The organism is Actinomyces urogenitalis DSM 15434, from assembly GCF_000159035.1.
GTDB lineage: Bacteria > Actinomycetota > Actinomycetes > Actinomycetales > Actinomycetaceae > Actinomyces > Actinomyces urogenitalis.
Genome location: NZ_DS999574.1, coordinates 800,160 through 896,082 on the forward strand (window position 1 = coordinate 800,160; position 95,923 = coordinate 896,082).

Annotated in this window: 77 protein-coding genes, 1 tRNA gene and 1 pseudogene; 54 read left to right on the plus strand and 25 right to left on the minus strand. The window is 66.7% G+C overall.

From position 1 onward, the window contains the following. The coding region (locus HMPREF0058_RS12990) for a hypothetical protein (protein ID WP_006548295.1) at positions 1-182 on the plus strand (182 nt) is incomplete at its 5' end. Between the two features lie 80 nt (positions 183-262). On the opposite strand, the gene disA is transcribed toward HMPREF0058_RS12990, so the two are convergent. The 9 genes from disA to HMPREF0058_RS03495 form a co-directional block, all read right to left on the minus strand. Continuing rightward, positions 263-1,333, minus strand: a complete 1,071-nt coding sequence (gene disA, locus HMPREF0058_RS03465) for a DNA integrity scanning diadenylate cyclase DisA (RefSeq protein WP_006548296.1) — start codon at positions 1,331-1,333, stop codon at positions 263-265. A gap of 118 nt (positions 1,334-1,451) precedes the next feature. After that, on the minus strand, positions 1,452-2,882 hold the full coding sequence (radA, locus tag HMPREF0058_RS03470; RefSeq protein ID WP_024036091.1) for a DNA repair protein RadA: 1,431 nt from the start codon (positions 2,880-2,882) through the stop codon (positions 1,452-1,454). Positions 2,883-2,925: 43 nt separating this feature from the next. Next, the gene (locus tag HMPREF0058_RS03475) at positions 2,926-3,660 is read right to left on the minus strand and encodes an L-ribulose-5-phosphate 4-epimerase (protein WP_006548298.1); all 735 of its coding nucleotides are present in this window, start codon (positions 3,658-3,660) and stop codon (positions 2,926-2,928) included. Positions 3,661-3,844: 184 nt separating this feature from the next. Further along, positions 3,845-5,929, minus strand: a complete 2,085-nt coding sequence (gene tkt / locus HMPREF0058_RS03480) for a transketolase (RefSeq protein WP_006548299.1) — start codon at positions 5,927-5,929, stop codon at positions 3,845-3,847. Between the two features lie 171 nt (positions 5,930-6,100). Then, on the minus strand, positions 6,101-7,063 hold the full coding sequence (locus HMPREF0058_RS03485; RefSeq protein ID WP_006548300.1) for an MFS transporter: 963 nt from the start codon (positions 7,061-7,063) through the stop codon (positions 6,101-6,103). A gap of 15 nt (positions 7,064-7,078) precedes the next feature. Further along, positions 7,079-7,321 carry an MFS transporter gene (locus tag HMPREF0058_RS11715; protein WP_006548301.1) on the minus strand — a complete coding sequence of 81 codons (243 nt, stop codon included), beginning with the start codon at positions 7,319-7,321 and terminating at the stop codon, positions 7,079-7,081. Positions 7,322-7,550: 229 nt separating this feature from the next. Next, positions 7,551-7,736 carry a hypothetical protein gene (locus HMPREF0058_RS12995; RefSeq protein ID WP_006548302.1) on the minus strand — a complete coding sequence of 62 codons (186 nt, stop codon included), beginning with the start codon at positions 7,734-7,736 and terminating at the stop codon, positions 7,551-7,553. A gap of 48 nt (positions 7,737-7,784) precedes the next feature. Next, positions 7,785-8,474 carry a sugar phosphate isomerase/epimerase family protein gene (locus tag HMPREF0058_RS03490; RefSeq protein WP_006548303.1) on the minus strand — a complete coding sequence of 230 codons (690 nt, stop codon included), beginning with the start codon at positions 8,472-8,474 and terminating at the stop codon, positions 7,785-7,787. A gap of 106 nt (positions 8,475-8,580) precedes the next feature. Then, positions 8,581-10,317 carry a dihydroxyacetone kinase family protein gene (locus tag HMPREF0058_RS03495; RefSeq protein ID WP_040319508.1) on the minus strand — a complete coding sequence of 579 codons (1,737 nt, stop codon included), beginning with the start codon at positions 10,315-10,317 and terminating at the stop codon, positions 8,581-8,583. 157 nt (positions 10,318-10,474) lie between these two features. On the opposite strand from HMPREF0058_RS03495, the gene HMPREF0058_RS03500 reads away from it, so the two are divergent. Further along, complete coding sequence (locus HMPREF0058_RS03500) at positions 10,475-11,242, plus strand: GntR family transcriptional regulator (RefSeq protein WP_006548305.1); 768 nt, start codon at positions 10,475-10,477, stop codon at positions 11,240-11,242. On the opposite strand, the gene HMPREF0058_RS03505 is transcribed toward HMPREF0058_RS03500, so the two are convergent. Next, positions 11,239-12,255, minus strand: a complete 1,017-nt coding sequence (locus tag HMPREF0058_RS03505) for a LacI family DNA-binding transcriptional regulator (protein ID WP_006548306.1) — start codon at positions 12,253-12,255, stop codon at positions 11,239-11,241. The genes HMPREF0058_RS03500 and HMPREF0058_RS03505 overlap by 4 nt on opposite strands. 220 nt (positions 12,256-12,475) lie before the next feature. On the opposite strand from HMPREF0058_RS03505, the gene HMPREF0058_RS03510 reads away from it, so the two are divergent. From HMPREF0058_RS03510 to HMPREF0058_RS03555, 10 genes are all read left to right on the plus strand, one after another. Further along, positions 12,476-13,729 (plus strand): sugar ABC transporter substrate-binding protein, encoded by a 1,254-nt coding sequence (locus HMPREF0058_RS03510; RefSeq protein WP_006548307.1) that lies wholly within the window; start codon positions 12,476-12,478, stop codon positions 13,727-13,729. A gap of 60 nt (positions 13,730-13,789) precedes the next feature. Next, positions 13,790-14,704: a carbohydrate ABC transporter permease gene (locus HMPREF0058_RS03515; protein ID WP_024036207.1), complete on the plus strand. Its 915-nt coding sequence runs from the start codon at positions 13,790-13,792 to the stop codon at positions 14,702-14,704. Between the two features lie 13 nt (positions 14,705-14,717). Then, on the plus strand, positions 14,718-15,536 hold the full coding sequence (locus tag HMPREF0058_RS03520) for a carbohydrate ABC transporter permease (RefSeq protein ID WP_006548309.1): 819 nt from the start codon (positions 14,718-14,720) through the stop codon (positions 15,534-15,536). Between the two features lie 93 nt (positions 15,537-15,629). Beyond that, on the plus strand, positions 15,630-17,633 hold the full coding sequence (locus tag HMPREF0058_RS03525) for a glycoside hydrolase family 31 protein (RefSeq protein WP_006548310.1): 2,004 nt from the start codon (positions 15,630-15,632) through the stop codon (positions 17,631-17,633). 203 nt (positions 17,634-17,836) lie between these two features. Beyond that, positions 17,837-19,138: an ABC transporter substrate-binding protein gene (locus HMPREF0058_RS03530; protein WP_006548311.1), complete on the plus strand. Its 1,302-nt coding sequence runs from the start codon at positions 17,837-17,839 to the stop codon at positions 19,136-19,138. Positions 19,139-19,213: 75 nt separating this feature from the next. Continuing rightward, the gene (locus HMPREF0058_RS03535) at positions 19,214-20,095 is read left to right on the plus strand and encodes a carbohydrate ABC transporter permease (protein ID WP_006548312.1); all 882 of its coding nucleotides are present in this window, start codon (positions 19,214-19,216) and stop codon (positions 20,093-20,095) included. 12 nt (positions 20,096-20,107) lie between these two features. After that, positions 20,108-20,941, plus strand: a complete 834-nt coding sequence (locus tag HMPREF0058_RS03540) for a carbohydrate ABC transporter permease (RefSeq protein ID WP_006548313.1) — start codon at positions 20,108-20,110, stop codon at positions 20,939-20,941. Between the two features lie 4 nt (positions 20,942-20,945). Then, complete coding sequence (locus HMPREF0058_RS03545) at positions 20,946-21,797, plus strand: response regulator transcription factor (RefSeq protein WP_006548314.1); 852 nt, start codon at positions 20,946-20,948, stop codon at positions 21,795-21,797. Continuing rightward, a complete protein-coding gene (locus HMPREF0058_RS03550; RefSeq protein WP_040319509.1) occupies positions 21,794-23,572 on the plus strand; it encodes a cache domain-containing sensor histidine kinase in 1,779 nt (592 codons plus the stop codon). The genes HMPREF0058_RS03545 and HMPREF0058_RS03550 overlap by 4 nt, the downstream gene beginning before the upstream one ends. Continuing rightward, a complete protein-coding gene (locus HMPREF0058_RS03555) occupies positions 23,569-25,605 on the plus strand; it encodes a beta-galactosidase (RefSeq protein WP_006548316.1) in 2,037 nt (678 codons plus the stop codon). Before HMPREF0058_RS03550 ends, HMPREF0058_RS03555 begins: the two co-directional genes overlap by 4 nt. Before the next feature lie 30 nt (positions 25,606-25,635). Here HMPREF0058_RS03555 and HMPREF0058_RS03560 read toward each other — a convergent pair whose 3' ends face one another. From HMPREF0058_RS03560 to HMPREF0058_RS03570, 3 genes are all read right to left on the minus strand, one after another. Further along, a complete protein-coding gene (locus tag HMPREF0058_RS03560) occupies positions 25,636-26,853 on the minus strand; it encodes a type II toxin-antitoxin system HipA family toxin (protein WP_006548317.1) in 1,218 nt (405 codons plus the stop codon). Next, complete coding sequence (locus HMPREF0058_RS03565) at positions 26,850-27,146, minus strand: helix-turn-helix domain-containing protein (RefSeq protein WP_006548318.1); 297 nt, start codon at positions 27,144-27,146, stop codon at positions 26,850-26,852. The genes HMPREF0058_RS03560 and HMPREF0058_RS03565 overlap by 4 nt, the downstream gene beginning before the upstream one ends. 98 nt (positions 27,147-27,244) lie before the next feature. Continuing rightward, a complete protein-coding gene (locus tag HMPREF0058_RS03570; RefSeq protein WP_248596997.1) occupies positions 27,245-28,513 on the minus strand; it encodes an ROK family transcriptional regulator in 1,269 nt (422 codons plus the stop codon). 69 nt (positions 28,514-28,582) lie between these two features. Between HMPREF0058_RS03570 and xylA the strand changes: the two genes are divergently transcribed. The 3 genes from xylA to HMPREF0058_RS03585 all read left to right on the plus strand — a co-directional run bounded on the left by xylA (position 28,583) and on the right by HMPREF0058_RS03585 (position 32,458). Beyond that, entirely contained in the window at positions 28,583-29,764 is a 1,182-nt protein-coding gene (gene xylA / locus HMPREF0058_RS03575) for a xylose isomerase (protein WP_024035735.1), read from the plus strand. 172 nt (positions 29,765-29,936) lie between these two features. Further along, on the plus strand, positions 29,937-31,397 hold the full coding sequence (locus HMPREF0058_RS03580; protein ID WP_006548321.1) for a xylulokinase: 1,461 nt from the start codon (positions 29,937-29,939) through the stop codon (positions 31,395-31,397). 23 nt (positions 31,398-31,420) lie between these two features. Next, positions 31,421-32,458: an NAD(P)-dependent alcohol dehydrogenase gene (locus HMPREF0058_RS03585; RefSeq protein ID WP_006548322.1), complete on the plus strand. Its 1,038-nt coding sequence runs from the start codon at positions 31,421-31,423 to the stop codon at positions 32,456-32,458. Between the two features lie 104 nt (positions 32,459-32,562). On the opposite strand, the gene HMPREF0058_RS03590 is transcribed toward HMPREF0058_RS03585, so the two are convergent. Then, complete coding sequence (locus HMPREF0058_RS03590) at positions 32,563-33,651, minus strand: LacI family DNA-binding transcriptional regulator (RefSeq protein WP_006548323.1); 1,089 nt, start codon at positions 33,649-33,651, stop codon at positions 32,563-32,565. Positions 33,652-33,891: 240 nt separating this feature from the next. Here HMPREF0058_RS03590 and HMPREF0058_RS03595 point away from each other — a divergent pair, with 240 nt between their 5' ends. Next, a complete protein-coding gene (locus HMPREF0058_RS03595; RefSeq protein ID WP_006548324.1) occupies positions 33,892-35,196 on the plus strand; it encodes an extracellular solute-binding protein in 1,305 nt (434 codons plus the stop codon). 101 nt (positions 35,197-35,297) lie between these two features. Here HMPREF0058_RS03595 and HMPREF0058_RS03600 read toward each other — a convergent pair whose 3' ends face one another. Then, positions 35,298-36,356: a LacI family DNA-binding transcriptional regulator gene (locus HMPREF0058_RS03600; RefSeq protein WP_040319510.1), complete on the minus strand. Its 1,059-nt coding sequence runs from the start codon at positions 36,354-36,356 to the stop codon at positions 35,298-35,300. A gap of 322 nt (positions 36,357-36,678) precedes the next feature. Between HMPREF0058_RS03600 and HMPREF0058_RS03605 the strand changes: the two genes are divergently transcribed. The 4 genes from HMPREF0058_RS03605 (at position 36,679) to HMPREF0058_RS03620 (ending at position 41,836) form a co-directional block, all read left to right on the plus strand. Next, entirely contained in the window at positions 36,679-37,986 is a 1,308-nt protein-coding gene (locus HMPREF0058_RS03605) for an extracellular solute-binding protein (RefSeq protein WP_006548326.1), read from the plus strand. Beyond that, positions 37,983-38,891 (plus strand): carbohydrate ABC transporter permease, encoded by a 909-nt coding sequence (locus HMPREF0058_RS03610; RefSeq protein ID WP_006548327.1) that lies wholly within the window; start codon positions 37,983-37,985, stop codon positions 38,889-38,891. The genes HMPREF0058_RS03605 and HMPREF0058_RS03610 overlap by 4 nt, the downstream gene beginning before the upstream one ends. Next, positions 38,891-39,724 carry a carbohydrate ABC transporter permease gene (locus HMPREF0058_RS03615; RefSeq protein ID WP_006548328.1) on the plus strand — a complete coding sequence of 278 codons (834 nt, stop codon included), beginning with the start codon at positions 38,891-38,893 and terminating at the stop codon, positions 39,722-39,724. The genes HMPREF0058_RS03610 and HMPREF0058_RS03615 overlap by 1 nt, the downstream gene beginning before the upstream one ends. 135 nt (positions 39,725-39,859) lie before the next feature. Next, positions 39,860-41,836 carry a right-handed parallel beta-helix repeat-containing protein gene (locus HMPREF0058_RS03620; protein ID WP_024036373.1) on the plus strand — a complete coding sequence of 659 codons (1,977 nt, stop codon included), beginning with the start codon at positions 39,860-39,862 and terminating at the stop codon, positions 41,834-41,836. A 101-nt stretch (positions 41,837-41,937) separates the two neighbouring features. Here the strand turns inward: HMPREF0058_RS03620 and HMPREF0058_RS03625 are convergent, their stop codons facing one another. After that, positions 41,938-42,966: an acetylxylan esterase gene (locus tag HMPREF0058_RS03625; protein WP_006548330.1), complete on the minus strand. Its 1,029-nt coding sequence runs from the start codon at positions 42,964-42,966 to the stop codon at positions 41,938-41,940. A 302-nt stretch (positions 42,967-43,268) separates the two neighbouring features. Between HMPREF0058_RS03625 and araA the strand changes: the two genes are divergently transcribed. Beyond that, positions 43,269-44,786 (plus strand): L-arabinose isomerase, encoded by a 1,518-nt coding sequence (gene araA, locus HMPREF0058_RS03630; RefSeq protein ID WP_180950862.1) that lies wholly within the window; start codon positions 43,269-43,271, stop codon positions 44,784-44,786. 122 nt (positions 44,787-44,908) lie between these two features. Here araA and HMPREF0058_RS03635 read toward each other — a convergent pair whose 3' ends face one another. From HMPREF0058_RS03635 to HMPREF0058_RS03645, 3 genes are read right to left on the minus strand one after another with little or no spacing between them, the layout of a single operon-like run. Beyond that, positions 44,909-46,738, minus strand: a complete 1,830-nt coding sequence (locus HMPREF0058_RS03635; RefSeq protein WP_006548332.1) for a glycoside hydrolase family 2 protein — start codon at positions 46,736-46,738, stop codon at positions 44,909-44,911. A 31-nt stretch (positions 46,739-46,769) separates the two neighbouring features. After that, a complete protein-coding gene (locus HMPREF0058_RS03640; RefSeq protein ID WP_006548333.1) occupies positions 46,770-47,831 on the minus strand; it encodes a LacI family DNA-binding transcriptional regulator in 1,062 nt (353 codons plus the stop codon). Further along, positions 47,816-48,841: a LacI family DNA-binding transcriptional regulator gene (locus HMPREF0058_RS03645; RefSeq protein ID WP_006548334.1), complete on the minus strand. Its 1,026-nt coding sequence runs from the start codon at positions 48,839-48,841 to the stop codon at positions 47,816-47,818. Before HMPREF0058_RS03645 ends, HMPREF0058_RS03640 begins: the two co-directional genes overlap by 16 nt. 239 nt (positions 48,842-49,080) lie before the next feature. On the opposite strand from HMPREF0058_RS03645, the gene arfA reads away from it, so the two are divergent. From arfA to HMPREF0058_RS03680, 7 genes are all read left to right on the plus strand, one after another. After that, positions 49,081-50,589, plus strand: coding sequence for an arabinosylfuranosidase ArfA (gene arfA, locus HMPREF0058_RS03650; protein ID WP_024036161.1), 1,509 nt, complete (start codon positions 49,081-49,083; stop codon positions 50,587-50,589). Positions 50,590-50,726: 137 nt separating this feature from the next. After that, entirely contained in the window at positions 50,727-52,064 is a 1,338-nt protein-coding gene (locus tag HMPREF0058_RS03655; protein ID WP_040319679.1) for an extracellular solute-binding protein, read from the plus strand. 20 nt (positions 52,065-52,084) lie between these two features. Further along, positions 52,085-53,029, plus strand: coding sequence for a carbohydrate ABC transporter permease (locus HMPREF0058_RS03660; RefSeq protein ID WP_024034428.1), 945 nt, complete (start codon positions 52,085-52,087; stop codon positions 53,027-53,029). Continuing rightward, complete coding sequence (locus HMPREF0058_RS03665) at positions 53,019-53,960, plus strand: carbohydrate ABC transporter permease (RefSeq protein ID WP_006548338.1); 942 nt, start codon at positions 53,019-53,021, stop codon at positions 53,958-53,960. Before HMPREF0058_RS03660 ends, HMPREF0058_RS03665 begins: the two co-directional genes overlap by 11 nt. Before the next feature lie 179 nt (positions 53,961-54,139). Beyond that, the gene (locus HMPREF0058_RS03670) at positions 54,140-55,105 is read left to right on the plus strand and encodes an aldose 1-epimerase family protein (RefSeq protein WP_006548339.1); all 966 of its coding nucleotides are present in this window, start codon (positions 54,140-54,142) and stop codon (positions 55,103-55,105) included. Between the two features lie 232 nt (positions 55,106-55,337). Next, entirely contained in the window at positions 55,338-56,228 is an 891-nt protein-coding gene (locus HMPREF0058_RS03675; protein WP_006548340.1) for an NAD(P)-dependent oxidoreductase, read from the plus strand. A 59-nt stretch (positions 56,229-56,287) separates the two neighbouring features. Further along, complete coding sequence (locus HMPREF0058_RS03680) at positions 56,288-57,358, plus strand: LacI family DNA-binding transcriptional regulator (RefSeq protein ID WP_081449147.1); 1,071 nt, start codon at positions 56,288-56,290, stop codon at positions 57,356-57,358. A 15-nt stretch (positions 57,359-57,373) separates the two neighbouring features. Here HMPREF0058_RS03680 and HMPREF0058_RS03685 read toward each other — a convergent pair whose 3' ends face one another. Then, on the minus strand, positions 57,374-58,405 hold the full coding sequence (locus HMPREF0058_RS03685; protein WP_006548342.1) for a LacI family DNA-binding transcriptional regulator: 1,032 nt from the start codon (positions 58,403-58,405) through the stop codon (positions 57,374-57,376). A 226-nt stretch (positions 58,406-58,631) separates the two neighbouring features. Between HMPREF0058_RS03685 and HMPREF0058_RS03690 the strand changes: the two genes are divergently transcribed. The 4 genes from HMPREF0058_RS03690 (at position 58,632) to lacZ (ending at position 64,871) form a co-directional block, all read left to right on the plus strand. Further along, entirely contained in the window at positions 58,632-59,942 is a 1,311-nt protein-coding gene (locus HMPREF0058_RS03690) for an ABC transporter substrate-binding protein (protein ID WP_034235232.1), read from the plus strand. A 102-nt stretch (positions 59,943-60,044) separates the two neighbouring features. Next, the gene (locus HMPREF0058_RS03695) at positions 60,045-61,001 is read left to right on the plus strand and encodes a carbohydrate ABC transporter permease (RefSeq protein ID WP_006548344.1); all 957 of its coding nucleotides are present in this window, start codon (positions 60,045-60,047) and stop codon (positions 60,999-61,001) included. Continuing rightward, positions 60,994-61,806, plus strand: a complete 813-nt coding sequence (locus HMPREF0058_RS03700; RefSeq protein WP_006548345.1) for a carbohydrate ABC transporter permease — start codon at positions 60,994-60,996, stop codon at positions 61,804-61,806. The genes HMPREF0058_RS03695 and HMPREF0058_RS03700 overlap by 8 nt, the downstream gene beginning before the upstream one ends. Next, complete coding sequence (lacZ, locus tag HMPREF0058_RS03705; protein ID WP_006548346.1) at positions 61,806-64,871, plus strand: beta-galactosidase, LacZ type; 3,066 nt, start codon at positions 61,806-61,808, stop codon at positions 64,869-64,871. Before HMPREF0058_RS03700 ends, lacZ begins: the two co-directional genes overlap by 1 nt. Before the next feature lie 133 nt (positions 64,872-65,004). Here lacZ and HMPREF0058_RS03710 read toward each other — a convergent pair whose 3' ends face one another. Continuing rightward, on the minus strand, positions 65,005-65,673 hold the full coding sequence (locus HMPREF0058_RS03710) for a potassium channel family protein (protein WP_006548347.1): 669 nt from the start codon (positions 65,671-65,673) through the stop codon (positions 65,005-65,007). 52 nt (positions 65,674-65,725) lie between these two features. Then, on the minus strand, positions 65,726-67,291 hold the full coding sequence (locus HMPREF0058_RS03715; RefSeq protein WP_006548348.1) for a TrkH family potassium uptake protein: 1,566 nt from the start codon (positions 67,289-67,291) through the stop codon (positions 65,726-65,728). A gap of 231 nt (positions 67,292-67,522) precedes the next feature. Between HMPREF0058_RS03715 and HMPREF0058_RS03720 the strand changes: the two genes are divergently transcribed. From HMPREF0058_RS03720 to HMPREF0058_RS03730, 4 genes are all read left to right on the plus strand, one after another. Continuing rightward, positions 67,523-67,762, plus strand: coding sequence for a helix-turn-helix domain-containing protein (locus HMPREF0058_RS03720; RefSeq protein ID WP_024034580.1), 240 nt, complete (start codon positions 67,523-67,525; stop codon positions 67,760-67,762). Positions 67,763-67,907: 145 nt separating this feature from the next. Next, entirely contained in the window at positions 67,908-68,006 is a 99-nt protein-coding gene (locus HMPREF0058_RS12000) for a 30S ribosomal protein bS22 (RefSeq protein ID WP_005504750.1), read from the plus strand. Between the two features lie 89 nt (positions 68,007-68,095). Then, positions 68,096-69,373 (plus strand): UDP-N-acetylmuramate dehydrogenase, encoded by a 1,278-nt coding sequence (locus HMPREF0058_RS03725; RefSeq protein WP_006548350.1) that lies wholly within the window; start codon positions 68,096-68,098, stop codon positions 69,371-69,373. A 17-nt stretch (positions 69,374-69,390) separates the two neighbouring features. After that, a complete protein-coding gene (locus tag HMPREF0058_RS03730; RefSeq protein ID WP_040319512.1) occupies positions 69,391-70,272 on the plus strand; it encodes a DMT family transporter in 882 nt (293 codons plus the stop codon). Here HMPREF0058_RS03730 and HMPREF0058_RS03735 read toward each other — a convergent pair. After that, complete coding sequence (locus HMPREF0058_RS03735; RefSeq protein WP_006548352.1) at positions 70,269-71,291, minus strand: adenosine deaminase; 1,023 nt, start codon at positions 71,289-71,291, stop codon at positions 70,269-70,271. The genes HMPREF0058_RS03730 and HMPREF0058_RS03735 overlap by 4 nt on opposite strands. Positions 71,292-71,357: 66 nt before the next feature. On the opposite strand from HMPREF0058_RS03735, the gene HMPREF0058_RS03740 reads away from it, so the two are divergent. Beyond that, on the plus strand, positions 71,358-72,614 hold the full coding sequence (locus tag HMPREF0058_RS03740; protein WP_006548353.1) for a phosphotransferase: 1,257 nt from the start codon (positions 71,358-71,360) through the stop codon (positions 72,612-72,614). 232 nt (positions 72,615-72,846) lie between these two features. On the opposite strand, the gene HMPREF0058_RS03745 is transcribed toward HMPREF0058_RS03740, so the two are convergent. Next, positions 72,847-74,061, minus strand: coding sequence for a pyridoxal phosphate-dependent aminotransferase (locus HMPREF0058_RS03745; protein ID WP_006548354.1), 1,215 nt, complete (start codon positions 74,059-74,061; stop codon positions 72,847-72,849). A gap of 189 nt (positions 74,062-74,250) precedes the next feature. Here HMPREF0058_RS03745 and HMPREF0058_RS03750 point away from each other — a divergent pair. From HMPREF0058_RS03750 to rplA, 5 genes are all read left to right on the plus strand, one after another. After that, positions 74,251-74,323, plus strand: a tRNA-Trp gene (locus HMPREF0058_RS03750). Positions 74,324-74,417: 94 nt separating this feature from the next. Next, positions 74,418-74,660: a preprotein translocase subunit SecE gene (secE, locus tag HMPREF0058_RS03755; RefSeq protein WP_006548355.1), complete on the plus strand. Its 243-nt coding sequence runs from the start codon at positions 74,418-74,420 to the stop codon at positions 74,658-74,660. A 60-nt stretch (positions 74,661-74,720) separates the two neighbouring features. Continuing rightward, positions 74,721-75,512 (plus strand): transcription termination/antitermination protein NusG, encoded by a 792-nt coding sequence (gene nusG, locus HMPREF0058_RS03760; protein ID WP_006548356.1) that lies wholly within the window; start codon positions 74,721-74,723, stop codon positions 75,510-75,512. A 224-nt stretch (positions 75,513-75,736) separates the two neighbouring features. Further along, a complete protein-coding gene (gene rplK / locus HMPREF0058_RS03765; protein WP_006548357.1) occupies positions 75,737-76,168 on the plus strand; it encodes a 50S ribosomal protein L11 in 432 nt (143 codons plus the stop codon). Positions 76,169-76,243: 75 nt separating this feature from the next. Continuing rightward, positions 76,244-76,930: a 50S ribosomal protein L1 gene (gene rplA, locus HMPREF0058_RS03770; protein WP_006548358.1), complete on the plus strand. Its 687-nt coding sequence runs from the start codon at positions 76,244-76,246 to the stop codon at positions 76,928-76,930. A 98-nt stretch (positions 76,931-77,028) separates the two neighbouring features. Here the strand turns inward: rplA and HMPREF0058_RS03775 are convergent, their stop codons facing one another. Beyond that, positions 77,029-77,814, minus strand: a complete 786-nt coding sequence (locus tag HMPREF0058_RS03775; RefSeq protein WP_006548359.1) for a hypothetical protein — start codon at positions 77,812-77,814, stop codon at positions 77,029-77,031. A gap of 299 nt (positions 77,815-78,113) precedes the next feature. On the opposite strand from HMPREF0058_RS03775, the gene rplJ reads away from it, so the two are divergent. From rplJ to HMPREF0058_RS13000, 12 genes and pseudogenes are all read left to right on the plus strand, one after another. Further along, positions 78,114-78,635, plus strand: a complete 522-nt coding sequence (gene rplJ, locus HMPREF0058_RS03780; protein WP_006548360.1) for a 50S ribosomal protein L10 — start codon at positions 78,114-78,116, stop codon at positions 78,633-78,635. An 81-nt stretch (positions 78,636-78,716) separates the two neighbouring features. Continuing rightward, complete coding sequence (gene rplL / locus HMPREF0058_RS03785; RefSeq protein ID WP_006548361.1) at positions 78,717-79,106, plus strand: 50S ribosomal protein L7/L12; 390 nt, start codon at positions 78,717-78,719, stop codon at positions 79,104-79,106. A 1,161-nt stretch (positions 79,107-80,267) separates the two neighbouring features. Further along, positions 80,268-83,789 (plus strand): DNA-directed RNA polymerase subunit beta, encoded by a 3,522-nt coding sequence (gene rpoB, locus HMPREF0058_RS03795; protein ID WP_034236283.1) that lies wholly within the window; start codon positions 80,268-80,270, stop codon positions 83,787-83,789. 131 nt (positions 83,790-83,920) lie between these two features. Then, positions 83,921-87,874 (plus strand): DNA-directed RNA polymerase subunit beta', encoded by a 3,954-nt coding sequence (locus HMPREF0058_RS03800; protein WP_006548363.1) that lies wholly within the window; start codon positions 83,921-83,923, stop codon positions 87,872-87,874. A 336-nt stretch (positions 87,875-88,210) separates the two neighbouring features. Further along, positions 88,211-88,921 (plus strand): helix-turn-helix domain-containing protein, encoded by a 711-nt coding sequence (locus HMPREF0058_RS03805; RefSeq protein ID WP_006548364.1) that lies wholly within the window; start codon positions 88,211-88,213, stop codon positions 88,919-88,921. Between the two features lie 162 nt (positions 88,922-89,083). Then, positions 89,084-89,755: a hypothetical protein gene (locus HMPREF0058_RS03810; RefSeq protein WP_006548366.1), complete on the plus strand. Its 672-nt coding sequence runs from the start codon at positions 89,084-89,086 to the stop codon at positions 89,753-89,755. A gap of 289 nt (positions 89,756-90,044) precedes the next feature. Then, positions 90,045-90,419: a 30S ribosomal protein S12 gene (gene rpsL / locus HMPREF0058_RS03820; protein WP_024035139.1), complete on the plus strand. Its 375-nt coding sequence runs from the start codon at positions 90,045-90,047 to the stop codon at positions 90,417-90,419. Then, positions 90,419-90,889: a 30S ribosomal protein S7 gene (rpsG, locus tag HMPREF0058_RS03825; protein ID WP_006548368.1), complete on the plus strand. Its 471-nt coding sequence runs from the start codon at positions 90,419-90,421 to the stop codon at positions 90,887-90,889. The genes rpsL and rpsG overlap by 1 nt, the downstream gene beginning before the upstream one ends. A 94-nt stretch (positions 90,890-90,983) precedes the next feature. After that, positions 90,984-93,119, plus strand: coding sequence for an elongation factor G (gene fusA / locus HMPREF0058_RS03830; protein ID WP_006548369.1), 2,136 nt, complete (start codon positions 90,984-90,986; stop codon positions 93,117-93,119). 191 nt (positions 93,120-93,310) lie between these two features. After that, positions 93,311-94,501, plus strand: a complete 1,191-nt coding sequence (gene tuf / locus HMPREF0058_RS03835; RefSeq protein ID WP_006548370.1) for an elongation factor Tu — start codon at positions 93,311-93,313, stop codon at positions 94,499-94,501. Between the two features lie 555 nt (positions 94,502-95,056). Continuing rightward, on the plus strand, positions 95,057-95,650 hold the full coding sequence (locus HMPREF0058_RS03840) for a hypothetical protein (protein ID WP_006548371.1): 594 nt from the start codon (positions 95,057-95,059) through the stop codon (positions 95,648-95,650). Between the two features lie 57 nt (positions 95,651-95,707). Further along, positions 95,708-95,923 (plus strand): annotated as a pseudogene (locus HMPREF0058_RS13000) (hypothetical protein); the annotation flags it as partial.

Consider the following 95,923-nt stretch of genomic DNA (forward strand, 5'->3'; position numbering starts at 1 on the left):
GGCGAGCCAGGAGGCCGGCGACGCCGTCCGCCAGCGCGCAGGCGACGGAGCCCGCCAGTCACCAGCCCACTGCGCTCAGCGTCAGCGGCGGCGGCTCGTACGCGACGGCTGGGACCTACCAGCTTCGCCTCCAGCTCGCTGGGCAGGACCTGGGGCCCCAGCTCCTTCTGGTCATCACCTAAGGCTCGTGGAGCCTGAGGCGAGCCGGTGCACGGCCTCCAGGCCGGGTGGCAGGCTCCCCCAGGCTGGTGAGCCGGCGGGCTCAGGAGTAGCGGTCGACCAGGGAGATCTCAGCCAGTCGGGACAGGCCGTCACGCAGGGTGCGTGCCCGGCGTGGGCCGACGCCGTCGAGGGCCTCCAGCTCCTCCAGGCTCACGCCCAGCACGGCCTGCAGGGAACCCCAGTGCTCGACGACGGCGCGCGCAGTGACCAGGGGGAGCCGCGGGATCTTGGACAGGATGCGCAGTCCCCGGGAGGCCAGGGAGGCGTCAAGGTCCTGCCCGTCCGGGCCGCCCAGGCCCATCGAGCGCGCTACCATCGCCAGGTCCAGCAGGGCGGGGGACCCCACCCACTTCAGACGCGCCTCGACGGTGGTGGTGTCCAGGCCGTCGGGCAGGTAATCGGCTAGGAGGAAGTCACGCTCGGCCATGAGCCCGCGGGTGAGCTCCTCGTGCTGGAGAGCCAGCAGCCGTCCATCAGTTCCCAGCTCGACGACGTATCCGTCCACGTCGAAGGCGATGCGGCGCACCATCTCCAGCAGCTGGACGGCGGTGGCCACGTCTCGCACGGTGACCAGGTCCTCGATCTCCAGGGCGTCTAGGCTCGCCGAGGTCTGGGCTAGGCGGGTGGTATAGCGCTCCAGCGTGGCTAGCGCCTGGTTGGCGCGAGCCAGAATCGCCTCGCTGGGCTCGATGACGTGACGCTTGCCGTCGACGTACAGGGAGATGATCTGCATCGACTGGCTCACGGAGATGACTGGGTAGCCGGTCTGCCGGGCGACGCGTTCGGCGGTGCGGTGACGCATCCCGGACTCGACCGTCTCGACCGAGGAGTCGGGCAGGAGCTGGACGTTGGCCCGCCGGATCCGTCCTGCGGCACGGTCCACGATGACGGCCCCGTCCATCTTGGACAGCTCGCGCAGGCGTGCGGCTGACAGCTCGACGTCGAGCTCGAAGCCGCCGGAGGAGATGGCCTCGACCGTGGAGTCGAAGCCGAGGACGATGATCGCACCGGTCCGCCCGCGCAGGATCCGCTCCAGACCGTCACGCAGCACGGTCCCCGGCGCGATGAGAGCCAGGGTGTCGCGCAGGGTGGGGGAGTGGGGATCGGTCATGACTGGGGCTCCTGGGAAGGACAGGGCGAGGCGAGAGCCACGTGGCGGCTTTGCGTGCGAATCGTATCGGGGACCTGTCAGGGGCGCCGTGACCTGCGTCGCTCTGAGATGGGCGGGCTCAGCCCCGCGGCAACGCGGCTCCCACCGCCTCCCCGACATGTGAGACGGGCAGGACCTGCAGGCCCGGAACGGCCCGCAGCTCCTGGGAGCCGGCCAGGGGCACGATCGCTCGGTCAAAGCCGAGGCGGGCGGCCTCCGCCAGGCGCCGTTGGATGCCGACGGTCGCGCGCACCTCACCGGTCAGTCCGACCTCTCCGAAGGCGACCAGCCCCGGGGGAGTGGGGAGGTTCTGCGCGGCCGAGACCACGGCGATGGCGACTGCCAGGTCTGTGGCGGGCTCAACGGCCCTCGCCCCGCCCACGGTGGAGACGTAGACGTCCGAGGAGGAGGTGTCCACCCGCAACCGCGCCGTGAGGACGGCCAGCGCCATGGCCACGCGCGAGTGGTCCACGCCTGAGGTGGTACGCCGTGGCGAGCCAGCTGCCGTCTGCGCCACAAGGGCCTGGACCTCGACGGGCATAGGGCGGCGCCCCTCCAGGGTGACGGTGGCACAGGTGCCGGGAACCTCGCTGCGCGCTGCGGACAGGAACAGGCCGCTGGGGTCCGCCAGTCCCACGATCCCGCGCTCTCCCAGGTCGAAGCATCCGACCTCGTCCGTTGGCCCGTAGCGGTTCTTCACCGCTCGCAGCAGTCGCAGCCGGGCGTGCCGGTCTCCCTCGAACTGGCAGACCACGTCCACCAGGTGCTCCAGCACGCGGGGCCCAGCGATCCCGCCGTCCTTGGTGACGTGACCGACCAGCAGGACGGGGATGGCGCGTTCCTTGGCTACGGCGATGAGGGCGCCGGCCACGGCCCGGACCTGGGTGACCCCGCCTGCCGACCCCTCGACCTGGGCGGAGGCGATGGTCTGCACGGAATCGACGATGAGGAGCGAGGGGCTGGCGGCCTCGACGTGCCCGAGGAGGGCACCGAGCTCGGTCTCGCTGGCGAGAAGCAGGGCGGGGTCGATCGCGTCGATCCGCTCGGCGCGCAGGCGGACCTGGCTGGCCGACTCCTCTCCCGTGACATAGAGGACAGGACCCTCACCCCGCTCGCGGGACATCGCAGCGGCCTTGGCTGCGACGTCGAGCAGGAGGGTGGACTTGCCGACTCCCGGCTCCCCTGCCAGCAGGACCACGGCGCCTGGCACGATCCCGCCGCCGAGCACGCGATCGAGCTCGCCGACCCCGGTGGAGCGTGCCCGCGCCTCCTCTGCGCTGACCTCGCCGATGGGGCGTGCAGGTGTGGACGGCCGGACCACGGACTGCTGCGCCAGCGCCGTGCCCTTGGTGGTGCCGGCCTCGGTGAACTCCTCCAAGGTGCCCCACTCGCGGCACTCGCGGCACTGGCCCAGCCACTTCGGGCTGGTCCAACCGCACTCGGTGCACACGTAGGACACGCGGTTCTTACGGGAACCGCGGGCTGTGCCGGAAGTCGTGGTCGAAGGCATGGCAGCAGGCTAGCGCTGCATGGCGGGCCCCCGCCCCTAGCCATCAGTGCTGGCCGTAGACGTTCTGGTAGCGGTCGTTAAGGCGGTCAACGAGGTCCTGCGGGATGAGGTGGATCTCGCCTCCCTGGCGCGCCACGTGGACGGTCTTGGCGACCTCCTCGCACATGACGGCGGCCTTGACGGCGGCGCGTGCGTCCTTGCCGATCGTGAAGGGACCGTGGTTGGCCATGAGGACCGCGGGGGACTTGGAGTCGCGCAGGGTCTCAACGATGCCGCGGCCGATCGAGTCGTCGCCGATGAGGGCGAAGGGGCCGATCGGGATCTCGCCGCCGAACTCGTCCCCCATCATGGTCAGGGCGCAGGGGATGGGCTCGCGCCGTGCGGCCCAGGCGGTGGCGTAGGTGGAGTGCGTGTGGACCACGCCGCCCACGCCCTCCATGTGGCGGTAGACGTAGGCGTGAGCCGCCGTGTCCGAGGACGGGACAAGGTGCTCGGGCGTGCCGTCCGCGATCTTGGTGCCCTCCAGGGTGCACACCACCATGTTCTCCGCGCTCAGCTCGTCGTAGGAGACGCCGGAGGGCTTGATGACGAACAGGTCGGTGGGCTCGGGGCCGTTGCCGCGGTCCACGGTGACCCTCTCGGAGACGTTCCCGGCGGTCCACACCACCAGCCCCCAGCGGGGCAGCTCGGCGTGCAGGGCCGCCACGCGCTCACGGGTAGCGGCGACGGCGGCCTGGAGCGCGTCGTCGAGCTCGGCTAGGACGGGGACGGTGGTCATACAGGCTCCTGTGAGACGGGGCGGGGCTCCAACGGTGGAGCCGGACCGCCGATGTGAACGTTCACTTAGGTGTCATGGTAGCGGCTCCCGCCCGCAAAGTCGCCCGGAGGGGGGTGGAAAATGCGTTCGTGCCCGAGCCAGGACCTCCTGGCTCGGGCACGAACGCGGCGTCAGGTCTGCGGGATCAGGCCTTGTTCAGTGCCTGGGTCGCGACCTCGGCCACGTGCTCGGGCGTGAAGCCGTACTCCTTGAACAGCAGCGAGCCCGGGGCGGAGGCGCCGTAGTGCTCGAGCGAGACGATCGCGCCGTCGTCGCCCACGTACTCGCGCCAGCCCATGGCGATGCCGGCCTCGATGGCCACCTTGGTGGCGTCCTTGGGCAGGACGGAGGCGCGGTAGGCCTCGTCCTGGGCGTTGAACCACTCCAGGCAGGGGGCCGAGACCACGCGCGTGGGCGTCCCGGCCTTCTGCAGCAGCTCACGGGCGCCCAGCGCCACGCCCACCTCGGAGCCAGTGGCCACGAGGACGACGGCGGGGCTCGCCTCGGCGCCGGAGGCGTCAGTGGCCTCAGCCAGGACGTAGGCGCCCTTGCGCAGCCCCTCGCGAGCGGCCTGCGGGGTCGCAGCGACCTGGAGGTTCTGGCGGCTGAGGATGAGGCCGGCCGGACCGCGCTGCTCCAGGATCGCCAGCCAGGCGGCCGCGGTCTCGTTGGCATCGGCCGGGCGCACGACGGCGAGACCGGGGATGGCGCGCAGGGAGGCCAGGTGCTCGATCGGCTGGTGGGTGGGGCCGTCCTCACCCACACCGATCGAGTCGTGCGACCACACGAAGGTCGAGGGCAGGCCCATGAGCGCGGCCAGACGGACGGCCGGGCGCATGTAGTCGCTGAAGACCAGGAAGGTGCCGCCGTAGGGGCGGGTCAGGCCGTCCAGGGCAATGCCGTTGAGGATGCCACCCATGGCGTGCTCGCGGATACCGAAGTGCAGGGTGCGGCCGTAAGGCCCGTCGCCGTCGTTCTGAGCGAGGCTGGCCGGCAGGAAGGAGGGCTCGCCAGCCATCGAGGTGTTGTTCGAGCCGGCGAGGTCGGCCGAGCCTCCCCACAGCTCCGGCATGACCGGGGCCAGGGCGGTGAGCGTCTTGCCGGAGGCGGCGCGGGTGGCCACGGACTCGCCGAGCTCCCAGGTGGGCAGGGCGCCGGCCAGGTCCTTAGGCAGGGTGTGGGCCTCCAGGCGCTCCAGCAGGGCAGCGCCCTCGGTGTTAGCGGACTTCCATGCCTCGAAGCGTGCGTCCCAGTCCTCGTGGGCGGCCTTGGCGCGCTCGGCAACGTGTCCGCGGGTGTAGGCCAGCAGCTCGGCGGGGACGTCGAAGCTCTTGGCTGGGTCCAGACCGAGGGCTTCCTTGAGGCTGGCGACCTCGTCGGTGCCGAGCTTGGAGCCATGGGAGCCGGCCGTACCCTGTTTGGTGGGCGAGGGCCAAGCGATGATGGTGTGCAGGCGGATGAGGGTGGGGCGCGTGGTCTCGGCGCGAGCCTCCTCAAGCGCGGCGTGGAGGGCCTCAAGGTCCTCGAGGTAGGTGCCGCCCTTCTTCCAGTCCACGTCCAGCACCTGCCAGCCGTAGGCGGCGAAGCGTGCGGAGGGGTCCTCGGTGAAGGAGATGTCGGTGTCGCCCTCGATGGAGATGTCGTTGTCGTCATAGATGGCGATGAGGTTGCCCAGCTGCTGGGTTCCAGCCAGGGAGGCGGCCTCGGCGGCCACGCCCTCCTGGAGGCAGCCATCGCCCATGATCGTGTAGACGAAGTGGTCGAAGACGGACTCGCCGGCCGGGGTAGCGGCGTCGAACAGGCCGTGCTCGCGGCGGGCAGCCATGGCCAGGCCGACGGCGTTGGACAGGCCCGCACCCAGCGGGCCAGTGGTGGTCTCCACGCCCTTGGTGTGGCCGTACTCGGGGTGGCCGGGGGTCAGGGAGCCGGCTTGGCGCAGCTGCTCCAGGTCGCTGACCTCCAGGCCGTAGCCAGCCAGGGTCAGCTGGACGTACTGCAGCACGGAGGCGTGCCCGGCGGACAGGACAAAGCGGTCGCGACCCAGCCACTGCGGGTTGGCCGGGTCGCAGGCCATCTCGTACTGGTAGAGCAGGTAGGCGACGCCGGCCAGGGAGATGGCGGTCCCCGGGTGACCGGATCCGGCCTTCTCGACGGCGTCGGCCGCCAGTGCCTTGGAGACGGCCACGGCCTTGCGGTCGTCGTCGGTCAGAGAGAAGGGGGCAGGGCTCATCGCTTGAGGCTCCTTTGTCGTGGGTGGGGCGACGATGAGTGTTGCCCCGACTGTGCTGATCCTCCCGCGCGAGGGTGCGCTGGCTCAACTGCACAGCACGCCCGCGGACGGGAGGTGGTGTTCCCGCCCCAAAAGTATCAGGGGAGAACAAAAGTGGGGAGGGACGTATGGTCAGGCCTGGCTGCGCTCGAACTCGCAGATGCGCTCAACCTTGGGGCCGGAGCGGCCGTTGGGGTCGAACTGGCCGGCCAGGTACTCGCGCAGGAAGACCTTGGCGCTCTCGGGGCCCACGACCTGGGAGCCCATGGAGATGAGGTTGGCGTTGTTGGACAGGCTGGCGCGCTGAGCCTGGTAGACGTCGGCCACGCAGGCGCAGTAGGCGCCGGGGACCTTGTTGGCGGCGATGGACAGCAGGATGAGAGCCGGCACCGGGCTGTGCAGGAAGAAGGCGGAGCCCCCAATGCCGATGCCGGAGAAGGCCAGCATGAGCGCAGCCAGACCAGCGTGGTTCTGACGGCGGTCCGCGACCTTGGGCAGGATGATGACGCCGATCAGGGCCACGGCCCACGGAATGGCCGTGATGAGGGGGGCCTTGAGGCCGGCCTCGCCGTTGGTCATGTTGACGACCTGCTTGGGCAGGAAGAAGGTCAGGCCGTAGACCGAGGCCTGGATGCACAGGTAGATGAGGCAGAAGTAGAGGATGCGCGGGTCAAGCATGGCCTGCTTCCACGAGATCGGCTTGGCCTCGTGCTTAGCGGCCTCCTCGTGGGCGATTTGCTCGCTGAGGTGCTCCTTCTCGTCCTGGGTCAGCCAGCGGGCGTTGGCGGGGCGGTCAACCAGGACGAAGGGGCAGATGAAGCCGGCGACGACGGCCAGGAGGCTCTCGACCAGGAACATCCAGTGGATGCCGTCCATGCCCAGCAGGCCGTCAAGCTCCAGCAGACCGCCGGACAGCGGGTTGCCGAACATGTTGGCGATGGGCAGGCCCATGTAGAACAGACCCGTGGCCCAGGAACGGCGCGCTGCCGGGTACCAGTAGGTCAGGTAGAGCATGACGCCGGGGAAGAAGCCGGCCTCGGTGATACCCAGCAGGAAGCGGAGGGTGTAGAAGCTCATCGGCCCCTGGACGAACATGAAGCAGGCGGCGACTCAGCCCCAGCTGATCATGATTCGGGTCATCCACCACCGTGCACCGACCCGGTGCATGATGAGGTTCGAGGGGACCTCGAAGACGGCGTAACCGATGAAGAAGAGCGTGGCGCCGAAGGTGTAGGCGGCAGTAGAGACGCCGTAGTCGGCCTCCCAGGCCTGCTGGGCCCAACCGAGGTTGGTGCGGTCAACGAAGGCGATGACGTACATCAGCAGCAGGAACGGGATGAGGCGCTTGGTCACCTTGGACAGAGCGGACTCAACGATGGCGGGCTTGGGTGTGAAGCCCGTACGCAGAGGGGGTGGTGGGTCATGCGTGACCTCCTTGTCACGTCTGACGGGATGGTAGGTGGTAGGCGACGTGAGGTCGCCGCGGGGTGTTGAGGGCGCACCCTCCCTGTGCGGGGGAGGCGAGTACGTGCGTCCCCCGCACAGGTGTGGCCGTGGAAGGCCTGGTGAGACGGCGTCGTCCTTACTTGTTGTTGAGGTAGGAGCGGATGACGTCGCGGATGTACTCGGCGTTCTCGACGCCTACGCCGAGCCAGTCCGAGCCGTAGTGCTCGACCATGAAGGGGCCGGTGTAACCGAGCTTGAGAGCCTTGCGGATCACGGCGCGGTAGTTGATCGTCCCGTACTTGAGCGGGACAGGCGCGGACATGTAGGAGCCGGTGGCCGGGTCCTCGTCACGGATGTAGTTCTTGATGTGTCAGTAGTTGGCGTAGGGCAGCACGATGTCGTACATGTCCTCGCCCTTGGGCATGGGACGGTGCAGGCGGATGAGGTTGCCGATGTCCGGGTTGATGCCGACGGCGGCGTGGTCGATGTCCTTGAGGAACTGGACTGCGCCCTCGGGGGTGCCGAGGAACGTGTCCTCGTACATCTCCAGGCTGATCTGCATGCCCAGGCTCTGTGCGTGCTCGCCCAGCTCGCGCACGCGCTCTACAGCCTTGTCATACAGCGCTGGGTCGTCATGGTGGCCGTCAGCCAGCCAGAACCACAGGGCCTCCTTCTGGGCGGGGTAGAGCTCCTGGAGGAAACCGACGTTAACGAACTTGGCGCCCAGCTCGGCGCCACGGTCGATGGTGCGGTGGACCATTGCCAGGTTCTCGTCGCCACGCTCGGTGTCGATGACCGAGTTGCGCCCGATCGAGATGGCGATGATGCGCAGGTCGAGGTCGTCCAGGACCTCCTTGAGCTCAGCGAAGCGCTCGTCGCTGATGTCGCCGATCGGCACCCAGTCGTCCATGGGGTCGATGTAGCGGTAGCCCAGCTCGGCCACCTGGGTGAGTTGCTCGCGCCAGACGCTCGCGGGTGCCTGCGCGGCGAGCTGGCCGTCCTCGGTGTAGGGGCCGTAGCTGATCTTGGCCGCGATGGGCCAGCCGTCTGCTGTGTACACGTCATCCTCCTTGATGTCGTTCCTTGGGGGTGTGTCAGGGTGTGTTGGTCCTGGCCTGGCACGCTGGAGGGCGGGCCCGGCTTGAGGGCAAGTGGTGGGGCGGGTGTCAGGAGCGGGTTGCCAGCTCCTGGGAGATAGCGGTGACGATCTGCGAGAAGGAGACCGCGCCGGGGTCGGGGTGTCCCAGAGAGGCGTCGCCGTGGGTCTTGGCGCGTCCCTTGCGGGCGGCCATGTCTGCAGTGGAGGCCGCAGCCTGGGTGGCGATCTCGGCCGCGTCTCGGAAGGCGGAGGCCAGGTCAGTGCCGGCCTCGCTCATGGCTTGGACAAAGGGCTCGGTGGCGTCGACCATCGTCTTGTCACCGACCTCGGCCCCGCCGAACTCGGCCACGGCGCGAGCCCCGGCTGCGACCGCCTGGACCAGGTCGCCGTCGTCGGTCTGGGTCTCGTCGCTCAGGCGTGAGGCGATCGTCTCCAGCGCGCGACCCCACAGGGCGCCGGACGTTCCGCCAGCGCCCTCTGCCCAGGCCTGGCCGGCCAGGGTCAGCAGCGTGGCTGCTCCGACCTTGGCCTCCAGCGCGGTGTGCGCGGCACTGGCGGCAGCCGTAGCGCCCAGGACCATGCCCTGACCGTGGTCGCCGTCCCTGGCGATGGAGCCGAGCTGGCCGAGGGACTCGGCGTTGGCCTTGCAGGTGCGGGCCACGAGGTCAAGCAGCTCGGTCACCCGCCGTGCCTGAGCCACGGAGGATTCGGCGCCCGGGGTGATCTGGGCGGCGGCGGCGTCCTTGACCTCACGGCGGGCTCCGCTGAGAGAGGCGCCGTCAACCTGGCCGCGAGTGAAGGCGGGGGTGTAGGCCGGGGCGGTCCACAGCTCCTCCAGCTCCTCGTCCAGGAAGCACACCGTCAGGGAGACTCCGGCCATGTCCAGGCTCGTGACGGCCTCGTCAACGACGGGGGCCACGATGGTGAGCCCCGCCTGCTCCAGCAGCTCGGCGATGTCCCCGTACAGGACGAAGAGCTCCTCGTACTTGGCTGCGCCCAGGCCGTTGACGATGACGGCCACGCGGCCGTGGTAGCCGTCCTTGCCGCGCTCGGGCTCCTCAGCCAGCACACCGGAGACCAGGCGCTGGGCGACCTCGGTGGCTCCCACCAGCTGGTGACTGGACAGGCCGGGCTCACCGTGGATCCCGAGCCCCAGCTCGTAGGTGCCGTCAGCCACCTCGAAGAGGGGCTCGGTGGCGCCCGGCAGGGTCGGCCCGGAGAAGGCGATGCCGAGGGAACGGGTGAGGTCGTCGGAGCGCCAGGCCAGGGCCTCGACCTGGTCAAGGTTGTCCCCGCGTGCGGCAGCCGCACCGGCGACCTTGGCCACGATGAGGTCCCCGGCGATACCGCGGCGCTCGTGGTGCTTGTCCGGCTTGCCCGAGGCGACGTCGTCGGAGATGGTCACGATGCGAGCATCAATGCCCTCCTCGGCCAGAGCCTTGGCTCCCTGGCCGAACTGGAGGCAGTCGCCGGCATAGTTGCCGAAGAGCAGGAGCGTGCCGGCTCCGTTGTCCGCCGAGCGGGTCACGGAGATGACCTGCGAGGCAGAGGGGGAGGCGAAGATGTTGCCGCACACGGCACCGTGGGCGATGCCGGGGCCCACCCAGCCGGCGAAGGCCGGGTAGTGCCCGCTGCCGCCACCGACGACGACGGCGACCTCGCCCTCGGGGGAGGTCGCCGCGCGCACGACGCCGCCGTGGACGGGCTGGACCAGGTCAGCGTGGGCGGCGACGAAGCCACGCAGGCTGTCGGCAGCAAAGGTCAGTGGGTCGTTGACCAGGAATGTCGCGGTGAACTCCTTGATGGGCTCCGTCGCATCCTTGCGACGTGCTGCAGGTGTGTCCTGCGTTACGTAAAGATCCTATAGGATATGGAGTGTGGGGTGTCAAGGGGTGGGATACCCCGTTCCTGATCCCGCTTCCTTGCCGTGTGCAGGTGTGTGCTCCCTTTAAGGTTTTCTCATGTCTCCCACCCCTGTCCCGCAGCCTGCCTTTGAGCCGATTCCGGCGCGGGGCCTGACCGATGACGTCTATGACACGCTCCTCGACATGCTCACTTCGGGTGTCTTTGAGCCTGATGCTCCGCTCTACATTGATCGACTGGCTAGGAGCCTGCAGGTCTCTCCGACTCCGGTCAGGGAGGCGCTGGCTCGGCTGGAGTCAACCGGGCTGATCAGCCGCACGACTCGTCGTGGTTACCGGGTGGCGCCTCCGATGTCAGCGGAGCAGATGCGAGAGCTGGTGGAGGCGCGGCTTGTGCTGGAAGCCGGTGCGCTAGAACGTGCGCTAGAAGATAAGGAAGCCCTCGTCGCCGATCTTCGCTCAGCGTGGGAGCGGCACAGGGCTGAGGCAGAGAAATTCTCTGACCCCACACTGGTCTTCGACGTTCAGGCAGTGCACGAGTACTTCGAGATCGACTGGTCTTTTCACCAGGCGATCCTCGATCACTGTGGGAACCGGTACATCAACCGGTCGGTCAACGCTCTTTCCTTCTCGGTTCACCGCATGCGTCAGACGATCGGGGCTGGCGCCACTGACGCACCAATTGCTGTGGCGGAGCACGCTGCGATCCTGCGGGCTCTGGAGGAAGGGCGCGATGAGGACGCTCTAGACGCCTTGGCTAGTCACCTGCGCAATGTAGCCGCGCGCTCGACGCAGAAGGACGAAGGCGTGGATGAGGGAGTTGGCGACGTGCGGAAGGACGGCAGAAGCGGGAGACGGACTGTCTAACTGATTGGGCGCAGTGAGGCTCCTGCATGGAACAAGGGGGAGATGGTCTGTAGGCCCTGGTTGAGGTTGCGGGGGCTTCCCTCAAGCGTGTTGATGAGGATCTCGATCGCGGTGGAGACCACTGTAGGTACGTCCGCATCGAAGTAGGTGTAGTCGATCTCCGTGTGGGGCGAGTCTGCCGGGTGCGCGGCTGCCACGAGTGAGACGTCCTCGCCGGGAGTCAGGCCGAGGGCGAGCAGGGCGTTGGCGGCGTCGTCGGCGCACAGCGTCGGGCCTGTGATGACGGCGGACAGGTGGGGGTGGGACTGAAGAGCCGTGCTGATCGCTTCTCGCATCGGGGCAAGACCTCGTTGGACCTGTGCCGGTATGAGATCGCAGCCGCGGCGTGCGGCCTGAGCCGTCAGTGTGTGGTCAAAGCGGTGCGAGAATCCCATGGCGCACACGTGCTCCGAGGCGCTGGTCAGAATCAGGGTCTCGGTGTGCCCACGATCAGCAATGAGGTCGATGCAGCGCTCAGCGATCTCCTCGAAGCTGGTGTCGACCGCTGTCACGTCGGAGTCGTGGCTGGTACCGATGAAGATCGACGGGATGCGCGCCTCGTGGGCCTGGAGCACGCGAGGGTCAGAGTCGAGCACGTCCATAATCACCAGCCCGTCGCACTGGGCGGAGTCGATGAGACGGCGCATTCCCTCGATGCCCTCCTCTGAGGAGGCCATGAGGAGCTCGTAGTCGTACTTGCGGCAGGCGGCGGCGATCGAGACGACGTAGCGGTACTGGTTCGCGGTGTCCGTGAGTGCGTGGTAGGGCACGACGGTGCCGATGATGCCGCTGCGCCGACTCCTTAAGGCGCGGGCGCTGACGTGGGGTCGGTAGCCCAGCTCGTCCATGGCCGCCAGGACACGCGCCTCGGTGTCTGGTGCGACGAACCGCTTGCCGCTCAGGACGTAGGAGACCGTCGACTGCGAGACGCCGGCGGCCTCGGCAACATCGCGGCTGGTGACGGAAGTGGCCATCTGTGTCTCCGGGGCGTGTGGTGGGGTCGAAAGGGAAGCGCAAGATTGTCTTGCGGTCAACTTATTCTCACGATACATCCGTGACACGGAGCACGGCGACGAGGCTGTGCCCAACCCCATTAAATCATCGTCCGAGGCACTGAAGGATCAGATTCAATACGTATGCGCATACGTATGCGGCTGAGATTTCAGCGTTTTGACGAGGAGGAAGGATCCACTCATGTCTGCAACGATGCCCATGACCTCGATCGCCCGTCGCCGTCTCCTCCAGGGCACCGCCCTTGCACTGGCCGCCGTGCCGCTGGCCGCCTGTGGCGGAGGCGGTGGTACCAAGTCCGGCTCTGGCGACGTCACCACCCTGAAGATCCTTGACTACTACGCCGACGACCCCGACAACGGCATCTTCGCTGAGACGCTGGAGGCGGCGGCCAAGAAGGTTGGCGTCACGATTGAGCGTGAGACTGTCAACGGTACGAGCCTGATCCAGAAGGTCCTGCAGATGAGCTCCTCACGGACTCTGCCTGACCTGCTCATGCTGGACAACCCTGACCTGCAGCAGATCGCGGCGACCGGCGCGCTGACGCCTCTGGGTGATCTCGGTTTCAAGGCGGACGGTTTCATTGACGGGTTCGTGGGTGCTGGTACCTATGACGGTGAGCTCTACGGCATGGGTCCGTGTGCCAACACCCTCGGTCTGTACTACAACAAGGACCTGCTTGACGCGGCGGGCGTTGCCGTGCCGACCACCTGGGACGAGCTCAAGGCCGCCGCGAAGACGCTGACGAGTGGCGACACCTACGGCATCGCCTTCTGCGCGAAGGCGTCCTATGAGGGCTCTTGGCAGTTCCTGCCCTTCTTCTGGTCAGCCGGCGCGGACGAGACTGACATTGCTACTCCCGAGGCTGCCAGTGCTCTCCAGCTGTGGGTTGATCTCGTGCGGGAGGGGTCGGCGTCGGAGTCCGTTCTCAACTGGTCCGAGACCGAGCTTGGTGAGCAGTTCACCTCCGCCAAGGCCGCCATGGTCATTGACGGCCCATGGCTGACGACGACCTTTGACAAGTCTGACGTCAACTGGGCGGTGGCTGAGATCCCGGTTCCGGCTGCGGGTGACACGGCGGTCGCACCGCTGGGCGGTGAGCTGTGGACGATCCCCCAGACCGGTGACCAGGCCAAGCAGGCCAAGGCCATGGAGCTGCTGCAGGCTCTCCTGGACGACGACACGGTTCTGGATCTCAACACCACCCGCTTCACCATCCCCACGAAGGAAGCTGTCGACGCCGCCTACATCGAGGCGCTGCCTCAGATGGAGTCGCTGGTCACCGCCGTGAACAACGGCCGCTCGCGCACTGCCCAGCTTGGTGAGGCGTGGCCCAAGACCGCCGAGGCGCTCTACAACGCGATCCAGTCGGCGCTGACGGGCAAGGAAGAGCCTCTGGCCGCACTAGAGACAGCCAAGTCTGACTTCCTGTCCTGACAGCGAGGCCGGGGCCGCAGGCGGGCCCCGGCCCGCGACTGACGAGAAAGGAGCGCAACGGTGCCGTCTGAAACGATCCGACCAGCACGCCGTCGTCAGCAACGACGCGAGGAGCTGGCGAAATGGGCCTTCCTGACCCCCGCAATTGCCTTCCTGCTGTTGTTCTTCGGCTATCCGATCATCAAGAACGTCACGATGAGCCTGCAGGAGTACACGACCAAGACCTTCTACACCGGTGAGGCACCCTTCGTTGGGCTGGACAACTACATCGCGGTCATCCGGTCCTCGGTCTTCACCACTGCCCTGCTGAACACGGTTCTGTTCACCGTCGGATCCATCATCGGGCAGTTCACCATCGGTCTGGCGTTGGCAGTCTTTTTCAAGAAGCGTTTTCCGCTCAGCGGCGTCATGCGCTCGCTCCTGCTGCTGCCCTGGCTGCTTCCGATGATTGTCTCCAGCGCCATCTGGAAGTGGATGCTGGACAAGGACAGTGGCGTCATCAACCAGCTCCTCGGCTTACTCCACATCGACGCTGTGCCGTGGTTGACGAGCACCTCTGTAGCGCTGATTGCCGTCATCATGGTCAATATCTGGCTCGGTATCCCCTTCAACATGACCATCCTCTACTCCGGGCTCCAAGACATCCCGGACGAGCTGTACGAGGCCGCGGCACTGGACGGAGCCGTGGGATGGAAGGCCTTCCGCAACGTCACCTGGCCTCTGCTGCGCCCGGTGGTCTCGGTGGTCCTCATTCTTGGCGTGGTCTACACCCTCAAGGTTCTTGACATCATCCTGGGCCTGACTGGAGGCGGACCCTCTAACGCCACGGAGACGCTGGCGACGCAGTCCTACAAGCTCTCCTTCGCCAACTTCGAGTTCGGTCAGGGAGCGGCACTGGGCAACATCCTCGTGATCATCGCCCTCGTCTTCGCACTGGTCTACCTGCGGGTCACCCGCTCCAGCAACCAGGACTGAGAGGCAGCAACGAATGCGACACTCAAGCAACCGCACCTGGTTCCACGTGGTGCTGGGCCTGTTCTTCCTGGCCCTCATGCTCTTCCCCGTCTACTGGATGGTCAACGCCTCCTTGCAGCCGGGCGTGGCCACCGTTGACCTCAGCTGGTTCCCGGTCCGTCCGAGCCTGGACGGCTACCGTTCAGCCTTTGCCAGTCAGGGAGCCAACCTGGTGACCAGCCTCGTGGTCGCTGTCGGAGCCACGGTGCTCAGCCTGGTGATTTCGACTCCTGCGGCCTACGCGCTCTCGCTGTATCGCGTGCGCGGGTCCGCACTGGTCATGTTCGCCTTGCTCATCAGCCAGATGATCCCGGGCATCGTCATCGCCAACGCCCTGTACTCGGCCTACAACGACCTGGGCATCCTCAACACCACGCTGGGCCTCATTCTTGCTGACTCCGCCCTGGGCGTTCCCTTCTCCATCCTGATCATCCAGGCTTTCATGCGGGCGATCCCGATGTCCGTGCTGGAGGCCGCCAGGGTCGACGGTGCCGGGCGCTTCCGTACCTTCTTCTCCATCGTGCTGCCGCTGAGCACCAACGCCGTCATTACGGCGGCGCTGTTCAGCTTCCTGTTCGCGTGGAGCGACTTCCTCTTCGCCCTGGCCCTGAACTCCAACTCCGCGGCTCGCCCAGTCACCTTGGGTATTTACCAGTTCATCGGTGGCTACGTCGCTGACTGGGGCTCGGTTATGGTGACGGCGACCATGGCCTCGCTCCCTGCTGCCGTCCTGCTCGTGGTGGCACAGAAGTACGTGGCCGCAGGAGCGACCGGAGGGGCGGTGAAGGCCTGACGTCCCTGACACCCCTGGCGCTGGGGCCGGTATGACTGCCCAGACCATGTCCACTCATCATCATCTTTGACCCTAGGAGCGAAGGAGCTTCATATGCTGGAGTACACAGCAATCCAGGACGGCTTTGAGGTTCGGCACGAGCACGAGGTGCTGCGTGTGGAACAGTGGGGGCCGGATTCTGTACGTGTTCGCGCCGCGCAGCACCAGATCCCTGCCAGTGACGTCGGCGCGCTGGAGGAACGGCCACAGGGTCTGCCTGCAGTCAGTGCTGCGCAGGAGGAGGACGGAAGTGTCCGCTTCGTCGTCGGCAAGCTGACTGTGCGTGCCCGCCTGGACTCGGGCGACGGCAAGCCTGCTGTCATGCTGGAGTTCTTGCGCAGCTCGGACGGCACTGAGCTGCTGGCCGAGAAGCGCGAGCACTTCTGGTGGCCCGGTTCCCACGTGTTCTACGGACAGCGCTCGGGCCTGTACGAGATCCACCAGCAGTTCAAGGCCTACGAGGGAGAGCGCGTCTACGGCCTGGGCCAGCACCAGCACGGGCGACTGGACCACAAGGGCCTGGTCATCGACCTGGTCCAGCGCAACACCGAGGTCAACATCCCCTTCTACCTGTCCAACCGCGGCTATGGCTTCCTGTGGAACAACCCCGCCGTCGGGCGCGTGGAGTTCTCCGACGACGCCACGCGCTGGGTTGCGGATGCCGCGCCGGGCCTGGACTACTGGGTGACGGCCGGTGAGAACCCGGCGGAGATCATGTCTCACTACGCTGACGCCGTCGGGCACGCCCCGCAGCTGCCGGAGTGGGCCTCGGGCTTCTGGCAGTGCAAGCTGCGCTACCTCAGCCAGCAGGAGATTCTTGATGTTGCCCGCGAGCACAAGCGCCGTGGTCTGCCGCTGTCCGTGATCGTGACGGACTTCTTCCACTGGACAGCGATGGGCGACTACAAGTTCGACCCCGAGGAGTACCCGGACCCTGAGGCCATGATCCGCGAGCTGGACGAGATGGGTGTCAAGCTCATGGTCTCCATCTGGCCGACGATCTCGCCGCTGTCCGAGAACTATGACGAGATGCACGCACGTGGCCTGCTCGTGGGGGCGGACCAGGGGGTGGAGTTCCACCAGGACATCCACGACAAGAAGATGCCGCGCTCGCTGCCGGTGTCCTTCTACGACCCGACCAACCCGCGCTCGCGCAAGTTCCTGTGGGACACCGTCAAGCGCAACTACTTCGACCTGGGCGTGCGCGTGTGGTGGCTGGACGCCTGCGAGCCCGAGCTCAACCCTGGCCACCCGAAGAACCTGTCCTTCTACGCTGGTCCTGGTGCCGCGGTGGCCAACATCTACCCGCGTGACAACGCGCGCACCTTCTACGAGGGCAACCGCGAGGCGGGGGAGGAGCCGACTGTCCTGCTGTGCCGTTCGGCTTGGGCTGGCCAGGCGAAGTTCGGAGCGGCGGTGTGGTCCGGGGACATCCCGCCGACCTGGGACTCTCTGGCTCGTCAGATCCGGGCAGGACTGAGCATCGGAATGTCCGGGATCCCGTGGTGGACCACGGATATTGGTGGCTTCCATGGAGGTGACCCCTCCGACCCGGACTACCAGGAGCTGTACGCCCGCTGGTTCGCCTTCGGTACCTTCTGCCCGCTCTTCCGCCTGCACGGTCACCGCGAGCCTCGCGGGGAGCTCGAGTCGCCCATGAGCGGTGGCCCCAACGAGGTGTGGAGCTATGGCGAGCGCTGCCTGGAGATCTCGCGCGAGCACATGGAGCTGCGCGAGAAGCTGCGGCCTTACATCGCCACGGTCATGACCGAGGCTGCCGAGCAGGGGACGCCGGCCATGCGCACGCTCTTCCTGCAGTTCCCCGAGGACGAGGCTGCCTGGGAGATCGACGACGAGTTCATGCTTGGCTCAGACCTGCTCGTGGCTCCCGTGCTGGAGGCTGGGGTCAGCGAGCGTGAGGTCTACCTGCCGGCTGGTGCGCGCTGGGTCGAGATTCACTCCGGTGAGACCTTCGACGGCGGTCAGCGGGTGACGGTGGCCGCACCGTATGAGTACATTCCGGTCTTCCGCCGCGAGGGCGCGGAGATCGGGATCTGACTGACTGCTGCTTAACCGATCGCTGAGCGGTAATCGGGCGGACGTTCTTCCTGTGTGTCAGGAGGAGCGTCCGCCCGTCATTCGCTCTTTAGGAGGTTTGGATCACAGCAGGCGAGGCCAGTTTTTTCTACAGACCCTAGGGCGGGCAGGTTCCTAACCTTGGCGACACGGACAAGGAAGTCTCACGGAAAGGGCAGATCCCCATGCTCATCTCACGTCGCCACGCGCTAACCGCTGCCGGCCTCGCCGCTGTCGCTGCCTCCCTGGCAGCGTGTGGCTCTGGTTCCTCTGGCAAGACCTCGGACGGTAAGGACGTCATCCACGCGATGTTCGTCAACTCCACCTCTGACGTCGCTGTCTGGGAGATCATCCAGGACATCACTAAACGCTTCAACGAGTCCAACACCTTCAACGTGGAGATGCAGGTTGAGGGGTACGAGAACGAGCAGTACAAGACCAAGCTCGCCTCCCTCATGGCGTCTAGCTCTCAGCCGGACGTCTTCTTTACCTGGAGCTCGGGGTACCTCAAGCCCTTTGTCGAAGGGGGCAAGATCTACGAGATCGGGCAGCTTCTCGACGCGGACGAGGAGTGGAAGGCTCGCTTTAACGAGAGCGTCTTCGGCCCGGTCAGTTTTGACGACAAGATCTACGCCGTTCCCAACGGCCAGGTCGTGGCCGTGATGTTCTACAACACTGAGATCTTCGATCAGGTCGGTGTGCAGGTGCCGACGACGTACGAGGAATTCGTTGACGTCGTCACCAAGATCAAGGCAGCCGGTATCACCCCGATCTCGGCACCGGTCAAGGACGCCTGGATCGCGGGGCAGCTGCTCCAGCAGCTGGCCAACGCCCATGGAGGTCAGGAGCTCTTCGACGGGACTGTGGACGGCTCGCGAAAGTGGAATGACGAGAAGTACGTCCAAGCAGGTGAGAAGCTCAAGGAGCTCGTGGAGCTGGGCGCCTTCCCGGATGGCTACCTCGGCATGACCAATGATGAGGGACGCAACCTCTTCACTGCGGGCGAGTGTGCCATGTACTACATGGGTTCCTGGGATACCGGAGTCCTGTCCGACGAGTCCCTCGCCATCGCAGGCAAAGTCAGTGCCTTCAACATCCCGGCGGCCAAGGGGCTGGAGGAGAACGTCGCGGTCGGGGACATCGACCTGGCCTACGCGGTGAGCTCCACCTCCAAGCACCCGGAAGCTGCCGCTGAGTTCATCAAGATGTTCTCCGATCCTGAGGTGCAGGCAAAGCTGGCGTCAGGGGCCAACTACCTCCCCTCAACCTCGGTGCCCTTGGATGAGTCTGCGCTGTCCCCGCTGTTCGTCACGGTCTCTGGCATCCAGGAAGAGCTGACGGCAACAACACCGTGGTTCGACCGAGTCTTTGGCGCCGGTGAGGGCGTGGAGTTCAACAACGCTGCTCAGGCGATCATCGCTGGAGAGGATCCCCAGCAGCACATGGACAGCCTGCAGTCCTTCGCACAGTCCAACGCACAGCGCTAATCCATCCGTCGATGGGGTGGGGGTCGGCCTCGCGGCTCCCACCCCTCGCATCGGCATGCTCAAAGGAGAGCACCCATGAATCAGCTGTTGAGCAGAAAACGTTACATTCTCGGCTTCGTCGGCCCGGCCTTTCTTCTCTTCTTTGCCTTTGCTCTGTTCCCGATCGCTTACAACGTCTGGATGAGCCTGTTCAGGACAGACCTCATGAGCCCGTCTCAGTGGGTCGGGCTGGAGAACTATAAGAACCTCTTCGAGGACCGGATCTTCCTCACTTCTCTGAAGAACAACCTACTCATGGTGGTGGGCTCGCTGCTCGCTCACCTGCCGCTCGCCCTGCTGCTGGGCAACTTCCTGTTCCACAAGGTCAGGGGAAGTCAGTTCTTCCAGTCGGTCTTCTTCCTGCCCTGCGTCGTGTGCGGTGTGGCGGTTGGCCTGACCTGGACCTTTATCTACAACTCGCAGTTCGGTCTCGTGAACTCCATCCTGGATGGCCTGCGGGCCGCTGGGCTCAAGCGAGAGTGGCTCTCGGACGAGAAGACCGTCATGCTGGCCATCATCGTGGTGGTGATGTGGCAGTTCGTCGGTTACCACATGGTCATCCAGCTGGCGGCCATGCGCTCGATTCCTGCCGAGATGTTTGAGGCCGCCACCGTAGACGGCGCCTCCTCCTGGCAGCAGTTCAAGATGATCACGTTGCCAATGATCCGTCCCATGATCAAAGTGGATGCGATCCTCATCATCACCGGTTCACTGAAGTACTTCGACCTGGTCATGGCCATGACCAAGGGTGGACCGAACCACGCCTCTGAGGTCATGTCCACCTACATGTACACCTCCGCGTTCCGTACCTTGAAGTTCGGGTACGCCAGCGCTATCGCCAACATCCTCTTGATCCTGTGCGTGGTGGCGATTCTGCTGAGCAACTTCGTCTTCAAGTCCGAGAAGATCGAGTACTGAGAGGAAGCGGAGATGAATCAGAAATTCTCCCCCAAGGTTGCACCGCTGGTTTACGGCGTTCTCATCCTGTTCGCGGTCCTGTTCCTGTACCCGATCCTGTGGCTGGTCATTAACTCCTTCAAGACCAATGCCGAGCTCTTTGCCTCTCCCTGGTCCCTACCTGGCAGCCTCAGTCTGGAGAACTACTACAAGGCCTTCACCGAGGGCAATATTGGCCGCTACTTCGTCAACTCAGTGATCGTGACAGGTGCGGTGGTGATCGTGGCCACGGTCCTGTCAGCGATGGCCGCTTACGGGCTGACGCGGCTGCGCTGGAGGCTGTCCAAGCTCGTCCTGGCACTCTTCCTGCTGGGGCTGTCCATCCCGATGCATGCCGCCGTGGTGCCGTTGTTCGCAATGTTCAACAAGCTCCAGATCGTCAACACCTACTTGGCCGTCATCATCCCGCACGTCGTCTTTGCGATGCCGATCGCCATCCTCATTCTCACCAGCTTCTTCAGTACGATCCCGCATGAGGTTGAAGAGGCGGCCGTCATGGACGGGTGCTCGATCTGGGGAGTGTTCTTCAAGATCATCTGCCCGATGGCAGTTCCCTCGCTCGTCACCGTGGCGGTCATTACCTTCATCAACGCCTGGAACGACCTTCTTCTCCCACAGATCTTCCTGTCTGACCCAGAGATGATGACGCTGCCGGTGGGGCTGACAGCATTCCAGGGGCGCTACTCCACAGACTACGTTGCCATGATTGCGGCCGTCGTGATCACGATCATCCCGACCATCGTGGTCTACTCGCTGCTGCACAAGAAGATCATCAGCGGGATGACAGCCGGGGCAGTCAAGGGGTGAAGGTGTGCACACGCTCTGCATCGTTGATGACGAGCCCATTATTCGCGAGGGCTTGGCATCACTGCCCTGGGCCGAGGCACAGATCAAGGTGGCAGCCTGCCTGAGCAACGGTTTAGAAGCGGTCGAGACTCTCCAGTCCGAGGTCATTGACGTCATCCTGGCGGACATCCGGATGCCGGCGTTGGACGGGCTAGGCCTGTGCCGCTTCGTGGCAGAGGGCTCGCTCAATACGGCGGTGGTGCTCCTCTCGGGACACAGCGATTTCGCTTATGCACAGGAGGCGATCTCTCTGGGGGTCAGTGCCTACCTCCTCAAGCCCTCGACCCCTGAGGAGATCATCGAGGCGGTCAGCGCAGGAGCTCGGCAGGTTGCTGCCCGTCGCGAGACTGATACTCGGCTGCGACTCCTAGAGTCCGAGCTCGGGCGCCAGCGGCTGGCTGACCAGGACGGCGAGCTCGTCCTGGGCGCCAAGCCGCACGGTGACGCCTGCGAGGCGGCGCTGGCGTATCTGCGAGAGCGGTATACCGAGCCGATCTCGCTGGGAACGATGTCTGAGGCCCTGCACTTCAGCACGATCTATCTTAGTCGTGTCCTCAAACGGGCCACGGGACATACCTTCTTGGAGCTTCTCAACGCGCTCAGGCTCCAGCATGCGGCTCGACTGCTGAGGGAAACAGACCAGTCCTTTACGGAGATCGCCGCGGCGGTGGGAGCCAATGACGCTCGTTACTTTGGCCAGGTCTTCAGAAAGGCCTATTCCGTCACTCCCATGGCCTATCGGCGTTGCCCGGTGCTTCCAGGCGACGAGGAGCTCCATCTCTTCGCCTCGCGCCTGGAGGCGGGGGAGGTCTCGTGAGGCGTTTCCTCCAGTCGATCCACGGACGGATGCTGCTGGCCCTCACTGCCGTTGGTCTGGTTCCGGTACTGGTCCTCGGGATGGTCTGCTACGCCGTCGCGGTCAATGCGTTGGACCGTCGTACAGCGGCCTACAGTCATGACATTCTCGAGCAGGCGGCCATCAACCTGGACGGACGCGCGGACCAGATCGAGGCCACCTCCTTCACGATCGCGATGCACGACGTCGTGCAGGATGGCCTCCTTACGGCCAGCACTGCCGGATCGGAGAGCTACGACCCCATCGAGCTGGAGGAGCACGTCAGCTCCCAGATCTCGGCAGCGATCCTGTACGAGGATGCCATCGTGTGGGCCAGCCTCATTGACGTCACGGCGGAGCACACCTTCCAGGTTAAGAAGCAGGTTCGCAACACTGATGTCAGTGCCTCCATGATCGCAGCGGCTGAGGAAGGTGATGGCGGGGCGATCTGGGCGCAGGATCCCCAGGACCCGCAGACCGTGCTCATGCTTCGTGAGGTGAAAAGCGTCAAGACTCTGCAGACTCTGGGATACCTGGTCCTGGGGATTCGTCAGAGCGTGTTCGCTCGGACCCTGGGCAATACCCAGCTGATGCTGGGAGGCAGCGTCGTCATCGTGGACAGCAATGGGTTGGTGCTCAGCTCCCCGGACACGGACAGCCTGCGCTCGCGTCCTGACATCGCCACCCAGGCCCTGCGAGGCGAGCCCGGCGACTTCTCCGTGGTCAACGTGGACGGTGTACGCCAGTACGTGGCTGTGGGCCCGGAGCTAGCGACGGGCTGGCGGCCTGTCATGACGGTGCCGGTCTCGGTGTACCTGCGGGACGTGTCTGTGGTCCGCTGGACGATCATGGGGACCATGGCCACTTTGCTGATGGTCGGAGTGATATTAGCCTGGGTAATGTCCACGCGGATGGCTCGTCCCATCAGGGTGCTAGCGCGAGACTTGCGTCGCTTCGGTAACGGTGAGCTGAGCCGACGCTCACGACTGGTCCGCTCAGATGAGATCGGTGAGCTTGCTACCGCCTTCAACGGTCTGGCTGACAACGTCGTCGCCCTGCTCAAGCAGACCCAGGAGGATGAGCGCACCAAGCGAGACTACGAGATGCGCATGCTGCGGATGCAGATCAACCCGCACTTCCTCTACAACACCTTGGAGACCATCAACTGGATGGGGCAACGTCACGGGGCAGACGACGTCGTCGAGGTCTCGACCTCGCTTGGCTCGCTTCTTCGGTCCACGATCGACGCTCCGAGCCTGGTCTTTTTGAAGCAGGAGCTGGAGTCACTGCGTCATTACGCACGGATTCAGCACTACCGCTTCGGGGACGGCGTCGAGATCCGTGAGGAGATCGACCCGGACTCCCTGGCCTGCCGGATCCCGCCTTTCACCCTCCAGCCTTTGGTAGAGAACGCGCTGGTTCATGGCATCGCCCCCATGGGAGGGCAAGGCCTGGTCATGATCTCGGCTCGCCTGGACGGGGCCTATCTTGTGCTCTCCGTTAGTGACGATGGCGCTGGTATGTCACCAGAGCGCTGCGGCGAGATCCTGGCACGCTCACGGCAACCTGATGAGCAGGAGCACGGCTCGATCGGGCTAGCCAACGTGATCCGGAGAGTCCGCGGCTTTTATCCGCAGGCTCCGCAGATTCGGCTGACCTCGGAGATCGGCGAGGGCACCACAGTGACGATCTGGGTGCCAGCCGACTCTGACTCAGAGTCCACCGCACACACCACATCACAAGGAGAATCGCAATGACGCGTCACGTCGACCCCGGCCTTGGGGTCTGCTACTACCCAGAGCACTGGCCCAGTGAGCTGTGGGCCGATGACCTGGACCGGATGAAGGAGGCAGGTCTCGCTACGGTTCGGATTGCAGAGTTTGCCTGGTCCCTGATGGAGCCCACTAACGGGGACTTCTCGTCGATCGGGTGGTTCGATGACTTCCTAGATCTATGCGCCGAGCGCTCGATGCGGGTGATCTTTGGGACTCCCACCGCCACGCCACCGGTCTGGCTGCAGCGAGCTCATCCTGAGATTCTCAACGCGGACCGCTCCGGTCAGACCTATGACGGGCCACGGCGGAACTACAACTACAACGCCCCTGCCTATCGCTACTACGCTGACCGCGTCGTGGAACAGATTGCTCGCCACTATGGCAGTCACCTCGCGATTGTGGGCTGGCAGATTGACAACGAGATCAACTGTGAGATCGACGAGTTCTACTCCGAGGGTGACCACCTGGCTTACCGTGAGTTTTTACGCGCCGAGCTCGGCACCCTGGAGGAGGTCAACCGGGCCCTGGGGCTGACGTTCTGGAGCCGCCAGTACTCGGATTGGTCGCAGGTGCGTCTGTCGGGCCGGGGTCTGCACGACGCCGTCAACCCTCACTCGCTGTTGTGGGAGAAGCGCTTCTTCTCCCACTCGGCCGTGCGCTTCGCACGCAAGCAGGTTGAGATCCTGCGCTCCCACGTGCCCGACTCTCACTTCATCACCACCAACGGGCTGTTCGGCAACCTTAACTACACCGAGCTGATGAAGGCTGGCCTGGACTTCATCACCTTTGACTCCTATCCCAACTTCGCCTTCGACGTCGACCGAGACCTGGCGGCGGACCGTCTGCGAGACCGGCGTTGGAGCTGGAGCCTGACTCGGACCCGCTCGATCAGCCGGTGCTTCGGCATCATGGAGCAGCAGTCCGGTGCTCATGGCTGGACCTCACGCATGATGGGCCCGGCTCCAAAGCCTGGCCAGATGCGTCTGTGGACCATGCAGTCGGTGGCGCACGGGGCGGACTTCGTCTCCTACTTCCGTTGGCGCACGGCCCCGATGGGCACTGAGATCTACTGGCACGGCCTCAATGACTACTCCAACGAGCCGGGTCGCAAGATGCAGGAGGTGACTCGGATCGGTCAGGAGTGGGCCGCTCTGGATGACCTGTGGGGCGCTGACTACCAGGCGCAGGTTGCCGTCGTGCGCACCTATGACAACGTCTACGACTCTGAGCTGGACACCTGGCACGGGCGGATCGAGCGCCCGAGTGACGACGCGGTCTTCGCGGCCTGCCAGCTCAGCCACACACCGCTGGACTTCGTCTACCTCGATGCCCGTAGCAGCCTGGAGGACCTGGAGCGCTACCGACTGCTCCTCGTCCCCCACCTGGCCATGATGGACGAGGCGATGTCCGAGCTTCTGCGAGCCTTCGTCGAGGCCGGTGGCACGGTCGTCTTCGGGGCTCGTACTGGCTACAAGGACAGCAACGGTCTGTGCCCCATGCGCCCGATGCCGGGCCTGGTGGGGCAGTGGGCCGGAGTTAAGGTCACCGACTTCACCAACCTGGGGCAGCGTGAGGAAGGGCTGACGGCTACCTGGGACGAGCAGCGCCTGCCAGTTCCGGTCTTCTCCGAGGTCCTGGAGGCCCGGGCCGACGACGTCGAGGTGCTGGCGCGCTTTGACGCCGACTACTACGCCGGGGAGCCCGCCCTGACGCGTCGTACGGTGGGCAAGGGGCAGGTCTACTACCTCGGTGCCTGCTTCAGTGAGGAGATGGTGCGCCGTCTGCTGACCGAGACCGGTCTGGTCTCGCCGCTAGCCGGGCTCATCGAGGCGCCTGAGGGAGTCGAGCTCGCGGTACGTCGCAAGGGCGAGCGGCAGTGGCTCTTTGTTCTCAACTACCAGGATGAGCCGCAGGTCCTTCGGCTGCCGACGGCGTACACGGATCTGCTCAGCGGCACCAGCGAGCAGGGCGAAGTTGAGGTCGAGCCCTACGGCGTGAGGGTCTACGCGGTCTGAGCCAGGTCGGCGTGATGTTGGTGTGCCCCGCTATACCCCGTAGCGGGGCACACCGCCGTCGAGCACCGTGGAGAAGTCGCAGGACTGCGCGACTACGTGTTGGCAGGCCCGGGCAACCTCCAGATCAAGTCCCCACTTTTGTGGGGCAGTGTCCCAGACTGAACGTGTACAGGCGGCGATACGGGCCGTCATGGCCGCAACCTCGTGTCGTGGCAGGCCCCAGTCGGTGTCGAGCAGCTGCTCCAGGCTACGCGAGGAGCTGCCTGCAGTGAGTGGGGTCCCCTCCTGCTCATCTGGATAGGGGACGACGTCGAACAGGGGAGCGATCTCCCAGCCGTCGCCACGGTGGACAAAACCAAGGTTGCGGGCATGGTCATCGATGTTGTGCACGCACATTGCCAGGGCCGCGGCCTGAACGACCTGCCTGACCGCTCGGACACCCACGAGATAGCGTGCTGTCTCGGCGGCCACCTGGTAGGTCATTGAGTCGTACGGGCCGAGCATTGCTGCAGTGCGCATTGACTGATAGCCGTAACGACCTTCGACACACCGATCGAATCGGTCCAGGAGGAGGATTGCGCGGGTCTCGTCGAGCCGGATGAGACGGAAGTCGGGGACGGCAAGCCCGGCATCCCGTGCTGCGCTGAGAGCGATCGCCTCGCAGGTGAGAACGTCGTAGCTGTCTTCCTGGGAGGGAAACTTGGCAAGCACCAGGGATCCGTCCGCTCGTCGTAGCGTGGACTTCGGGCGAGCCCCGCCCTGGCTGGAGGAACCGAGATAGATGTGGCGTAGCGCGCGAGTGTCCGCCTCGCCACGGGTGAAGGCCTCGACGTCGGCCAGGACGGTAGCCAGCTCCTCGACGTGCGCTACCTGACCCGAGGTAAGCCAGTCGCCTGCCCCGGTGCTAAGACGTAGGGCTCCTTGCCGGGACTCATCGGCAACGGCTGCCAACATGCCGAGACTTGTGCTGACCTCTTCCAACGGTCGGCTGCGGCTGATGACGCGGCGTCCCCAGGAGTCCGGTCCGGCGTCATCCAGGGCGCCGAAGGTCGACATGCCTCCAGGTGGGCTCAAAGGGCCGGTCTGGAGGGGCAGACCTACTCCGATCTCGAAGCCTGACGCCAGCCAGGTGGGAGCGTAGGTGAATGACTGGATCTGTGCGTGACCGGCCAGCGAGAGAGTTCCAACCCATGAGGTCGTACCGTCTGGGTGGGTCCAGTGCGCCTGGAGCGGGACGGCGGAGCTCATCGGGCCTTCTTCTCTAGCGCGCTGAGGACGAGCGTCCGGCCGACGAGGTCCTCAAGAGGATCGACGGCTTGAGCGACCTTGTGGTCAACACCGAGGACGGACAGCACGGCGAAGACGTTTCCGAAGGAGACGCCGGACGGGTCTGTCTCGATCTGACGCAAGGTGGTGCGTGAGATGCCAGAGCGGTCTGCCACCTCGGTCGCAGACAGGCCGCGCGCGCGTCTCCATGAGCGGATGGACGGTCCGATGCTCTCCAGCCTGCGGCGCGTTGCGGGGTGCCAGCTCTTAGCCATGCTCACACTCTGGCTATGGTCAAGATACCTGTCAAGAGGTGATGATATGGCCAGGATTCTGACCATGTGGCCATGGTGGTCAGTGTGAGGTGCTGTGTCTACATCCAGGCGCTCGGGTCGGCTACCACGGTCTCCAGGAGGGACCAGGCGGCTCCGGTAGCGCCGGGCATCTGGTCGCTTCCCGCCTGAAGGATCTCCAGCTCGGTCCACCGCGAGGCCAGGACCCGCCTGCCCAGCTCCTCCTCGACTTCAGGGCGCAGCACCTCAGCCAGTGGCGCAAGGTGCCCTCCCAGCACCACGACGGGGATGTCGAGCAGGTTGACGGCGGCTCCGAGTCCCACGCCCAGCGCGTGGGCGGCTGACGAGATGGCCTGGCGGGCGCCGTCGTCGCCGGCCTGCCAGGCGGCCACGAGCTCCTCGGGGTGGGCGTCTTCTGCCAGACCGGCTGCCGCCAGGATCGAACGACGTCCGGCGTAGCGCTCCAGGCACCCGGCGTTACCGCACGAGCACAGCGGGCCGTTGGGGTCGATTTGGACGTGGCCGATCTCGCCGGCGAATCCGTTGGTACCTTCCAGGGCCTGCCCGTCTCGGACGATGCCGGCGCCAATCCCGTTCTCCCCGGACAGGTAGATGAAGGAGGGCCACTGGGGTGCCAGGACGGGGCGGCTGCGTCCAACGGTCAGGGCTCCCAGGCTCGCCTCGTTGCCGACCTCCAGGCTCAGCCCGTTGCCCTCCAGGACGCTGGCCAGGTGCTCGCTCGGGCGGACCCCGGACCAGCCAAGGTTGGGGGCGCGCAGCAGCACGCCGTCGCAGACCAGGCCCGGCAGGGCGATGCCGGCTCCCACCGGCCGCGCGCCGCGAATCATCGGAAGCGCCAGGACGTCGGCGACCAGCGTGGCCAGGCGCCGAAGCACGACGGCGGGGTCGGAGCCTGAGAAGTCGTCCAGGACCACGCGCTCGGTCAGGAGCTCGCCTGACAGGTCGATCGCACGCACGGCCATGTGGGCGACGTTGACCTCCAGTCCCAGCGCCACGAAGGTGGCGCGCGGCGGGGCGAGGGGTACGGCGGGCCGGCCTGGGCCGGAGGACGGGGCGGGGTCGAGCTCGGTGAGGATCCCTGCACCCACGAGGTCATCGGCCAGGCGGGAAGCGGTGGACCTGGTCATCCCGGTCATGGCGGCCACGTCGGCCCGTGAGATGGGGGTGGGGGAGGACAGCACCTGCCGCGCCACCAGCGCGAGGTTCGCGGTACGCAGCGTCGACTGGCGTGCCGAGGCGGCGGCGCGGGAGCCTCGGGCAGCGGGGGAAGGTAGACGCCAGGCGCGAGCTGCGGCAGACGCCGTCGTCTGGGATGTGCTTCGAACCACGCCTTGACCATACCTCATCTGCGTGCCATAGTTGCGTCAATGAACAAATACCGGCTCGAGGAGGAGACCATGGTTCGCAAGCCCACCAAGGAAGACAAGTTCTCATTCGGTCTGTGGACCGTCGGCTGGCTCGCCGCCGACCCCTTCGGTGACAAGACCCGTGCCGCCCTGCGTCCCTGGGAGTACACCGAGAAGCTCGCCGAGCTGGGCGCCTGGGGCATCACCTTCCACGACAACGACGTCTTCCCCTTCGACGCCACCGACGCCGAGCGTGACGAGATCGTCCGCAAGCTCAAGGACACCGTGGACGCCACGGGCCTGACCATCGAGATGGTCACCACCAACACCTTCACCCACCCGATCTTCAAGGACGGCGGCCTGACCAACAACGACCGCTCGATCCGCCGCTTCGGCCTGCGCAAGATCCTGCGCAACGTCGATCTCGCCGCCGAGCTGGGCGCCAAGACCTTTGTCATGTGGGGTGGTCGTGAGGGCGCTGAGTACGACTCCTCCAAGGACCTCAACGCGGCCTTCGACCGCTACAAGGAGGGCCTGGACACCGTCGCCCAGTACATCAAGGACAAGGGCTACGACCTCAAGATCGGCCTGGAGCCCAAGCCGAACGAGCCCCGCGGTGACATCTTCCTGCCCACCGTCGGCCACGCCCTGGCCCTCATTGCCCAGCTGGACAACGGCGACATCGTGGGCCTGAACCCCGAGGTCGGCCACGAGCAGATGGCGAACCTCAACTACACCCACGGCATCGCCCAGGCCCTCAACCACGGCAAGCTCTTCCACATCGACCTCAACGGCCAGAAGGGCCTGAAGTACGACCAGGACCTGGTCTTCGGCCACGGCGACCTGCTGTCCGCCTTCTTCACCGTGGACCTCATCGTCAACGGCTTCCCGAACGGCGGCCCGCGCTACGACGGCCCGATCCACTTCGACTACAAGCCCTCGCGCACCGATGGCATGGAGGGCGTGTGGGAGTCCGCTGCCGCCAACATGGAGATGTGGCTGCAGCTCAAGGAAAAGGCCCAGGCCTTCCGCGCCGACCCCGAGGTCCAGGAGGCTCTCAAGCTCTCCGGCATCTACGAGCTCGGCGAGCCCACCCTGGCCGAGGGTGAGTCCCTGGAGGACTTCATCGCTGACCGCTCTGCCTACGAGGACTTTGACGCTGAGGCTGCCGCCGCGCGCGACTACCACTTCGTCAACCTCTACCAGAAGGCCGTCATGCACCTGATCGGCTGAGGCCGGTCTAGTCGGAGCGCCTGCACGTCAAGCCGCAGCAGGCAGGTGCCCCGCACAAGGTGAGTGGAGGGACGACGGCGAGCACCGCCGTCGTCCCTCCACCGCTACCTTTTCTGTCACACCCGTCCGATACCCTCTCGATATCGCCACCTTCACCGTGGAAGGAACCTTCATGGCACTCGTCGCCGGCGTCGACTCCTCGACGCAGTCCTGCAAGATCGTCATCCGCGACGCCGCGAGCGGCGCGCTGGTGCGTGAGGCCAAGGCCTCTCACCCCGACGGCACCGAGATCCACCCTGACGAGTGGTGGCGAGCGCTGGGTGAGGTGGTTGACGCCGTCGGCGGCCTTGCCGACGTCGACGCCCTGTCCGTGGGTGGTCAGCAGCACGGCATGGTCGTGCTCGACGCCGACGGTGAGGTCATCCGCCCCGCCCTGCTGTGGAACGACACCCGCTCGGCCGGCGCCGCTCGCGACCTCATCGCTGAGCTGGGTAAGGGAGACGAGGAGGCCGGTCGCAAGGCCTGGGCGGACGCCGTGGGCAGCGTGCTCGTGGCCTCGCTGACTATCACCAAGCTGCGCTGGCTGGCAGACAACGAGCCCGAGAACGCCGCGCGTATTGCCGCTGTCTGTCTGCCCCATGACTGGCTGACCTGGAAGCTCTCGGGCGCCACGAGCCTGGACACCCTGACCACCGACCGCTCGGACGCCTCGGGTACCGGCTACTTCGACTCGGTGACGAACGAGTACCGCCGTGACCTGCTCGCCCTGGCGCTGCACCGCAGCGAGGAGGAGGTTGCTGGCATCGTCCTGCCGCGCGTCGTGGGCCCGAACGAGGTTGCCGGTCATGGCGGAGACGACGTGCTCGGCGCAGACCTCAGTCACCTGGCGCTCGGCCCAGGTTGTGGTGACAACGCCGGTGCGGCTCTTGGCCTGGGTCTGCGGCCCGGGCAGACCTCGGTGTCCCTGGGAACCTCCGGTGTGGTTGCGGCGGTCTCCTCGACCCCGACCCATGACCCCTCTGGCCTGGTGACCGGCTTCGCTGACGCCACCGGTGCCTTCCTACCGCTGGCTTGCACCCTCAACGGCGCTCGGATCCTCGACGCGGCCAAGAAGGTCCTGGGGGTCAGTTACGACGAGTTCGACGAGCTGGCTCTGTCTGCTGAGCCGGGCGCGGGCGGCCTGGTTCACGTGCCCTACCTGGAGGGCGAGCGCACGCCGAACCTTCCTGAGGCCACGGGCATGCTCACGGGCATGACGCTGTCCAGCCTCACGCCTGCCAACTACGCACGTGCGGCTGTGGAGGGCCTGCTGTGCCTCATGGGAGCCTGCCTGGACGCCGTGCGCGCCCAGGGCGTGGACATCAGCGAGGTCGCGATCGTCGGTGGCGGTGTCAAGTGGCGCAGCGCCAAGGAGCTGAGCCCGGCCGTGCTGGGTGTGCCGGTGGACGTGCCGCCGGCTGGCGAGTACGTGGCAATCGGTGCGGCCAAGCAGGCGGCGTGGATTCTCGACGGCGGTGCCGAGCCCCCGGCCTGGGAGCTCGCCGGAGCCGAGCACCTGACCGCTCCTGCGCAGCCGGAGGTCCGGGCTGCGTACGACAAGGCGGCTGCCGTGGTCGCCGGTACGCAGGGCTGAGAACCGAGTAAGAACGAAGAACCATGACTGACAACCTCTCTACCGTCCCGCAGACCATGCGCGCCCAGGTGCTCCTGCGCGAGCACGAGGTCGAAATCCAGCAGCGCCCGGTCCCGGTCCCGGACCCGGACCAGGTGCTCGTCAAGATCGAGTCCGTGGGCGTGTGCGGCTCGGACGTGCACTACTACCAGCACGGGCGCATCGGTGACTTCATCGTCAAGGAGCCCATGATCCTGGGGCATGAGGCCTCCGGCACCATCGTGGCTGTGGGTGAGCAGGTGGACCCCGGACGCATCGGCCAGCGCGTGTCCATCGAGCCCCAGCGCTCGTGCCGCGTGTGCGAGTACTGCAAGCGCGGGGAGTACAACCTCTGCCCGCACATCGAGTTCTACGCGACCCCGCCGATTGACGGCTGCTTCAGCGAGTACGCGCTCATCCAGGACGACTTCGCCTACGAGATCCCGGAGTCGGTGTCCTGGGACGCCGGTGCGCTGCTGGAGCCCCTGAGCGTGGGTATCGCGGCCGCCCGCAAGGCCCACCTGAGCCTCGGGGACACCGTCCTGGTGGCCGGAGCCGGTCCGATCGGCGCCATCGTTGCCCAGGTGGCCAAGGCTTACGGTGCCCGCGAGGTCGTGGTGACGGACATGGTGGCGGGTCGCCGTGAGACCGTGCTGGAGCTCGGCGCGACCGAGGCCTACGAGCCTGGTGCGCCTGAGCTGGAGGGCCGCAGCTTCGACGCCTTCTTTGACGCCACCGGCGTGACCGCAGCCGTGGTGGACGGCATCAAGCACGTCAAGGCTGGAGGCTCGGCCATCATCATCGGCATGGGGGATGACGACATGCTCCTGCCGGTCTCCTACATCACCAGTCACGAGGTCAACGTCACCGGCATCTTCCGGTACAACAACACCTGGACCACGGCCATCGAGCTTGTGGCCTCGGGCAAGGTCAACCTTGACCGCCTGGCGACCGACCACTACGGCCTGGACGAGGCCGAGACCCCGCTCAAGGTCAAGCCTGCGCCCACGACCCTGAAGTCCATGGTCCACCCGGGACGCTGAGCCAGGGCACGTCCGTAACGCGGCGGTCGTGCGGGTTCCTTGACGGGAGCCTGTACGACCGCCGTCGTCGTGCCAGAGGGCAGGTCGCGCGTGAGACGACGCCGTCATCGCGAGCCCGGCGGCGCCGTCGACCCACGCTGGACGAGCGTGGTCTGCAGCTCGACGGGACGGCCTGGAACGTATCCGCCCTCAATCTCGCGCTTGATGAGCTCCAGGGCCTCGCGCCCCATGTCCTCAAGCGGCTGGTGGACGGAGGCCAGGGCGGGGGAGACCAGCCGGGCCGGGTCGGTGTCATCAAAGCCGATGACGGAGAGCTGCTCGGGTACTGTCAGACCGTGTGCGTGGGCGTAGGCCATGACGCCGAAGGCGATGGAGTCAGCCAGGGCGAAGACGGCCGTCGGCGGGTCGGCGAGCTCGAGGAGCTGGGAGGCACCGGCCAGGCCCGCCTCGTAGGTGTAGCGACCACTGACGACGAGCTCAGGGGTGAAGGCGATCCCAGCCTCAGCCAGCGCTGAGCGGTACCCGGCAAGGCGCTCGATGCTCGGAACGGAGGTTGAGGGGCCGCAGACCACGCCGATGCGTTCGTGCCCGAGCGCCAGCAGGTGCTCAGTGGCCTGGACCCCGCCCCGCCAGTTGCTGGCCGACAGCGCGATGAGTCCCTCGGGTGGTGCACTGGCAGGGTCGATGGAGATGACCGGGATGCCTCGGGTACTGCACAGGCGCGCCAGCTCGACCGAGCAGGGGGTGGTGGCCAGGATCAGGCCGTCCGCGCTCTCGATCGCACGGGCGGCCACCTCCATGGTGCGATCGGGAGAACGAGGGCCGGACTGGTGAGTCGGCGCGCCAATCTGGTCGATGTGGACGACCATGTCCAGCTCGGCCGCCGCCGTGAGCATCCCCGCCAGGACCTTGGGGGTGTAGGCGTTGTCGACAGTCTCGAAGAGGACGGCGATATGCGGCTGCCGGGGACCAGGCGCGGGATCGGCCGTCGCCCCCTCGCGGGGTGAGGAGGACAGCGCCGTGCTGGGACGGACCGGGTAACCGGCCTGGCGGGCTGCGGCCAGGACGCGCTCGCGGGTCCTGGCGGAGATCGTGGGGTCTGCCCGCAGCGCCTTGGAGACTGTTGGCACGGAGACCCCGGCCGCGGCAGCGACGGCGGCCTGGGTTGGCGCGTTGGAACGTGGCCGTGGCATGGGGGTCCTTCCGGGCGGCGATAACTTTCATTATTTTGCGACAGATTCCCATCAAAATGAGCAATGTTATGAAATTGTGACAGCCGAAGGGTTGTCGGTCACACCCCTTCGGCTTGCGGTTTGTATGTCAGTGAAACGAACACTGTGTTTCGCGACCTGCGCCGTCACTGTTGATGGCGCATTCGGACCCGACAACGTCGTCGGAGGGCCCTGCACGGCCCGGATCTGGGAGGAAGCACCATGAACAAGCTCGTGATCTCACGTCGTCAGGCCTGCGTGGGGGCGCTCGTCGCAGGAGTCGCGGCCACGCTGGCGGCCTGCGGCGGCTCCAAGCCTGGCGGGGCCGCAGGAGACGGCGCCACCTGCTGGTTCCTGACCGGTGGATCGGAGAAGACCTTCCGCGACTCCTTTGAGCGCTGGAACTCCGAGCACGCCGATCAGAAGATCACCTACGAGGTCTTCGCCAACGACGCGTACAAGGAGAAGATCCGCACCGCGGTGGGTTCTGGCAACGCCCCGACGCTGCTCTACAGCTGGGCCGGGGGCACGCTGGTGGACTACGTCAACAACGACCAGGTCATTGACCTGACTGACCTGACCACTGACGTGCAGAAGCGCCTCATCCCCTCCATCCTGTACATCGGCAAGGTGGACGGCAAGATCTACGCCCTGCCCAACAACAACACCCAGCCTGTCCTCATCTACTACAACAAGGAGGTCTTCGAGAAGGTGGGTGCGCAGCCTCCTCAGACCTGGGACGAGCTCATGGCGCTCATCCCCACGTTCAAGGATGCTGGCTACATCCCCTTTGCTGAGGCGGGCGCCTCGCTGTGGCCTTACCTCATGTGGATCCAGTACCTGACGGATCGTGTGGGAGGCCACGAGGTCTTTGACCGGGTCCTGGCTGGCGAGTCGGGAGCGTGGTCCGACCCTGCCTTCATTGAGGCCCTGACCAAGATCCAGGACATGGTCAAGGCCGGAGGCCTGGGCGATGCCTATGGCTCGGTGGACGCAGATGCCAACGCTGACATCGCGCTGGTGCACACCGGCAAGGCCGCGATGATCCTTCAGGGCTCCTGGGTCTATGCCAACTTCCTGGCTGATGCGCCGGAGATGGTCTCCTCGGGCAAGCTCGGTTACATCACCTTCCCGACTGTTGAGGGAGGCAAGGGTGACCCGAGCAACCTCACCGGAAACCCGGCGAATTTCTGGTCCGTGACGACGACGGCCAGTGAGGACGCCCGCAAGGCGGCGCTGGACTACCTCAACACCGAGATGCTCTCCGAGCCCTATATCGCCAAGTGTGTTGAGCAGGGGCTCATCCCAGGTGCGCTGGATGCTGAGTCAGTGATCGAGAAGTCCGAGCACGCAGAGTACCTGTCCTTCGGCTATGACCTGGCGAAGAACGCTGCTCACTTCCAGATGTCCTGGGACCAGGCGCTGCCCTCGGCTCAGGCTCAGGAGTTGCTGACCAACCTCTCGCAGATCTTCCTCCTGCAGATCACGCCGGAGGAGTTCGTCGAGAAGATGAACGCGACGCTGTGACGGTCGGTGCCTTGCCCGGTGGCGGCCACAGTCGCCGTCGGGCAAGGCGTCTGCCGCGAGCGGGCTGGCGGCGCGAGCGGAGGCTAGCGCGACGGACAGCCTCAGCGGGCTGGGGCCGCCGTCGAGCCACGTACGACCAGGGTGGTCTGTAGCTCGACGGGGCTGCCGAGGCTGCGCCCCTCATTGAGGGCGTTCATGACGGTGCGGATCGCTTCAGCGCCGATCTCCTGCAGCGGCTGGCGGATGACGGTGACCTGGGGCGAGCACAGCGAGGCGATCGAGGTGTCGTCAAAGCCGATGACGGACAGGCCCTCTGGCACGCGAATTCCGTGACGGCGTGCGGCCTCCAGGATTCCTCCCGCGATGGCGTCGTTGAGGGCAAAGACTGCTGTGGGCGGGTTCTCGGACTCCAGAAGGAAAGAGCCATGAACCACGCCGGTGGAGTACAGGTAGGGGCCGTGGGTCAGCAGGCTCTCGTCAACCTCGATGCCGGCGCGTGAGCAGGCGAACCGAAAACCTGCCAGCCTCTCGATCGTTGGCGTGGAGGAATCAGGACCGGCCACGATGCCGATCCGACGGTGACCGAGGCTGATGAGGTGCTCGGCTGCCTGGACTCCTCCGCGCCAGTTCGTCGCGGACAGCGTCACCATGCCGGGTGGGGGCGGTGTAGCCGGATCGATCGACAGCAGTAGAAGGTCGTGCTCGTGGGCAAAGGTGACGATGTCCGCACTGACGGGGGTGGTCACCAGGATGAGGGCGTCGGCGCCGTCTGCGGTTCGGGCGGCGAGCTCGCGGGTGAGCAACGTGGCGTCTGGCCCCATCTGGTCGGCCGAGACGCCGATGTGGCGCACCTGGAGCGTGGCGCCGAGCTCGTCAACCGTGCGCAGCATGCCGCCGAGGATCTCAGTGGCGTAGGCATTGTTGACCGTGTCGAAGAGAACGGCGATTCGCTTGAAGGGGGAAGCTCCCTCCTCGGCGGCGGGGTCCTGGGTGGAAGGCAGTGGGTAGCCGAGGTCGGCAGCCGCTGCCAGGACGATGTCCTGGGTCTTGCGCGAGATGGAGGAGTCGGCGCGCAGGGCCTTGGACACGGTGGGTACGGAGAAGCCGGTGGCGGCAGCGATGGTGGCCTGCGTCGGGCGGGATGAGCGGGTTCGCGGCATCGTTCCTCCTCGACGGCGGTGGTCGCCGTCGTTCCTGCGTGCCAGTGACGATGAGGGCTGCGGTGCGCCTGTGGCAACCATAGCGGAGAACCTGCTCCGCCGCGAAAAAATTGCGCAAAAAACGGAGCAAAAGCGAGAAAAGTTATCTGATCGTTACAAACAGGCGTGGTTAGTTCCGCAAGAGGGGTGTATTCTTCTGTTCGTCGGTGAAACGAACGAAAATTTTCACCACGGTTTCTGCCGCGGACGCGGTCATCAACGAACTTCTGACGAGGACGTCAGAAGGGGTCCGATGAGGGGCCCAGATCTGAGAGGAAGCATCATGAACAAGCTCGTCATCTCACGTCGTCAGGCCTGCGCCGGTTTCCTTGCTGCGGGCGTGGCCGCCACCCTCGCGGCCTGCGGCGGCTCGAAGCCGGGCGGTGCTGCTGGAAGCGGCGCGACGGCGTGGGTGCTCACCGGTGGCCCCGAGCAGACCTTCCGTGACTCCTTCGACCGCTGGAACAAGGCCCATTCTGACGCCCAGTTCTCCACCGAGTGGTTCGCCAACGACGCCTACAAGGAGAAGATCCGCACCGCCGTCGGCGCCGGCAACGCCCCGACCCTGCTGTACAACTGGGCGGGCGGCACGTTGGCTGACTACGTCGCCAACGACCAGGTCGTCGACATCACCAGCTCGACGGCGGACGCCCAGTCCCGCATCATTCCGGCCCTGCTGGAGGTCGGCAAGGTCGACGGCAAGGTCTACGCCCTGCCCAACAACAACACCCAGCCCGTCCTCTTCTACTACTCCAAGCCTGCCTTCGAGGAGGTCGGCGTCGAGGTGCCCACCACCTGGGACGAGCTCATGGCGCTCATCCCCAAGTTCAAGGACGCCGGTTACATCCCGATCGCTGAGGCGGGTTCCTCCCAGTGGCCTTACCTCATGTGGATCCAGTACCTCACTGATCGCATCGGCGGCCCGGAGGCCTTCAACAAGGTCGTCGCCGGTGAGTCTGGTGCCTGGTCCGACCCGGCCTTCACCGAGGCGCTGACCAAGATCCAGGAGATGGTCAAGGCTGGTGGCCTGGGCGACGCCTACGGCTCGGTGGACGCCGACTCCGGCGCAGACATCGCCCTCATCCACACGGGCAAGGCAGCCATGCTGCTGCAGGGCTCGTGGGTCTACGCCAACTTCCTCACCGACGCCCCCGACTTCATGGCGGACGGCAAGCTCGGCTACGCCACCTTCCCGGCTGTTGACGGTGGCAAGGGTGACGCCTCGAACATCACCGGTAACCCCGCCAACTACTGGTCCGTGTCCACCTCGGGCGACGAGACCGTGCAGAAGACCGCGACCGACTACCTCAACGAGGAGCTCTACTCCGAGGCCTACGTCAAGGCGCTGGTCGACGGTGGCACGATCCCGGCAGCCCTGGACGCTGAGGCAGTTATCGAGGCCTCGGACAACGCCGAGTACCTGTCCTTCGGCTACGAGCTGGTCAAGAACGCCGGCAACTTCCAGATGTCCTGGGACCAGGCGCTGCCCTCGGCTCAGGCTCAGGAGCTGCTGACCAACCTCTCGCAGATCTTCCTGCTGCAGATCACGCCGGAGGAGTTCGTGAAGAACATGAATGCGACCCTGGCATGAGCGAGTCCACCGCCCCTAAGAAGGGCAAGAAGCTGCGGACTGGGCCCAGCCCCTGGATCGCGGCGCCTGCTCTGGCCTTCTTCGGATTCTTCGCCCTTATCCCGCTGGTTGGTGTCTTCGTCCTGTCCTTCATGAGCTGGGACGGGCTGGGGAGCATCACCTTCGCCGGTGTGGACAACTGGAAGGCGATGCTGGGCAACGGAGTCACCCAGCACGCGATCCTCCTGACGCTGGGCATGACCATCCTGTGCTGGGTGATCCAGACGCCGATCAGCCTCCTGCTGGGTGTCTTTATGGCCGGCCAGCAGAAGTACCGTGCCGTGCTCTCGGTGCTCTACTTCCTGCCGCTGCTCTTCTCGGCAACGGCCGTGGGTATCGCCTTCAACGCCCTGCTCGACCCGAACTTCGGGATGTCGCGAGCCTTTGGCCTGGACTTCCTCTCGCAGGACTTCCTGGGCAACCCCACGCTCGCCTTCTACACGATCATGTTCGTGATCGCCTGGTGCTTCGTCCCCTTCCACTCGCTGCTCTACCAGGGTGCCGCTCGGCAGATTCCCAAGAGCGTGATGGAAGCGGCGATGATCGACGGCGCAGGACGCTGGCAGACCTTCTGGCACATCACGCTGCCCCAGCTGCGCAACACGATCGTCACCTCCTCGACCCTCATGATCGTGGGATCGCTGACCTACTTCGACCTCATCTTCGTGATGACGGCTGGTGGCCCCGGAAACGCCACCAGGGTGCTTCCGCTGGACATGTACCTCACTGGTTTCCGTTCCTACAACATGGGTGGTGCCGCCGTGATCGGTGTGCTTCTCGTGGTCGTGGGGCTGACGATCTCTTACCTGCTCAACAAGCTGTCGGGTAGCTCAAAGATGGAGTCGACGATGGAAGGGGCTGTCTGATGTTCAAGCGTCAAGGAGGGCAGCGCCCCAACATCGTGGGCGGGCTGTTCGGCTGGCTGTGGCTGGCGGTCGCCATCGTCCCCATCTACTACATCGTCGTCACCTCGCTGCGCTCGCAGGCCGACTACTACGTCGAGAACCCACTGTCGCTGCCGAGCAACCCGACGCTGCGCGCCTACGTCTCGGTGTTCCAGAACGACTTCGCCACCTACTTCATCAACTCCGTGCTGGTGACGCTGGCAACGGTGGCGATCGTCCTGATCATCTCCTTCATGGCCTCCTACGTCATTGTCCGAAGCCGCACCCGCTTCTCTGACAGGATCTTCTCGCTGTTCCTGCTTGGGATCGCTATCCCGATCCAGGCCACGATCGTCCCGGTCTACTACCTCATCGTGCAGCTCGGGCTGTATGACACCCTGTGGGCCCTCATCCTGCCCTCGATCGCCTTCGCGATCCCGATCTCGGTGCTCATCCTGACGAACTTCCTACGTGACGTTCCCAAGGAGCTGTTCGAGTCGATGCGGGTCGACGGCGCCACTGACTGGCAGATGCTCTGGCGCCTGGCGGCGCCCCTGTCGAAGCCGGCTCTGGTGACCGTTGGTATCTACGACGCCCTCAACGTGTGGAACGGTTTCCTGTTCCCACTCATCTTGACCCAGAGCGCGGACAAGCGCGTGCTGCCGCTGTCCCTGTGGAACTTCCAGGGCTCCTTCAGCTCGGACACGCCCGCGATCCTGGCTGCCGTTGTCCTGTCCGCACTGCCGCTCATCATCGCCTACGCCGTCGGGCGCCGGCAGATGGTGGCCGGTCTGACGGCCGGCGTCGGCAAGTAGATGCTGCCGCAGTGGGGCGGGGCTGTGCTCCGCAGCGTGGCCCCGCCCCCAACCTTAACGACCCGGTGCGCCCCGCGTGGCGGCCGGTCACCGAACCCCACGTCCGTCTTCGCATTCATCACGAAAGAGACAACGATGTCCCCTGTTCTCCATGTCTCGCCTTCTGGCTCCGACGCCGCTGACGGCTCGGCCGAGGCTCCGTTCCGCACGATCAACCGGGCCGTGGCTGCGGCCTACCCGGGTGACACCGTCCAGATTCACGAGGGTGTCTACCGCGAGTGGGTCAAGCCCACGCGCACCGGCCGCAGTGACGACCGCCGGATCACCTTCGAGGCCGCTCCTGGCGAGCACGCCGTCATCAAGGGCTCCGAGCAGGTGACTGACTGGGTGCAGGAGGGCGGCTCGGACTCCACGGTGTGGAAGGCCGAGGTTCCCAACACCCTGTTCGGCGAGTTCAACCCCTTCGCGATCGAGGTCGAGGGCGACTGGACCGTCTACGCCTCGCGAACCGCTCCGCGCAAGCACCTGGGCGAGGTCTACCTCAACGGCAAGAGCTTCTACGAGGTCACCAGCCGTGAGGAGGTGGATACCGCCGAACGCCGCACCGAGGACTACGACCGCTGGACCGGCGTGGCCGAGCCGGTGCGCGAGCCTGACCAGACTCCCTACGTCTGGTTCGCTGAGGTGGCAGATGAGACGACGACGATCTGGGCGAACTTCCGGGGCGCGGACCCGCGCAAGGAGCTCGTGGAGATCAACGTGCGCCGCAGCGTCTTCTACCCCACGGTCCACCACGTCAACTACATCACCGTGCGTGGCCTGGAGCTGGCCCAGGCGGCCACCCCGTGGGCTCCTCCGACGGCGGACCAGCCGGGTCTGATCGGCCCGAACTGGGCCAAGGGCTGGGTCATTGAGGACTGCGACATCCACGACGCCAAGTGCTCGGCGGTCTCGCTGGGCAAGGAGAACTCCTCCGGGCACAACTGGGCCACGGAGCGTCTGGACAAGCCCGGCTACCAGTACCAGCTCGAGGCCGTCTACTCCGCCTTCCACATCGGGTGGTCGAAGGACCTCATCGGCTCGCACGTGGTGCGTCGCAACCACATTCACGACTGTGGCCAGAACGCCGTGGTGGGGCACCTGGGGTGCGTGTTCTCCACGATCGAGGACAACCACATCCACCACATCGCGACCAAGCACGAGTTCTACGGCTACGAGATCGCGGGTATCAAGCTGCACGCGGCCCTGGACACGGTGATCCGGCACAACCTCATTGAGGAGTGCACGCTGGGTATCTGGCTGGACTGGGAGGCGCAGGGCACGCGCGTGACCCGCAACGTCTTCAAGGACAACGCCCGCGACCTGTTCATCGAGGTCAGCCACGGCCCCTACGTGGTGGACCACAACGTCTTCTCCTCGGACGTGTCCCTGGAGGGACACTCCCAGGGTGGCGCCTACGTTAACAACCTCGTGCTCGGTGTGGTTGCCAACCAGCCGATCATCGAGCGCCCGACGCCCTACCACCTGCCGCACTCCACCCAGCCGGCCGGTTACGCCGCCATCCGTGGTGGGGATGACCGCTACATCGGCAACCTGTTCCTCGCCACGGTGGGGGAGGAGTCCTTCGTCAACCCGCCCTCGCACCGCAAGATCTCTAACGGCACCGCGCTGTTCGACGGCCACCCGGCCGGAGTCGAGGCCTACCTGGAGCTCGTCAACGACCCCTCCAAGGGTGACCACGAGCGTTTCGAGGGAGCGCCCCTGCCGGTCTTCATCCGGGACAACGCCTACGGCAACGACGCTCCTGCCTACGAGTCCGAGGAGCGCCCGGTTCACATCGGTCAGGCCAGCGCTCACCTGGAGACCGAGGGCGAGGCGGTCTACCTCGTTGCCGAGCTGCCTGAGGCCATCGCCTCCACCTCGGTCAAGACTGTTACGGGCAGTGAGCTGGGGCGGGCCTGGTACCCGGACCAGACCTTTGAGAACCCGGATGGTAGCGCGTTGTTTGCGGACGTGGACCTGGTGGGTGAGGTCAAGGACCACGAGTCCTCCTACCCGGCTGGTCCGCTCGTCTCGCTGAAGGCCGGTGCGAGCCGCGTGCGGGTGTGGTGATCGCACCGACCCCCAACGCCACGTCTGCTACCCCTTGAGGTCTTCGCTGCCCCACTAGCGCGCGCTATGGGGCAGCGAAAGACCTCAAGGGGTAGCGAGCGTCAGGAAGGGGTAGCGGCGAGCAGGTCTGCGAGCCAGGCCGCCTGCTCGCGCCACTGGTAGGCCTCGCCGCCCTCGTGACCGTTGTACGGGTAGACCCGGATCTCGGCCACGGGACGGGGCGAGGTGACCGTGCCAGGCGCGGCGACGGCGTCGGCGAGCTCGCCCCACTTGTTGCGGGCGGCAAAGACGGTTGACGGCGGGCAGGTGGTGTCCATGAGGCCGGTGGAGAACAGAGCGGGGGCCTGTGCCCGGCGCGCCAGTGCGGCACCGTCGAAGTAGGACAGGGTTCGCATGACCTGCTCGGCCTCGTCGCGGTGAGTGTGCAGGAGGCGCACGACCTCCGGGTAGGGGCCGGCGTCGGTCAGGCCGACCGCTCGCTGCAGGTGACACATGAAGGGGACGTCAGGCATGGCGGCGATGACACGGTGGTTGAGCGCCGCAGCTGCGATCGTCATGCCGCCGCCCTGGGAGACGCCGGTGACGGTGATCCTGCTGGCGTCGACCTGGGGGAGCGTCGCGGCTGCCTCGACGGCGTGGTGCGCGTCAGTGAACAGGCGGTGCCACAGGTAGCCCTCGGGGTCCTGGATGCCTCGGGTGACGAAGCCGGGGACCATGGGGCCGTTGCCATGGGGGTCGGGCGTCTGGCCGCCTGAGCCCCAGTGGCCTCCCTCGCCGCGCGTGTCCATGACCAGGTGGGCGTAGCCGGCGCTCGCCCAGCGCAGGTGCTCAAAGGAGAAGCCCCGGCCGCCGCCCATGCCGAGGAACTCGACGACGGCGGGCAAGGGACCCTGGGTATCGGCAGGCGTAATGAGCCAGGCCTTGATCGGATCATTTGCGTAGCCGCCAAAGGTGACGTCGTGGATGACGACGGTGCACAGCGCCGAGTCGACCGGCACCGCCGTCACGCTGGCGGGGTCGAACGCGTTGTCTGCCAGGGTGGTGGCCCAGAAGTCGTCAAGGTCTGTCGGCTCTGAGATGGCGGGGGAGTAGGACTCCAGCTCCTGCAGTGGCAGGTCAAAGAAGGCCATGGTGGAAGGGTTCCAATCGGGGTGGATCCAGTCCGGCTTGGCAGGGGTCGCCGAACGGAGCGGCACGGGACGTCAGTGTCGCCGGCAGGAGCCTACGGCCGTCGGGGTAGGGAGGCCTCGAAGGCGCGAAGGAGAACTTGACCGAGCGAAAGTGAACGTTCACAATTGGAGTGTCCGGCATCGGTCGGACCCGCCGCAGCGCTTTGCGGAGCCCAGCGATGTGCCCGCCTCGCCTCTGCGACGCAACGCCTTCCCGGCGCGAGCCGGACCACACCACGATCAGTCACCAGGAGCGAGACGCGATGGCTACAGCACTGCCCAACCCCTTTGACGGCAAGGAGATCTGGTTCCTGACCGGTTCTCAGGACCTGTACGGCGAGGCGACCCTCGCCCAGGTCGCCGACCAGTCCCAGCAGGTGGCCCGATGGCTCGACGAGGCCGAGTCGATTCCGGTCAAGATCGTGTGGAAGCCGGTCCTGAAGGACCGCGACTCCATCCGCACGGCCATGCTGGAGGCCAACGCGGACGAGTCCTGCATCGGCATCATCGCCTGGATGCACACCTTCTCGCCCGCCAAGATGTGGATCCTCGGTATCGACGCCCTGGCCAAGCCGCTCCTGCAGCTGCACACCCAGTACTCCGCCGCCATGCCGTGGGACACCATCGACATGGACTACATGAACCTCAACCAGGCCGCCCACGGAGACCGCGAGTTCGGCTACATCCTCTCGCGCCTGGGTCAGCCGAGGAAGGTCGTCGTCGGCCACGCCACCCAGCCCGCCACCCAGGCCAAGATCGGCACCTGGGTCCGCGCGGCCGCCGGCTGGGACGCCCTGCACCACACCCGCCTGGTGCGTTTCGGGGACAACATGCGCAACGTCGCCGTCACCGAGGGTGACAAGACCGAGGCGGAGCTGCGCCTGGGCGTCTCGGTCAACACCTGGGGCGTCAATGATCTGGTCGCCGTCGTCGACGCCGTCAGCGAGGCCGAGGTTGACGAGCTGATCGCCGAGTACCAGGAGGCCTACGAGATCGTCCCCGAGCTCCTGCCCGGCGGCGAGCGTCACGAGTCCCTGCGCTACGGTGCCTGTATCGAGGCTGGCATGCGTCGCTTCCTCCAGGAGCACGGCGCGGCCGCCTTCACCACGAACTTCGAGGACCTCGGCGGTCTGCGCCAGCTGCCGGGCCTGGCCGTCCAGCGCCTCATGGCTGCCGGCTACGGCTTCGGAGCGGAGGGTGACTGGAAGACAGCCATCCTCGTGCGCGCGGCCAAGGTCATGGGTTACGGCCTGCCCGGTGGCGCCTCCCTCATGGAGGACTACTGCTACGAGATGCGTGAGGGCAAGGAGAAGATCCTGGGCGCTCACATGCTCGAGGTCTGCCCGTCGCTGACCGAGTCCAAGCCCCGCCTTGAGATCCACCCGCTGGGCATCGGCGACCGTGAGGACCCGGTGCGCCTGGTCTTCGACGCCGACCGCGGTCCGGGCATCGTCGTCGCCATGTCTGACATGCGCGAGCGTTTCCGCCTGACTGCCAACGTCGTGGAGGTCGTCGGCCCCGACGAGCCGCTGCCCAAGCTTCCCGTGGCGCGCGCTGTGTGGGAGCCGGCTCCTGACTTCCACACCTCCACCGAGTGCTGGATGATGTCCGGTGCGGCTCACCACACGGTCATGTCCACCGCCACCACGCTGGAGACCTGGCAGGACCTGGCCGAGATCGCGCAGATGGAGCTGGCCGTCATTGATGAGTCGACGACGACGCGCAGCTTCACCCAGAACCTGCGCCTCAACCAGGTCTACTACCGCCTGAACCAGGCCTGAGCCGAGCGCGCTCCTCCCCGCGACCGCAAAAGCCACGACCGACCACCGTACTGACGCAAGTGCGGTGGTCGGTCGTGGCTTTCGCGGTCAGTCCATGGCGGCGACTGGGCTAGCCGACTGCGCTACTCGGTCGGGTGCGTGCCCACCACGATGTCTCGGATCCGCTCGGCTGGGATCTTCGGGCGTCGCTGGGCGTCTGCCAGGCCGTTGGCCTCCTGCATCGTGTCCGTGATCTGGGTGTAGCAGAAGCCGCAGAGCACCGGCGAGGCGTGCAGCGCCTCGAAGACCTCAGCCAGCCGCGCCTCAAAGTCCTCGGGGTCGGAGGCCGTTGTGTAGCCCCAGGAGGTAGCGCCGTCGTCCGTGACGTAGCGGATGCCGCCGAACTCGCTGACCATGACCGGCGCCTGCTCGGGCGCTGCGTGCCCCGAGGCCATCGTCTTGCGGCCGGAGGGGCCGAAGCCGTCGAGGACCTGGTCCAGGGCCTCGGCGCTGGCGTAGCGCTCGCGCACGGACACGTTGTTCGGGTCGTAGTCGTGGATCGTGATGATGTCCGAGCTCGTGTGCTCCCACCCGTCGTTGGAGATCACCGGGCGCGAGGGGTCCAGTGCGCGGGTGAGGTCACTGATCGCGCGAGAGAAGGCCTGCTGGTCCGCCCGGTTGCCGATGTGCTGGACGCCCCAGGACTCGTTGATCGGCACCCAGGTGACGATGCACGGGTGGGCCCGGTCGCGGCGCACCGCCGCGCTCCACTCGGCCACCAGACGCGGCAAGGACTGGATCGTGAACTCGTACGGCGCGGCGATCTCTCCCCAGATGAGCAGCCCCAGGCGGTCGGCCCAGTACAGGAAGCGAGGGTCCTCCACCTTCTGGTGGATACGGGCGGCGTTAAAGCCCAGCTCCTTGATCAGCGCCACCTCGTCCCGCAGCGCCTGGTCGCTGGGGGCAGCCAGGTGGGAGTCCGGCCAGAAACCCTGCTCCAGGACGCTGCGCACGTAGTAGGGACGGTCGTTGAGCAGGAAGCGGTCCTTCTCCACCCCCACACTGCGCAGGCCCAGGTAGCTCTCGATACGGTCGGCACTGGCCGGGCCTGCCGGCTCCAGCGTGACGATCGCGTCGATCAGCCTGGGGTGCTCGGGCGACCACAGCAGCTCCTCGTAGTGCTGGCCGTGGACCATCTCGCGCAGATCCACCGTGAGCCGGGCGGTGCTTGTAGCGGGAAGCCGGGTGCTGGCAGCCGCGAGCGGGCGTCCGTCCAGGCTCAGCTCGGCACGCAGAGTCGTGCCTGCTGGCGCCATGGCGCTCAGCGAGACCTCCAAGGTGACTGCGTCGCAGGCCCTCGATGGCGTCCAGGCGATCTCAGTGAGGTGAAGGGCGGGTACGGCCTCCAGCCAAACGGTCTGCCAGATACCGGTGGTGCGTGAGTACCAGATGCCGTGAGGCTCCTCCTGCCACTCCTGCTTGCCGCGCGGCTGGCCCACGTCCAGCGGCTCGTCCTCAGCGCGCACGACGACCAGCGCCTCACCCTGGGCGGGCAGGGCGTGCGTGACGTCGAGGGTGAAGGGGACGTGCCCGCCCTCATGGTCGCCCACGTGCTGACCCTGGACCCACACGCTGGCGCGGTAGTCTACGGCGCCGAAGTGCAGGAGCACACGCCCGGCCTCCCCCGCCTGCTCCCTCAGGCCAGCCAGCTCATGCGCCCCCAGGGTGCGCGAGTACCACACCACCGGGTGGTAAGACGTGTCCCCGATGCCGGACAGGGCACTCTCGGGAGGGAAGGGGACCGTGATCGTGCGGTCCGTGACCCCGGTGGCAGGAAAGCCCTGGCGCACCCCGGTGCGGGCGTCGTCGTAGGCGAAACCCCAGGGGCCGTTGAGGGAGAGCCACGAGGTACGGCGCAGCTGGGGGAAGGGGTGGCCCAGCGTGGGGTCCTCGTGAAGGGTGGTGGCAGTCATGAGTGTCCTCTCGGAGTAACGGAACAGGGCCTCAGCCTCGAGGCTCTGCGGCTGGATAGGACCCCGGCAACGAGCTGCGGTCCTCGCGGTCGGGAAGGCTGGAGAGCGAGGAGACCGCGGAGGACTCGCGGATCGCGAGGAGCGGTGCAACCTCAACAGTTTCAGGCTGGATTGAAGGACTCTTGAGCATCTCGGTGACGACTCTGACGAGCTCACCGGCCAGGGCTTGGGCCCCGCAGGACACGCTCGTGATCCCAGGGGAGGCGAAGGCGGCGGTCTCAGTGTCGCCCCGCCCAATGACGACGACGTCCTCGGGCAGACGAGCCCCTCGCCGCTGCAGCGTGGCTGCGGCTCCGGAGGCGACGGCGTCGTTGTGGCAGACGATCGCCTCCACGCGCGGCCCTTGATGAAGCAGCCTCGTGACAGCCTCAACGCCCCCGCGCACGCTATCGGGCTCGGTCAGACGAATCACGGCCTCCGGGGGGACGTCGATCCCTGCCGCACGCAGGCCCCGGGCGCAGGTCTCGGTCCATCGGTCGGCTGGCTCGCTGACGCCCAGCACCGCCGCGCGGGTGCATCCAAGCTGCTGGAGGTGCCCGGCGACCATCACGGTCTGGGCTGCCACTGGGCAGCTGATGCGGGACAGGTGGGCCGGCCCGTCCTCGGCCACGAGGACGACTCCCTCAGCCTGCTCGGCCTGCGTGGCCGGGTCGATGGCGCGAGGCAGCAGGATGAGTGCGTCGCACTGACGCCGCCACGATCCCGCTAGCAGTGCTAGCTCCCGCTCCCGCTCCCCACCGGTCAGCTCCAGGACGACCCTCATATCGCCAGCCGTGCGCATGAGCTGGGAGGCGAGGTCCGCGAAGATCGGCTGCTGCAAGGTGGGAATGGCCAGGGCGACGGCGCCGTGACGGCCCGAGCGCAGAGCGGCCGCGCCGGAGTTGACCCGGTAGCCCAGCCGCGTGGCGGTCTCGAGCACGCGTTGGCGGGTGCTCTGTGAAGCGCCACCGGCACCGCGCAGCACGTTGGAGACCGTCTTGGTGGAGACTCCGGCGGCCTGCGCGACCTCGTGCATCGTTACGCGTGTGCCCATAGGCCTCGACCTCCAATCGTGGAGTCGCGGGGCAGGAGCGTGACGTCCTCCACCATGGTGCGTGGGGGAAGCGCGGGATCGGCGAGGCGCTGGAGCAGAAGGTCGACGGCGTCGTCGGCATAGGAGCTCAGGCGCGGGGACACGGTGGTCAAGGAGGGGACGGAGAAGCGGGAGATCTCCAGGTTGTCGAAGCCAGTCACGGCGACCTCGTCCGGGACATGGACGCCCTGACGGTTGAGCTCGTGCAAGGCTCCGAGCGCCAGGCCGTCGTTGAACGCCAGGACAGCGTCGAAGCGGCGTCCCTGGTCAAGGAGATAGCGCACCGCTGCCGCTCCCTCGGGACGGCGCCACTCGTCTGAGGCGACGAGGAGACTCGGGTCAGGCTCCAGGCCCAGCTCGGCGGCTGCGCGGCGAAAGGCTTCGGAGCGTGCGCGGGCGGCACCGTGGCTGGGCGTGCCGGCCTCGGGCATACCGATCACGGCGATGCGCTCGCGGCCGAGTGCCAGCAGGTGGGCCAGGGCCAGTCGTACTCCGAGGTCGTTGCCCATGGTGACGCGGTCGACGTCGTCATGCTTGTTCTCTCCCAGGATGACGATCGGGCGCCGTCTAGCCTCAGTGCTCAGACGCTGTGGTCCCAGACCCTGCCAGTAGAGGATGACGCCGTCGAGCTCCACGTGGCGGTTGAGGAAGTCCTCCTCGGCCTCACCATGCTGTCCGGTCACGCCGAGGACCACGGACAGGTGGTGGCGGGCGGCGGTGGTGGCGATGCGGTCGGCGAGCTCAGCGAAGAAGGGCTGGCCCAGTTCCGGGACCGCCAGGCCGATCACCCCCGAGCGCCCGGTGCGGAGGTAGGTGGCGGCACGATCGGGGGAGTAGTCCAGGCGGGCCACCGCCTCCAGGACCTTGCGGCGAGTGGATTCGGAGACTCCAGGTTCATCGTTGACCACGCGCGAGACGGTCTTCGCTGACACGCCAGCGAGGGCGGCAACGTCGAGAATCTTGGAGGTCATGGCAGCAGTGTACTCACATGCATCGTGAATTGTGGGCGATGACATGTTCAACGATGTCATATGGGGTACATCCAGTGATTCGCTGATATTCCTTTCGAAATATCGAACTTTGGGGTCTCGTCTGGGCAAATCTGTTGACAACGATGAAGTGTTGCGAGAACCTTGCCCTGCCGCCAGGTGCAGGAGTCGTTCGCGCGCCGCTGGCGAGCTTGACGAACCCGGAGCTGAAGGAGGCCCTGATGGCTAAGGCACGTATTGCTGTTGACGCCTACCGCCCTATCGGACAGATCGACCGCCGCATGTACGGCGTCCTCGTGGAGCACATGGGTCGGTGTGTCTACACCGGCATCTTCGAGCCGGACCACCCCACCGCTGACGAGCACGGCCTGCGTCAGGACGTCATGGGGCTCGTGCGCGAGCTCGGCATCACGGTGGCCCGGTACCCCGGCGGCAACTTCGTGTCCAACTACCGCTGGGAGGATGGCATCGGCCCGGTGGCCGAGCGTCCCACCCGCCGCGAGCTGGCCTGGCACTCCACCGAGCCCAACTCCTTCGGGCTGGACGAGTTCATGGAGTGGTGCCGTCAGGCAGAGGTTGAGCCGATGATGGCGATCAACCTCGGCACCCGTGGCGAGGAGGACGCCGTCAATATCCTCGACTACACCAACGGTGAGCTTGGTACCCAGTACTCGGACATGCGCCGGGACAACGGCCACGCCGAGCCCTACAACGTGCGCATGTGGTGCCTGGGCAACGAGATGGACGGCCCCTGGCAGGTCGGCCACAAGAACGCCGAGGACTACGCCTACCTTGCTGGTTCCACCGCCCGCGCCATGAAGATGATGGACCAGGACCTGGAGCTCGTGGCCTGCGGCTCCTCGGCCTGGGAGATGCCCACCTTCGGCGACTGGGAGCGCACCATCCTCGACCTCAACTACGACGAGGTCGACTACATCTCCATGCACCGCTACGTCGACCCCGACGTCCAGGACCGCGCCAGCTTCCTGGCTGCCGGTTATGACATGGACCGCTTCATCGACGGCGTCATCGCCACCGCGGACGCCGTGGGTGCCAAGAAGCGCTCGGACAAGAAGATCAAGATCAGCGTCGACGAGTGGAACGTGTGGCGCCTGGCGGAGTGGAACTCCATGGAGCACGGCTTCGCCACCGATGACTGGCCCTTCGCCCCCAAGCGCATTGAGGACGTCTACACCGGTGCTGACGCCCTGGCTCTGGGCGGCATGCTCATCTCCCTGCTGCGCCACGCCGACCGCGTCAAGGCGGCGTGCATCGCCCAGCTCGTCAACGTCATCGCCCCGATTATGACGGAGAAGGGCGGACGGGCCTGGCGCCAGACCACCTTCTACCCCTTCTCCATCGGCTCGCGGATCGCTCGCGGCACGGCCTATGACGCCGTCGTCGAGACCGCCCGCACCAGCACCGAGCGCTACGGCGAGGTCGACCAGCTCGACGCCGTCGTCACCTGGGACAAGGAGACCGGTACCGGCTCCCTGCTGGCCCTCAACCGCTCGCTGACTGAGCCGGTGGACCTCAGCGCCGCCCTCGCCAGCCTGGGCGTCAGCCGCGTCGTTAAGGCTCAGATCCTGGCACCTGAGGACCTGGACGCCGTCAACACGGCGGACAACCCTGACGCCGTCGCTCCCGTGCCCCACGCCGTGGAGCTGTCCGACGGCGTGCTCACCACCACGCTGCCTCCTGCCAGCTGGCTCGCAGTCGAGCTGGCCTGAGCGCCCGCTGCCTGGGGTCGTCAGCCGGTTGGCGGCCCCAGGCAGCGTCCCCACCCCCGACGAGCACCGGCCAGTCGCGCGCAAGAACGCTGCGCGACACACATCCTTATCAGCACTCATTGACGAGGAGGTCAATGATGAGTCAGCTCTGGGTCCCCGGCCGGGGAATGCCGAGCCGGCGCAGCTTCCTGACCGCTGCCATGCTCGGCGGCGCCGCTGTCGCGGGAGGAGGGCTGCTGTCGGGCTGCTCCAACGCCTCGGCGCAGGACCGTACCAAGGTCCAGTTGTGGCACCTGTTCACAGGAGGTGACGGTGGCGTCTTCCAGGAGATGATGAACACCGTCGGTTCCCAGAACCCTGGGATCGAGATTGATCCGGTGGTACTGACCTGGGGAGGCCCCTACTACACCAAGCTCGCGATGTCCTCGGTGGGTGGGCGCTCGCCAGACCTCGCCGTCATGCACGCAACGCGTGTGGTGGGCTACGCCCCCGGCGGTCTGCTTGACACCTGGGATCTGGACCGGCTCGCCGAGCACGGCATCACCCGGGACATGTTCTCCGACGCCTTGTGGGACAAGTGCTTCGTCAACGACAAGCAGTTCGCCGTTCCCCTGGACTTCCACGCCTTCCTCATGTTCTACAACACCGAGCTGTGCGAGCAGGCTGGGTTGCTGGACGCCAGCGGCAAGCCCAGTGGGCTGGACTCGCCCGAGGCCTTCTTGGAGGCCGGGCGCGCACTGGCGGCAGTCACCGGTGGGCAGGGCATCTCCTACGGCTACACCGGCGACGGCGCTCAGGTGTGCCGCATGTGGTGGGGCCTGTACTACCAGACCGGGGCGACGGCGACTCTCACCCCGGGTAAGAAGGCTGACCTGGACCGTGAGGCGGCTGTGGAGGTCACTCAGTTCATCGCTGACATGCTCGATGGTCAGATCGCCGATCCGGATATGGACTACGGCGGTGCCATCGCCTCCTTCTCGACGGGACGTACCGGAATCACCTTCATGGGTAACTGGGAGCTTCCCTCCTTCAAGAAGGCCGAGATCCCCTTTGACGTCATGACGATGCCGACCATCTTCGGCACGCCGGCGACCTTTGGCGACTGCCACACCTTCGTGCTGCCGCACCAGGACAAGGTGGATGAGACGCGCCGAGACGCCGCGTACGAGGTGGTTGCCGGGATGCTTAAGAACTCCCTTGACTGGGCTGGCGGTGGACACACTCCCGCCAACCTGGAGGTTACGGACTCGGCCGAGTACCAGGATCTGGTCCCGCAGTCTCACTACGCCAACGCCATGGACGAGGCGGTCTTCGAGCCGGCCTCCTGGTTCACCGGTTCCGGAGCTGACTTCCAGGCGCGCGTGGCTGAGGTCATGCAGTCGTGCTGGCTGTCCCACTCCCTGACGGCCGAGCAGGCCGTGGACGGTCTTATGGATCGCCTCGATGCCATGCTCGCCCAGAATCCGCCCGCCTGAGAGACGAGGAGCAACGCATCATGTCAGTCAGTACCTCCTCGCGCTCAGCGCGTCACGCTGAGGCTGCAAGGGCCTCTCAGTCCTCCGTCAAGCGGCTGGGCTCAGGCCTGCCTTTCCTCGTGCCCTTCCTCATCGTTGCGGCCCTCTTCCTTATCCTGCCGATCCTGTACGGGCTGTGGCTGTCCTTCACCGAGCAGTCCCTCATGGGTAACGGTGGATGGGTCGGCCTGGACAACTACGTCGAGGCCTTCGGGGACGCCACCATGTGGCAGACCCTGGGGCACACCGTGGCCTTCACCGTCATGAGCACCATCCCGCTGGTCCTCATCGCCTTGGTCATGGCCCTCCTGGTCTACATCGGTATCCCCGGCCAGTGGTTCTGGCGCCTGGCCTTCTTCGCTCCCTACCTGCTGCCGGTGGCCGTCGTGGTTCAGGTGTGGACCTGGCTGTTCAACTCTGACGTCGGTTTCATCAACTACTGGATCGAGCAGATGGGCCTGGACAAGGTCGGCTGGCTCACGGATGTCGACGTCGCCATGTGGTCCATGGTCATCCTCACCGTGTGGTGGACCGTGGGCTTCAACTTCCTGCTGTACCTGTCCAGTCTCCAGGCCATCCCGGACCTGCTCTACGAGGCCGCCGAGGTCGACGGCGCAGGATTCTGGCGCAAGCTGTGGTCGGTGACCCTGCCTCAGCTGCGCGGGACCACGGTGCTCGTGGCCACGCTGCAGGTGATCGCGTCGCTGAAGATCTTCGACCAGATGTTCATCGCCTTCAACGGCGGCTCCGGGCCTGAGGGCTCGACCCGCCCGATCCTCCAGTACATCTATGACACCGGCTTCACGAACTATCGGATGGGTTATGCCTCGGCGATGTCCTACATCTTCTTCGCCGTCGTCATCGTCATCACGGTGGTCTTCCAGATGGTGACCCGTTCGCGGAAGGGCAAGAACAATGAGCGCTGAGACGATCTCCACCTCCGCATCGACCCACCCCTGGCTCGCCCAGATGGCTCGCTCCCGGGCGGAGCGTCGGGCTGAGACACGTCGTACCCGAGGGCTCCTGCTCGGGCAGTCCAAGGTGGCCAGGGTGGTGGCCTTCGCCATCCTCGCCTTCCTGGCCGCCAGCTGGCTGCTGCCGCTGGCCTGGGCGATTGACACCTCGCTCAAGACCGAGAACCAGGCGCAGTCCCTGCCGCTGAGGTGGTTCCCCGAAGGCGGGTTCACCCTGGAGAACTACCGCGTGGTCTTCGAACGCGGTGAGGTCTTTACCTGGATGGGTAACACCTTCCTCATCGCGGCTGCGGTCACGGTGCTGACGGTCATCATCTGCGCCCTGGCCGGATATGCCTTCTCCCGGACGGTCTTCGCCGGTCGGCGAGTGCTGTTCCTGCTGACCATCGCGCTGATCATGGTGCCGGGCCAGATCCTCATCGTCCCCCTGTTCAAGGAGATGGACGCCCTCAACCTGGTGGACACCTTTGCTGGTGTCATCCTGCCCCAGACCATCGCTCCGATGATGGTCTACATCTTCAAGCAGTACTTTGACCAGGTGCCCCAGGAGGTCGAGGACGCTGCCCGGGTGGATGGTGCTGGCAACTGGCGCCTGTTCTGGAACGTCATCCTGCCGATTTCACGGCCCATCGTGACGGCGGTAGCGATCTTCGTGTTCATCGGAGCATGGAACAACTTCATGTGGCCCTTCATCGTCACCAACAACCCTGACCTCATGACCCTGCCGGTCGGGTTGTCCACGGTGAAGAACGCCTACGGCATCATCTATGCCCAGACCATGGCCTCGGCCATGATCGCGGCGCTGCCGCTGACCCTGTTGTTCATGGTCTTCCAGCGCCAGATCATCAAGGCTGTGGCAACCACGGGCTTGGGTGGCCAGTAGGCCCAGCCCATGAGGGCGGGGGCTCATGCCTGGTGCCGGTGCCTGCGGGCAGGCTCCGGCACCAGCCCATGAGCCCTCGCCCTCGTCGCGCAGACTAGGATCGTGAGCGTTCACGCGACGTCGCGAGACCCCATACCGACCCGGCGCCTGGCGCCATTCCACTGCTAGCGAGGAGCAGCATGATCAACGGAGAGCTCATCGACCTGGTTGCCGACCCCTACGAGGCTCGCATTGCTACCTCGGGCGCCACGCTCGTCCACCTACGCCGCGAGGGTCGAGACGTCGTCGTCCCCTTCGATGCCGAGCGGACTCTTCCTGCCGCGTGGCAGGGCAAGACTCTGGTGCCCTGGCCCAACCGCATCAAGGACTCCACCTACACCTACGCCGGCGCAGACTTCCTTGTCCCGTGCAACGAGCCTGACACCGGCTCGGCGCTGCACGGGCTCGTGGGGTGGTGTGACTTCCAGGTGGCCTCGGAGACTGGCGAGGATGACGCCGCTGGGCCGCGTAGCGAGGTCACGCTGGAGCTGACGCTCATGCCCTCCTACGTCTACCCCTGGGCCCTGGAGGTCACGGTCTGCTTCGCCCTGGACGCCGAGCGGGGCCTGACAGTCACCACGACGTCAACGAACCTTGGTGCCGCTGCCGCACCGGCGGCCAACGTGGCCGGAGCACCGGAGGTCGACGGCGTGCTCGCACCCGCCCCCTACGGCGTCTCCTGCCACCCCTACCTCACCCGTGGCGTCGCGCTGGATAAGTGCGTGCTGACGGTTCCGGCCGAGCGGGTCCTGGATGTGGAGCCGGACACGATGGCACCGGCCGGCGAGCGCGAGATCGCGGGAACCGACTGGGACTGGCGTGAGGGGCGTCTCGTGGGACAGACCTCCACGGACAATGCCTACACCGGCCTTCCTGACGGCCAGTGGCAGGTGCGCCTGACGGGCGGTGAGGGCGGACATACCGCCGTCATGAGTTCTGACGTGCCGTGGGTGCAGATCTATTCGGGCGAGCACCTGGGACGGTGTGGAGTCGCGGTCGAGCCCATGACCTGCCCGCCCAACGCCTTCAACTCGGGTACGGACCTGGTGACGCTGGAGGTGGGCCAGTCCCACGAGTTCACCTACCGCCTCTTCGAGGAGGACTGAGGCGGGCGCAGCCTCACTGAGACAGACCTGTTGCGGGCCACCGAGCTGCTTCGGCTCGGTGGCTCGCGGTCTGTCTACGCGGTACCGCCCGGGCTGGGCGGGGAAAGGCGCGAACACGTGCGGTGGTAAAGGGTGCTGCGCCACGAATAAGTAGTATCGTCATACTAACGGCGTTTCGGCAAGGAAGCGGAACGGCTGACATACGAGCTCCACAAGGAAGCGGAGAAGCACGATGACGGATGTGACGGTCGCGGTACTCGGACTGGGGGCCATGGGGCTGCCGATGGCCACGCACCTGGCTCAGGACTTTTCGGTCAAGGCCTTTGACCCCTTCCAAGCGCGTCGCGACCTGGCGCAGGAGGCCGGCGCACAGGCCTGCGTGAGCGCCGCGGAGGCCTCCAAGGACGTTGACGTGGCGGTCATCGCCGTTCGTTCCGCGCCCCAGGTTGAGGCGGTCCTCTTCGGAACGGATGGCGCCGCTAAGGCCCTGAAGCAGGGCAGCGTCGTCGTCGTGACCTCGACGGTCGGTGCCGAGTGCGTCCTGGACATGGAGACTCGGCTGGCTGCCCTCGGTGTCGGGCTGGTGGACGCCCCTGTGTCCGGCGGGGCGGTGCGAGCCGGCGACGGTGAGCTGCTCATCATGCTGGGAGGCAGTCAGGAGTCGCTCGCGGCGGCGCGTCCGGTGCTCCAGGCGCTGGGCTCTCACCTCGTGGACATGGGGGAGTGCGGCGCCGGTCAGAACATGAAGGCTGTCAACCAGCTCCTGTGCGGCATCCACACCGCCGCGGCCGCCGAGGCGCTGGCGATGGCCAAGACCTTAGGCCTGGACCCGATGCGCTGCATCGAGGTCATGGGTACCGGCGCCGCAGCCTCCTTCATGCTGGCTGACCGCGGTCCGCGCATGGTGGAGCAGATGGAGGGACGTACCCCTGAGCTGCGCTCGCGCCTGGACGTCATTCTCAAGGACATGGGCATCGTCGGAAGTCTTACCCGCGTGGCCCAGCTGCCAACGCCGGTGGCCAGCGCAGCGGAGAACCTCTACCGGGTGGCCAAGGCGGCCGGCCTGGAGGCGGAGGACGACTCCGCGCTCGCGGCCTACCTGCTGGGACAGGCTCGGGCCTGAGGGCGGGTGACGGTCCTGTCGGTGCCCGGATCGTGCCGTAGCCAGGGCAAGATAGGGCTATGACGGGAGCGAGACGATCTGGCGGCGGGCGTGGCACTCGTGAGCAGACGCCTGCCGGGACGACGTCGGCGTCTCACGGTCGTCGCCCCGGGATGATGGACGTGGCCCGGGCTGCGGGTGTCTCGCACCAGACGGTCTCTCGCGTTATCAACCGTCCTGACTCCGTCCGGCCGGAGACGCTGGCACGCGTGCAGGCCGCGATCAAGGAGCTGGGCTACCGGCCCAACCTCGCGGCGCGTGCGCTGGTGACTGACTCCACCCGGATGATCGGCGTGGTCACCACCGGTTCAGGGTTCCAAGGGCCGGCCTCCACCACCTCAGCCATCGAGGGGGCGGCCCGGGCCGCCGGGTACGCCTGCCTCGTTGCCTCTCTGCCAGAGGCGGACCGGGCCGGTCTGGAAGGGGTGCTGCGCTTCTTCGTCGCCCGGGGGGTTGACGCCGTCATTGCGGTGGCTTCCCAGCACTGGGCCGCAGACGCCCTACGCGAGATTGCGGCGGCGCTGCCCGTTGTCGTCGTTGCTGACGGCCTGGAGCCGACGGCGCGGATGCACGTGGTCTCAGTCGATCAGGACCTGGGTGCCCGGCTCGCCGTCGGCCACTTGCTGGAAACTGGCCGCGAGCAGGTGGTCCACCTGGCCGGGCCCCAGGACTGGTACGACGCCGAGGCGCGCGTGCGCGGATGGCGTGGGGCGCTGGAGGACGCAGGGCTGGCTGTGCCTGAGCTTCTGGTCGGTGACTGGAGCCCCGAGTGTGGCTACGCCCTGGGGCGGCGCCTGGCGGACGAGGGCCTCCCGCACGCCGTCTTCTGCGGCAACGACCTCATGGCGCTCGGACTGCTCGCGGCTCTGAGGGACGCGGGCGTCCAGGTGCCGGGGAGGGTTGCCGTAGTGGGATTTGATGACATCGAGGGCGCGGCGTTCCTGCGTCCGGCGCTGACCACCGTGCGCCAGCCTTTTGACGAGCTGGGCCGAGTCTGCCTGGAGGTGGCGCTCAGGGCTCTCGACGGCGAGGCTGGCTCCGCGCACTCGATCGCACCTCAGCTGCAGGTGCGTGCCTCGAGCGGGCGCTGAGGTAGCCGGTCGGGCTCAGCTGGTACGCGCCGTCGAGCGCGGCGGCGCCGTTGAGGCGCGCACGACCAGCGAGGTGGGGATGAGTTGGGTAGCGGTGTCGGACTCGTCAGTGGCGATCATCGTGGCCAGGCGCGTGATACAGGCACGTCCCATCTCGGTGAAGTCCTGGTGCACGGTTGTCAGAGGTGGAGTGACGTCACCGGCCAGGGGGATGTCATCGAAGCCGACGACGGACAGGTCTCCGGGCACGCTGCGCCCGGCGTCCTGGGCTGCGTGCATGAGCCCGATGGCCATCTCGTCGTTGGCACAGAAGACGGCTGTGCAACCTGGGTCCTCCAGGAGGCTCGCGGCCCCGCGGTAGCCGGACAGCGACGTCCAGTCTCCGTAGACCGCGGGCGGGACCTGGAGGTTGTGGCTGAGCAGGACCTGGTGCCAGGAGGCCTCGCGCTGACGCGCGATGGAGGAGGTGAGCGGGCCGGCGAGGTGGTGCACAGTGGCGTGGCCGAGCTCGATCAGGTGCTCGACCCCCAGCCGGGCTCCTTCGGTCTGGTTCGTGTCGATCCGAGCGTGGCCGGGCACGACGGTGGAGTCAAGGACCACCAGCGGCAGTGTGCGGGGAAGGCGGTAGGAGGGGCCGTCGTCGGGGATGGAGTCGATGACGAGGACGAGGCCGTCCACCGCCATCTCCTGCAGGCGCGTGAAAGCGCTGGAAACGGAGGCTGAGGTACGTGAGCGCTCGGTGACGAGAGTGACGGTGTACCCCAGCGCCGTGGCGGCGTCGGAGATCGCGGCGAGGGTGGCCACGTTCCCGGTCTTGGTCAGGTCGAACATGACCACACCGATGGAGCGGAAGCTGCCGCGCTTGAGCGCCCGGGCGGCGGCGTTGGGGCGGTAGCCCAGGGACCGCATCGCGCTGAGCACCCGCTCGCGCGTGGCTGGGGCCACGGCGCCGACCCCGTTGGTGACCCGGGACACTGTTTGCGTTGACACTCCAGCCCTCGCGGCGACGTCGGCCATGGATACCGCGCGGTTGCGGCGGCTGGTCATTGTGGAGCCTCCCTGGTGAGGATATGTCGCTTTTCGCGGAGATTCGGGGTTGGGGAGCGCTTTGTGGCGCTGTCTTCGGCTTGTTGCCGACGGGTGAAGAACGTCCGGTACTCATCGTAGAAGGTTGCTCGTGGCTGTGTGACGAGTTACATTGTGAGCGTAAACAGTCTTCCCGCAAAAGAGTGAGGAGGCTGCCACCACCCCACATCTCAAGGAGGAGATGGACATGTCTCGACTTCTGACCCGTCGTTCGGTCCTCGTTGGTTCGCTCGCCGTTGCCGGCGCCGCCACTCTTGCCGCCTGTGGCGGCGGCGACTCCGGATCCGGTGGAGGAAGCGGCTCCTCTGGCAGCACGCTCAAGGTTTGGGCCTGGGATCCGGCCTTCAACATCTACGCCATGCAGGAGGCGGAGAAGATCTACCAGAAGGACCACCCGGACTTTAAGCTCGAGATCACCGAGATGGCCTGGGATGACGTCCAGCAGAAGCTGACCACGCTGGCGCAGTCCCAGGACTTCGACCAGCTGCCTGACATCTTCCTCATGCAGAACATGGCCACGCAGAAGAACATCGAGGGCTACCCCGACATCTTCTCCGACTACGAGAAGTCAGGCATTGACTTCAGCGAGTTCCCCGAGTCCGTGGTCAACTACTCCCTCTACGAGGACGTTCACTACGGCCTGCCCTTCGACGCCGGCACCTCGATCGGCGCCTGGCGCACCGACTTCCTCGAGCAGGCCGGGTACACCATCGACGACCTGACGGACATCACCTGGTCGAAGTTCATTGAGATCGGTAAGGAGGTCAAGGCCAAGGCTGGCAAGCCCATGCTCTCCAGCACGGCCGGTGCCTCCGACTTCATCATGGAGATGATCCAGTCTGCCGGGTCCTCGATCTTCACTGACTCCGGTGAGGTCAACATCGCCAACAACGAGGTCCTGCTCAAGGCCACCGAGATCTACAAGCAGCTGGTGGACGAGGGCCTGGTCATCGAGGTCAACTCCTGGGACGAGTACGTGGCCTCCTTCACCAGCGAGCAGGTGGTGGGCACGATCAACGGCGTGTGGATCTCCGGCTCCATCCAGACCGCCACCGAGCAGTCCGGCAAGTGGGCCGTGACCAACCTGCCCGCGATCGACGGCGTGGACGGGGCGACCAACTACAGCGCCAACGGTGGCTCGTCCTGGATCATCTCCTCCAACGCCAACTACGACCTGGCCGCTGACTTCCTGAAGTCGACCTTCGCCGGCTCCACCGAGCTCTACGACACGATCCTGTCCTCCTCCGGCGCGATCGCGAACTGGATTCCGGCCGGTAAGTCCGCCGTCTACAACGAGCCGGTGGAGTTCTACGGCGGCCAGACCGTCTACGCCGACGTCGTCGACTTCGGCAAGAAGGTTCCCTCGATCAACACCGGGGTCTACTACTACGAGGGCCGTGACGCGATCTCTGCGGCAGTGACCCAGATCGTGGGCGGGGCTGACCCCGCCGAGGCCCTGAAGTCTGCTGAGGAGACCACCAAGTTCGCCATGGGGTGAGTGGCGCGCTTCAGGGGCGGGGTGGGTACTCCGCCCCGCCCCTGAGGCGGTTCCCGTCCTCCGTGCGCCCAGCGCAACCGTCGTAGAAGAAACGGATTGTCAATGACGACAGCAGTCACGAGTCCGGCAACCGGGCTCAGGCGAGACAAGCACCCCCAGCCGGTCAAGGTTCGCGCCACGCGCTCTGAGCGCCGTCGCAACCTCACAGGCTGGGTTTTCATCATCCCGGCCGCGGCGCTCATCACCATCATGAGCTTCTGGCCGATGTTCCAGGCCTTCCTCCTGTCCCTGCAGACCGGGCGCGGCGCGCGTCTGAGTTACGCCGAGCCCCTGTGGAGCAACTACCAGCGTCTGCTCACTGATGAGACCTTCATCATGACGCTGAAGACCACCTTCATCTACCTCATCATCCAGGTCCCGATCATGCTCGGGCTGGCCCTGGTGCTGGCGGTCATCCTCAACGACCCCAAGCTGCGCTGGAAAGGGCTGTGGCGTACCGCGATCTTCCTGCCCTGCGCGGTGTCACTGGTGTCCTACTCGCTGGTTTTCCGCACGCTGTTCGCCAACGACGGCTTCATGAATGACATGCTCATGGGGCTGCACATCATTGACGACCCGATCAACTGGCTCGGGCAGGCCGGCACCGCCCGCATGGTCATCATCCTGGGACTGCTGTGGCGGTGGACCGGCTACAACATGGTCTTCTACCTCGCCGGCCTGCAGAACATCGACATGGCCACCATCGAGGCGGCCAAGATCGACGGCGCAAGCTCCTGGCAGGCCTTCTGGCACGTGATCGTCCCCCAACTCAAGCCCATGATCCTGCTGACCGCGATCATGTCCACCAACGGCACGCTCCAGCTCTTCGACGAGTCCTGGAACCTGACCAAGGGAGGCCCGGCGTACACCTCGATGTCGATGTCGCACTACCTGTACGAGCTCTCCTTCCTCAAGAGCCCGAACTTCGGGTACGCCTCCGCGATCTCCTACGTCATTCTCATCCTCGTCGCGGTCCTCGCGCTCATCCAGATGAAGGTTGGTGACAAGCGTGATGCGTAAGTCCTCACTGCGTCAGGTCCCCAAGTACGTCTTTCTCGTTGTGGCCTCGCTGGCCTCCGTCTTCCCGCTGTATTTCATGGTGGTCTCAGCGACCAACAGCTCGAACGAGGTGCTGTCCTCCAAGCTCACGCCGGGTAGCCACCTGTTCGACAACTTCGCCAAGATGCAGGAGCTGAGCAATGTCTACCCGGCGCTGGGTTACTCGGCGGCGATCGCCGTGCTCACCACGGTGCTCGCGCTCCTGGTGTGCTCCATCGCGGGCTACGGCTTTGAGATCTACCACTCCAAGGGCAAGGACGTCGTCATGGCGATCCTGCTGCTGGCGATGATGATCCCCTTCGCGGCAACGATGATCCCCCTGTTCCAGCTGTTCGGAAAGGTCGGGCTGGTCAACTCCCTGTGGGCGGTCATCCTGCCCACGGTGTCCACGCCCTTCCTCATCCTGCTCTTCCGCCAGGCCTCGCGATCCTTCCCGCACGAGGTCCTGGAGGCCGCGCGCCTTGACGGCCTGAGCGAGATCGCGATCTTCGCCCGCATCTACATGCCGACCATGAAGTCCACCTACGCCGCCGCGGCCGTGGTCACCTTCATGGCCGCGTGGAACAACTTCATGTGGCCCAAGATCATCCTGGTCAACGTCAAGTACCAGACCATGCCCATGCTGGTGTCCAACCTGGCGGCCGGCTACGTCACCGACTACGGCGTGCTCATGCTGGCGGTCCTCATCGCCTCCCTGCCGGCCGTCGTCGTCTTCCTGGCGCTTCAGCGCTCCTTCGCCAACGGAATCATGGGGGCAGTCAAGTGATGAACCGAGTCGTCGGCTACGAGCAGCTGTCTGACCCGACCTTCTTCGCTGAGCGGCGCCTTCCAGCGCACTCGGACCACCGCTGGTACGCCAGCCAGGCAGAGGTGGAGCGAGGCGAGTCGAGCTTCGAGACCTGCCTGGACGGGGTGTGGAAGCTGGCCTACAGCGCCAATCTGGCCACTGCGCCCGAGGGCTTCGAACGCGACGACGTTGACGTCACGATGTGGGATGACGCTCCGGTCCCGGCCCACATCCAGATGCTGGGATACGACCGCCCTCAGTACGCCAACACGCAGTACCCGTGGGACGGGCACGAGGCCCTTGAGCCTGGAGCGGCTCCGAGGGACTTCAACCCCGTTGCCAGCTACGTGCGTTCCTTCACCCTGGAACGAGGGTTGGAGGACGGCGAGCGGCTGGTGCTGCGGCTGGAGGGCGCGGAGTCCTGCGTCACCGTCTGGCTCAACGGCAGCTACGTGGGCTACAGCGAGGACTCCTTCACTCCCTCGGAGTTCGACCTCACGCCCTACCTGCGCGTGGGTGCCAACCGCCTGGCGCTGCGCGTGGTCAAGTGGTGCTCGGGCTCGTGGCTGGAGGACCAGGACTTCTACCGCTTCTCGGGCCTGTTCCGCTCGGTCTACCTACGCAGGCTTCCGGCTGCGCACCTGGCGGACCTGCGGACCTCAGTGCGCGTGGCCCCGGACCTGTCCACGGCGCGCGTGAGCGTGCGCACCGCCGTCGAGGGATCCGCTCGGGTCACTGCCCACCTTGAGGGGGTCGGTGAGCTGGAGAGTGACGAGGAAGGGACCCTGTCCATTGAGGTGGACCAGCCTCGGTTGTGGAGTGCCGAGGATCCTCAGCTCTACGACCTCACGCTGCGGGTCTGGGACGCCGAGGGCAGGCTGAGCGAGGTGGTCCCTCAGAAGGTCGGTCTGCGCCGCTTCGTGCTGGAGAACGGGGTCTTCACGATCAACGGCCAGCGGATCGTCTTCCGTGGCGTCAATCGTCACGAGTTCGGTGAGCAGGGGCGGGTGATGACCCGCGAGCGCACCGAGGCTGACCTCATTGCCCTCAAGCGCGCCAACGTCAACGCCATCCGCACCAGTCACTACCCGAACAACAGCTTCCTGTACGAGCTGTGTGACCGCTACGGCTTCTACGTCATTGACGAGACCAACCTGGAGACCCACTCGATGTGGGACCAGATCCTCCAGGGACAGCTGGAGCTGGCGGACTCGATCCCGGGGGACCAGCCTCAGTGGCTCGAGGCGGTGCTTGACCGTGCCCGCTCGATGTACGAGCGCGACAAGAACCACCCCAGCATCCTCATGTGGTCGTGCGGCAATGAGTCCTACGGGGGCGACGGCATCGCGGCGATGGCGGACCTCTTCCGGCAGCTCGACTCCCGGCCCGTGCACTACGAGGGCGTCCACTGGGACCCACGGCGTCCTGAGACCACTGACGTGGTCAGCCAGATGTACACCCCGGCCGCCACGGTGGAGCAGTTCCTGGCCACCAACCGCTCCAAGCCCATGATCCTGTGCGAGTACGCCCACGCCATGGGCAACTCCTTCGGCGCGGTGGACAAGTACATGGACCTGGCTGAGCGCGAGCCCTTGTTCCAGGGCGCGTTCATCTGGGACTTCGCCGACCAGGCGATCCGGCTGACTGCGCCCGATGGCACGGCCTACTGGGGCTACGGCGGGGACTGCGGGGAGGCGCCGCACGACGGCGACTTCTGCGGCAACGGCATCTTCTACGCCGACCACACGCCCTCACCCAAGATCCCTGAGGTGGCCCACGTCTACCAGGGGCTGTCAGCCGAGATCCACGGCAATCTGGTCACGGTGACGAACAGGTACCTGTTCACCGGCTCGCAGGCCTTCGAGTGCCGGGTGCGCCTGGCCCGCGAGGGAAGGGAGCTGGCCGAGGCCGTCCTGGACACTCAGGTACGTGCGGGCCACAGCGCCACGTATGAGCTGCCGCTGTCAGTGCCCGAGGATGCCGGTGAGTACACCATCACCGTCTCCTTCCGCCTGCGCCAGGACACCGCCTGGGCACTGGCGGGCCACGAGGTGGCCTGGGACCAGGCGGTGGTCGAGGTGGCGCCGGGCGGCTCGGCAGGTGCCGTTGCCGAGAGGGGGCGGGGCCCCCTCGTCGTCGACCAGCCGCGGTCCGGGGCGCTGACCCTGGTGGAGGGGGGACACAACGTCGGCGTGCACGCAGACGGGTTCGACGTCCTGTTCTCCCGGATTACCGGGGCGCTGACGTCCTACCGCTTCGGACGCAGTCGTGACGGAGGCCATGAGCTCCTCAACGCTCCGGTCACGCCCTGCTTCTGGCACGCTCCGACGGCCAACGAGCGTGGCTACTCCGGTCCCTTCGAGGAGGGGGCGTGGCTGCTGGCCTCGCGCTTCTCACGACCGGTGCGCCAGGGAGTGATCCCTGCGGTCAGCCGCCAGGATGACGCCGTCGAGGTGACCTTCGTCTACGAATTGGCGGGGCTTGCCGGGTCTACCTGCACGATGCGCTACCGGGTCGAGGCGGACGGCACGGTGGGGGTCACACAGGTCCTCGACCCGGTGGGCGAGGTCCCGGACCTGCCGGAGATGTCGACTCTCCTTCAGGTGCCGGGGACCCTGAGCACCCTGACCTGGTACGGCGAGGGGCCTGACGAGTGCTACGTCGACCGCCGTGGGGGAGCGCGCCTGGGTGTGTGGACCTCCGAGGTCAGCGAACAGCTGCCTGGCTACCTCACGCCACAGGAGTCTGGCTCTCACACCGGCGTGCGCTGGGCGCGAGTGACGGACGAGCGTGGCCGCGGGCTGGAGCTGCGCTGTGATCCTGGCTCGCCGATGGAGCTGTCCGCCTTGCCCTGGACGCCTTTCGAGATCGACAACGCCCGCCACCCGTGGGAGCTGCCGACGACGGGCCGCACCGTCCTGCGTCCGGCGCTTATGCGCCGGGGCGTGGGTGGGGACGACTCATGGGGATCTCGGACGCACCCGGAGTACCGCCTGCCCAGCGGCCCGCTTGAGTTCCGCTTCACGATGCGCGGGGTGATGTAGGCGTCTGGTCGCCGTTGTTGACGGAGAGGAGGTGGTCGTCGTCGGCTGTTGACGCACCGACGACGACCACCTCGTCTCCTACGGCCATGACCTGGCGGCAACGGCGGGTGTGGGCCGCCAGGCGCCGCCTTCCTCAGGCCCGGTTGGCGAAGCGCTCCAGGAGCGTGGCGTCGCCGCCGACTACCAGCACGTCCTCTGCTGAGACCAGCGTGTCCGGGGTGGCGTACTCGAAGGGCTCGCCCGGGCTCATGAGTCCGAAGACGGTGACGCCGTAGCGCGAGCGGACCTTGGACTCACCGATCGTGAAGCCGTGAAGCTCCGAGGGCGGACGCATCTTGACGATCGTGAAGCCGCCCTTCTCCATCTCGATGTAGTCCAGCATCCGTCCGGACACCAGGTGGGCGGCGCGCTGGCCGGCGTCGAACTCGGGGTAGACCACGTGGTGGGCGCCGATGCGCCGCAGGATGCGTCCGTGGGCCCGTGAGATGGCCTTGGCCCAGATCTGCGGCGTCTGCAGGTCCACGAGATTGCCTGCGATGAGCACGCTGGCCTCCAGGGACGTGGCTACCCCCACCACGGCGGTGCCGAACTCGGTGGCCCCGAGCTGCTCCAGGGCCTCCATATCCGTTGCGTCGGCCTCCACCAGTGGGATGCGTCCGCTCCACTGGCGCACAATCGCCGGGTTGGACTCCACAGCGAGGACCTCGCGGCCCAGCTTGTCCAGCGTGGCAGCAACGGCCGAGCCGAAGCGCCCCAGGCCGATGACCAGCGTGGAGTCGGTACGGTCGACGGAGGGTGCCATCAGTACTCCTTGGAGGGGAACGGTGCTGCTTAGAGGATAGTCGCCTGGCGGCTCAGCCGATGAGCGGACGCTCAGCAGGCATGCGGATGACCCGGCGCCGCTCCCGCATCGCCAGCGCGCTCGCGGCCGTCATCGTGCCCACGCGCCCGACGAACATGAGCACGATGATGACGTACTTACCGCTCTCGGGCAGGATCGGCGTGATACCGGTGGACAGGCCGACCGTGGCGAAGGCGCTGATGACCTCGAACAGGATGCGGTCCAGGGACAGGTCGGTGAGCTGGAGCAGCAGGAGAGTGGAGATCCCGACCACTGCCGAACCGATGAGTGCCACGGCCACGCTCAGGCGCACCGTCGGCAGGGTGATCCTGCGCCCGAAGGCCTCGATGTCCTGGTCCCCTCGCGCCTCGGCTGCCACGGCCAGGAGCAGGACGGCGAAGGTGGAAACCTTGATTCCGCCTGCCGTGGAGGCCGATCCTCCACCGATGAACATCAGGGCATCCTGGAGGAACCAGGTGGCCTCGTGCATGTGCTCGGGCGGGATAGTCGACAGCCCGGAGGAACGGGCGTTGACGCCGTTGAGCAGCGCGGTCAGCAGCTTGCCTCCCATGGAAAGAGGCCCGTAGGTCTGCGGGTTGGTCCACTCGAAGGCGGCGATGGTCAGCGAGGAGAGCACCGTCAGCGCGAGGTAGGTGGTCAGGGTGAGCTTGGTGTGCAGCGTCCACAGCCGTGGGCGACGGCGGTGGCGCATGACGTCGAGGATGACCGGGAAACCGGTCGCCCCGACGAAGGTGCCGATGATGATCGGCAGGCACATCCACCAGTCCGAGGCGTAGGGGGCCAGCCCCTCCGGCATGATGACGAAGCCAGCGTTGTTAAAGATCGAGGCTGACATGAACACCGCGTACCACAGCGCGTGCCACGGATCCAGGCCCAGGGTCAGGAAGCGCGGCAGCAGGATGAGGGCGAGGACGGCCTCGACGCCGAGCGCGGTGTAGATGACGGCGCGAAGCAAGGAGGCGACGTCGCCCAGCCGGGACTGGTTCTCGGTGGCGGCCAGCATGCGCTGGGTCAGACCCACGTGGCGCGAGACGGCGAAGGACAGCAGTGAGGCCATGGTCATGATGCCCAGGCCGCCGACGGCGGCTCCCAGGATGATGACTCCCTGACCGAAGGTTGACCAGGCGGTGGCCGTGTCCACGGTGCTCAGCCCCGTCACGCACACGGCGGAGGTGGCGGTGAACAGCGCGTCAACGAAGCTGGCGGCGGGTTTGCCGGCCGGTGTGGCCATCGGCAGGCTGAGCAGGGCGGTGACCGCCACGATGATGGAGGCGAAGACCAGCACAGCCAGTCTGGCCGGGGCGAAGCGTGCGGCGCGCTCGACCCGGGCCCGCACTTGCAGCCGTGCAACCAGTCGCCGCAGCCAGCCCTGCTCGTCGTCGACGTGGCGGTGGTAGACCAGCTCAGGGTTGACCCGGCGAGGGCGGTCATCCCGACGCCGTAACCCGGCCAGGGGCAGCGGCGCGCGCCACCCGCGGGCGAGGCGAGGCTCGTCGTCGGCACGGCGGGCACCGCGGGGTGCGCGGGACGGTGAGCTCTGAGATGACACAGCCGCCATTGTGGCCTGTTTACCGATGCGGCGCTGGAGGGAGAGGAATGACGCGCGTGGCGCAAGCGGCTGATGGGGCAGGTTGTGTGAAATGCGACGCCTGTGACGCCAGGGGGCGCTGACAACGTGTGCGGCGGGTGGGGCACACGATATAGTGACCTCGCTGACGCTTCGGGTTGCGCGCCTGCGGCGTCGAGTACCTATCCCCACAACGATTCCAGCAGACGGGACCTTGCATCCATGGCACCGGGTACTTCTCCCTCCGGCGCATCTGGCGCCCCCTCGTTCCTGACCGTGGCCGAGGTCGCAGCGATGCTGCGCGTGTCCAAGATGACGGTCTACCGCATGGTTCATTCCGGTGACCTGCCTGCCATGCAGGTGGGTCGCTCCTTCCGCGTGCCTGAGCGCGCGGTCGAGGAGTACCTGGCTGCGAGCCTAGGTGACTGGGGCCACGAGGGCTCGGCGTCGACGGGCTCCTGAAAACCGCTAGAATCAGCCGGTCACCTGTGTGATCGGGTGGGCTTGCCCCGACCCGACCACCCTGCTCGCCCGGCCTTGCGTCGGTGCGCTGGCGCAACGCCGTCGGCTGCGAGCGGACCGGCACCCACGACCACAAGGAGTCCCCATGGGATCTGTCATCAAGAAGCGCCGCAAGCGCATGTCCAAGAAGAAGCACCGCAAGCTGCTGCGTAAGACGCGTCACCAGCGCCGCAACAAGAAGTGACGAGATGTGCCCGGAGCCCGTGCTCCGGGCACACTTGTTCCCGGCAGGCCTCACCTGCTACCACCGCGCCTAGCAGCCAGGAGCACCTCATGAGTCAGCACTCCGTATCCGGCAACCTCATTGGAGACTCCATCAACGCCACGGAGCAGTGCATGATGCCCATCTCCGTTGACGCCTCGCCGGACCAGTGGCCCGCCGGCGTCCCGGCGCTGGCCCACGTGCCCGGCTCGGCGCCGGCTCCCACGACCCTGGCTGAGCTGACCACCATGGCAGTGGGCGGCCCGGTGGGTGAGTACGTCGAGGCCACCTCCGAGTCCGAGCTCATCGACGCCGTGCGCCAGGCCGATGAAGCCGGGCGTCCGCTTCTGGTGGTGGGCGGCGGATCCAACATCCTGGCCGCGGATGCCGGTTTTGACGGCCTGGTGCTGCGTGACGCGCGCCAGGAGGTCTCCCTCCTGGCCGACGACCGCTGCGGCGGCGTCGAGATCAGCGCCACGGCCGGCACCACCTGGGACGACCTGGTGCGCCAGGCCGTGGCCTGCGAGTGGGGCGGCTTCGAGACGCTGTCCGGCATCCCCGGGACCGTGGGTGCGGCGCCGGTGCAGAACATCGGCGCCTACGGCACAGAGGTCGCCGAGCTCCTGTCCAGTGTGCGGGTCTGGGACCGCTCTGCCGGCCAGGCTGTTCAGCTACCGCTGTCACGCCTGCAGCTGTCCTACCGAGACTCCGCCCTCAAGCGCTCGCTGACTGATCCGCAGGTCGGAGAAGGACGGACCTGGGGGCCGACGGGCCGGTGGGTCGTGCTCTCGGCCACCTTCTCGGTGCGTCAGGCCTCCCTGTCCGCCCCGATCGCCTACAGCCAGCTGGCTCAGGCCCTGGGAGTGAGCCTGGGCGAGCGAGTCGACTCCCGCGCCGTGCGCGAGGCGGTGCTGGAGCTGCGCCGCTCCAAGGGTATGGTCCTGGACCCCGATGACCACGACACCTGGTCCGCCGGCTCCTTCTTCACCAATCCGGTCCTCACCGCGCAGCAGGCCGAGCGCCTGCCGCCGGAGGCCCCGCGGTACCCGGTCACTGACCACACCAAGGTGGTGCCGGGTACGGTTGCCGCTCCCGTGGTTGACGGCCTGGTCAAGACCAGCGCCGCCTGGCTCATTGAGCACGCCGGCTTCCCCAAGGGCTTCTCCCTCGCCTCCGGCGACGCTGGCCAGGCTCCGGCCAGCCTGTCCACCAAGCACGTGCTCGCGCTGACCAACCGTGGCAAGGCCCGAGCCAGTGACATCGCCGCGCTGCGCGACGCCGTGGTCGCCGGGGTCCAGCAGGCCTACGGCATCACGCTGGTGCCCGAGCCGGTGCACGTGGGCTGGTGACGGGGAGGCGCTCGCTCGTGGCAGATCGCTCTGCGGTGGCCGGTGGGGTCCTCATCGTCGTCGCCATGATGTGGGGCTCCAGCTTCTTCATGACCAAGGGGCTGCTCACCTCGCTGGCTCCCCTGGACTTCCTTGCCCTGCGCTTTGCCGTGGCGGGCGCCGCCGCAGCCCTCGTCTTCGCCCCTCGCCTGGCGCGCACCGACCGGCGCACCTGGGCCTGCGGCGTGGTCCTGGGCCTGGTCTACTCGGGCGCGCAGATCGCCCAGACCTACGGCCTGACCCTGGCGGCGGCGTCAGTCTCCGGCTTTCTGACCGCCCTGTACGTCGTCGGTACCCCGTTGGTGGCCTGGCTGCTGTGGAAGGCGCGGCCGGCGCGCGCCACGGCCTTGGCCGTAGCCCTGGCGCTGAGCGGCGCCGCCGTCCTGGGGCTCAGCGGCCTGAGCGTTGGCTTGGGAGAAGCGATCCTCGTCCTGGGCGCCGTCGGCTACTCCTTCCACGTGGCCCTGCTGGGCCGCTGGAGCGCGGGGCGTGACCCGCTCGTCCTGGCAGCGATCCAGATGATCACCCTGGGGGTGGTCCACGTCCTGGTGGCGCTACCCGGGGGCATCGCGATGCCGGCGAGCCCGGCGGACTGGGCGCGGGTGCTCTACCTGGCGCTCGCCGTCGGCCTGATCGCGCTGGTGGGACAGTGCTGGGCGCAGGCCCGGATGGACGCGGCGAGGGCCGCCGTCATCATGGCGATGGAACCGGTCTTCTCCGCGCTGTTCGCGGTGGCCTTCGGCGGAGAGCTGCTGACCTGGAGGATCATCGTGGGAGGCGGCCTCATCTTCGCCGGCTCGGTGGTGGCCGAGCTCGGCCCCATCCTCGCCCGGCGGCGTCTGCGCCGCGCGCTCGCCTAGCCCTGGTCCGACGCCAGCCAGTCGTCCACCTCGGCCAGCCACCGCGCCTTGGAGCCCGGCGAGGCCAGCGAGGCGCGGATCGACCCCCGGGCCAGCTCAGCCAGCGCGGCGTCGCCCAGGCCGAGGCTCCGGGCGATCTCGTACTGGTCGGTCAGGCGTGAGTGGAAGAGCAGAGGGTCGTCCGCCCCCAGCGCGACCTGGGCGCCGTGGGCCAGAAGCGTCGGCAGTGGTACGTCCGCCGCCTCGTGGTAGACCCCGAGGCTCACGTTCGAGGCGGGGCAGACCTCCAGGCTGATCCCGCGCCGGACGATCTCGTCCAGCAGCGCCGGGTCCTCCGCGGTGCGCACACCGTGACCCAGGCGGGTGGGGCCTAGGGCACTGACGACGTCGCGCACGTGGGAGGGCCCCAGCAGCTCGCCACCGTGGGGCAGAGAGGCCAGGCCCGCCCGCTGTGCGATGCGGAAGGCCGGGCCCCAGGACGCTGTCCGCCCGGCCCTCTCGTCATTGGACAGACCGAAGCCGACGACGGTGCCCGGCTCCTGCCCGGCGTAGCGGACGGCCAGGCGGGCCAGGGTCCGCGCGTCCAGGGGATGGCGGATCCGTGAGGCTGCCACGATGACGGCGACCTCGACGCCGGACAGGATTGTGGCCTGGCGTGCGGCGTCCAGGATGATCTCCAGGGCCGGGGTGATGCCGCCGACGAAGGGGGCGTAGGAAGTGGGATCCACCTGGATCTCCAGACGGCGCGAGCCTTCGGCGGCGTCGTCGAGCGCGGCCTCGACGACGATGCGTCGCATCGTCTCCTCACTGGTCACCAGGTGGCGGGCCGTGTCATAGGCCCGCTGGAAACGGAACCAGCCACGGTGGTCGGCCGGCACGCGCAGCGGATCGCCGTCGATAAAGGAGGAGGGAAGGCGCGTGCGTGAGCTCTGAGCCAGGTCCACCAGGGTCTCCAGGCGCATCGATCCTGTGAAGTGCAGGTGCAGGTGCGCCTTGGGCAGGGTGGACAGGTCGCGCATAGCGGGATTCTTGCACGAGCGGACAGGTCACGCCCCGGTGGGCCTGGTGTAGGGCAGACTGGGACCATGAGCAACGCACCGGCCGGTTTCGAGCCAGAGGATGTCGCGCTCCTGACAGGCCCTCAGGCGGCCTCGGTACTCGCTGCGGCGCTGGCCCCCGCGGGTCAGCAGCTGGTGAGCTGGGAGGTCCACTCCGTCCACCACCGCCCGGGAGCGGGAGTCTCGGTCGGCTACACGGCCGTGGTGCTTAGCCCGGGCGGGGTCCGCACCACCCAGTACCTGTGCGCGACGACGGCGAGGCTGTCCTTCCCCCAGGCGCCAGGTCTCATGACCGTGGCGCCGGCGGGCCTGCTGCGCCGTTCGCCTGCGCCGATCCGCGTGTGGCGCCACCCCGCCGACCCTGAGCTGCCCGCGCTGCCGGTGGCCTGCACGCCCGCGCTGCTCGGCCAGCGGCTGGGCACCCCGGTCCAGACCTCGATCGTGGCCTACCGGCCCACTCGCCGGGCGGTGGTCCGAGTGACCTTCAGTGACGGCACAACGGCCTACGCCAAGATCTTCCGCCCCGGCCAGGCGGCGGCCTTCGCCGAGCGCCAGCGGATGCTGCGCGCCTCTGGGGTCCCGGTGCCGCAGGTCCTGCGGGCTGACCCAGACGGCCTGGTGCTGTTGGCGACCGGGCACGGCATGGCTTTGTCCGTGCTTCTCTCTCGCGGGATGGATCCGCAGACCTCGGCGAGGGTCTTTGCCTCGCTCACCGGGCTGCTGGATGCCCTGCCGCGCCAGGCCCTGGCCCTGGAGGCCCGGCCAGCCTGGTCGGACCGGGTGCGTCACTACGCCCACGCCGCAGCCACGGTGCTGCCTGAGCATGCTGCACGCGCCCGGGCGGTGGCCGACGGCGTGGAGCAGCTCATGGCCTCGTCCAACCCCGGTCCTGTGGTCCCGGTCCACGGTGACTTCTACGAGGCCAATGTCCTCATGGAGGGCGAGGCCGTGGCCAGTCTGCTGGACGTGGACTCCCTCGGACCGGGCCGACGGGTCGATGACCTGGCGTGCCTGCTCGGGCACGTCAGCGTGCTTGACCACCTGGCGCCGGCCTCCTACCCGCGGCTGCGTCCGGTCCTGGAGACCTGGACGAGCCTGGCTGAGGCCCAGTGCGACCCGGTGGCGCTGCGTGCGCGATGCGCTGGCGTGGTGCTCTCGCTGGTGGCTGGCGCACGCCGTGAAGACGGTGGTCCCTGGCGCCCTGACGCCGAGGGCAGGCTCGCTCGGGCCGAGATCTGGCTGGCGCAGGCCCGTGAGATCCAGGCGAGGCGAGGCGCGCACTAGGGGCCCGTCTTGCTCGCTCGCTGATGGCGTGATCTGCTGCCGCGACCGACCACTTTCGCCCTGACCGACCACGTAAACCTCGACCGACCGCCAGATCCTCCGCCGACCACTGGATTCGCGTGAATCTGGTGGTCCGTCGGGGCATGGGTGGTCGGTAGGGACATGGGTGGGGCCCGTCATCGCGCGACAACGGGCCCCACCTGTCTCATGTGCTGCGGCTGAGCAGCGAGAGCTACTTCACCTCGGCCAGGAGGGAGGCCACGCGGCCGATGCCCTCGCGGATGGCGTCGTCGCTCGTGGCATAGGACAGGCGCAGGAAGCCGGAGCGGCCGAAGGCCTCGCCCGGTACCAGCGCCACGTCAGCCTCGTCCAGGATGGTGCTGGCCAGCGTGATCGAGGAGTCGATGACCGTGCCGCGCAGGGTCTTGCCGATCAGGCCCTCGATGCTCGGGTAGGCGTAGAAGGCTCCCTGGGGGGTGGGCACCGTCAGGCCCTCGATGCCGCTGAGCAGCTCAACCATGAGACGCCGACGCCGGTCGAAGGCCTCGCGCATCCGCTCCACCGCGGTCAGGTCCCCGGCGACGGCGGCCAGGGCGGCGCGCTGGGAGACGTTGGCGACATTGGAGGACAGGTGGGACTGCAGGTTGGTGGCGGCCTTGACGACGTCGCTCGGGCCGATCAGCCAGCCCACCCGCCAGCCCGTCATGGCGTAGGTCTTGGCCACTCCGTTGAGGACGACCGTCTGCTCGGCCAGCTCAGGCACCAGCTGGACGATGTGCGCCGCCTGCGCGCCGTCGTAGAGCAGGTGCTCGTAGATCTCGTCGGTGATGACCCAGATCCCGTGCTCCAGGGCCCACTGACCGATCGCGGTGAGCTCGTCGGGGGTGTAGACCGCGCCGGTGGGGTTGGAGGGCGAGCACACCAGCAAGACCTTGGTGCGAGGAGTGCGTACCGCCTCCAGCTGCTCGACGGTGACCTTGTAACCCTGCTCGGCACCGGCGAAGACCTCCACCGGGATGCCTCCGGCCAGGCGCACGCACTCGGGGTAGGTGACCCAGTAGGGGGCGGGGAGGATGACCTCGTCGCCCGGGTCCACCAGGGCTGCGAAGGCCTCATAGACGGCCTGCTTGCCACCATTGGTGACGATGATGTCGTCGGGGCTGACCTCATAGCCGGAGTCGCGCAGCGTCTTGGCCGCGATGGCCTCGCGCAGGGCCGGCAGGCCCTTGGCGGGGGAGTACTTGTGGTTGACCGGGTCCTTGGCGGCGGCGACTGCCGCCTCGACGATGTAGTCAGGGGTCGGGAAGTCCGGCTCCCCGGCTCCGAAGCCGATCACCGGTCGGCCGGCAGCCTTGAGGGCCTTGGCCTTGGCGTCGACGGCGAGGGTGGCGGAGGGGGCGATGGCGGCGAGGCGGGCCGAGACACGGGCCCGAGGTGCAGTACTCACGAGGCCATGGTCCCACAGGCGCGGCCTGTCAGGAGAGCCGATCGGATGGTGAGAGGGAGGCGGGATCGCGCGGCGGCGTCGTCGTCCTGGCAGGCACGTCTAGGGGGTCTCGCAGAGCAGACGTGTCGTAGCCCACCCGCCCTCGATTTCCTCAGGTGTGTACTGTGTGGCATGATCAGTTCCCGCTGAAGGGCAGTGGCGCAATTGGTAGCGCACCGGTCTCCAAAACCGGCGGTTGTGGGTTCGAGTCCCGCCTGCCCTGCTGAGAACGCCGGATCTGTCGGGAGATCCCGTCGGTTCCGCCCTCTCGCCCGTCTGGGCGCTGAACGAACCGACGAAACCCGAGGATCCTGAGCATGAGTGAAGGCACGACTGTCGCCAAGGGTGCACAGCCGAAGAAGATCAAGGGCGGCCCCTTCGGACGCCTCGCCCTCTTCTTCCGCCAGGTCATCGATGAGCTTCGCAAGGTCGTGTGGCCGACGCGCAAGGAGCTGTGGACCTACTTCCTGGTGGTGGTGGTCTTCATCGTGGCGATCATGGCCTACACCGGCATCCTTGACTTCATCTTCGACCGTATCGTCATGTGGGTCTTCGCCTGATCGCTCGTTGACGACTGAACGCGACAGCACGCCCTAGAACGCACAGGAAAGCAGGTAATCGTGTCCGAGGAGATTCTCCCCGAGGAGACCACGGCAGACTCTGTCGACCCCACGAGCCAGGATGCTGTCCTGGAGGAGTCGGCCGAGGTGGTCGAGGACTCCCAGGCTGTCGAGGAGGCGCCCGCGCCGGTCGCCGAGGTGGACCCGATCGAGGAGTTCCGCAAGCAGATGTCCTCGCTGCCTGGCGAGTGGTACGTCCTGCACACCTACTCCGGCTACGAGCGCCGCGTGGCTGCGGACATCATGGCGCGCGCGGAGAACTTTGAGCTGGAGGACTACGTCTTCGACGCCGTCGTTCCCATGGAGACGGTGATCGAGGTCAAGAGCGCGGGGAAGAAGAAGGAAGTCTCCCGCGTGCGTATCCCCGGCTACGTGTTCGTGCGCATGGATCTGGACGACCCGGAGACCTCGGACCGCGTGTGGCGCACGATCAAGGACACCCCGGCCGTCACCGGCTTCGTGGGCGACCGCTACAACCCGGTGCCGCTGACCTTTGACGAGGCGGTCTCCCAGCTCGGCCCCACGCCGGAGGAGGTGGCTGCCAAGCAGGCTGCCGCCGCCAACGCCGCTCCCGAGGAGGGCGGGCGCACCCAGGTCGTCGAGGGCGGCCAGGTCTACGAGGTCGCCTTCGAGGTCGGCGAGTCCGTCATCGTCACCGACGGCCCTTTCGAGTCCCTGCCTGCCACGATCTCGGAGATCCACCCCGAGACGCAGAAGCTGCAGGTTCTCATCTCCCTGTTCGGCCGCGACACCCCGGCCGAGCTCTCCTTCACACAGGTCGCCAAGATCTGAGCGGCGACGCCGTACCTTACGCGGGTCCGTCACTCGTCCTTCGGGGCGGTGGCGGACCCGCGTCGTTGTGAGCCTCACACGGATATGCCTGTGATTCCAGGCACCGAGCTCGCTACAGCGGCTCTTGCGGGTCTAGCATGGGCGTTCGTGCGTGTGCCCGCGGTGCGGGCCTCGCGCCGTCGCACGGCAGGCGTGCGACGTTCCGGACAAGAAGGACCCAACACATGGCTCCCAAGAAGAAGGTCGCTGGGCTGATCAAGCTCCAGATCCAGGCCGGCCAGGCCAACCCCGCCCCGCCGATCGGCCCCGCGCTCGGTCAGCACGGCGTCAACATCATGGAGTTCTGCAAGGCCTACAACGCGGCTACCGAGTCGCAGCGCGGCAACGTCATCCCGGTGGAGATCACGGTCTACGAGGACCGCTCCTTCACCTTCGTGACCAAGACCCCGCCGGCCGCTGAGCTCATCAAGAAGGCCGCTGGTGTGGCCAAGGGCTCCTCGACCCCCCACACCGCCAAGGTCGGCAACCTCACCGCCGCCCAGGTCAAGGAGATCGCCGAGATGAAGATGGCGGACCTCAACGCCAACGACGTCGAGGCTGCCTCCAAGATCATCGCCGGCACCGCCCGTTCCATGGGCATCACGGTCGACGCCTGAGCGTCACCACACCCCCACTGACCACCGTGGAAGGGCCTCGCGCGGCCCGTTCACCACGACTGCAAGGAGAAGCAGATGACTAAGCGCTCCAAGGCCTACCGCACCGCCGCTGAGAAGATCCAGTCCGGGATCCTCTACACCCCGGCCGAGGCCGTGAAGCTCGCCAAGGCGACCGCCGTGACGAAGTTCGACTCCACCGTGGACGTCGTCTTCCGCCTCGGTGTTGACCCCCGCAAGGCCGACCAGATGGTGCGAGGCACCGTGTCCCTGCCGCACGGTACCGGCAAGACCGCCCGAGTGATCGTCTTCGCTCAGGGCGACCGCGCCCAGCAGGCTCTTGACGCCGGGGCTGACGAGGTCGGCGGCGACGAGCTCATCGAGAAGGTCGCTGGCGGCTGGACGGACTTCGACGCCGCCGTCGCTACCCCCGACCTCATGGGCAAGGTCGGCCGCCTGGGCCGTGTCCTCGGTCCCCGTGGCCTCATGCCCAACCCCAAGACCGGCACCGTGACGATGGACGTGGCCAAGGCCGTGTCCGACATCAAGGGCGGTCGTATTGAGTTCCGCGTCGACCGCGCCGCGAACCTCAACTTCATCATCGGCAAGTCCTCCTTCACCGAGGAGCAGCTGGTGGACAACTTCCGCGCCGCTCTGGACGAGATCCTGCGTCTGAAGCCCGCCACCTCCAAGGGCCGCTACATCCTCAAGGCCACGATGACCACGACCATGGGCCCGGGCATCCCGCTCGACGTCACCAAGTGATCATGACGGGAGGCCTCGCCCCGGCATAGGCCTCCTGGAGACGACGGCGCCGCTCACCTTCCGCTTCGAAGGCGAGCGGCGCCGTCGTCCTGCTCGCTCTAGAGCGCCAGGCACCAGGCGACGGCGTAGCCGCCCAGGAGGAAGGGGCCCAGTGGGATGGGGGTGCGTCGGTCCGCGCGACCCAGGGCGATGCGGAATCCCGCGGCGATACCTGCCGCCCCGAGCCCCAGGTACAAGGCGTAGACCTGGCCGGCAGCGGTGAACGGGGCCAGAGCAAAGGTCAGGAGAGCGAGGAGCTTGACGTCACCCGGACCGATCTGGTGGCTGAGGCGGCTCACGACGGCCAGGGCGATCGTGAGTGCGGCCGATACCAGCAGTGGCGCGAGGATCGGCCAGTAGCCGGGCGCGTCGGCAGGGTGAACCGCTTCCACGGCTTGGCACTCCTGTCTGTCCGCGGCCCACAGGCACGGATCGGAGACCTCGGCGGCCATGACCCATGCGCGCAGCAGGTGGCAGAGCACCAGTGGGACCGCGGCCAGGCCCAGGAGGAGGTTGGGCAAGCGCAGACACAGGACGTCGCAGGCACAGGCGAGCGTGACCAGAACGGCCACCGGGCTGGCCGCGAGGGCGAGGCCCGTTCGGGCACCCACGCCAGGGGTGCCGTCGTCAAGCGCCTGACGCAGTACGAGTGCGGCCAGGACCGCGGCGTGGACGAGGAGGCAGCAGGCGGTCACCCGGGCGCGAAGACGGGTAGGCGAGGTCCCGAGCTCCGGGCGCAGCCTCGCGGTATAGCGGACCACGGTGCGCGAGGCGGGCCAGGCTACCGCGGTGGTCAGTGCGAGGCTGACGGTCAGGCTAAGGATGGCGGGAAGAAGCGTGTCCACCTGCCGATGGTGACAGGCGCCACCGCCATGGTCCACAGCGTGACCGATCGCACCAGGTTTCCACAGTGTGCGGCCTTGCGTAGTGGGGGAGGTGGGCCGGTAGTCTGGCACCTGCCAAAGACCGCAGGTCTCCCGCCTTGGCGGGACCAAGTCCACCAGCTCCCCGGAGCGATGGAGCCAGCGCAGGTGAGAACGTGACTCCTCCACGGTTGTGGAGCGTGAGCCTCGTGCCTTGCCGGCGCGAGGCTTTTTTCGTGCCAGAGCCTGGGCGCCTGTGGCAGACCACGGAAGGAGGGCCCATGGCAAGGCCTGACAAGGAAGCGGCTGTTGCCGAGCTCGCGGGTAAGTTCCGCGACTCCGGCGCGGTGCTGCTGACTGAGTACCGCGGGCTGACCGTCGCCGAGCTCAAGGAGCTGCGTCGTTCGCTCGCTGGTAACGCCGAGTATGCCGTGGTGAAGAACACGCTTGCTGCCATCGCCGCCCGTCAGGTCGGCCTGGAGGCCTTCGCTGACGACCTCAAGGGCCCCACGGCTCTGACCTTCGTCTCCGGCGAGCCGGTTGAGGCTGCCAAGGCGCTGCGTGACTTCGCCAAGGACAATGCCAAGCTCGTCGTCAAGGGTGGTGTCATGGACGGCAACGTCCTGGACGCCTCCGAGGTTGACAAGCTGGCTTCGCTCGAGTCCCGCGAGGTTCTGCTCGCCAAGGCTGCGGGTGCCATGAAGGCGTCCCTGTCCAAGGCTGCGTACCTCTTCGTCGCGCCCGCCTCCAAGGCGGTCCGCACTGTCGACGCCCTGCGCGAGAAGCAGGAGACCGCGGCCTGAGCCGCGTGCGCCGTTCAACACCACTTTCATCCCTGTGCTGAAGACAGTGCAGGACCCTTTTTCCAGGAAGGAACGCCCATCATGGCGAAGCTGACCACCGACGAGCTCATCGAGGCCTTCAAGGAGCTCACCCTCATCGAGCTGTCCGAGTTCGTCAAGGCCTTCGAGGAGACCTTCGACGTCACCGCTGCTGCTCCGGCCGCCGTTGCCGTTGCTGGCGCCCCCGCTGCTGGCGGCGAGGCCGCTGCTGCCGAGGAGAAGGACGAGTTCGACGTCATCCTCGAGGCCGCTGGCGACAAGAAGATCCAGGTCATCAAGGAGGTGCGCGCCCTGACCTCCCTCGGCCTGAAGGAGGCCAAGGAGCTCGTCGACGGCGCTCCCAAGCCCGTCCTCGAGGGCGCCAACAAGGAGACCGCCGAGAAGGCCAAGGAGGCCCTCGAGGGCGCCGGCGCCACCGTCACCCTCAAGTGAGTCTCGCCCCGGCCGCCGCGGTTCTCACCATGAGGTGAGCCCGGCCAAGGGGAGTATCGCTTCACGCTGGCCCCGACCACCATTGGTGGTCGGGGCCAGCTGCTGTCTGCGGCGCGGACACGACGCTGTTGCCAGGTGGGCTGTAGGCGATATGCCGACGCCGGACCTGCGCACAAGGTCCCCGGTTCGCGGGGCATCGCGAGCCCGACGGCGATGGTGGCACCTCCCAAGAGCCAGGCTCCCGAGCGAGAGGGTGCCTCTCAGGGGGCGCGAGGGCGCGTACCAATGGCGCGTGCACGTACGTATCGGGGGATGCACGTTCCAGTGGGGGTGGTGGGCTTGATGGCTGCGTCAGTTGAGGTTCTGGACCGTTGGTTTGGTCTTGGTGCGCTTCCTGGATACGTCGGTTTAGGCCGTGGACAGTCGGTTCGGGTGTGGCGGGGATGGGGATCGACTGTTCAGGGCCTAAAGCGACGGAGAGGCGGTGGGGATGCGACGGGGATGGGGCGGCGTGCGGGGGGGGGGTGGTGCGATGGGCTTTTGGTGCGTGGGTTGGGTGATTGGTGCGTGCTTTGGTGAATGTGACGGTCTCTGGGGGAGCGCTAGGGCACGCACCAATTGAGGGTGCACGCACGCTTCGGGGGAAGCGCGTACCAATGGGGCTGGGGCCTGGTTGGGGAGTACGCGCCTATGGGTGGAGGCACGCCGGCATCGAGGAAGCACGTTCTCACGGCGCCGGGGCTCGGGTGGGGGAGCGCGCGGCTATGAGTGAAGGCACGTCCGCATCGAGGAAGCACGTTCCAGTGGGGCTGCGGCCCGGGTGGGGATGTACTCCGCCACGGCAGAAGCGCGCCGCCCAGGGTCGCTGGGCGGGCCGCGAAAGACTATTGGTACGGCCGGGGTGCATGGGGTCCGGCCGCGAACGGGAGGGTAGTATGCGCGGATGTGGTGCGAATCGCAAGGGTCGGTACCGCGCAGGCGTAGATGTCGGTGTTAGGGGCGTGTACGCTAGCGCTTTGCGTGCATTGTGTGTAGTGACGCTCGTAGCGCCGTCGGACGGACGGTCCCCTGGCTGGGGAACCGGTACCGCTCCGCTGGTCTGGGGCTCCCACCGTGCGCAGTGTACGCAGAGTGATCCCCGAGATGAGGGAAGGATCCCCTTTGGCTGCCTCGCGCACCTCTGCACCAACTGCCGCTGACATTGCCGCGCGTACCGCGTCGCGTCGCATCAACTTCGCGAAGATCGCCGAGCCTATGCAGGCTCCGAACCTTCTCGCCCTGCAGACCGAGAGCTTTGACTGGCTCGTCGGCAACGAGAAGTGGCGCGCCCGCGTGGACGCTGCGAACTCGGCTCGGCCTGGCTCGCTGCCCGAGACCTCGGGTCTGGAGGAGATCTTCGAGGAGATCTCCCCGATCGAGGACTTCGGCGAGACCATGGCGCTGTCCTTCCACGACCACCGCTTCGAGGAGCCGAAGTACACGGCCGAGGAGTGCCAGGAGAAGGACCTGACCTACTCCGCGCCCCTGTACGTGGTGGCCGACTTCGAGAACTTCCAGACCGGTGAGATCAAGTCCCAGACGGTCTTCATGGGCGACTTCCCGCTCATGACGGACAAGGGCACCTTCATCGTCAACGGCTCCGAGCGCGTCGTCGTCTCGCAGCTCGTGCGCTCGCCTGGTGTGTACTTCGAGCGCACCACCGAGAAGGCCTCGGACAAGTACGTCTACAACGTCAAGTTCATTCCCTCTCGCGGCGCCTGGCTGGAGTTCGAGGTCGACAAGAACGACCACGTCGCCGTGCGTATCGACCGCAAGCGCAAGCAGGACATCACGGTCTTCCTCCTGGCCCTGGGCATGGACGAGTCCGAGATCCGCGAGGAGTTCAAGGCCTACCCGGCTCTGACCTCCGCCCTGGACGAGGACCGTAAGGTCACCAACCAGGACGAGGCGCTGCTGGATATCTACAAGAAGATCCGTCCCGGTGAGCCGCCGAGCGTCGAGGCCGGCCGCACCCTGCTGGAGAACTTCTACTTCAACGCTAAGCGTTACGACCTGGCCAAGGTCGGTCGCTACAAGATCAACAAGAAGCTGGGCCTGGCCGCGGACCTGGCGGACTCGGTGCTGCGCATCGAGGACATCGTCGCCGCGATCAAGTACCTGCTTGCCCTGCACGCCGGTGCCGAGACCGTTGAGGGCGTCAAGGACGGCGAGATCGTGGACATCGCGGTCGAGTTCGACGACATCGACCACCTCGGTAACCGTCGCATCCGCGCTGTCGGTGAGCTTATCCAGTCTCAGGTGCGTACTGGTATGAGCCGCATGGAGCGTCAGGTGCGTGAGCGCATGACGACCCAGGACGTCGAGGCCATCACGCCCAACACCCTCATCAACATCCGGCCCGTGACCGCCGCGATCAAGGAGTTCTTCGGGACCTCCCAGCTCTCGCAGTTCATGGACCAGAACAACCCGCTGGCCGGTCTGACGCACAAGCGTCGTCTGTCCGCCCTGGGCCCGGGTGGTCTGTCGCGCGAGCGCGCCTCCATGGAGGTGCGTGACGTCCACACCTCGCACTACGGCCGCATGTGCCCCATCGAGTCCCCTGAGGGCCCGAACATCGGTCTGATCGGATCGCTGGCGACCTTCGCCCGCATCAACCCCTTCGGCTTCGTTGAGACCCCGTACCGCGTGGTCAAGAATGGCCAGGTCACCGACGAGACCCACTACCTCACGGCTGACGACGAGGACCGGCACATCATCGCCCAGGCCAACGTCGAGCTGACCGAGGACGGGCACTTCGCTGAGTCCCACGTCCTGTGCCGTGTCACCGGAGGTGAGCCAGCGCTGGTTCCGGCCGGAGACGTCGACCTCATGGACGTCTCCCCGCGCCAGATGGTGTCGGTGGGTACCTCCCTCATTCCGTTCCTGGAGCACGACGACGCCAACCGCGCCCTCATGGGTGCCAACATGCAGCGTCAGGCCGTGCCGCTCATCCGTCCCGATGCCCCGCTGGTGGGTACCGGTATGGAGCGCCGCACCGCCGTCGACGCCGGTGACGTGCTCGTGGCCTCCAAGCCCGGTGTCGTCACCGAGGTCTGCGCCGACTTCGTGCGCGTGGCCAACGACGACGGCTCCGAGACGGTCTACAAGGTCGCCAAGTTCCGCCGCTCCAACCAGGGCAACTGCTACAACCAGCGCGTCGTGGCCACCGAGGGTGAGCACGTCGAGGCTGGCTCGGTCCTGGCCGACGGTCCGGCCACCGAGGGCGGAGACCTGGCTCTGGGTCAGAACCTCCTGGTTGCCTTCATGACCTGGGAGGGTCTGAACTACGAGGACGCCATCATCGTGTCCCAGCGTGTGGTCTCCGAGGACCTGCTGACCTCGATCCACATCGAGGAGCACGAGGTTGACGCCCGTGACACCAAGCTCGGCGCCGAGGAGATCACCCGCGACATCCCCAACGTCAGCGAGGAGACGCTGGCCAACCTCGACGAGCGCGGCATCATCCGCATCGGCGCTGAGGTCCGCAGCGGGGACATCCTGGTTGGCAAGGTCACCCCGAAGGGTGAGACCGAGCTGACCAGCGAGGAGCGCCTCCTGCGCGCGATCTTCGGTGAGAAGGCTCGTGAGGTGCGCGACACCTCCCTGCGTGTGCCCCACGGCGAGTACGGCATCGTCACCGGTGTGCGTGAGTTCGACGCCTCCAACGAGGACGCCGAGCTGCCCGCCGGCGTCAACCACATGGTGCGTGTCTACATTGCCCAGCGCCGCAAGATCACCGTGGGTGACAAGCTCTCGGGCCGTCACGGCAACAAGGGTGTGATCTCCAAGATCAACCCGATCGAGGACATGCCCTTCCTAGCCGACGGAACCCCGGTCGACGTCATCCTCAACCCGCTGGGTGTGCCCAGCCGTATGAACGTCGGTCAGGTCCTGGAGCTCCACCTGGGCTGGGTGGCCTCGCGCGGGTGGGACGCCACGGCGGCCCGTAAGGCCGGCGAGGAGTGGGCCGTGCGCCTGCCCGCCAACGGCGTCAAGGCTGAGCCCCGCACCCCGGTGGCGACCCCGGTCTTCGACGGTGTGCGTGACGACGAGCTCATGGGTCTGCTCTCCTCGACCCTGCCCAACCGCGACGGCATGCAGCTCATCGCGCCCAACGGCAAGGCCCGTCTGTTCGACGGTCGCTCCGGCGAGCCCTTCCCGTACCCGATCTCGGTGGGCTACATGTACATCCTCAAGCTCCACCACCTCGTGGACGACAAGATCCACGCCCGCTCCACCGGTCCGTACTCGATGATCACCCAGCAGCCGCTGGGTGGTAAGGCACAGTTCGGTGGCCAGCGCTTCGGTGAGATGGAGGTCTGGGCGATGGAGGCATACGGTGCCGCCCACGCCCTGCAGGAGCTGCTCACCGTCAAGTCCGACGACGTCAACGGGCGAGTCAAGGTCTACGAGGCCATCGTCAAGGGTGAGGACATCCCCGAGCCCGGCATCCCCGAGTCCTTCAAGGTGCTCATGAAGGAGATGCAGTCGCTGTGCCTGAACGTCGAGGCGCTGGACGCCGAGGGCAATGTCATCGGCCTGGACGACACTGACGAGGACGGCCGTCGCGCCTCCGAGGAGCTCGGCTTCGACCTGGGCCGCCGCCCCGGTGGCGCCATGGCCTCCACGGTCGACGAGATCTGACCACCACAGGCCCCGGTTGAGGGGCGGCTCCGGCCGCCCCTCCCGGGCCCCACGGGCGGGCCAGCGTCCTGGAACAACGCTCGCCAGCCCCACCAGACAATCGATGAGCTGACACATCGGAAGTAGGAACTGTGCTCGACGCCAACGTCTTCGATCGCATCCAGCTCGGCCTTGCCACCTCCGAGGACATCAAGTCCTGGTCCCACGGTGAGGTCAAGAAGCCCGAGACCATCAACTACCGCACCCTCAAGCCGGAGAAGGACGGACTCTTCTGCGAGAAGATCTTCGGCCCCACCCGCGACTGGGAGTGCGCCTGCGGCAAGTACAAGCGCGTGCGCTACAAGGGCATCGTCTGCGAGCGCTGTGGCGTGGAGGTCACGCGCTCCAAGGTCCGCCGTGAGCGCATGGCCCACATCAAGCTGGCCGCCCCGGTCACGCACATCTGGTACTTCAAGGGCGTCCCCTCGCGCCTGGGCTACCTGCTCAACCTGGCCCCCAAGGACCTGGAGAAGGTCATCTACTTCGCTGCCTACATGGTCACCGAGGTGGATGAGGAGGGCCGCCACGACGACCTTCCCTCGCTGCGCAACGAGCTGGAGGTGAAGAAGAAGCACGTCGAGGAGGCCGGCCAGGCTGACGTCGAGGCGCGCCAGAAGCGTCTGGAGGAGGACCTCGCCCAGCTCGAGGCCGAGGGCGCCGACCAGGCCCAGCGCGACAAGCTGCGCAAGACCGCCGAGCGCGAGATGGGTGCTCTTCGCCGCAAGAACCAGCGCACGCTGGAGCACATGGACAAGGTCTGGGACCGCTTCGTCTCTCTCAAGGTCGGTGACCTGGAGGGTGACGAGGTCCTGTACCGCGACATGGCGGCCGACTACGGCATCTACTTCAAGGGTGCCATGGGCGCCGAGGCCGTCCAGGCCCGCCTGCGCACCTTCGACCTGGAGGCTGAGGCCGAGGCCCTGGCCGAGGTCGTGGCCAACGGCACCGGGCAGCGTAAGACCCGTGCGATCAAGCGCCTAAAGGTCATCAACGCCTTCCGCGTCACCGGCACGGCTCCTGAGGCCATGGTGCTCGACTCCATTCCGGTCATCCCGCCGGACCTGCGTCCGATGGTCCAGCTTGACGGTGGCCGCTTCGCCACCTCCGACCTCAACGACCTCTACCGTCGCGTTATCAACCGCAACAACCGCCTCAAGCGGCTGATGGACCTGGGCGCGCCCACGATCATCGTCAACAACGAGAAGCGCATGCTTCAGGACGCCGTGGACGCCCTGTTCGACAACGGCCGCCGCGGCCGCCCGGTCACGGGCGTGGGCAACCGCCCGCTGAAGTCCCTGTCCGACATGCTCAAGGGCAAGCAGGGACGCTTCCGTCAGAACCTGCTGGGCAAGCGTGTGGACTACTCCGGCCGTAGCGTCATCGTGGTTGGTCCTCAGCTCAAGCTGCACCAGTGCGGTCTGCCCAGCCAGATGGCGCTGGAGCTGTTCAAGCCCTTCGTCATGAAGCGCCTGGTCGAGCTCAAGGAGGCCCAGAACGTCAAGGCCGCCAAGCGCATGGTCGAGCGGGCCAACCCCAAGGTGTGGGACGTGCTCGCCGAGGTCATCCGCGAGCACCCTGTGCTGCTCAACCGTGCCCCCACGCTGCACCGCCTGGGTATCCAGGCCTTTGAGCCGCAGCTGATCGAGGGTAAGGCCATCCAGCTGCACCCGCTGGTGTGTGGCGCCTTCAACGCCGACTTTGACGGCGACCAGATGGCTGTCCACCTGCCACTGGGCTCGGAGGCCCAGGCGGAGGCCCGCATCCTCATGCTGTCCTCCAACAACATCCTCAAGCCCTCCGACGGCCGCCCGGTGACCATGCCGTCTCAGGACATGATCATCGGTACCTACTACCTCACCCAGACCCCCGACCCCAAGGTCGAGGTCGAGGTGGACGCCGAGGGCAACCCGGTCGTGCCGTCCTTCTCCTCCTTCGCCGAGGCGCTCATGGCGCACGACTTCGGCAAGCTGGACATGAACGCCACCTGCGACATCCGCTTCGAGGAGGGCATCACGCCCCCCACCGACTGGCAGGCCCCCGAGGGCTGGAGCGAGGGTGAGCCGGTGACGCTGCGCACCTCGCTGGGACGCGCGGTGTTCAACACGGCGCTGCCCGAGACCTTCCCGTACATCAACTACGTGGTGGACAAGAAGAAGCTCGGCAACATCGTCAACCGTCTGGCCGAGTCCTACCCGCGCGTGGACGTGGCGGCCTCCCTGGACAAGCTGAAGTCCAACGGCTTCTACTGGTCCACCTGGTCCGGCATCACCGTCGCCTTCGCCGACGTCGTCTCCCCGGCTTCCAAGCCGGAGATCCTGGCCCGCTACGAGGCTGAGGCGGCTGAGATCGAGGACCAGTTCGAGATGGGTGCGCTCACCGAGGAGGACCGCTATCAGTCCCTCATCGATATCTGGACCAAGGCGACCGCTGAGGTGGCCGAGGCCATGCGTGAGAACTTCCCCGAGCGCAACACCGTCTACCAGATGGTGGTCTCCGGTGCTCGTGGTAACTGGGACCAGATCCGCCAGCTCGCAGGTATGCGAGGTCTGGTGGCTGACCCCAGGCAGCGCCTCATCGAGCGCCCGATCAAGTCCAACTACCGCGAGGGCCTGAGCGTTCTGGAGTACTTCATCGCCACCCACGGTGCCCGTAAGGGGCTGGCGGACACGGCGCTGCGTACCGCGGACTCCGGCTACCTCACCCGTCGTCTGGTGGACGTGTCCCAGGACGTCATCGTGCGTGAGGACGACTGCGGTACCCGCAAGGGCCTGGCCAAGCGCATCTTCACGTGGAAGGAGGTCGACGGCGAGCGGGTCAAGGAGCCTAGCGAGATCCTGGCGACCACCGTCTACGGCACCACGCTGGCTCGTGACGTGGTCGACGAGGCGGGCAACGTCGTCGTCGCCGCGGGCACGGACCTGGGCGAGGCCGAGGTCGCGGCCGCCATTGAGGCGGGCGCCGAGGAGATCACGGTCCGCTCCGTGCTCACCTGTGACTCCGCCGTCGGCACCTGCGCGGCCTGCTACGGCCGCTCGCTGGCCACCGGCAAGCGCGTGGACATCGGTGAGGCCGTCGGCATCATCGCGGCCCAGTCCATTGGTGAGCCCGGCACCCAGCTGACCATGCGCACCTTCCACACCGGTGGTGCGGCTGGTGCCGCGGACATCACGCAGGGTCTGCCGCGTGTCCAGGAGCTGTTCGAGGCTCGTACCCCCAAGGGCGAGGCCGCCGTGGCTGAGGCCGCCGGCACGCTCAAGATCGAGGACGACGCCGAGGGTAAGCGTCTGGTCATCACGCGCGACGACGGCGAGGAGGACCTCGTGGTTCCGGTCTCGCGCCGCCAGCGCCTGCTGGTGACCGACGGCGACCACGTTGAGCCCGGCCAGGCCCTGACCGAGGGCCCGGTGGACCCGAAGAAGGTCCTGCGCCTGCGCAGCGTCGGTGCCACCCAGCGTCACCTGGTGGAGGAGGTCCAGGAGGTCTACCGCTCCCAGGGCGTGGACATCCACTCCAAGCACATCGAGGTCATCGTGCGCCAGATGCTGCGCCGCGTGACCGTGCTGGAGTCCGGGGACACCAACCTGCTCCAGGGAGACCTGGTGGACGTCATGCACTTCCGTGCGGAGAACCGCCGCGTCATGGCTGAGGGCGGCAAGACCGCCTCTGGCCGTACCGAGCTCATGGGTATCACCAAGGCCTCGCTGGCCACGGACTCCTGGCTCTCGGCGGCCTCCTTCCAGGAGACCACGCGAGTGCTCACCGAGGCCGCGATGAACGGCAAGTCGGACCCGCTGCTGGGCCTGAAGGAGAACGTCATCCTCGGTAAGCTCATCCCGGCCGGAACGGGCCTGGCCCGTTACTCCGACATCGAGGTCGAGCCCACCGAGGAGGTCAAGCAGGAGGTCTTCTCCCGCACTGGCTTCGGTGACATGTTCGGCACCGGCGAGTCGGTCGCGCTGGACGACTTCTCCTTCGGGGGAGACTTCCGGGCTGACTTCTCCGATGACTTCCGCACTGGCTTCTCCTCCGAGGACTACCAGTTCTGATCCAGCCCGCGTAGCCCGGCACTGACCGGCCGCGCATGTGGACGCTGACGACGGCGGCCCGGCACCCTGACCACGGTGCCGGGCCGCCGTCGTGCGTCACGAGGATGGGGTTGGGGCGTGGCCCCCGTGCCTGATACCAGAACTTGTCCTGACGTATGTAACGGATGAGTGACGCCTGAGCCATATCCTCAACTCGGTTCGTGCCCGCTGGGTCAGGCTCCCTGGTCCGGGCCGCAGCGTCACGTAGCGCCGTGAGTCGGCGGGCACCGGCCCGGGGCGAGCCGCGTCGCCACGTGTGGGCAGCGGACGCCTCGCGCTCGTAAGGACGGAGGCTGCATGGGTGAGCACACCCAGGACTCGGGTGGGGTTCTTCAGTCCGCCTCGGTGGTCTTCATCAGCGACAACGTGCTGCAGGCAGCCGGCCTTGAGCACTTGCTGACAGCGGCGAAGGACCTCGTCTACGCCAGACGCGTCAGCTCGGTGGACGCCCTGCTCGCCGCGGGCGGGGCCCTGCCTCGGCTGGCCCTGATGAGCCTGGCGCTGTGCGACGGCTCGGACCCGGTGAGCAACGTCCGGCGCCTGCGTGAGGCAGGAGTGCGTGTGCTGGCCTACTTCGCCGGTGCGGACCGGTACCAGGTGCGTCGGGCCTACGAGGTGGCACAGGTCGGCGTCGTACGTTCGTGGGACGAGGGGCCGGTCATGCTGGAGGGACTGCGCCAGGCCCTGGACGATGCCAGTGGGCCGCTCCAGCGGTGGACGGACGTGCTGGGCATCGACGCCGCGACGGTCGTCAGCGACCGCCTGACCGCGGTGGAGCGCGAGGTGCTCATGGTGTACGCCGCAGTAGCGACGGCGGACTACGTCGCCAGGCGCCTGGGACTAGCGACCAACACCGTCAACAAGTACGTGGCCAAGGCGCGACGTCGCTACGCCGAGGCGGGAAAGACCGCTGACAGCCGGGCGGACCTGGTGCGCCTGGCTCAGGAGGACGGGCTGCTGCCCCTGGCCCTGGCCGTGCGCGATGAGCCAGGTACGAGCTGGCTGTGAGAAGTGGCCTCGGGGGGGGGCACCGTCCAGGAGTTATGGTGGCGTCAACTGCCAAGGACAAGGAGACAGACCGCACCAGGACAGCCCACGGCTCCGGGACAGCCCACGGCTCCGGGACCCCTGCCCGCGACGCCATCCCTCAACGACGTGAAAGCCAGTGATATGAGTGCCTCCCCGACTCGCCAGCGCTTCGGCGCCCCCGGTGCGCCCCGCGAGGCTCGGCCCGTCGCGAACACGAGCCCCGAGGTCTACACCGAGGAGCTGTCCGTGTGTGCCCTGGCACCGTGGCACAAGGCGCGTCTGGCATCTTCTCCGTCGCGTCTGGTAGTGGACCTGCCGCACCTGTGGATGGGGCTGTTTGCGGTCGGTCGGGAAGTCAGTGAGTTCGACCTGGAGGCGCTGCGCACGATCGAGACGTCCACGCGGGTGCGTAGCCGCCGGGCACTGGCAGCGGCCGTCATGGTCAGCACCGGGATCTGGGCACTGGCCGCCTCTTTTGTCTCCTTTGGCGGCATGGCCCACGGATTGCGGGCGATCTGGGTGGCTGCCAGTCTCCCGGGGCTGGCTAGCCTGGTGCTGGGCGTCATCCTTGCGGCCAACGCCTCGGTGGACGTGCTCACGGTTGCTGATGAGCAAGGCGCGTCGGTGCGGATCGAGGTCAATCCGCGTGGTCGGCACGGGCTGCACCTGTTCAAGGGCGAGCTGCTGCGCCACGTGCGCGTCCACGGTGCCTCGCGCCGGGGGGGGGGATCCTCCCAGGCCCCCGAGGTCGCGCACGATGAGGACGGAACAGGGCCCGGCCGTGTCCTAGACCACCAAGGTGGTCGGCCCTAGGCACTGGTGAGGCGCCGTCGTCGTCGGTAACCTTGCCTGCGGTGCCCGCGTGCGGGTTGCCGTTCTCCATTCCGTTCCCAGCGCTGTGGCCTCCTTCTGGCCGACGACGTGACGCGGGTCTGCCGCGGCGGGAACCGACGGGCCCCTTCCGCGGGGCTCCGGACGTCGCCTGTTCCTGACAGGCTGACGGGTCGGCCCAGGCTCCGCGGCGCTGTGCGCCCATGGGGGAGCGGGGCTGGCGCGAGGGCAGCAGAACTGTCCAGATGCACTTCAAGATGGAGAATCCGTAGTGCCTACCATTCAGCAGCTGGTCCGCAAGGGCCGCTCGACGAAGCGCTCGTCGTCCAAGACGCCCGCGCTCAAGGCCAGCCCGCAGCGTCGTGGCGTGTGCACCCGTGTGTACACCACGACCCCGAAGAAGCCGAACTCCGCCCTTCGTAAGGTCGCCCGTGTGCGCCTGTCGACCGGCATCGAGGTCACCGCTTACATCCCCGGTGAGGGCCACAACCTCCAGGAGCACTCGATCGTGCTCGTGCGTGGCGGTCGTGTGAAGGACCTCCCCGGTGTCCGCTACCACATCGTGCGCGGCTCCCTCGACACCCAGGGTGTCAAGGGTCGCCAGCAGGCACGCTCGAAGTACGGCGCCAAGAAGGAGAAGAAGTAATGCCTCGTAAGGGTCCCGCTCCCAAGCGCCCGCTCGTCGTCGACCCCGTCTACGGCTCGCCGGTCGTCACCCAGCTCGTCAACCGCGTTCTGCTGGACGGTAAGAAGTCCACCGCCGAGCGCATCGTCTACGGCGCCCTGGAGGGGGTGCGCGCCAAGACGGACCAGGACCCGGTCTCGGTCCTCAAGCGCGCCCTCGACAACATCCGCCCCGCGCTGGAGGTCCGCTCCCGCCGCGTGGGTGGTGCCACCTACCAGGTCCCGGTTGAGGTTCGCCCCAACCGCGCCACCACTCTGGCTCTGCGCTGGCTCGTCGACTTCTCCCGGCAGCGCCGTGAGAACACGATGACCGAGCGTCTCATGAACGAGATCCTCGACGCCTCCAACGGCCTGGGTGCCGCTGTCAAGCGTCGTGAGGACATGCACCGGATGGCCGAGTCCAACAAGGCCTTCGCGCACTACCGCTGGTAATCATCCGCGCGTCGGTCGGGGACCCCCGGCCTGATCCAGACCGGCCCCGACCGACGCCTTCTTCATCACACCATCGACACGAAGGACTTCACTAGTGGCACTCGACGTGCTGACTGACCTCAAGAAGGTCCGCAACATCGGCATCATGGCCCACATCGATGCCGGTAAGACCACCGTCTCCGAGCGCATCCTGTTCTACACCGGTATCAACTACAAGATCGGCGAGACCCACGACGGCGCCTCGACGATGGACTGGATGGAGCAGGAGCAGGAGCGCGGTATTACCATTACCTCCGCTGCAACCACCTGCTTCTGGAAGAACAACCAGATCAACCTCATCGACACCCCCGGACACGTGGACTTCACGGTCGAGGTCGAGCGCTCCCTGCGTGTGCTTGACGGTGCCGTGGCCGTCTTCGACGGCAAGGAGGGCGTCGAGCCCCAGTCCGAGACCGTGTGGCGTCAGGCGGACAAGTACAACGTCCCGCGCATCTGCTACATCAACAAGATGGACAAGCTGGGCGCGAACTTCGATTTCTCCGTCCAGACCATTCGTGACCGTCTTCACGCCACGCCGATCGTCCTCAACTTCCCGATCGGTGCCGAGAACGAGTTCTCCGGCGTCGTCGACGTCATTGAGATGCGCGCCGTGCGCTTCCCCGAGAAGGACGCCGACGGTCAGGAGACCCGTGGCGCCGTCGTCGAGTACGAGGACATCCCCGCTGACCTGGTCGACAAGGCCGAGGCCTACCGCGCCGAGCTGCTGGAGACCGTCGCCGAGGCCGACGACGAGCTCATGGAGAAGTACCTCGAGGGTGGCGAGCTGAGCGTCGAGGAGATCAAGAGCGGCATCCGCAAGCTCACGATCGCTGGTGAGGCCTACCCGGTCCTGGCTGGTTCTGCGTTCAAGAACAAGGGCATCCAGCCCGTCCTGGACGCGGTGATCGACTACCTGCCCTCTCCGCTGGACATTCCTCCGGTGGAGGGCCACGAGCCCGGTGACGAGGAGAAGGTCCTCACCCGTCCCTCCGACGAGAACGAGCCCTTCGCCGCCCTGGCCTTCAAGGTCGCCACGCACCCGTTCTACGGCAAGCTCGTCTACGTGCGCGTGTACTCCGGCAAGGTCGGCTCCGGTGACCAGGTCCTCAACGCCACCAAGGGCAAGAAGGAGCGCATCGGGAAGATGTTCCAGATGCACTCCAACAAGGAGAACCCGGTCGAGGTCGCTCACGCCGGTCACATCTACGCCTTCATTGGTCTCAAGGACGTCACCACCGGTGACACGCTGTGCGCCCAGAACGCGCCCATCATCCTGGAGTCGATGACCTTCCCGGACCCGGTCATCCACGTGGCCATCGAGCCCAAGACCAAGGGCGACCAGGAGAAGCTGGGCGTTGCCATCCAGAAGCTGTCCGAGGAGGACCCGACCTTCACGGTCGAGCTCGACGAGGAGACCGGCCAGACCGTCATCGGCGGTATGGGCGAGTTGCACCTGGACGTCTTCGTCGACCGTATGCGTCGCGAGTTCAAGGTGGAGGCGAACGTCGGTAACCCGATGGTGGCCTACCGCGAGACGATCCGTAAGAAGGTCGACAAGGTCGAGTACACGCACAAGAAGCAGACTGGTGGTTCCGGCCAGTTCGCGAAGGTGCAGATGTCCTTCGAGCCGCTGGAGGTCGTCGAGGCCGAGGATGGCGAGGAGAAGCAGCACTACGAGTTCGTCAACGCTGTCACCGGTGGTCGCGTCCCGCGCGAGTACATCCCCAGCGTCGACGCCGGCGTCCAGGACGCCATGCTCACCGGTGTCCTGGCTGGCTACCCGGTCGTGGACGTCAAGGCCACGCTTCTCGACGGCGCCTACCACGAGGTCGACTCCTCCGAGATGGCCTTCAAGATTGCCGGATCCATGGCTTTCAAGGAGGGTGCCAAGAAGGCCTCGCCGGTTCTGCTGGAGCCGGTCATGGCCGTCGAGGTGCGTACGCCTGAGGAGTACATGGGTGACGTCATCGGTGACCTCAACTCCCGTCGTGGCATGATCCAGTCGATGGAGGACGCCGTCGGCGTCAAGGTCATCAAGGCTGCCGTGCCGCTGTCCGAGATGTTCGGCTACGTCGGTGATCTGCGTTCCAAGACCCAGGGCCGCGCCGTCTACTCGATGAGCTTCGACTCCTACGCTGAGGTTCCCAAGAACGTCGCGGACGAGATCATCGCCAAGGCCAAGGGCGAGTAACCCTCGGTCCTCCCGGGGACCGGACTAGAGTTGTCCGGTCCCCGGGACACCCGGCTCCATTGCGGAGTTTGGGTGTCATTCCAGTAAGATTTCCAACAATCCAACAGTAGAGACTCTCAGAGTCGTCACGGCTAGCATGTCGCTAGTCGAATCCCGACGAAGAGAACTACCCGAGTCCCAGGAGGACACCAGTGGCCAAGGCCAAGTTCGAGCGGACCAAGCCGCACGTCAACATCGGAACGATCGGTCACGTCGACCACGGTAAGACGACGCTGACTGCCGCGATCTCCAAGGTCCTGCACGACGAGTACCCGGACCTCAACCCCTTCACCCCCTTCGACGAGATCGACAAGGCTCCTGAGGAGCGCCAGCGCGGTATCACGATCAACATCGCGCACGTCGAGTACCAGACCGAGAAGCGTCACTACGCTCACGTCGACGCCCCCGGCCACGCCGACTACATCAAGAACATGATCACCGGTGCGGCCCAGATGGATGGCGCCATCCTCGTGGTCGCCGCCACCGACGGCCCGATGGCCCAGACCCGCGAGCACGTTCTGCTCGCCCGTCAGGTCGGCGTGCCGGTCCTGCTGGTCGCCCTCAACAAGTGCGACATGGTCGAGGACGAGGAGCTCCTCGAGCTCGTCGAGATGGAGGTCCGCGAGCTGCTGTCCTCCCAGGACTACGACGGCGACAACGCCCCGGTCATCCGCGTCTCCGCTTTCCAGGCCCTGCAGGGTGACGAGAAGTGGACCGCCTCCATCAAGGAGCTCATGGACGCGGTTGACGAGTACATCCCGACCCCCGAGCGTGACATGGACAAGCCGTTCCTCATGCCGATCGAGGACGTCTTCACCATCACCGGTCGCGGCACGGTCGTCACCGGCCGTGTCGAGCGCGGTAAGCTCGCCATCAACTCCGAGGTTGAGATCCTCGGTATCCGCGAGGCTCAGAAGACCACGGTCACGGGCATCGAGATGTTCCACAAGGCCATGGATGAGGCGTGGGCCGGCGAGAACTGCGGTCTGCTCCTGCGTGGTACCCGTCGTGAGGACGTCGAGCGCGGCCAGGTCGTCGTCAAGCCCGGCTCCATCACCCCGCACACCGAGTTCGAGGGCCACGTCTACATCCTGACCAAGGACGAGGGCGGTCGCCACAACCCCTTCTACTCGAACTACCGTCCGCAGTTCTACTTCCGTACCACGGACGTCACCGGTGTCATCACCCTCCCTGAGGGCACCGAGATGGTCATGCCCGGTGACACCACCGAGATGACCGTCCAGCTCATCCAGCCCATCGCCATGGAGGAGGGCCTCGGCTTCGCCATCCGTGAGGGTGGCCGCACCGTCGGCTCCGGCCGCGTCACCAAGATCATCAAGTGATGAGATGATCTGACCCGGCTCATCTGAGCGAAGGCTGAATCAGCCTGATCGAGGTTCCCCCGGTCTCCTGATGGAGGCCGGGGGAACCTTGCTGTTGGCTGCTTCTTGCCCGGGGGGCGGGCTGCTTCAGCAACTGGGGTGTGGTCCGCATGCGGGCGAACCTGCGGCCGTGCCTGAGGGTGTCGATATGTCCTGACTATTCTGGGCCCATGGGCGCTCTGTGGGAGCGCTGTCCGGCGGCCATGACCTGGTGTAGGGTACGAGTGATCTCGACCGCATCGTCGCGTCTCCCGGCCAGACGGCTGTGGTCTCTCCACCCCCTCCTGAGGTCCCCTCATGGCCCAGCTTCCCCCGCCTAGCCCCTTCCCACAGCCCACTCACCCCGTCGGTCAGACCCCGGCGGGGCCGCCGCCGTTGGCTCCTGTGGCGCAGGGCCCCTTGGCTTCCCAGGCATCTACGTTCCCTCCGACGGCGCCCTCAGCGCCGCTGCCGGTGCCTGCTACGTCAACGGTGGGACTCGTGCCCCCGGCCGGCGCAAGCGTGGCGCCCTTGGTCATGCCTCCCGGGCAGGTCGCAAGCAAGCGCGACCGGGCATCGCGACGTCGTTCTCGGGCGACCTGGATCTCGGCCGGGCTGTGTGCGGCCAGCGTTGCGCTCATTGGCTTTGGGGCCTATGACCTCCTGGCCTCCATCGACCTGCTCGGCGTCATCACCGGTGGGGAGCCACTGGTCAGTCCCTTCGCCCTGACACGCTTTGGTACCGGCGTCGTGGTCTCCGTGGTCGCCTTCATCCTGGCTATCGCGGCCACGGTGCGCTCGCGCCCGCGTCTTCTTCCCGCCCTCGTCCTCATTGCGACCCTCCTGCTGCCGCTGCCCGTCTTCGTCTTCTCGGTCTCTTCCGGGGTGGACGCCTTCCAGACCAACGCCATGAGTGACATCAACGCCGTGCGCGAGACGGTCGTGGCCGCGGCCAGCGGCGCGGTGTCCCTGGGTGAGGGTGATGTCGGCGCCCTGGTGGACATGGACCCGGCGCAGGCGCGCCGTGCCCGTGAGGCGATCGGCACCCTGGAGGGCTTTGGCGTCGATGTTCCTCATCGGCAGGAGATCCTCGACGCCCTGGAGCAGATCGAGGCGCGGGGCGCCTCCTGAGCCAGCCGCCGCGACGGCCGACGAGCACCACCTTCTCATCCCCGCTAGGAGCATTCCATGACCAGTGGATACCCGGTACCTCCACGAGGCACATCTGGCACCCCGGGCCTGCCTGCCGCCGGTGCGCCGGTCGTTCCTGTTGCTGCCCAGGCTGCTGGGACGCTGCCGGTGGCACAGCCCGGGCACGGCGCTGCGCCGGTGACAGGAGCGATTCCCGTCGTGGGTGCCGGCTCTGGTCGCGTGGCCATGCCGGTGGCAGGACCGGCCGTGGCT

Coding starts and splice junctions, on each gene's coding strand:
- disA (WP_006548296.1), bottom strand. CDS start 1,333: ATGACCGATCCCCACTCCCCCACCCTGCGCGACACCCTGGCTCTCATC.
- radA (WP_024036091.1), bottom strand. CDS start 2,882: ATGCCTTCGACCACGACTTCCGGCACAGCCCGCGGTTCCCGTAAGAAC.
- HMPREF0058_RS03475 (WP_006548298.1), bottom strand. CDS start 3,660: ATGACCACCGTCCCCGTCCTAGCCGAGCTCGACGACGCGCTCCAGGCC.
- tkt (WP_006548299.1), bottom strand. CDS start 5,929: ATGAGCCCTGCCCCCTTCTCTCTGACCGACGACGACCGCAAGGCCGTG.
- HMPREF0058_RS03485 (WP_006548300.1), bottom strand. CDS start 7,063: ATGTTCGTCCAGGGGCCGATGAGCTTCTACACCCTCCGCTTCCTGCTG.
- HMPREF0058_RS12995 (WP_006548302.1), bottom strand. CDS start 7,736: ATGTCCGCGCCTGTCCCGCTCAAGTACGGGACGATCAACTACCGCGCC.
- HMPREF0058_RS03500 (WP_006548305.1), top strand. CDS start 10,475: ATGTCTCCCACCCCTGTCCCGCAGCCTGCCTTTGAGCCGATTCCGGCG.
- HMPREF0058_RS03505 (WP_006548306.1), bottom strand. CDS start 12,255: ATGGCCACTTCCGTCACCAGCCGCGATGTTGCCGAGGCCGCCGGCGTC.
- HMPREF0058_RS03510 (WP_006548307.1), top strand. CDS start 12,476: ATGTCTGCAACGATGCCCATGACCTCGATCGCCCGTCGCCGTCTCCTC.
- HMPREF0058_RS03520 (WP_006548309.1), top strand. CDS start 14,718: ATGCGACACTCAAGCAACCGCACCTGGTTCCACGTGGTGCTGGGCCTG.
- HMPREF0058_RS03525 (WP_006548310.1), top strand. CDS start 15,630: ATGCTGGAGTACACAGCAATCCAGGACGGCTTTGAGGTTCGGCACGAG.
- HMPREF0058_RS03530 (WP_006548311.1), top strand. CDS start 17,837: ATGCTCATCTCACGTCGCCACGCGCTAACCGCTGCCGGCCTCGCCGCT.
- HMPREF0058_RS03535 (WP_006548312.1), top strand. CDS start 19,214: ATGAATCAGCTGTTGAGCAGAAAACGTTACATTCTCGGCTTCGTCGGC.
- HMPREF0058_RS03540 (WP_006548313.1), top strand. CDS start 20,108: ATGAATCAGAAATTCTCCCCCAAGGTTGCACCGCTGGTTTACGGCGTT.
- HMPREF0058_RS03555 (WP_006548316.1), top strand. CDS start 23,569: ATGACGCGTCACGTCGACCCCGGCCTTGGGGTCTGCTACTACCCAGAG.
- HMPREF0058_RS03560 (WP_006548317.1), bottom strand. CDS start 26,853: ATGAGCTCCGCCGTCCCGCTCCAGGCGCACTGGACCCACCCAGACGGT.
- HMPREF0058_RS03565 (WP_006548318.1), bottom strand. CDS start 27,146: ATGGCTAAGAGCTGGCACCCCGCAACGCGCCGCAGGCTGGAGAGCATC.
- xylA (WP_024035735.1), top strand. CDS start 28,583: ATGGTTCGCAAGCCCACCAAGGAAGACAAGTTCTCATTCGGTCTGTGG.
- HMPREF0058_RS03580 (WP_006548321.1), top strand. CDS start 29,937: ATGGCACTCGTCGCCGGCGTCGACTCCTCGACGCAGTCCTGCAAGATC.
- HMPREF0058_RS03585 (WP_006548322.1), top strand. CDS start 31,421: ATGACTGACAACCTCTCTACCGTCCCGCAGACCATGCGCGCCCAGGTG.
- HMPREF0058_RS03590 (WP_006548323.1), bottom strand. CDS start 33,651: ATGCCACGGCCACGTTCCAACGCGCCAACCCAGGCCGCCGTCGCTGCC.
- HMPREF0058_RS03595 (WP_006548324.1), top strand. CDS start 33,892: ATGAACAAGCTCGTGATCTCACGTCGTCAGGCCTGCGTGGGGGCGCTC.
- HMPREF0058_RS03600 (WP_040319510.1), bottom strand. CDS start 36,356: ATGCCGCGAACCCGCTCATCCCGCCCGACGCAGGCCACCATCGCTGCC.
- HMPREF0058_RS03605 (WP_006548326.1), top strand. CDS start 36,679: ATGAACAAGCTCGTCATCTCACGTCGTCAGGCCTGCGCCGGTTTCCTT.
- HMPREF0058_RS03610 (WP_006548327.1), top strand. CDS start 37,983: ATGAGCGAGTCCACCGCCCCTAAGAAGGGCAAGAAGCTGCGGACTGGG.
- HMPREF0058_RS03615 (WP_006548328.1), top strand. CDS start 38,891: ATGTTCAAGCGTCAAGGAGGGCAGCGCCCCAACATCGTGGGCGGGCTG.
- HMPREF0058_RS03620 (WP_024036373.1), top strand. CDS start 39,860: ATGTCCCCTGTTCTCCATGTCTCGCCTTCTGGCTCCGACGCCGCTGAC.
- HMPREF0058_RS03625 (WP_006548330.1), bottom strand. CDS start 42,966: ATGGCCTTCTTTGACCTGCCACTGCAGGAGCTGGAGTCCTACTCCCCC.
- araA (WP_180950862.1), top strand. CDS start 43,269: ATGGCTACAGCACTGCCCAACCCCTTTGACGGCAAGGAGATCTGGTTC.
- HMPREF0058_RS03635 (WP_006548332.1), bottom strand. CDS start 46,738: ATGACTGCCACCACCCTTCACGAGGACCCCACGCTGGGCCACCCCTTC.
- HMPREF0058_RS03640 (WP_006548333.1), bottom strand. CDS start 47,831: ATGGGCACACGCGTAACGATGCACGAGGTCGCGCAGGCCGCCGGAGTC.
- HMPREF0058_RS03645 (WP_006548334.1), bottom strand. CDS start 48,841: ATGACCTCCAAGATTCTCGACGTTGCCGCCCTCGCTGGCGTGTCAGCG.
- arfA (WP_024036161.1), top strand. CDS start 49,081: ATGGCTAAGGCACGTATTGCTGTTGACGCCTACCGCCCTATCGGACAG.
- HMPREF0058_RS03655 (WP_040319679.1), top strand. CDS start 50,727: ATGAGTCAGCTCTGGGTCCCCGGCCGGGGAATGCCGAGCCGGCGCAGC.
- HMPREF0058_RS03660 (WP_024034428.1), top strand. CDS start 52,085: ATGTCAGTCAGTACCTCCTCGCGCTCAGCGCGTCACGCTGAGGCTGCA.
- HMPREF0058_RS03665 (WP_006548338.1), top strand. CDS start 53,019: ATGAGCGCTGAGACGATCTCCACCTCCGCATCGACCCACCCCTGGCTC.
- HMPREF0058_RS03670 (WP_006548339.1), top strand. CDS start 54,140: ATGATCAACGGAGAGCTCATCGACCTGGTTGCCGACCCCTACGAGGCT.
- HMPREF0058_RS03675 (WP_006548340.1), top strand. CDS start 55,338: ATGACGGATGTGACGGTCGCGGTACTCGGACTGGGGGCCATGGGGCTG.
- HMPREF0058_RS03680 (WP_081449147.1), top strand. CDS start 56,288: ATGACGGGAGCGAGACGATCTGGCGGCGGGCGTGGCACTCGTGAGCAG.
- HMPREF0058_RS03685 (WP_006548342.1), bottom strand. CDS start 58,405: ATGACCAGCCGCCGCAACCGCGCGGTATCCATGGCCGACGTCGCCGCG.
- HMPREF0058_RS03690 (WP_034235232.1), top strand. CDS start 58,632: ATGTCTCGACTTCTGACCCGTCGTTCGGTCCTCGTTGGTTCGCTCGCC.
- HMPREF0058_RS03695 (WP_006548344.1), top strand. CDS start 60,045: ATGACGACAGCAGTCACGAGTCCGGCAACCGGGCTCAGGCGAGACAAG.
- HMPREF0058_RS03700 (WP_006548345.1), top strand. CDS start 60,994: ATGCGTAAGTCCTCACTGCGTCAGGTCCCCAAGTACGTCTTTCTCGTT.
- lacZ (WP_006548346.1), top strand. CDS start 61,806: ATGAACCGAGTCGTCGGCTACGAGCAGCTGTCTGACCCGACCTTCTTC.
- HMPREF0058_RS03710 (WP_006548347.1), bottom strand. CDS start 65,673: ATGGCACCCTCCGTCGACCGTACCGACTCCACGCTGGTCATCGGCCTG.
- HMPREF0058_RS03715 (WP_006548348.1), bottom strand. CDS start 67,291: ATGGCGGCTGTGTCATCTCAGAGCTCACCGTCCCGCGCACCCCGCGGT.
- HMPREF0058_RS03720 (WP_024034580.1), top strand. CDS start 67,523: ATGGCACCGGGTACTTCTCCCTCCGGCGCATCTGGCGCCCCCTCGTTC.
- HMPREF0058_RS12000 (WP_005504750.1), top strand. CDS start 67,908: ATGGGATCTGTCATCAAGAAGCGCCGCAAGCGCATGTCCAAGAAGAAG.
- HMPREF0058_RS03725 (WP_006548350.1), top strand. CDS start 68,096: ATGAGTCAGCACTCCGTATCCGGCAACCTCATTGGAGACTCCATCAAC.
- HMPREF0058_RS03735 (WP_006548352.1), bottom strand. CDS start 71,291: ATGCGCGACCTGTCCACCCTGCCCAAGGCGCACCTGCACCTGCACTTC.
- HMPREF0058_RS03740 (WP_006548353.1), top strand. CDS start 71,358: ATGAGCAACGCACCGGCCGGTTTCGAGCCAGAGGATGTCGCGCTCCTG.
- secE (WP_006548355.1), top strand. CDS start 74,418: ATGAGTGAAGGCACGACTGTCGCCAAGGGTGCACAGCCGAAGAAGATC.
- rplK (WP_006548357.1), top strand. CDS start 75,737: ATGGCTCCCAAGAAGAAGGTCGCTGGGCTGATCAAGCTCCAGATCCAG.
- rplA (WP_006548358.1), top strand. CDS start 76,244: ATGACTAAGCGCTCCAAGGCCTACCGCACCGCCGCTGAGAAGATCCAG.
- rplJ (WP_006548360.1), top strand. CDS start 78,114: ATGGCAAGGCCTGACAAGGAAGCGGCTGTTGCCGAGCTCGCGGGTAAG.
- rplL (WP_006548361.1), top strand. CDS start 78,717: ATGGCGAAGCTGACCACCGACGAGCTCATCGAGGCCTTCAAGGAGCTC.
- HMPREF0058_RS03805 (WP_006548364.1), top strand. CDS start 88,211: ATGGGTGAGCACACCCAGGACTCGGGTGGGGTTCTTCAGTCCGCCTCG.
- HMPREF0058_RS03810 (WP_006548366.1), top strand. CDS start 89,084: ATGAGTGCCTCCCCGACTCGCCAGCGCTTCGGCGCCCCCGGTGCGCCC.
- rpsG (WP_006548368.1), top strand. CDS start 90,419: ATGCCTCGTAAGGGTCCCGCTCCCAAGCGCCCGCTCGTCGTCGACCCC.
- HMPREF0058_RS03840 (WP_006548371.1), top strand. CDS start 95,057: ATGCCTCCCGGGCAGGTCGCAAGCAAGCGCGACCGGGCATCGCGACGT.